Origin of the sequence: Streptomyces sp. NPDC014991 (genome assembly GCF_043080665.1) — a bacterium.
Lineage (GTDB): Bacteria > Actinomycetota > Actinomycetes > Streptomycetales > Streptomycetaceae > Streptomyces.
The window spans coordinates 111,217-221,288 of record NZ_JBIBVY010000011.1; the positions used below are offsets into that span (position 1 = coordinate 111,217).

Below are 110,072 nucleotides of genomic sequence, written 5' to 3' on the forward strand. Positions count from 1 at the left end.
CAGTAGCCCGGTGGGGGTTGCCGGGCGACTATTCGCCATGGTTCGCCAGGGTCCGCCAGATGGTGTGCCAGTGGGCGTCGGGTGTCAGGTAGGAAAGCGCCACCCCGACCGGTCGCCACCCTCATACGGCGGCCCCATAGCGGCATATGACGGGCCCACTCCCCAGGGTGCGCCCGGACGGCCGGGCGGGTGGGCGCCCGCTCTCGGAACCGCGCTCTCGGGCATGGCCCGGAGCACGGGTTCGGAGCACGGGTTCGGAGCACGGACCCACAGGCAGGCACCGCAGGCACACGAAGGGATCTGTATCTCCCATGTACGCAGCGTCGTCCTCCGTGTCCGCCCCGCCCCGGCCGCTGCGCTCCCGCCCGGCGGGCGGCGGGCCGTACCTCGACCCGTCGGCACGTCCGGGCGTTCCCGTTCTGGGCGCGGGCCGGCCGCGGCGGATCCCGGGCCAGCCCGGGACGCAGCCGCTCAGCGGGAGGCTCGACCTGTCCGGCCCCCAGGGCACGCAGCTGCGCGCCGCGATCGCCGCGGTGCACCGGATCTGTCCGGAGTTCGCCCCGGTGCAGGTCCTGCGGCGCAGCGGACGGTCCGTCCTCCTCGTCGGGACGACAGGGCGCAGTACAGCCGTCGCCAAGTGTCTGCTGGACCACTCGCCCGCGTGGGCGGAGCGGAGCCGTCAGGAAATAGCCGCATACCGCTCGTTCGTCCGGCACCGGCCGCCGGTCCGGGTGCCGAGGCTGATCGCGGCGGACCCGGACAACTGCACCCTGGTCATCGAGCGCATGCCGGGCCGGACTGCGGCGTTCCAGCGGCATCCCGTGGAGGCTCCGCCCCGCGCGGACATCCGGGCCGCGCTCGGCGCGATCTGCCGGGTCAACGCCTGGCGGCCCCCGGCGGGCACCTTCGACATGCCGCTGGACTATGCGGTGCGGATCTCCCGCTATCACGAGCTGGGCCTGCTCACCGACCGCGATCTCGGCGACCTTCAGAAGCTGCTGCACGGCATCGCGCACCAGGTGGGCCGGCACGGGATGCTCCAGTTCAGCCACGGCGACGCCCTGCTGTCGAACGTCCTGCTCTCCCCGGCCGGTCCCGTGCTGGTGGACTGGGAGCACGCCGGCTGGTATCTGCCGGGGTACGACCTGGCGACACTGTGGCTCGTCCTCGGGGACGCGCCGGTGGCCCGGCGGCAGATCGCCCAGATCGCCCAGTCGGCGGGCCCGGCGTCCCGGGACGCCTTCCTGGTGAACCTGATGCTCCTGCTGACCCGGGAGATCCGGACGTACGAGACGGCCGTGCAGCGTTCGATGCACGACCCGGCCCCGGCGGCGCCGGGCGCGGCCCATCAGGGTGCCGTGGCGTCCGGTGAGGAGCAGCGGCTGCTGCTCCGGCGGCTGCACGACGACTGCCAGACGGCCCGAAAGGCCGTCCGGGCGGCGGTCGGTACCCGCTGACCCGGGCGAAGGTCCGCGGTGCGCCCCTCAGCGGCGGCGCACCGCGTGCCTTCGCGCATGTCCGGGCGCGGCGGCAACTGGTCTAGGCCAGTGAAGCCACGCAGGCCCGGGCACCACCGCCGCGAAACTCGCCGTAAACCCTTCGTGACGTGGGAAATCGCCCTCCTGCGGGCATCATTGACGGATCGTCGGCAAGCCGGTACCACTGTCCCAGTTCGGCGCCGCACGCCCCGCCACGCTCCGCCCGTCACAGGAGGCCGCCTTGCGAGGATCCGCCACCGACCCCACGTCCGCACCCGGTCACAGACGCCTACGGCGGACCGCCGTCCCGCTCACCTCCGCGGCCCTGCTGCTGCCCCTGCTGGGCATGGCCCCCGCCCACCGTGCCGCCGCCCCCTCGCCGGACGGGCTCCAGCACGCGTTCGCCGCCGCGGCGGCCGACTACCGCGTGCCGCAGAGCGTCCTGCTGGCCGTGTCCTACCTCCAGTCCCGCTGGGACGGGCACGGGGGTGCGCCGAGTGTGACCGGCGGCTACGGCCCGATGCACCTCACCGACGCCCGGACCGCGATGGCCGCCTCGGAGCACTTCGCCGGGGGGACGGAGGACCCCCGGGGCGACGCCGCACGTGCCGCGCTGCACCCGGCCGCCGGGAAGCCGGCCGCCTCCGCGGTCCCGGCCCGGCTGCGGACCCTGCCGAGGGCGGCGGAGCTGACCGGCATCCCGGCGGGGCAACTGCGCGCCGACCCGGCGGCGAACGTGGCGGGCGGCGCCGCCCTGCTGGCCGCCGCGCAGCAGGAGCTGGGCGAGCCCCCGAGCGCGGACCCGGCCGACTGGTACGGCGCGGTGGCCCGGTTCTCCGGCGCCGACGACACGGCCACCGCGGCGGCGTACGCCGACGACGTGTACGACGTACTGCGGACGGGCGAGAAGCGCACCACCGACGACGGTCAGCGCGTGGTCCTGGCCGCGCACCCGCGGCTGGCCCCGGACACCGCCCCGCTGCGGCGGGCGGGCCTGCGCACACTGCCCACGGACGACACCGAGTGCCCGAGGTCGGTGTCCTGCGAATCGGTCCCGGCGCCGTACGCGGAGTTCGGGGACAACGACTACGGCAACCACGACCTGGGCGACCGTCCGGCCTCACAGAGCATCAAGTACATCGTCATCCATGACACGGAGGGCGCCTGGGACGGGGTCATGAACCTGATCCAGGACCCTACCTACGTGTCCTGGAACTACACCATCCGCTCGACCGACGGTCTGATCGCCCAGCACGTCAAGGCGAAGGACGTCGCCTGGCACGCGGGCAACTGGTACGTCAACGCGAAGTCGGTCGGCATCGAGCACGAGGGCTTCCTCGCCAGCCCGGACGCCTGGTACACGGAGGCGATGTACCGGGCCTCGGCCCGGCTGGTCAGGTACCTGTCCAGGACGTACGACGTCCCGCTGGACCGGCAGCACATCCTGGGCCACGACAACGTGCCCGGGCCGACCGCCTCGACGGTTGCGGGTATGCACACGGACCCCGGGCCGTACTGGGACTGGCGGCACTACTTCCAGCTGCTGGGCCACCCGTTCCGGCGCACGGCCGGCCGGCACTCCCCCGTGGTGACGATCCTGCCGGACTATGCCTCCAACCGGCCCGTGTACACCGGCTGCACCACCAAGGGCGAGCCCTGCACGTCGCACGGCTCCAGCGAGGTGCGGCTCTACACGGACCACGACGTGACCGCCCCGCTGGTCAGGGACATCGGCCTGAGGACGGACCCGACCACCGGGGTGAACGACCTGTCCTCGCGGGTCTCCACCGGCCAGCAGTTCGCGGTGGCCGACCGCTGGGGCGACTGGACGGCCATCTGGTACCTGGGGCAGAAGGCCTGGTTCCAGAACCCGCGCGAGGAACCGGCGGCGGTCCCGGCTCGGGGTGTGGTGGTGACGCCGAGGGACGGCCTGACGAGCGTTCCCGTGTACGGGCGCGCCTACCCGGAGAAGGATGCCTATCCCGCGGACGTCCCGGCCCAGTCGGTGGTGCCGCTGCCGTACACGATCCCGGCCGGTCAGGCGTACGTGGCCGGTGACGAGGTGCCGGGCGAGTACTACTACGCGGTCACCTTCACCACCGGCTCGCACCGGGTCGTGGTGGGCAAGGACCTGTACTACGAGATCCAGTACGGCCACCGGGTCGCGTTCGTCCGTGCCGCGGACGTGACGCTCGCGGGCTCGGTCCGCTGAGGGCCTCCGCCCCCAGGCGCCGCCCGTGGTCTCAGCCCTGCTGGAAAAGCTCCGCCGGGAGCGGCTTCAGCAGGGCGTACAGGTCGTCGGTGATGGGGCGGTCCCAGGCGGCGATGGTGACGAGGACGCCGTCGCTGCGGTCGAACTGGACGCAGGAGACCCGGCTCTCGGACAGCTTCAGGCGCCGCACGATGAGAAGGTTGTCGCCCTGGAGGACCGGCGTGTCCTCGGTCTCGACGACGGTGACCTCCTCGTCGTTCTCCAGGGCCAGCAGCAGCTGGCCCACCTCGAAGGGGATCTCGCCCTCGGCCACGTCGCGGGCCGGGGAACCCGTCGGCAGATTGCCGATGATCATCGCGGGGCCGCGGCCGCCGAACAGGTCGTAGCGCAGGAACACGCCCTGACACGTGCCGTCGGGGGCGGGCAGCAGGCCCGCGCCGAGGTTGCCCGGCCAGTCGCCCGGGTCCATGGCCAGCACGTCGAAGTCGGGTCCGGCAGGGGTGGCGCTGCGGCGGCGGAGGAACGACATGCGGCCATGGTACGTGCCCGGGCTCCGCCGGGTGACCCGCGGGCGCCGGGCGGCGCACCGGCGGACGGGGCTCGTCAGCCGAGCGGGCAGCTCGTGAGCAGGGCCGCCGGGTCCGCACCGGCCGGGCGCGCGACCGTGTGGTCCGCGGGCGGTCGGGCGGCTCCGGTGAGCCAGCGTTCCAGGGCGGTGAACGCGGAGCGGTGGCAGGGCACCATCGGGCGGAGCCTGCCGGGGAACGCGTCGGCCAGGGAGTCGGTGTGGGTGCCGTCCTCGATGCGGTAGTAGCGCAGCAGGGAGCCGCGGCCGGCCCGGTGGACCATGCGCGCGTACACGTCGGAGTCCTCGCTGATCGGCAGCAGCACGTCGAGGGTGCCCTGGAGGGTGATCAGCGGCTTGCCGATGCGGCCGGTGAGGGCGATGCGGCCGACCGCCCGGTGGACGGCCGCGGGGCGGGCCGCGTAGGCGTAGTCGGCGTCGCAGTCGGGGGTGCCCGAGGCGCAGAACGGGGTGCCGGCCTCGGTGGCACCGTCGTAGCCGGGGTCGAGTTCCTCGCGGTAGATGCGCTGGGTGAGGTCCCAGTAGACCTGGTGGTGGTACGGCCACAGGAACTCGGAGCCGGGCGGGAAGCCCGCCCGGTGCAGCGTTCTGGCGGCGTCGGCGGCTCCGGGGCCGCCGGCGGCGTAGACCGGGTAGTGGCGCAGCGCGATGGGCAGGGAGGTGAGCGGATTGGGGCCGTCGGCGCGCCAGAGGGTGCCCTCCCAGTCGACTCCGCCGTCGTACAGCTCGGGGTGGTTCTCCAGTTGCCAGCGCACCAGGTAGCCGCCGTTGGACAGGCCGGTGGCGAGGGTGCGGGCCGGGGGCCGGTGGTAGCGCTGGGTGACGACGGCGCGGGCGGCGCGGGTGAGCTGGGTGAGGCGGGTGTTCCATTCGGCGATGGCGTCGCCGGGCCGGCGGCCGTCGCGGAAGAAGGCGGTGCCGGTGTTGCCCTTGTCGGTGGCGGCGTAGGCGTAACCGCGGGCCAAAACCCAGTCGGCGATCGCCCGGTCGTTTGCGTACTGCTCGCGGTTGCCCGGGGTGCCGGTGACCACCAGGCCGCCGTTCCAGTGGTCGGGCAGCCGGATGACGAACTGGGAGTCGTGGTGCCAGCCGTGGTCGGTGTTGGTCGTGGAGGTGTCCGGGAAGTAGCCGTCGATCTGGATGCCGGGGACGCCTGTGGGGGTGGGCAGGCCGGCGGGGGTGAGACCCGTGTAGTCGGCCGGGTCGGTGTGGCCGGAGGACACGGTGCCGGCGGTGGTCAGTTCGTCCAGGCAGTCGGCCTGCTGGCGGGCGGCGCCGGGGACGTGCAGCCGGGCGCGGCCGGCGCACGGGCCGTCCGGTGTTCCCGTTCCGGCGGGCGCGGCCGTGGCGGGGGTGACCAGGAGTGCCCAGACGGCGGCGAGCGACAGCGCGCCCAGGGCGGTGCGCCGGGTGGGGCGGGCGGGTGGTGACGTGTGGTGGGGAAGCATACGGTTCCTCCGGCGGGTTGGGGACGCGCTGGAGGTTAGGGGTGGTGTGGGGGCTCCGGGCATGTGCGGGGCCGCCATGATGACGGCCCGTACAGGGTCGTCGGCCACCATGGCGGCCCGTCGGTGCGCCTGACCGTGTGTCAGGGGCAGGCCGTGTCGGCGAGGGTGAAGTAGCCGGTGGGTGACTCCTTCAGGGTGTGAGTGACGAACGTGTTGTACAGGCCCATGTTCTGGTGGGAGCCGTTGGCGTAGGTGGTTCCGCCGCTGGTGGTGGCCCGCCCGGCCTGTACGTGGGCGTAGTTGCTCGCCGTCCAGCAGGCGGCCGTGTCACCGCCGCCCGGGTCCGAACCGCCCGGGTCGGAGGTGTCCAGGCCGAAGAACCGGGCGATCCAGTGGCTGGAGCAGATCGAGTCGAGGAAGTACGGCGCGCCGGTGCCGCCGCACTGCTCGCCGCCCGTGCCGGGGTCGACCGGGGTGCCGTGGCCGATGCCCGGGACGCGGTCGACCTCGACGGCGACCGTGCCGTCGGCGGCGAGGTACTGGTCCTGCCGGGTGGCGTCCGGTCCGATCGTCGTCGTGCGTGAGGGCGTCTGCGACAGTCCGTGCAGGGCCGTCCACTGGTCGCGCAGTTCGGTGGCGTTGCGCGGTACGACGGTGGTGTCCTGGTCGCCGTACCAGATGGCGGCGCGCGGCCACGGCCCGGTGTACGACGGGTAGGCGTCACGCACCCGCCGGGCCCAGTCGGCCGGGCCGAGGTCGACTCCGGGGTTCATACAGGTGTAGGGACTGCTGTCCCGGGTGCAGTCGTAGGGGAGGCCGGCGACGACCGCCCCCGCGGAGAACACGTCGGGGTAGGCGGCGAGCATGACCGCGGTCATGGCGCCGCCCGCGGACAGGCCGGTGACGTAGACCCGCCCCGGGTCGGCGCCGTAGGCGGTGACGGCCTGACCCGCCATCTGCCGGACGGAGGCGGCCTCGCCCTGGCCGCGCCGGTTGTCGGTGGACTGGAACCAGTTGAAGCACCGGTTGGGGTTGTTGGCCGTGCCGGTCTCCGCGAGCACCAGCAGGAAGCCGTCGCGGTCGGCGAGCCGGGGCAGTCCGGAGTGGTCGGCGTAGGTCTGGGCGTTCTGCGTGCAGCCGTGCAGCGCCACGACGACCGGCGGGTGGGCGGGGAGGGAGGCGGGCCGGTAGACGTACATGGTGAGGGCGCCCGGGTTGGGGCCGAAGTCGCTCACCCTGGTGAGCGCGACAGCGGCGCGGGCCTCGGGCGCGGGGCCGGTGAGTGCGGTGCCGAGGACGACGGCGAGGACGGCGAGCAGCCGGGGCAGCGGGCGGGGCACAGCGCGGGCACGGGGTGGTGCTCCGGGTGCCCTGCTGAACGGGGGCAGGGGCATGGCGGCTCCTTCGGTGGACACACGTGTCCCGGCCGCTCCCGCGCAGGGACGGCGCCTGGAGCGGCGGGTGTTGCGGAACCTTAGGTTCGGGTGTGTCCGGGGACCATGGCGCGGCGCACCACAGCCGCCGGGGCGTCAGTCGGCACCGGGCGGATTGCGGGGCGTCACGGGGTCTGCTAGGCGGGGCGGCTGCGGCGCGCTGCTCGGGCGGGGCCGGCGGCCGGCGGCACCACCGTGATCTCACTGTCCCGCGATCTCACTGCTCCCGCGGGGCCGGCGGCACCACCGCGACCGGGCTCGCCGCGTGCAGCAGTACGGCCTGGGTGACCGAGCCCATCATGCGGGCCGGGGCGAGCAGCCGCCGCCGGTGCCGGCCGACGACGACCAGGCCGGCGTCCCGGGAGGCGGCGACCAGGTGACCGGCCGCGTCGCCGGGCAGCACCTCGGCGTCGGCGCGGACACCGGGGTGCCGCTCACGGTACGGGGCCAGGAAGCCCTCGGCCAGGGCGCGGATCTCGTGCTCGACGGCCCCCTGGTCGACCACGGGCGGCGCGGGCCTGCCGGGCGCCGACCAGGTCTGCGCGGGCCACGGGTAGGCGGCGATCGCACTGACCCGGGCCCCGCGCCGGGCGGCCTCGGCGAAGGCGAAGGCGAGGACGGCCGCGTCGGGGCTGTCGGCGTGCAGCGCGACGACCACCCGGGGGCCGGGCCCGGCGGACCGGTCGCCGTGCTCCCCCTCCGCGTGGGCGGTGCGGGCGGCGCCCCGGTCGCGGTCCGGCGGCGGTACGACGACCACGGGGCACGCGGCGTCCCGCGCGGTGGCCAGGCCGTTGGAACCGAGCAGCAGGCCGGCGAAGCCGCCGCGGCCCCGGGAACCGAGCACCAGCAGCTGGGCGTCGGCTCCGAGTTCGGGCAGGACGGCGCCCGGGACGCCCTCCAGGGTGACGTACTCCACGGCCGTGTCGCCGGTGCGCGCGGCGAGGCGGGTGCGCACGTCGTCGAGTACCGGGTCGCCCTCCGCCTCGGGCGGGCCGGCGACCAGTACGTCGGCCTGGCCCCAGGCGGCGTACTGCCGTACGTGCACCACCCGCAGCGGTGCCGCGCGGCGGCGGGCGGCGTCCTGGGCCCAGTCCAGGGCGCGCAGGCTCCCCATGGAACCGTCGACCGCGGCGATGACCGGCGCAGTGCTCGTCTTCCTCACCTCCGCGACACGGCTTTCCCCTTGCCGGGGACAGCCTCGCTCAGGTGCGGGCCCGGCAGGGCGCTGCCGGCCGCGTGTCCCGGGATCCGCCGGCGACACACCCCGGTTCAGGTGAGGTCGAACTCCCCTTCCCGCGCGCCCGAGACGAAGGCGCCCCATTCCGCGGGGGTGAAGATCAGGGAGGGGCTCTCCGGCCGGCCGCTGTTGCGCATCGCGATGAAGCCCTCGACGAAGGCGATCTGCACATCGCCCCTGCCTTGGCTGCTGGACCGCCACTCGGCCCTGCTGAGGTCCAGCTCCGGCTTGTCCCAGCCCGCGAGCGGCTGCTGCTGGGTGATGGTCTCGGCCACGTACCTGCTCCTCCCGGTTCGTCGTCCGCGGTCAGCCTAGCGACCGGCCGCTACCGCGGACAGGGCACGCGAGGAGGACTTCGCGCGTACGGCCGCACTCCCCCGGCCGGCCCGTCGGGAGCCGGGGCGCGGGCCCCACCGGCACACGGAGGAGAACCGCCAGCCGGCCGTGCACGTAGCCGGCGCCCTGTGTCGCGGTGGCGGCCGGCGGCCGCGGGCCGCTCACCGGGCCGGGAGCCGAGTGGTGCCCGCGGGGGTGCCGAGGAAGGCGGCGACCCGGTCGCGGAACCGTTCCGGGTCGTCCAGCCAGGGGTAGTGGCCGGCGCCGGGCTGGACGGTGACCTCGGCGTGGGGGAAGGCCTGGGCGGTGCGGTGGGCGAGGCAGGGGCGCGGGCCGCCGTCGGCTCCGCCCGCGTACACGAGGACCGGCGCGGTCAGGGCGGCGAGGGCGGTGCGGGTCGCCTCCGGGGCGAACGCGCCCTCGTCGAAGTAGCGGTCGCCCGCCTCGTCGTTGGTCTGTTCCGGTTCGGCGTCGGCGTGGGCCCGGGCGGTGTCGTCCCAGCGGCCGTAGAAGAACGGCAGGAAGACGTCGTCGAAGTCCGCGCCGTCCGCGAGCCAGGCCCGGAAGGCGGGGTACGCCCGTGCGAACCACGGCTCGTCCGCGCGCAGCCGGGCCGCGGCGAGCCGGTCCTCGGGCGTCGCGCGCATGCCGAGCGGGGACGGGTTGGGGGTGACCAGCACCAGCCGCCGTATCCGGTGCGGGTGGCGGGCGGCGTAGAGCAGGGCCAGGGCGGCTCCGGCCGAGTGCGCGAGCAGATCCATGTGTTCCAGCCCCATGTGGGCCCGCCACACCTCCACGTCCTCGACCATCCGGTCACACCGGTACGTCGCCGGATCGGCCGGCGTCGCCGAATGCCCGGTGCCCCGCAGGTCCAGCAGGGCCAGCCGACGATCCGCGGTCAGTCCGCCGAGGTCTCCGAGATAGGCGGAGGCACGCATGGGGCCACCGGGCAGGACGGCGAGGGGCTCACCGGTGCCGCGCAGGTGGTAGGCGAGCCGGGTGCCGTCGGCTGTGCTGAAGCTGGGCATGCGGTGATCATCCTGGTGCCTCGCGCCCGGACGCAACGCCTTTCGCGCGGGCCGGTGCGACCGCTGCCCCCCCTTCCGCCCCCGGGCCGGCCCGTCCTCGCCCGGCCCGGCCGCCCCGGTCTCCGGCCCCCGGTCCGGGAAAATCCCGCAACCCCCTTGCCTGGAATCCGGACGGCCTGAATTACTGATCCCGAACAGAGCGACCGAATGATCGGTCGTCCGGAATGCGAGTCTGGCGAGGGAGACGTCCCGATGACGGATGCGACGGACCTGCTCGACGCGGGCGAACGGCTCGGGCCCGAGGAGTTGCGGGCGTTGCAGCTGGAGCGGCTGCGTGCCTGCCTGCGGCACGCCTACGAGCACGTGCCGTTCTACCGGCAGTCGTTCGACAAGGCCGGCATTCGCCCGGAGGACTGCCGCTCGCTCGCCGACCTGGCCCGCTTCCCCTTCACGACCAAGTCCGACCTGCGGGAGAACTACCCGTACGGCATGTTCGCGGTGCCGCGCGAGCGGATCCGCCGGCTGCACGCCTCCAGCGGCACCACGGGCCGCCCCACAGTGGTCGGTTACACGGACAACGACCTCTCCATGTGGGCAGACATGGTGGCACGGTCGATCCGCGCGGCCGGCGGGCGGCCCGGCGACGTCGTACACGTGGCCTACGGCTATGGGCTGTTCACCGGTGGCCTGGGCGCCCACTATGGTGCCGAGCGCCTGGGTTGTACGGTCGTCCCCGCGTCCGGCGGCATGACGGCCCGCCAGGTGCAGCTGATCCGGGACCTGGAACCGTCGGTCATCATGGTGACCCCGTCCTACATGCTCACGTTGCTGGACGAGTTCGAACGTCAGGGCGTGGACCCGCGCGGCACCTCTCTACGGGTGGGTGTCTTCGGGGCCGAGCCGTGGACCGAGCAGATGCGGCGGGAGATCGAGGAGCGGTTCGCGATCGACGCGGTGGACATCTACGGCCTGTCCGAGGTGATCGGACCCGGCGTGGCCCAGGAGTGCGCGGAGACCAAGGACGGCCTCCATGTGTGGGAGGACCACTTCTATCCGGAGGTCGTCGATCCGGTCACGGGTGAGGTGCTGCCGGAGGGTGAGCGCGGCGAGCTGGTCTTCACCTCGCTGACCAAGGAGGCCATGCCGGTCGTGCGGTACCGGACGCGGGACCTGACGCGGCTGCTGCCCGGGACGGCCCGGGTGTTCCGGCGGATGGAAAAGGTCACCGGGCGCAGTGACGACATGGTGATCCTGCGCGGGGTCAACCTGTTCCCGACCCAGATCGAGGAGATCGTGCTGCGCACGCCCGGCGTGGCGCCGCACTTCCAGCTGCGCCTCACCCGGGAGGGCCGTCTCGATGCGCTGACCGTCCGGGCCGAGGCCCGCCCGGGCGCGACGCCGAAGGTACGGGAGGCGGCGGCCCGGTCGATCGTCGCGGCGGTCAGGGACGGCGTCGGGGTGTCGGTCGGTGTGGAGATCGTGGAGCCGGAGTCACTGGAGCGGTCGGTGGGGAAGATCCGTCGCATCGTGGACCTGCGGCCACGGGATGCCGGACACGCGTCGACGTGATCCGGGACGCCGGCGCCGGCCCGTACTGCCAGGTCATGACGGTTCCCGTGGTCGCCGGCCGGCGTGCTGTCGCCGTCGGGCCGGGCGGCGCGGAACCCGGTCAGGCGCTGAAGCGGTCGCGGAGTTCGCGTTTGAGGATCTTGCCGCTCGCGTTGCGCGGCAGCTCGTCCACGAACAGCACCCGCTTGGGCGCCTTGAACGGTGTCAGCCGCTCTTTCACGTGCGCGATGAGCTGGTCCCCGGTGACCTCGCCGCGCGGAACGACGACGGCCGTGACGGCCTCGATCCACCGCTCGTCGGGCAGACCGATCACGGCGGCCTCGGCGACCGCCTCGTGGGTGTAGAGGGCGTCCTCGACCTGGCGGGAGGCCACCAGCACGCCACCGGAGTTGATGACGTCCTTCACCCGGTCCACGATGGTGAAGTAGCCGTCGGGGTCGCGCACGGCGAGGTCGCCGGAGTGGAACCAGCCGTCGCGGAAGGCCTCGGCCGTCTCCTCGGGCCTGTCCCAGTAGCCCTCGCACAACTGCGGTGACCGGTAGACGATCTCACCGGGCGTGCCGGCCGGCACGTCGGCGCCGTTCTCGTCCACGACCCGGGCGTCCACGAACAGCACGGTCCGGCCGCAGGATTCCAGCCGTCCCTCGTGCTCGTCGGGGCCGAGAACGGTGGCCAGGGGGCCGATCTCGCTCTGCCCGAAGCAGTTGTAGAAGGCGAGTCGCGGCAGGTGCCGTCGCAGCCGCTCCAGCACGGGGACCGGCATGACGGACGCGCCGTAGTACGCCTTGCGCAGGCCGCCGAGGTCGCGGGTGGCGAAGTCGGGCCGGCCGGCCAGGCCGATCCACACCGTGGGCGGCGCGAACAGGCTGTCCACGCGGCCGGTTTCGATCAGGTCGAACAGCCGGTCCCCGTCGGGCGCGTCCAGGATGACGTTGGTCGCGCCGACCGCGAGGGAGGGCAGCAGGAACACGTGCAGCTGCGCCGAGTGGTAGAGCGGCAGGGCGTGCACCGGACGGTCACCGGCGCTGAGGTCGAGGGCCGTGATCGCGCTGAGGTACTCGTGCACCAGGGCGCGGTGGGTCATCATCGCGCCCTTGGGCAGGGCGGTCGTCCCGGAGGTGTACAGCAGCTGCACCAGGTCCTCGGTGCGGGGTTCGGGGCCGTCGTACGGCGGTGCCTCCGGGAGCCGGGTCAGCAGCGAGTCGTCCGTGTCCCGCAGCGTCAGCACCCGCGTGTCCTGCGGGAGGCGGCCGGCCAGGTCCGGGTCGGCGAGCACCAGGGCGCTGCCCGACTGGCCGAGGAGGTAGGCCAGGTCGGCTCCGGTGAGGCTGTGGTTGACCGGCACATGGACCAGGCCCGCGCGGGCGCAGGCGAGGAAGGCGATCAGATAGGCGTCGGAGTTGTGGCCGTAGGCGGCGACCCGGTCGCCGGGTGCGACGCCCTCGGCGCGCAGGAGCGAGGCCGCGCGGGAGACGGCGTCGTCGAGTTCCCCGTACGTCCATCCGCGCTCGCCGTACTCCACCGCGACGCGCGCCGGGGTGCGGCGGGCGCTGCGCCGCAGCACCCCGTCGACCGTGCTGCCGTGTCCCTGCGTCATGACAGCCGATCCTCGGGCCGCCGGTCGCGCCGGTCAAGCATCCGGGGCCGGGGGCGCAGGGCTGCCGGACGCACGCACGGTACTCGGACTCGTCACCGCCGGCACCGCGACCGCCGACGGCACCGCGACCGCCGCCGGCCCCTTCCACGTGGCGGGCCGCCCGACCGGCAGGGTTCCGGCAGTCGCCACGCGCGGAGACCGCCGTAGGGGTCGCGGGACAGCCAGGTGACGAAGCCGGGCCTGCGCGCCGCGTGGCCGCGCCCGGTCCGGGCCGTGCGCCCCCGGTCCGCCGCCTCAGGTACCGCCCGCTACCGGTCCGCCACCTCAGGCGCTGTCCTCCAGCACCGCCATCGCCGCGTTGTGCCCCGGTACGCCGCTCACCCCTCCCCCGCGCACCGCGCCCGCGCCGCACAGCAGGACACCGGCCTGCCCGGTCTCCACGCCCCAACGGCCCGTCTCCTGCTGGGCGTACGGCCAGGACAGGTCCCGGTGGAAGATGTGGCCTCCCGGCAACCGCAGGTCCCGTTCGAGGTCGAGCGGGGTCTTCGCCTCGATGCAGGGCCGGCCGTCGGCGTCGGTGGCCACGCAGTCGGCGAGCGGTTCGGCGAGGTGGGCGTCGAGCTGGGCGAGGGTGGCCTTCAGCAGCTCCTCGCGCACGGCGTCGTTGTCCCGGTCGAAGAGCCGGGCCGGGGTGTGCAGGCCGAACAGGGTGAGGGTCTGGAAGCCGCGCTCCGCCAGATCCGGGCCGAGGATCGTGGGGTCGGTCAGCGAGTGGCAGTAGATCTCCGAGGGCGGCGCGGCAGGGAGTTCGCCGGCGGCGGCCTGGGCGTGAGCGGTGGCCAGCTGGCGGTATCCCTCGGCGATGTGGAAGGTGCCGGCGAAGGCCTCGCGGGGGTCCACGCCCAGATCGCGCAGCCTGGGCAGCCGGGTGAGCAGCATGTTGACCTTGAGCTGGGCGCCTTCGGCGGGTTCGGGTGCCGGGTCGCCGGTGAGCGCGGCCAGCTCCTGCGGGGAGGCGTTCACCAGGACGTGCCGGGCGGCGGCGACACCCTCGCCGTCCCGGGTGCGGTAGGCGACCTCGGCGGCGTGTCCGTCGCAGTGGATCCGGACCGCCTCGTGGCCGGTCGCTATCCTGGCGCCGGCCGCGCGGGCGGCGGCGGCCAGTGCGTCGGTCAGCGCGCCCATGCCGCCGACGGGCACGTCCCAGGCTCCGGTGCCGCCGCCGATGACGTGGTAGAGGAAGCAGCGGTTCTGGGCGAGGGAGGGGTCGTGGGCGTCGGCGAAGGTGCCGATCAGCGCGTCGGTGAGGACGACACCCCGGACCAGGTCGTCGTGGAAGGTGTCCTCGACGGCGACGCCCACCGGCTCCTCGAACAGGGCTCGCCAGGCGGCCTCGTCGTCGATGCGGCGGCGCAGCTCGTCGCGGGTGGGCAGCGGCTCGGTGAGCGTCGGGAAGACGCTCCGGGCGACGCGGCCGGTCATGTCGTAGAAGCGCTGCCAGGCCTCGTACTCGCGGTCGCCGCCGGTCAGCCGGGCGAAGGCCTCCCGGGTGCGCTGCTCGCCACCGCCGACGAGGAGTCCGGTCGGCCGTCCCTCCCGCTCGGTGGGCGTGTACGAGGAGATGGCGCGGCTGCGGACGCGGAAGTCGAGCCCGAGGTCGCGCACGATCTTGGGCGGGAGCAGGCTGACCAGGTAGGAGTAGCGCGACAGCCGGGCGTCGAGTCCGGCGAAGGGGCGCGTGGAGACGGCGGCGCCGCCGGTGTGGTCCCGTCGCTCCAGCACCAGTACCGAGCGGCCGGCCCGGGCCAGGTACGCGGCGGCGACCAGGCCGTTGTGGCCACCGCCGACGATCACGGCGTCGTACGCGCGGGTTCCCTCGTTCGCGGACATGGTTCTTCGTAACACGCGAACGCACGCAGTGGAACGCGTTTCACACGTTGACGCCGATCATGCGGGGACCCAGGGGGTCCGGGGCGCTCACGTCAGCATTTCCAGGAAGCCCGCGCAGGCGTCGGCGCAGCCCCGGCACACGGCCGCGGCCGGCTCGGCTCCGGGGTGTTCGTCGAAGGCGTTCGCGCACTCCAGGCACACCGAGCGGCACCACTCCACCCGGACGCGGAGGGCCTCCTCGTCCTGACGGTTCTCCTCACACAGCACCCGGCAGGTGGCGTCGCACACCTCGGCGCACATGATGCCGAGCCGGCGCACGCGTTCCTGGCGCTCGGTGCCGTCCGGTTCGACGAGGCTCGCCCGCACCGCGCAGGTCCGGGCGCACTCCGTGCACGCCTGCGCACAGGTGAAGCGGTCCTCCAGGAACCGGTAGAGCTGCTGCTGCGAGGTCGGCGGTGTCACACCGTGCGGGTAGCCGGGCCGGACGGGCGCAAACCAGGTTCCGGGACCGACGGCGGACCGGCTCCCGGCGCCCGACGGGGACCGGTGTCACGGACCGGCGGAGACCGCTGTCGTGCACCGGTGGCGAGGCGTGCGCCCCGAGCCGGTGGCGGATTCACCGACATCCATCCACAACCATCCGTCTTGTCCGGATTCACACCTGTTCGTCAGGGGTACTTCTGTTCTATGAACACCGCATCGATGCAGTTGGCCGCGGCGAGCGGCCTGATGAGCCTGTTCCTGTTCATCGTGGCCGTGGCCCTCCTGGCGCTGCTCGGCGGCGGCTTCTGGATGACCTCCCGCGTCAAGTACCGCGAGCCGCCGCGCCCGCGCCCCGAGGAACAGCCCAAACTGCCGCCCGAGGGGGCCGTCCACGAGGTCCGGCAGAACAGGGAGTCCGCGGAGGTGCCGCAGTGCCCCAAGGGCGGTCGCCCGCTCACGCCGTACGAGCTCACCAACATGGACTCCCAGCCGAGCGAGTCGGAGGAGCGCCCGCGCTGGAGCAGAGGGTCCAGCGGCTCGTTCGGCGGCGGCGGGCTCGGCGCCCACTGAAGCCCACGGGCCCGGCTCCCCGCGGAGCCCGACCCGCTCACCGGCCCCCGGCCCGCGCCAAACCGCCTGCGCCCCTAGGGTCTTTCGTTCGGATCGGGCCGGATCAGGGAGCGGGTCCTGGTGCCGTGCATCGCACGGCGGAGGAGGGCGCCATGGCGGAGCCATGGCAACCGACGACAACGCGGCGAGGCGCGGTGCCAGGACCCGCGAGCCCGGCATGATCCGAACGAGAGGGCCTGGGCCCTCTCGTTCGAGCGAAAGACCCTAGGAACCCTTCCGGGCGGCGTCCAGACGGCCGACGCGGGCCACGTTCTGCCGGTCCTCCGCGTCCTGGCTGGGTTCCGCGGCGAACCAGGCGTCCAGGATCTCCTTCAGCACCGGCTCGGAGGTCAGGCGCAGACTCAGGGCGAGGACGTTGGCGTCGTTCCAGCGGCGCGCGCCGTCCGCCGTGGCGGCGTCCGTGCACAGGGCGGCCCGTACACTCGGCACCTTGTTGGCCGCGATGGAGGCGCCGGTGCCGGTCCAGCAGCACACCACCGCCTGGTCGGCCGCGTCCTCGGCCACGTCCCGGGCGGCGGCCTCCGAGCAGGCGGCCCACTGCGTGTCGGCCCCGGGCCGCAGAGCGCCGTGTTCCCGGACGTCGTGGCCACGGCGCCGCAGCTCGGCCACCAGGAGCCGGGCCACGGGTTCGTCCATGTCGGAGGAGACGGAGATCCGCATACCCCGGAGCCTAGCGTCCTGCCTCCGGGGAGGTCTCCGCCTGTGGTGCCGCTCCCGTGACCGGCCGGGCTTCCGTCCGGTCACCCGTGGCCGGGCTGCCGCACGGCGGGCGCGCCGCCGGTCAGCGCCCCGTGGAGATGTTCGAGGGCGTCCAGGAGGACCGAGCGGTGGTACCAGCTCAGCCAGGCCGACGTGTCGGCGGCCAGCTGGGCGAAGGCTCCGGCCTCGGAGGTGGTCGGCCGGTGTCCGGCCTCGGGCCAGTGCACGGTGATCACGCCGGTGCACGGGCCGGCGGGAGACAGCACCGGGATGCTGTGGAGGGCGCGGATGCCGGAGGTCAGCAGGGCGCGCCGGAAGTCGTCACGGAGCAGCGGCTCGGCGGCGACGTCGGGCACGCTCACCGGGCGGTTACCGGTCCGGGCTGCCGTGTCGGTGTCGGCCCCGCCGCGCTCGAGGTGGTCCAGGAACGTTTCCGCACAGCCGTGGCGGGCCTCCAGGGCCAGCGCGTCGGCTGCCGGGTCCACGCAACGCACATACCCGGCGGGCGCCCGCCCGATGGCCAGCGCCTCGTGCAGCACGGCGTCGATCATCCGCCGCCGGCAGCGGGGGTCGCGACCGGCGCGGGCCAGGATCCGCAGCTGCGGCGCGGGCAGGGAGCGGCGGCCGGGGAACCACACCTCGCCGTCCGGGGGCCTGGCCACCACCACGGCGGAGGCCAGGACGCGCAGCGGCACGTTGAACCGCTGGGAGGCGTCCCGGAGCACCCGGAAGGCGCTGCCGGGGTCCGGCAGGCCGTAGCGGGCCATGAGCGCGCCCTGTGCCATGCCGATCACCGGTGCCGTGCGCACCCGGGCGCGCAGCGCGCGGACCTCCTGGCGCAGGTCCTCGTACGAGGGCCGCAGCGGGTCCGTCAGCTGCGAGCGCCAGACGGGCGGCTCCTCCGCCGCGGGGGCGGTGCCGGCCAGTTCGCGCAGGGCCTCGTCGAGGGTGGCGTACAGCCGGACGCCGTTCAGGCGGGCCAGGTGCACCGCCTCGCGTACACCGGGCCGGGCGCGGACGATGATCAGCTCGGGGCGTCCGGCGCGGGCCCGGGCCGTCTCGCTGAGCGTGCGCAGCACCGCGGCGCCGCCGAGTTGCACGTGCGCCATGTCGAGGACGGGACGCAGCCCGGCGCGGTCCGCCCGCTTGAGGTGGCCGCGCAGCGCGTCGGACCAGGCCTGGGCTCCGTCGGCGTCCAGCGTGCCCGACATGCGCAGCAGCAGGGCGCCCTCGGCGGGCGGCCCCTCCACGACGGAGGAGTCGATGACGAGGGGAGCCGGAGCGGCCGGCCGGGCGGAAGAGGGTTTCATGGCATCCCCCAGAAAGGACGTCACCCAGTGATCGTTCGGCCTCTTCCTGACCGTTGCACCACCTTGCACGCCAGGCTCGCGGCCCTCAACCGCACCGCCCTCCGCGGGGGGGCACGGGCACCGGCTCGGGCATCCACTCGGACGCGTGCGCTACGCGGGGCCGCCGGGCTCCGCGCGGGCCGGTCCCCGGTCCGCCAGGGGCTGCGGGGGATGCAGAGCGCGCAGGGTGTGCAGGGCGGAGGCCAGCGTGGCGTGCACGCGCACGCCCGGCAGACCGGCGTTCGTCAGGGCCTCCCGCACGTGCGGGCGGGGCTGTACGACGGCCAGGGCGCGGCCGGCACGGGCGAGGGGGCCGGTCGCCCGGTCCAGGGAGCGCATCGCGGCGGCGCAGGCGAAATACACCTCGGTCAGATCCAGGAGGGGATGTTCCGCGGCCTGGGCGGCGTGGCCGACGTGCTCGGCGAGGGCCTCGGCGAACTGCCGGGCGTTGGAGTCGTCCACCGTGCCCCGGGCCTTCAGGACGCTGATGGCACCGAGCCCGGGGCGGTACTCGTGCACGGTCTGGAGGAGCAGCGGGGCGGGACCGCCGGGGCGGACGCGGGCCGGGGACGGCTGACCGCTGTCCGTGAGTGATCGGGATTCCATGGGACCGGGCTTCCTGAGCGGGGCGGGAGGAGCAGCCGGCCGCGTCCTGACCGGGGGATTCACTGTGCCCGCGCCCGTCGGCCGGCGCAACGACGTCACCCTGGCGTGTCGCACGTCGCGAAACTCAGCCGACGTACCGCCGGGCGAGTGAGTCCCTGCGGGCCCGCTCCAGCGCGGCCAGCCGGTGCTCCAGCTCCGGTGGTACGGGGTCGCGGTGGCGCAGCACCCACGGCAGCCCGGCGGCGGCGTGCGCGAACGCGCGGACGGAGGCGACGTCCCGGGGCACGGTCCGCGCGAGGTGCCCGGTGCGGCGCAGCGCCGGCAGCAGCGGGCGGCGCAGCCAGGTGAACCACAGCGTGTTGCGCAGCCCGAGGACGCGCCGGACCGTGCTGTCGCGCAGCACGGAAGCCTGGTGGTGGACGGTGAGGTCCTCGGCGTAGGCCAGCCACCAGCCCTGGCGCAGCAGGTCGCAGGCGAGCAGCTCCTCCTCCCCGCCGATCCACAGCCCGGGGTGGAAGCCGCCGCCGGCGCGGAAGGCCTCGGTGCGCAGCACGGTGGCGGCGGCGAGAAAGGAACCGAGGGCGGGGCCGGGCAGCCAGTCGGGGCCGGACAGCGGGGACTCGCGCAGTTCGCGTACGACCGGGTCCTCGGTGCCGTCCGGTTCCACGACGATCCGCGCGGTGACGGCCGCGAGCCGGGGCCGGGGGCCGAGCAGGTCGGCGGCCCGGGCGAGGCTGCCCGGCTCCCACCAGGTGTCGTCGTCGCAGAAGGCGACGTAGGGGGTGCGGACCCGCTGGACGGCCAGGTTGCGGCCGATGGCACCGAGGTTGCGGCCGGGGCGCAGCAGGGTCATCTCGGGGAAGTCGCGGGCGACGGCTTCGGCGGTGCCGTCGGTGGAGCCGTTGTCGGTGACGATCACCGGCGGACGCTCGGGCAGCCGGCGCAGCAGGGCGAGGGTGCGCAGCAGTTCGTCACGGCGGTTGCGGGTGATCAGGACGACGGTCGTGCGGTCGTCGGGGACGGTACGGGCGCGGGCGTCGGGCGTGGTGGTACTGGTCATCGCGGGGCGCCTTTCCTCAGGCCGCCGGCCGGCTCCCGGTCGAGCAGGCGGGCGGCGCGTTCGACGTGCGGCGGCAGGGTTCGGCGGCGGGCGAGGGCGGCCGGGAACCGGGTGAGTGTCTCCTTCAGGGCGCTGCGTGCGCCGGGACGGCCGGCCGCGGCGGCCAGTGCGAGGCCGGTGCCGGCACGCAGGGCGACCGGCCAGGGGCGGCGCAGGAAGAGGGTGAGCACGTGGTTGCGCCGGACGAGGGAGGAGCGGCCGGTGCGGCCGTGGTCCTCGGGGTGGTGGCAGGCGCTGAGGGAGGGCTCGTAGGTGACGCCCCAGCCGGCGGCGGCGAGGTCGTAGGCGAGCAGGGTCTCCTCACCGCCGAAGAAGAGCAGCGGGTGGTAGCCGCCGACGCCGAGGAAGGCCTCCCGGCGGACCACGCAGGCGCAGCCGAGGAAACCCAGCACCGGGCGGCCGGGCAGGTCCGGCTCGGGCGGCAGGGGTGAGGCGGCGAGTACGGCGTTGAGCGGGTCCTCGGTGGCCTCGGGGCCGACGAGGGTGCGGGCGGCGAGCAGACCGAGCCGGGGGTGGCGGTCCAGGAGGTCGGCGGCCCGGGCGAGGCTGCCCGGCTCCCACCAGGAGTCGTCGTCGCAGAAGGCGACGTAGGGGGTGCGGGCGTGCCGGGCGGCCAGGTTACGGCCGAGCGCCCCGGTGTTGGCGGCGGGCCGCAGCAGGCGGGTGATCGCCGGGTGGCCGGACACGGCCCGGTACGTGGTGTCGTCGCGGGAGTTGTCGACGACGATGACCGGTGGCCGCTCGGGCAGCGCGGCCAGGGCGTCCAGGGTGCGCAGCAGACTGGCGCTGCGGTCCCGGGTGATGACGGCCACGGTGACCCGGGGTTCGCCGTCGGCGGGCGTCGTGCGGGCGCGGCCGGGTGCCTGGTCAGTGCACATGCGCCGCCTCCCCGTCCTGCCGCTGCCGGCCGCGGGCGTCCCGCAGCAGCGTCAGACAGGCCGCGGCGACCTCGCCGGTGCGGACGCGCAGCAGGCGGGCGTCCGGGGTGCGGCCGTGCGGGTCGCCGGGCGGACCGGGTTTCCACAGCGCGAGGTGGTCCGGGCCGGGTGGCGGCCCCCACAGACGCGGGGAGACCGGCCCGAACAGGGTGACCGAGCGGGTGCCGTGGGCCACCGCGAGATGGGCGAGGCCCGTGTCGCCGCTGAGCACCAGGGACGCCTCGGCGACCAGCGCGGACAGCCGGGCGAACGGCAGGCCGCCGGTCAGCACGTCACCGGCGCGCTGACCCCCGCGTTCGGCGACCGAGCGGACCAGGGCGTCCTCACCGGGGCCGCCGGTGAGGACCACGTGGTGTCCGGCCGCCCGCAGGCACCGTACGACGGCGGCGAACCGCTCCCCCGGCCAGCGGCGCGAGCCCGAGGCGGCCCCCGGGTGCACGACGACCGCGCCCGGGGCCGGGGACGGCGTGGCGGGCCGGGGCAGCCGCAGGTCGAGGGGGTCGGCCGGGATGCCGTAGCCGTGCAGGAAGGCGCACCAGCGGTCGCGTTCGTTGAGCTGTGCCGACCACGGCGGCCCGTCCGGGCAGGCGTGCGCGAGGAGCCGGCCCGGACGCAGGGCGGCCAGCGCGTCACGGCTCTCGGGGCCGTTGCCGTGCAGGTCGACGGCCACGTCGGGAGGCGGGCCGGACCAGTGGGTGAGCGCCGGGACCGCGCGGCCGGGTGCCTCGGCCGGGAACACGGCGTCGACCGCCCCGGTGGCCAGGGCGAGTTCGGTCAGGCCCGGCGGCTGGGCGAGGACGACCCGGTGCCCGGGAAAGGCCCGGCGGACACCGCGCAGCGCGGGCACGCCGGCCAGCAGGTCACCGAGGCCCAGCGCACGCAGGACCAGGACGCGTGGCGCGTCGGGGGGGCTCGCGAAGTGCTCAGTGCTCACCGAGGAGATCCTCCGGCGGACGGGGACGTGTGTCCTGCGGGGTCGGGGACGAGGACGAGGCCGGGGTGGTGGACGGGGACGTGGATCCGGCGGACGGCGGGTGGCGGCGATCGCCGTGTACGGCCGGGCCTGCACCGGCATCCGCCCACCGGCCACCGGGCGATCCGGTGAGGTGGACCTCCCAGGCGCGGGGCTGCCTGCGCCCGGGCTCTGTGGCGGGCGCCCGCCGGCCGGCTCCCGGCCTGCGGCGGCCGCCGAGGCACCGACGTCCCGGCAGGCCGGGTCCGTCGCCGGGCGCCGGGCCGACTGCGCATGGTGTTGCGCCGGAACCCTGCGGTGGCCGCCTCTCCCGTCCGACGGCAGGCGCCGAAGCCTCCCGGCGGGCCGGCCGTGCGCGCAGGGCCCGGCGGGGCGGGCGTGTGCGGGGCGCGGAGACGGGTCGTGGGGGTCACCTCGGGGTGCCCGGGGCGGGGGTTCGGGCCGCGCGGCGGGCCAGGACGGTGGTGGAGCGGCCGTCGAGGTAGGGCAGGAGCAGGACCTGGCCGCCCCAGCTCTCCACGAGGGGCTGTTCGGGCAGCCGGGTCCGGGCGTAGTCGCCGCCCTTGGCCCAGATGTGCGGGCGGAGTTCGCCGAGGATGCGTTCGGGGGTGTCCTCGTCGAAGACGGCGACCGCGTCCACGCACTCCAGGGCGCGCAGCACCCGCACCCGGTCGGCGGCCGGGACGAGGGGCCGGCCGTCGCCCTTGCGGCGGCGTACCGAGTCGTCGGAGTTGACGCAGACGATCAGGCACTCGCCGGCCCGGCGGGCGGCCTGGAGCAGGGCGACGTGCCCGGCGTGCAGCAGGTCGAAGCAGCCGCCCGCGGCGACGACGGTGCCGCCCGCGGCCCGGACACGGGTGGCGGTGCGCACGGCGTCGGCGGTGGTGTCACCGTCGGCCGGGGCCCCGGCGGCCGGCTCGGGCCGCTCCGGGCCGGCGACCGCGCGGGCGCCGCCCTCGGCGACGTAGCGGGTGGCGGCGTGGACCGCGGCCTGGACGGCGGCCTCGGTGAGGGCACCGTCGGCGAGCAGACCGGCGGCGGCGGAGGCGAACCGGTCGCCGGCGCCGCAGGGGTCGCCGGAGGCGGCGGCCGGGGTCGGCACGAGCAGCGGCGTGTCACCGTGGGAGAGGAGGGCGCCGCGCTCGCCGAGGGTCACGGCGACGGCCTGCGCCTGCCAGGCGGCGACCAGGGCGCGGGCGTCCCGGGCGGCGGTGCGCAGTCCGGCCGTGTCGCCGGCGTCGTCGCCGTCGGCCGGCTGCCGGGCGAAGGCGCGCGCCTCCTGTGCCGAGGGGGTGACCAGGCGGACGCCGGGTACGGGGGCCCGGCCGCGGACGTGGGGGTCCCAGACGACGGGCGCCGCGGTGTGGGTCAGCGCGTCCCGCAGGACGTCGGCGGTGCCGCGGCCGTAGTCGGCGACGAGGACGCCGTCGGCCGCCGCGACCGTGGACACCGCCTCCCGGGTCGCCTCGCGGGCGCGTCCCTCGCCGTCGTCGAGGCGCAGCAGCGGCCGGTCTCCCGCCAGGACCCGGGTCTTGCTGCTGAGGCTGCCCTCCAGCGGCACCTCGACCAGGTGGACCCGGCCGGCCAGCAGCTCGCGCAGGGTGTCGCTGGCGGGGTCCGTGCCGAGGGCGGTGACCAGGGTGACGGGGCGTCCGTCACCCGCCGCGAGGCAGGCGGCGAGGGCGGCTCCGCCGGGACGGGAGCTGCGCCGGGTGCCGTGGACGACGGGCACGGGGGCGTCCGGGGCCAGGCGTTCGGCCCGGCCGCACAGATCGTGGTCGAGCAGGGCGTCGCCCACGACGACCAGGGGTGTGTGCGAGGCGTTCACGCGTGTCCCTCCGTGGGGGCTACGGGCGCGCCGGACGCGGCACGGCCGACGGTGCGGGCGCGGCCCACCAGCCGGCCGACGACGCCCGGCCTGACGTCGGCCGCGGGCTTGCCGTCGTTGCCGTCGCCGTCGGCCCGGTGGTCGGCCTCGCCGCGCTCGACGGCCCGGTCGAAGGCCTCGCACAGCATGTGCACGGCGACCAGGTGCAGTTCCTGGACGGTGGCGGCGACGGGGGCGTCGACGCACAGGGCCTCGTCCGCGCCGAGGTGCAGCGGATTGGGGGCCCGTCCGGTCAGCGCCCACACCGTCATGCCCATGTGGCGGGCACGCTCGGCGGCGGCCAGCAGGTTGGCGCTCGCTCCGCTGGTGGACAGCAGCAGCAGGACGTCTCCGGGACGGCCGTGGGCGGCGGTCTGGCGGGCGAACACCTCCTGGACACCGTAGTCGTTGGCGATCGCGGTGGTGGATGAGGTGTCGGCGTGCAGGGCGACCGCGGAGAACGGCGGCCGGTCCTCGCGGTAGCGGCCCACGAGTTCGGCGGTGAGGTGCTGTGCCTGCGCGGCGCTGCCGCCGTTGCCCGCGACGAGCAGCCGGGCGCCGGAGCCCAGCCGGTGGGCGAGGTCGGTGCCCCAGCGTTCGAGGAGCGGACCGCGGTCGCGGAACGCCTTGAGCGCCTTCATCAGGTCGTCGCAGTGGGTGGTGTCGGTGGCGGCGGTTCCGTGCGTGGTGCCCGTGGCGGTCTTCATCGGAGGACTCCCGAGAGCGAGCGGACGGAGGACACGGCGCCGTACACCCCGGCCACGCCGTCGGTGACCCGGTCCCAGGTGTAGTGGCCGAGGACCCGTTCGCGGCCGGCGGCTCCGTACCGGGCGAGCCGGTCGGGGTCGGCGAGGAGGGTGCGGACGACCGCGCCGAGGTCGTGTCCGTCGTCGGCCGGGACGAGGACGCCGGTGGTGCCGTCCACGACGGTGTCGAGCTGGCCGCCGACGGCGGTGGCGACGACCGGGGTGGCGCAGGCCATGGCCTCCAGCGGGACGATGCCGAACGGCTCGTACCGGGGCAGCGACAGCACCAGGTCGGCGCTGGACATCAGCCGGGGCATGCGGGCCCGGCTGACACCGCCGAGCAGGGTGACCCGGTCGGACACCCCGAGTTCGGCGGCTATGCCGTACAGGCGCGCGGCCTCGGGTTCGGTGCCGAGCAGGTCGGCCTCGGGGCCGCCGGCGATGAGGAGTTCCGCGTCGGGGACGCCGGCCAGGGCGTGGATGGCGCGGTCGTACCCCTTGCGGGGGACGAGCCGGCCGACGGCCAGCAGCCGTCGGCGGGTGCCGGCCCGGCGCGGGCGGCCGACGGGCGCGAACTGGTCGGGGTCGACTCCGCAGGGCACCACGCTGATCCGGTCCTCCGGCAGCCCCATGGCCTTCAGTTCGGCCACCTCGTCGCTGCACGTGGCGATGATCCGGGTGCACTCGTGGCCGATGGCCTCCTCGATGGCGAGGCGTTGCGGCGGGCTGGTGTCGGCGCTGCCCTGGTAGCGCTGCTTGACCGTGCCGAGCGCGTGGTAGGTCTGCACGACGGGGATGCCGAGTTCCCGGGAGCCGGCCAGGGCGGCCAGGCCCGACATCCAGAAGTGGGCATGGACCACGTCGGGCGGGCTCTGTGTCCAGTGCCGGGCCAGGAAGTCCCCGAACTCGGCCATGTGCGGCAGGAGTTCGTCCTTGGGGACGGGCGCGGGCGGCCCGGCGGGCACGTGCACGACCTGGACGCCGTCGATGAGGGTCACCCGGTCCGGCAGGCCCGCCGAGTCCCGCCGGGTGTACACCGTGACCCGGTATCCCTTTCTGGCGAGCTGCCGGGCGACCTGCGCCACGTACACGTTCTGGCCGCCCGCGTCCGGTCCGCCGAGCGCGGCCAGCGGGCTGGCGTGCTCGGAGACCATGGCGACGCGCCCGGCCGTGTGCGGAATGCGGCTCATCGGGTGACCTCCTTGATCAGGCGTTCCCAGTCCTCCAGGAAGCGCCGCTCTCCGTAGCGGGCCTGGGCCGCCGCCCGGGCCGCCGCGCCGGTGCGGCGGGCCAGCTCGGGTTCGGCGAGGAGGGCCCGTACGGCGTCCTCCAGTACGTCGAGGCGGTTCGAGACCACCCCGGCGCCGTCGGGTACGGCCTCGCGGACCTCGGTGGTGTCCAGGGCGACCACGGGCATGCCGAGGAACATGGCCTCCAGCAGGGACAGGCCCAGCGAGGTCCAGCGCACGGGGTGCAGGTAGAGACGGCAGCGGGCCATCTCGCGGTGCAGTTCGTGCTGCGGGAGGTCCCGGGTGCGGCAGCGGCCGGGCGGCAGGCCGAGGTGCTCGGCGAGTCCTCCGGCGCGCATACCGAAGACGTCCAGGGGCGCGGAGCGGGCGAACCGGGGCAGCAGGTCGGTGCCGGTGGTACGGCCCCTGCGCACGGGTTCGTTGACCACGACGGCCGCGCGCCGCTCGGTGCCGGTCCAGAGCGGGCCGGGGTCGACGATGCCGTGCTCGACGACCTCGGTCGGGGCCCGGCCGTTGTCCCACATCAGCCGGTTGAAGTGGGTGACGTGCACGACCGGGATCCGGGACTGTCCGGCCAGCGGGTGGAGCTGCCGCTCGGGTGAGGCGTCGGGGGTGTTGTGCTCGACGTACACGGCGGGGACGTCCACGCCCGGCCTGCGGCCGGTCCAGCGCGCGGCCAGGTCGATCTCGTGGGGGCGTTGCAGGACCATCAGGTCGATGTCGCTGTCCCGCAGTTCCCCGGGGGCGCGTTCCCGGACGGTCGCGGGCCAGTCCCAGGTGACGGCCCGGCCGAGCCCGTCGGGGCCGCGGTCCCCGGTGACCGGGACCAGGTAGGTGTGCGGGCCCCGCACGAAGGCGGTGAGCCAGGATCCGTGCACGTGCCAGACGAGGATGTTCATGAGTGCCGCTCCTGGATGAGCTTGTGCACCGCGCGCACCACGTCCTGCCCGGTGACCTCGTCGAGGCAGGGGTGGCCGGGCACGGGGCAGGTGAGGGCCCGGGTGTCCGCGCAGGGCGCCGACTGGTCGCCGAGCAGGATGACGGGGACGCCGTACGGCGCCCAGCGGCCGGCCGGCACGACCGGCGCGAACAGTGAGACCACCGGGGTGCCGACGGCGGCGGCGAGGTGGGCGGGGCCGGTGTTGGCGCTGATCACCGCGTCGGCCATGCGCAGCACACCGGCAAGGGTGCGGGGGGAGGTGCGGCCGCCGAGGTCCACGGCGAGGTCGCCGCTCACCTGCCGGGTCAGGGCCCTCTCGCCGGGGCCGCCGGTGACGACGACGCGGTGCCCGGCGTCGGTGAGCAGGGCGACGGCCTCCGCGCAGCGGTGCGGGCTCCAGGCGCGGGCTGGGGCGCTGGCGCCGGGGTGCAGGACGACGTAGGGGCCGTGGCCGGTGAGGCTGCCGGTGTCCGGAGGAGGCAGCACGAGCAGCCGGCCGTCGTCCTGGGCGGGGAGCGGGAAGCCCAGGGCGGCGGCCGTCTCCAGGGCCGCCTCGGCCTCGTGCCGGCCGGCCTGCCGCCGGTGGCGTACGTCGAGCAGCCGGCCGGGGTGGTCGACGCTGTCGGCGCCGATCCGGCCGATGCCCGCGAGCCGCAGCAGCAGCGCGGTGGGCAACGGGCTCTGGTGGAAGGAGGTGAGGACGAGCGCGGTGTCGTAGGCGCCGGCGCGCAGCCGTTCCAGCAGGGCGTCGACGTCCGCCGGGACGACCGGGGGCGGGTCGAAGCCCTCCCAGGGCGCCGCCCACTCCAGCACCTCGTCGACGCCGGGCAGCAGCCGGGCGGCGTCCGCGCCGCGCGGACCGCAGAGCATCGTGACGTGGGAGGCGTGGGCGGCGACGGCGCGTACGGCGGGGCCGGCGAGCAGGACGTCACCGAAGCTGTCGAGACGGACGACGAGGGCCTTCACCGCGACCGCCTCCCCGAGGGAGTCCCGTGACCCGCCACGTCGCACGACCGCTCGCTGGCGGCAGCCGCCGCACCGTACGGCCGCTCGCCCTCGGGGGCGGCGGGGGCGGCAGGGGCGGCGGTGGAGGCCGTGGTCGTGGGGGTGCTGCGGGCTGCGGAAGCCGTGGGAGCCGCGGGAGCGGTGGTGTCGTACCGGGGTGTCCGCGTCCGGGACCGGCCGGCGGCCGTGGTCCGTACGGACGTCCGTCCCCCGGCCGTGATACCGGCCTCGGCCAGCGCCGCGCGCACGGCGGTGAGCACGTCGGGGGCGCTGTCCATGGCGAAACGCGCGACCTCCGCCGGCGCCGTGGCCGCGTTCGGGACGAGCACGCCCCGGGCGCCCGCCGCGCGGGCGGCCAGCACGTCCGCGCCGATGTCGCCGATCACCAGGCACCCGGCGGTCTCGACGCCCAGCCGGGCGGCGGCGGTGCGGATCAGGCCGGGCCGGGGTTTGCGGCAGGCGCAGCCCGCGTCGGGGGCGTGCGGGCAGAACACCCAGGTGTCCAGTCCGCCCAGCAGCTCGTCGGCACGCTCGTTGACGCGGAGCACCTGGTCGACGGTGAGCAGGCCGCGGCCGATGCCGGACTGGTTGCTGACGACCGCGGTCGGCAGCCCGGCGGACCGTGCCAGCGCGACGGCCGCGGCGGCACCCGGCAGCAGCCGGACCCGGCCGGGGTCGCCGTTGTACGGCACGTCCTGCACGAGGGTGCCGTCACGGTCGAAGAGAACGGCGCACAGCCCGCTCACCAGGCACCCCCCAGGGGTTCGGCATGCCGGTGGCGGACGACGCCGCGCACCCAGTGCCGGACGGCGAGGGGCGGGATGAGCACGCTGGTGCCGAGCATCCCGGCGATCTCGCGGGCGGTACGCGGGCCGGGCAGGATGCGGGCGAGGGCGAACTCGGCGGTGCCCAGCGTCCACAGCGCCGCCCAGGCGGTCGCCGCCCGGCGCCGCCCGGTCAGGGCGCAGGAGGCGGCGGCGAGGGCGGCTGCCGTGACCACGAGGTGGCGGGGCAGCCGGCCGCGGGGCGCCTGTGCGCGGTCCCACCAGTCACGGCCGTGCAGCCGGTTCATCAGGACGTCGTCGGCGTTGCCGCGCTGCGCGGGCAACGAGGCCCACCAGTGGGCCGGGCGGACCGGGTGCCGGGTGACCCGCCCGCCCCGGACCAGGGACCAGCCGGCCCGCCGCACGCGCAGCGCGAGGTCGGCGTCCTCGCGGAAGGCGCGCGGAAAGCGTTCGTCGAAGCCGCCGGTCCGTTCGAGGGCCTCGGTGCGGTAGGCCATGTCGGCCGTGGCCCAGGCGGCGTTCTCCAGGCCCTTGGTGGTGCGTTCCCAGTCGGTGGGCCGGCGGTCCGGTGGCAGGGGGACCCGCAGCCGCCCCTGGATGCCGCCGATGTCGGGGCCGGCCTCCCGCAGGTCCTCGGCGAGCCGCCGGGACCAGTCGGGCAGCACCTGGACGTCGTCGTCCAGGAAGACCGTCCAGGACGTACGGACGGTCTGCCAGCCGGCGTTGCGGGCGGCGGCCGGGCCCCGGCCGCCGGTGCGCAGGGTGCGTACGCGGTCGAGCAGCTGCCCGGCCGTCTCCAGCGGCAGGCCGCCGTCGGCCGCGGGCCGGTCGTCCACGACGACCACCTCGTGCGGCGGGTGGTCGCCGGCCGCGGCGAGCGCGCGCAGGCACTCGGCGAGGCAGGGGCGGCCGATCGTCGGGACGACAACGGTGTAGGCGGGTGCGTCGCTCATGCGAACGCCTTCCCGCGGCGGATCGCGAACGGGCCGAGCACCAGCAGGTCCACGGGGGCCGAGCCGAAGCACTCCAGGGCGTCCCCGGGGTCGTCGACCATGGGGCGGCCGGCGGTGTTCAGGCTGGTGTTGACCACCACCGGCAGTCCGGTGCGCCGTTCGAAGCCCTCGATCATGCGGGCGACCAGGGGCTCCTGGGCCCGGTCCACGGTCTGGATGCGGGCCGTGCCGTCGACGTGGACCACGGCCGGGATGCGGGCCCTCCAGTCGGGGGCCACCTCGTGCACGAACAGCATGTGGGGGCTGGGCAGCGGCCCGTCGAAGATCTCGCCCGCCCGTTCGGCGAGGACCATGGGCGCGACGGGCCGGAACTCCTCGCGTCCCTTGACGGCGTTGAGCCGCTCCAGGTTGGCGGCCCGGCCCGGGTGGGCGAGCAGCGAGCGGTGCCCGAGCGCGCGGGGCCCGTACTCGCTGCGGCCCTGGAACCAGGCCACGATGCCGTCGGCGGCCAGCGCCTCGGCGGCCGTCTCGGCGATGTCGGCGGGCTCCTCGTACGGCAGGGCCGCCCGTTCCAGCCGCTCCCGCAGCTCGGCGTCGCTCCAGCCACGGCCGAGGGCGGCGGTCGGCATCGGCTCCAGGGTGTCCTTCTGCCCGGCGACGTGCGCCGCCGCGCCCAGGGCCGTGCCGGCGTCGCCGGCGGCCGGCTGCACCCACACGTGTGCGAAGCCGCTGTCCCGCCACAGCCGCGTGTTGGCCACGCAGTTCAGCGCGACACCGCCGGCCAGGGCGAGCACGTCCTCACCGGTGCGCTCGCGCAGCCACCGGGCGAGGGCCAGCATGGCTTCTTCCAGGCAGAGCTGGGCACTGGCGGCGAGGTCGGCGTGGTCCTGGTCCCAGGTGCCGTCGGCGGGGCGCGGCGGGACGAGATCCGCCCAGGGCACCGGGCGGGCCCGGAAACCGCCGCCGTCCTCGGCGTGGACGTACTCGCGCAGCCGGCCGGCGAAGCGCGGGGTGCCGTGGGAGGCGAGGGCCATGACCTTGAACTCGTCGCTGCTGCGCAGGAATCCGAGGTGCTGGGTGAGGTCCTCGTAGAACAGGCCGAGGGAGTCGGGCAGTTCCTGGGTGCCGAGGACGGTCAGTTCGCGGCCGGTGTAGCGGCCGGCCAGGTGGGAGCCGCACTCGCCGCGGCCGTCCAGGACGAGGACGGCGCAGTCCGGGTACGGCGAGACGGCCCCGGCGGAGGCGGCGTGGGCCACGTGGTGCGGGACGAACCTGACCTTGGCCGGGTCGAGTCCGGGCAGGGCCTCGGCGAGGAATTCCGGGGCCCGGCGGGCGTACTCCTGCCGCAGGTGGTCCCAGGGGTCGTGCAGCCCCATCCGCTCGGCGGGGCGGGCGAGCGCCGGGTCGTAGGAGTAGGCGACGGCGTCCAGGTCGGACGGGGTGAGGCCGGCCTGTGCCAGGCACCAGCGGGCCGACTGCTCGGGCAGCTCCCAGGCGGAGAAGGGAACGGGCCGCTTGCCGTGCTTGCGGCGTGAGAAGCGTTCCTCCTCCGCTGCCGCCACGACCGTGCCGTCGGTGATGAGGGCGGCGGCGGGATCGTGGAAGAGTGCGTTGATTCCGAGGACGTGCATGCGCTGTCTCCAGGGCCGGGGGCGGGGGTCAGGACTGCGGGGCCGGGACCTCCGCACGCGAGAGCGGTTCCGGGGGCAGGGCGGAGAAGTAGGCGATGGTCTGCTTCAGGCCCTCCTCCCACGGGACTTGCGGGGACCAGCCGAGCAGCTCGCGCGCCAGGGTGGTGTCGGGGCGGCGCCGGCCGGGATCGTCCACGGGCCGGTCTATGAACGCGATCGGCGAGCGGGAGCCGGTCAGGGCGACCACCCGGCGGGCCAGGTCGGCGACGGTGATCTCGTCGCTGCCACCGATGTTGACGGGCCGTACGGAGCGGCTGGCGGCCACCCGCAGGATGCCGTCGACGGTGTCGTCGACGTAGCACAGCGAGCGGGTCTGGCTGCCGTCACCGGTCACGGTGAGCGGTTCGCCGGCCAGGGCCTGGCAGATGAACGTCGGTACCGCGCGGCCGTCATGAGCCCGCATGCGCGGCCCGTAGGTGTTGAACAGTCGTACTATCCCGGCGTTCGTCCCCCTGCTGCCGGCGTGCGCGGTCACCAGGGCCTCGCCGAACCGCTTGGACTCGTCGTACACACTGCGCGGCCCGATCGGGTTGACGTTGCCCCAGTAGCCCTCGTGCTGCGGGTGCACCAGCGGATCGCCGTACACCTCGGAGGTGGAGGCCAGCAGGAAGCGGGCGCCGTGGCGTTCGGCGATCGTCAGCGCGTTGCGGGTGCCGAGGCTGCCGACGTCCAGCGTCTCCAGCGGCATCCGCAGGTAGTCGGCGGGTGAGGCCGGGCAGGCGAAGTGCAGTACCAGGTCGTAGGGGCCCGGCAGCAGTCCGGTGCACTCGGCCGCGCAGACGTCGCAGTGCACGTACCGGAAGCCGGGCCGCTCCTCCAGGTGCGCGACGTTCTCGCGCCGCCCGCAGGCCAGGTTGTCGGCACAGTCGACTTCGACGCCCGAATCCAGCAGCCGTTCGCACAGATGGGAGCCGAGGAAACCGGCACCGCCGGTCACGAGGGCGCGCCGCCAGGAGAACGGTGTCTCAGCAGTCATGGGACTGTTCCTTCGTCCACGTCGTTCGCGCCTCGCCAGACGCCCTGGCCGGGCATGGGCGCGAACTGCGTCGCCGGGTCCGACGTCGTCGGCCCGCTGGGAGAGAAGGGAAGGAGAGGGCCGGGTCCCCGCTCGTCCGGAGGACCGCCCTGATCGGCCGCCGCTTGCTGGACGGCACTGGCAGCTGGGTTCCCCTGCCAGTTGGGTTCACGCGTTGGATTCTGATTCTCCCGGATCACGGGTGCTCGCGCGACTCCGGCGCCCCGCGTATCACGCCGGGAAGGCTCCCGCACGGCGACGTCCGGGCCCGGCCACCGCCCGGAGAGCCGCTCCGGGGCGGGAGCTGCCGCGACTGACCCCCGGACCGGTCCGCACGGCGCGGCGCCGCCCCGCGCAATTCGGCTGTACGGCGGGCAAGTGGCCGCTTCACGAGACGACTTCAGGACTTGCAGACGACTCGCGGCCAGGGCGGTGCCGGAGGCCGGTCCGGGGGGTGGGACCACCACCCCGGTGGGCGCACCGGGCGCGGCCGTCGGTGGCCGGACCATGGACGACCGCGGGAGGCGGCGCTGCCCGGAGCGGCCGGACGGCCGCCGCCTGCCACCCGATGGGCTGACGGAGCGTAGCGGACCGTGTAGCGCGCCGTCCCCGGGGCACCCGGCGGGACGACGGCCGGCCGTTCACGGGCCGCCGCGTGTCACTCAGGAGGTACGACGATGGGTCACGGCGGAAACGTCATCCAGGAGCTGACCACCGACCACCGTGAGGTCGAGGAGATCTTCGGCCGGATCGAGGCGCTTTCGCCCGGTTCCAGCGAGCGCAAGAACCTGGCCGACCAGGCCACGATCGAGCTGGTCCGTCACTCGGTCGCCGAGGAGGCCTACTTGTACCCGGCGGTGCGCGAGCACCTGACGGGCGGGGACGCCCTGGCCGACAAGGAGCTGGAGGACCACGCCAAGGCCGAGCAGATCATGAAGGACCTGGAGGGCTGTCAGGCCGACGACCCCCGGTTCGACACGCTCATGGCGCAGCTGATGACCGAGATCCGCTCCCATGTGGCCGACGAGGAGCTGAACCTCTTCCCGCGGCTGGAGGCGGCCTGTTCCGCCGATGCGCTGATGACCCTCGGCGACAAGGTGCGCCGGGCGAAGAAGACGGCGCCGACCCGCCCGCACCCGGCGGCGCCGGACAAGCCCCCGGCCAACAAGCTGCTGGCCCCGGGAGCCGGGCTGGTCGACCGGATGCGCGACGCGCTGTCGGGGCGGGGCAAGGAGAGCTGACGCGACACCGTTCGGGGCGGGAGGCGGGGCCGGGCACGTCGCCCGGCCCCGCCTGCCGCCCCGGGGCTCAGAGCCAGGGGGTGACCCGGGCGCCGGAGCGGGTCCGGGGGCGGGTGGCCCGGCACAGCAGCCGGAACACCTGCAACAGCGTCAGCGGCCACAGCACCGCGAAGCACCACAGCAGCGCCGGGTCGGAGGTGCGGATGCCCATGACGGCAGCGAACACCGACGCGGCCGTCAGCAGCACGACGGCCGCCGGCAGCCACCCCGGCCCGCGCGGGGCGCCCATCCGGCGCGCGAACCGGCGGTCCTGCCGGAGTCGCGACTCGATCTGCACCAGCGCGAGCCGCTCGCGCGGTGACAGCTGTACCTCGTCGTGCATCTCCCACATCTCCCAGTCGTCCACTGCAACGGCACCTCCTCCGCCGGACGGCGGCCCCGTGTTCCGGACGCCGAGTTCCCCGGACGGCGCGGGCGATGCGGGCCGCCGCGGACCTCGGGGGCGGGGCCGGGGTGGAGGAAACTCCACCCCGGAGCCGGTGGCCGGCCGGACTGAAAAGGCACCTGCGCACGGCCACGATGGAGGCCGTCAGGTCCCGTCGTCCGCTCACAGGGAGCCACGCGTGCCCGAGCCCACCGAGGTGCAGCCGGCCGAGGAACACCCGATGTGGCCCTGGGTGGTGGTGGTGGCCGTCGCGGCCTGCGTCGTGATCGTTCTCGTCAACGTACTCGTGACGGCGTGACGGCTTGCGGGGGCAGCCGGACGGCGGGCGAACCGTCGGCTTCCCTCGGTGCCGGGCCGCGGGTTCGCGTCGGGGCGGGCCGGTCCGCTAGGAGCCGTCCGGACGGCCGCACGGGGGGGCGTAGGCGACGTACGGCAGGTGGGCGGTCCACTGGGCGCGGGTGATGCGGGGGCCGGTGTGCGCGCAGGCGTGCGCGATGACGCGGGCCTGGTCGGTTCCGGCGAGCCGGACGGTGGCGTCGAAGCCGCCGGAGGCCAGCACGGTTCCGTCGGGGCTGAAGGCGACCGAGCTGACGGCCGTGACGTGGCCGGTCAGTATGGTCAGCGCGGTCGGGTGCGCAGGCCGGTCGACGCTCCACATCCGCACCGTGCGGTCGTCGCTCGCGCTGGCGAGGGTGCGCCCGTCGGGGCTGAACGCCACCGAGCCGACGACGTCGGTGTGACCGTGGAGGCCGGCGAGCGGGGCCGGACGGCGCGGGTCGGCGAGGTCCCACAGGCGTACCGGGGCGTGCCCGCCGCCGGCCGTGGCGAGTGTGCGGCCGTCGGGGCTGAAGGTCACGGAGAACGCGCCGGTGCCGTGGGCGGCCAGGGCGGCCAGCCGTCCCGGCCGGCGCCGGTCCGCGACGGCGGTCAGCCGTACGGCGCCGTCCTCGCCGGCGCTGGCGAGCGTGCGGCCGTCCGGGCTGAACGCCACCGAACGGACCGCGTCACGGTGTCCGGTCACCCGCGTGAGCAGGGCGGGCCTGGCGGGGTCGGCGACGTCCCAGAGCCCCACGCTGCCGTCGCTGCCGGAGGTGGCGAGCGTACGGCCGTCCGGGGCGTAGGCGAGGGAACGTACGTCTCCCCCCTGCCCGGTGAATGAGGCGAGCAGGGCGGGCCGGGTGGGCGTCGCCGTGTCCCACAGCCGCACGCTTCCGTCGGCGGACCCGGTGGCCAGCGCGCGGCCGTCCGGGCGGTAGACCACGGTCCGGACGTCGTCCCCGTGGCCCCGGAGGGTGGCTTGGGCGACGGGGCGGTCGGTGCCGCGCACCCGCCACAGCCGCGCGGTGTGGTCGCCGCCGGCGGTCGCCAGCTGGCGTCCGTCGGGGCGGTAGGCGAGGGCGAGGACCTCCTTGGCATGGGCCGGCACGGTGGTCATCAGGGTGCTCACGAGGGCGTCGCGCGTCCTGGTGGTCGGGGCGAGCCGGTAGGCCGTCATGCCCAGCTGTACCGCCAGCCCGGGATCGGTGTCGATGAGTCCCGTCGCGCTGTCCGCGATGGTCTGGGCGACCGCGTCGTTGCGCTGCCGGGTGACCTCGTCCTCGGCCCGACGGGCGTCGACGGTGGCGATGGCCGCCACCACGACGAGTACGGCCAGGAGCGCGACGAGGGTGCGCAGGCGTCGGGCGCGCCGCCGGGCGGCATTCCCGGCCGCGGCCTCGGCTGCCGTGCCGGCGTCGACGAAGGCCTGTTCCGTCGGGGTCAGCCGGATCCCGCGGCTGGTGACGAGGTCGCGGGCGAGGGCGAGCCGGGCGCCGCGGTAGAGGGCGCCGGGGTCCCGTCCGAGGGTCTCCCAGGCGCGGGCGGCGTCGCTGAGCTGACGGTGGGCCCGTAACCGTTCACGGTCGTCGGTCAGCCAGCCGCGCAGCCGGGGCCAGGCCCGGATGAGCGCCTCGTGGGTGAGTTCGACCCGTCCGTCGTCGAGGGTGAGCAGGCGCAGCGCCGCGGCCCGCGCCAGCACGGTCGCGGTGTCCGCGTCCTCGCCGAGTTCCTCGCGGGAGACGGGCCGCTTGGTGTCCTCGGTGCCCTCGCCGAGGGCGATGAGGTGTACGAAGGTCTGCCGGGCCAGTTGCTGCTGACGCTCGGTGAGCGAGGAGTAGAGGCTCTCCGCGGACTGGGCGAGTGCCCCCTCGAATCCGCCGGCCGCGTGGAAGCCGTCCAGCGTCAGGGCGGCGCCGCGCCTCCGGCGCCAGGTCTCCAGCAGCGCGTGGGACAGCAGGGGGAGGACTCCGGCCTGCCCGTGGGCGTGGGCGACGAGGGTGGCCTGGAGGGCGCCCTCAACGGTGAGGCCGGCCCGCCGGGCGGGTTCGACGACGGCGCACCGCAGTTCGGCGGCGCTCATCGGCCCGACGACGACCTGCGCGTCGCGCAGGATGGCGACGAGCGGGGCGTGGCGGGTGCAGTGGGCGTAGAAGTCGGCGCGGATGCCCAGGACCACCCGGCAGCCGGATCCGGGCCGCTCCGCCTCCTCGACCAGGGCGGCGATGAAGCGGGTCCGCTCGCCGGCGTCGGTGCAGACGGTGAAGATCTCCTCGAACTGGTCCACCACGACGACCAGTTCACCCGGCCCGGAGCCAGGCCCGGATGCCGTCCCGGAGCCCGCCTCGGATGCCGCCCCCGCGGCGAGCACCTTCTCCAGGCGTTCCCGCGGGTGCGGTCCGGGGGTGAGCACCCGCACCGTGCGGCGCGGTTCGCCACGGGCCAGGCGCGGCAGCAGTCCGGCGCGCAGGAGGGAGGACTTGCCGGCTCCCGACGCGCCGACGAGGGCCACGGCCCGCCGCCGGGCCAGGGTGGCGAGGAGGTCCTCGACGAGACGCTCGCGGCCGAAGAACAGGTCGGCGTCCTCGGTCCGGAAGGCCGCCAGACCGACGTACGGCCCCCTGAGCGGGCCGGCCGGCACCTCCGGGCAGGGCTGTGCGTGCGGGCTCCCCGCCTGCTCCGGGCCGTTCCGCTCCTGCGGGGTGCCGGAGGACACGGCGCGGAGTTCGACGGCGACGGCGTGCCAGCGCCTCTCCCACTCCCGCGGGTCGCCGCCGCAGGCCCGCACGTAGGAAAGCGTGACGTCCAGGCTGGGCAGCCGCCGTCCGGAGGCGGCGCCGGACAGGGTGGCCACCGAGTAGTGGGCGCGGTGCGCCAGATCCCGGTACGGCGGGGATCCGGCCTCGTGACGTAAGCGGCGCAGAGCCGCGGCGAACCGCAGCAGCGGTCCGTCGTCCCCCTCCAGCGGACGCTCCTTGCGGGCCATGCTCCCCTTCCCCGCTCACGCTTCCCCACCCGAAGGGTTTTCGGCCCTCTGGTGTGGATTGTTCAGCAATTGTTTGTTCACTGCAACCGGCCCGACGGCGAACAACGGACAACGGCTAAACCTGGGTTCACGCACCACGACAGCGTGAGCGAGAGGAGGGCCTTCGCAGATGAGGCGTCACCGTGCCACCGCAACGACCGCGGCCAACGCCGTGGCCGCCGGTCTGGCCGCCGTCCTGCTGCTGGGCGGATGCGGGGCGGCCACGGGCGGCCCGGCGCCCGGCCCGGGTCCGGCGGGTTCGTCCCGCGAGCCGGGCCCGCGGGAGTCCCGGGTGCTGGCACGGGCGGAGCAGGTCCTGATCAGCCGGTGCATGGCCGCGCGGGGATTCCGGTACGAGGTCACGGCGGTCGCCGGGACTTCCGGCGAGGGTGCGCGGTCCTTCCCGTACGTGATCGACGACGTCGCGTGGGCCCGCGCCCACGGTTACGGCGGCCGTCAGGAGCGCCTCAGGGCCGAGGCGCGCCGGGCCGACCCGAACCAGCGGTACTTCCACGGGTTGCCGCCGGCCGCGCGGGCCGCGGCCCGCACCGCGCTGATGGGGTCCTCGCCCGTGGGGCTCTCGGTGCGGGCGCCCACCAGGATGACGATCACCGCTTCCACCGAGGGCTGCATCGCGGACGCCGAACGCACGCTCTACGGAGATCTGGAGGGCTGGTTCCGCGTCAAGGTCATCACCATAAACCTGCGTCCCGTCCGGGAGACGCGCGTACGCCGGGACCGGCGGTACGTGGCCGCGGTGGGCCAGTGGGCCGCGTGCATGCGGGCGGCGGGCCGGCCGTACGCCGGACCCGACGAGTCCCGGCAGGCGGCGGCCCGCTACCGCGAGAGGCTGCCGGCATCCGAGGCGGACGCGGCCGGGACCGCGCTCGCCGTCATCGAAGCGACCTGCGCGACCGGCACACCGCTGGCGCGGGTCTCCCGGGCTCTGGACCGCTCCTACGGCGATCGACTCCGCGCGCAGTACCGGGAGGAGCTCGTCGCCAGGTGGAGGTTCCAGAACGCCGCGCTGCCGATGGCTCGGCGCCTCGCACCACCTTCTGCATCCGCACCACCGTCATCACACCAACCGGGTGAGACGGAGACCTCTGGAGGGTCCCATGCGTAAGTTCCGCACCATGCTGCTGGCCGGCACGTTCGTCCTGCCGCTGCTGACCGTTCCCGCCGCCCTGACCACGGCGCACGCCGCCACGGGGAACACCGCTGCGGCGAGTGCCTCCGGCCTGGCCGCCGACGGCGCCTACTGGGTGTGGGAGGACACCAACCGCGGCGGTCACTCCTGCGGGTGGAGCGGCGACGACGCCAACTGGAGCACCTGCGGCCCGAACGGCGGCTTCAACATGAACGACCGGGCCTCGGCCTGGTGGAACAACGGCTACGGCGGCGCCTACGGAGACGTGCGTGTCTACGAGAACATCAACTACGGCGGCGCCTCCACCTGCGCCCCGAACGGGGGCCAGGGCAACATCCCGTGGGAGTGGAACGACCGCATCTCCTCCCACAAGTGGGTGACCGCCTGCGGCTACTGACCACCGCTCCCGCACCGTCGGGCCTCCCGGGCATCATGCCCGGGAGGCCTTCGACGTGCCGGGTGAGGCCCGCCCGCACGCCGTTGCGGGCAGCTCATGAAGCGCTACGGAACGTGAAAGCACACAGCCGCAGGTGACCTTCACTGCCGCAAGGTCGATACTGCCAGTAGACGGGACGGATGATTGGACGATCAAGGGAGCGCCAAGACCTGACGTCTCGTCACCGCAGTCGGCCTCGAGGCGGCTACGGACCCGGCACACGCCCGCGACCGCGCCCGACCGCCAGGATCAAGAATCGCCCTCCACGCCGGTGACCTGCGAAGCAGCAGGTTCTGGGCCTAAGCGCCAAGCTCACGAGGAGACCCCATGAGGATGCTGATCAACGTGCCGGAGACCGTCGTGGCGGACGCGCTGCGCGGCTTCGCGGCCGCGTATCCCGACCTGACCGTCGACGTGGAGAACCGGGTGATCGTCCGCCGGGACGCTCCGGTGGCCGGACAGGTCGGACTGGTCTCGGGCGGCGGATCGGGACACGAGCCGCTGCACGGCGGGTTCGTCGGCCCGGGCATGCTGTCCGCCGCCTGCCCCGGGGAGGTGTTCACCTCGCCGGTGCCGGACCAGATGGCGCGCGCCGCGGCGGCCGTGGACAGCGGGGCGGGTGTGCTGTTCGTGGTGAAGAACTACACCGGCGACGTGCTGAACTTCGACATGGCGGCCGAGCTGGCCGAGGACGAGGGCATCCAGATCGCCAAGGTGCTCGTCGACGACGACGTGGCGGTCACCGACAGTCTCTACACGGCCGGGCGGCGCGGCACCGGGGCGACGCTGTTCGTGGAGAAGATCGCGGGCGCCGCCGCGGCCGAGGGACAGCCGCTGGAGCGGGTGGAGTCCGTCGGCCGCCAGGTCAACGAGAACTCCCGCAGCTTCGGCGTGGCCCTCAGCGCCTGTACGACCCCGGCGAAGGGCAGCCCGACCTTCGATCTGCCGGACGGCGAACTGGAGCTGGGCATCGGCATCCACGGCGAGCCGGGACGGGAGCGGCGGCCGATGATGACCTCCGGGGAGATCGCCGACTTCTCGGTCAACGCCGTCCTGGAGGACATGCCGCCGCGCGACCCGGTCCTGCTGCTGGTCAACGGCATGGGCGCCACGCCGCTGCTGGAGCTGTACGGCTTCCACGCCGAGGTGCAGCGGGTACTGCGCGAACGGGGGGTCGTCGTGGCCCGCACCCTGGTCGGCAACTACGTCACCTCCCTGGACATGGCCGGCGCCTCGGTGACCCTGTGCCAGGCCGACGAGGAGCTGCTGCGGCTGTGGGACGCGCCGGTGCGGACTCCGGCGCTGCGCTGGGGCATGTGAGCCGGCGGAAGCAGACGATCACCGTCCCGGCCGTACCGGCCGGCAGTCCTACCACGCAAGGAGACCCAGTGCTCGACGCCGACTTCTTCCGCCGTTGGATGACGGCGACCGCCGCGTCCGTCGACCGCGAGGCGGAGCGGCTCACCGCCCTCGACTCGGCCATCGGGGACGCCGACCACGGCAGCAACCTCCAGCGCGGGTTCACCGCGGTCACGGCCACCCTGGAGAAGGAGGCCCCGCAGACGCCGGGAGCCGTCCTGACCCTGGCCGGACGGCAGTTGATCTCCACCGTCGGCGGTGCGTCCGGACCGTTGTACGGCACCCTGCTGCGCCGGACCGGGAAGGCACTCGGCGACGCCGCCGAGGTCGGCACGGAGCAGCTGGCCGAGGCGCTGCGCGCGGGCGTCGACGGGGTGATGGCGCTCGGCGGGGCGGCACCGGGCGACAAGACCATGATCGACGCGCTGGTGCCGGCCGTGGACGCGCTCGGGGCGGGTTTCGCCGCCGCGCGGGCCGCCGCGGAGGAGGGCGCGCAGGCCACCACCCCGTTGCAGGCGCGCAAGGGCCGGGCCAGCTATCTGGGCGAGCGCAGCATCGGCCACCAGGATCCGGGGGCGACCTCGTCGGCGCTGCTGATCGCCGCGCTGGCCGACACGGCGGAGGCGGACGGTGAGTGAGGAGAGGGCGGTCGGGATCGTACTCGTGTCGCACAGCGCGGAGGTGGCCGCGTCGGTCGCGGAGCTGGCCAGGGGACTGTCGGGCGGGGCGGCGGCGGTGCCGGTGGCCCCGGCGGGCGGCACCGAGGGCGGCGGGCTCGGCACCAGCGCCGAGCTGATCGCCGCCGCGGCGGCCTCGGTGGACCGCGGGGCCGGCGTGGCCGTGCTCACCGACCTGGGCAGCGCGGTGCTCACGGTGAAGGCGCTGCTCGCCGAGGGCGACGAACTCCCGGACGGCACGCGCATGGTGGACGCGCCGTTCGTCGAGGGCGCGGTGGCCGCGGTGGTCACCGCCGCCGCGGGGGGAGATCTGGACGCAGTGGAAGCCGCGGCGGCGGAAGCGTACGCCTATCGCAAGGTGTGACGACCGCCGATCGCCCGCGGGGCCGGCCGCCGTCGCCCGCGGCGGAAGCCGGTCGCACGGCCCCCGCGTCGAAACACCGGCCCGGTCACCGGCCTTCCGCCACCGCCATGAAGGCGCGCCTACCGGACGATAGGGCGGCCGGAAGCTGCCCGCCATACCCAGTTCCTCGCGTCGTCCGCGATGAAGCGGCCGGCCAGTCGCCGGCCCTCGGCCACCACCGCCGCGTGGTCCTCGATGGAGGCGGCGCGGGAGTGGCGGAAGACGATGTAGGTGACGCCGGAGGGTACGCCGCCGGTGCGCGGGTCGGACGGGATGCCGAGGCTGCGGGCGGTGGCGTAGGAGGCCTCGCCGATGAGGTCCCGCGGGCCGGTGTCGCCGACGACCGCGTACCGCACCCGGTCCCGGTAGACGACGGCGGCCACGGAGCCGCCCCGGACACCGTGCGCGCGCTGGTTCCAGCGTCTGCTCGGCGCGGGGACCACGATGTAGGGCAGGCGCTCGGCGTTCAGATGGCGGCCGTCGGACTGCTGGAAGGCGGTGGTGGGAGCGAACAGCGGGTCGGTGCGGCGGTTGCAGCGCGCCGTGGGCCGGCCGTCGCAGTCGATGTCCAGGTCGGCCTTCCAGAAGACGGCATTCCGGGTACCGCAGACGGGTACGGTCGCGGCGGTGTCCGCGTCGGTGCGGTACCGGCCCCGGGAGACCGGGGTGCACCTGTCGGTGCGCGCCAGCAGGCCGGCCGCGGTGACCAGGCCCTCGTCGCGGGCCGCCGGCCGCTCCAGGGGCGGGACGGCGGTGGCCGGGGCGGGCAGGGCCGCGGGGGCGAGCAGGGCGGCGCCGGCGGCGGCCAGCGTCAGCGACGGGACACGCACGATGAGGGACCCTCTCCTCGGGGACATGACGAACATCCCGCCCACTGTGGTGCGGGTCCGGGCGCTTGGGCGTCGGGGCCGCTCCGAAGGGGCCGGATGGAGCACGCTTCTGACACTCCGTGAGGGGACATCCGGGGGCACCCCTTGGGGGGACCCATGGGCCGGGCGCCGGAGGGTGGGCACGGAACGGACGGCAAGGACCGGCGGTCCGGGCGCCACGGAGGACATGGGCAGGGGGCCGGGTCCGTGGGTCCTGTCGTCGAACTCCCGTCGTCCGCCGGAGGGCGGGCCTCGCGGGGCGTACGGGAGTTCGACGGCAGGACCCAGCCGCCCGGGCTCCCCGGCCACCCGTGTCGGCGCGGGGATCGGCGACGACAGCGTGTCCGCAGCACCGGCCTGAACTCCGCCTGGGACAGGACGATTCGGCCGAAGGGAACTCGGTTCACGTAACTCCGGAGGCGGTCGCCCATGCGGCCCCCTTGTCGCGTCCGCACCCGCCGGGCCATATTGGTCCGGACCTTTACTGTGACCACTCACGCCGTCCCCCGGGGAGGAACAGCCGTGCGACGCGTTCCCGTTCCGCTCGTGCCGGCCTGCGGGGCCCTGCTCCTGGCCGTGTCCTGCGGCTGGGGCCCGACCGGTGAGGCCGACGAGGGGCGGGCACCGGGCGCACCGGGCGGAGTCACCGCCGCGGCGGGCAGCGCCACGAGCGTGCACGTCATGTGGAACGCCCTGCCGGACGGTTCCGGGGTCAGCTCCTACGAGATATACCGCGGCACCACGAAAGTGGCGGACGTGCCGGATTCGCAGCACATGGTGGACGTCACCAGGCTCAGTCCGTCCACCGTGTACGCGTTCAGCGTGCGCGCCCGGGACACCGCGGGCCGGCTGAGCGCGCCGAGCCGGTCGGTACGGGCGCGGACGCCGGCCGCGGTGGCGGCGGACCGCTCGGCACCGACCCGGCCCCGGGACACCGCCGGGCGGACCGTCGGCAGCCGCGCGGTCCAGCTGTCCTGGGGTGCGTCCCGGGACGACCGGGGCGTGGTGTCGTACGAGGTCTACCAGGGCGGTGTGAAGGTCCACAGTGTGGGCGGCGGCCAGACCGCCACGGTGGTCACCGGCCTGCGCCCCGGCAGCCGCTACGTCTTCACGGTGCGGGCCCGGGACGCCGCCGACAACCTCTCCCCCGCCGGCGCCCGGGTCCGCCTGGCCACCCCGGGCAGGGACGACGGCCGGGACACCGCGCCCAGCGGGTTCACCGCCACCACCCACCGGTCGGGCGGCGCCTACTACATCGACCTGGCATGGGATCCACCACGCACGGACGGTGTGGTCACCGAGTACCGGATCCAGCTGGACGGCGCCCCGGCCACCTCGCTCGTCTGGGGCGGCACGCCGCCGCGCGGCCGGGCGCACCACAGCTTCTACACGGGCACGGCGGCCGGCGAGGAGCACCGGGTGCGGCTGCGGGCGCGGCTGCCGGACGGCACCTGGGGCGGCTACTCGGCGGAACGGAGGGTGGTCACGCGCGGCTGACGGGCGGACCGGGCCGACGTCCCACCGTCCGCCGGACGGCCGTGCCTCACCCGGGCGGCGCAGCCGTCACCCGGCCGGGTGTCTCCGGCGTGCGGGCGGTCCCGGGGCGGCGTTGGCTGCGGTTGAGGCGCACGGACGTTTCCCGACCCCGGCGGCGCATGGGACGTACCGCCAACCGTGCCGCCGGAGGCCAGCCCATGCACACCTCACGACTCCTGCTCCGCTCCGGCCTGACCCTGGCGGCAGCCGCCGCGCTCCCGGCCGGGTTCGCCGGGCCGTCCGCCGCCGCCTCGGGCATCTCCGTCAGCACCACCGGCTCCACGGTCTCGGTGGTCACCAGCGCGTGCACCCAGATCAACGGCAGCTGGGGCACCGCGGCCCTGCTCTCGAGCCGCCAGGCGAGCTTCGCCCAGGGCAGGCAGGTGGCTCTGTCGGGCACGTCCGTCAGTCAGTCCGCGGCCTGGTCGCGGGTGAGCCCGGGGACGTTCACCGTGGTGGTGGTCTGCTCCAGCGGAAGCACCGCGGGCAGCCAGTCGGTGATCGTCTCCTCCTCCACCTCGCCGACGATCTCGGCGACGTCCACCGCGACGCCCTCCCGGGGTGTCATGGGCGGCCTCGGCGGTGCCGCCCGTGACTACGGCCCGTTGACCCTGGGCGTCGGCGCGGCGCTGGTCGGCGCCGGCGTCGTCGCCACGGGCTGGGTGCTGCGCCGCCGCTCGAAGCCGTACCGGCTCTGAGCACCCGACCGCCCCACGTATCCGCCTGCACCGCGCCAGGTCCCCTCTGCCGTCGCTGCGGCACGCGTGAGCCCGCCTTTTGGCCGGAGCCTCCTCCGACCGCCTCTACGCGGCCCCGCGCTCGGTGACGTGGCAGCGAGTGGGCCCCGCGCCGTCCTCGCCGTCCGCCACGGCCGTCCGGGCACCGGCGGAGGCATCCGGCGGATTCGTGGCTCACTGCGCCGGACGGCAGGATCGTCCCTCAGCGCCCACGGCCGTTCTCCTGCTCCCCGGGGCCGGGGTCCTCTCCGGGGAGTTCCGCGAACTCCGCCAGGGCGCGGGTGAGCCACTGGGTCCAGAAGGTCTCCAGGTCGATGCCCGCCCGCAGGACCAGGTGGCGCAGCCGGTCCCGGGGGGCGTCCCGGTCCGGCGGGAAGTCGCGCCGTTCGATCTCCTGGTACTCGGCCAGCTGCTGCCGGTGCAGCTCCAGATGACGGCGCAGATCCGGCTCCAGGCCGGCCGTGCCGACCACGGCCGCCGCGCGCAGCCGCAGCAGGAGCACGTCCCGCTGGGGCTTGGGATCCTGCGCGGCGGCGGTCCAGCGGGCCAGTTCGGCGCGGCCCGCGGGGAGCACCTCGTAGTTCTTCCTCTGCCCGCGGGCCGGCTGCTCGGCCGGCAGTGCGCGGATGAGGCCTTGCGCCTCCAGTCTTCCCAGCTCGCGGTAGATCTGCTGGTGCGTCGCGGACCAGAAGTAGCCGATCGACTTGTCGAACCGGCGGGTCAGCTCCAGCCCCGACGACGGTCTTTCCAGCAGGGCGGTGAGGATCGCGTGCGGGAGTGACATGGGCTCATCCTAGGGACGGGCGGCGGGCGCGCGGGGCACGCGCCCCACAGCCTGGGCTACAGGGCCGCGGCCAGCTCGGTGCCCTGTTTGATGGCCCGCTTGGCGTCGAGTTCGGCCGCGACGTCCGCGCCGCCGATGAGGTGCGCGCTGCGCCCGGCGGCCACCAGCTCGTCGTACAGGTCGCGGCGCGGGTCCTGGCCGGTGCAGAGCACCACGGTGTCGACCTCCAGGACCGTGCTCTCCTCGCCGACGGTGATGTGCAGCCCGGCGTCGTCGATCCGGTCGTAGCGCACGCCCGGCACCATGGTGACGCCCCGGTGCTTCAGCTCGGTGCGGTGGATCCAGCCGGTGGTCTTGCCGAGTCCGGCGCCGACCTTGGTGGTCTTGCGCTGGAGGAGGTGGACCTGGCGGGGCGGCGCGGGCCGCTCCGGTGCGGCGAGCCCGCCGGGCGCCTGGTAGGCGGTGTCGACACCCCACTGGCGGAAGTACGTCTCCGGGTCCTCGTGCGCCTTGTCGCCGCCGTCGGTGAGGTACTCGGCGACGTCGAAGCCGATGCCGCCGGCGCCGAGGACGGCGACGCGCTCCCCGACGGGGGCGCCGTCGCGCAGCACGTCGAGGTAGCCGAGGACGCGGGGGTGGTCGACGCCCGGGAGGTCCGGGGTGCGCGGGGTGACACCGGTGGCGACGACGACCTCGTCGTAACCGGCCACGGTCTCGGTGGTGACCCAGGTGCCGAGGCGTACGTCGACGCCGTGGGCCTGGAGCTGGTGGCGGAAGTAGCGCAGGGTCTCGTCGAACTCCTGCTTGCCGGGCACCTTGCGGGCGACGTTGAGCTGTCCGCCGATCTCGCTCGCGGCGTCGAAGAGGGTGACGGCGTGACCCCGTTCGGCGGCGGCGACCGCGCAGGCGAGTCCGGCGGGGCCGGCGCCGACGACGGCGACGCGCTTCTTCAGCCGAGTCGGCGAGAGCACCAGCTCGGTCTCGTGGCAGGCGCGCGGATTCACCAGGCAGGAGGTGATCTGCCCGCTGAACGTGTGGTCGAGACAGGCCTGGTTGCAGCCGATGCAGGTGTTGATGGCCTCCGGGGTCCCGGCGGCGGCCTTGGCGACGAAGTCGGGGTCGGCGAGCATCGGGCGGGCCATGGAGACCATGTCGGCGTATCCGCCGGCCAGCAGTTCCTCGGCGAGCTCCGGGGTGTTGATGCGGTTGGTGGTGACCAGCGGCACCGACACCTGGCCCATCAGCTTCTTGGTGACCCAGGTGTAGGCGCCGCGCGGCACGGAGGTGGCGATGGTCGGGATGCGCGCCTCGTGCCAGCCGATGCCGGTGTTGATGAGTGTCGCCCCGGCGGCCTCGACGGCCTTGCCGAGGGTGACGACCTCCTCCAGCGAGGAGCCGCCCGGGACCAGGTCCAGCATGGACAGCCGGTAGATGACGATGAAGTCCTCACCGACGGCCTCGCGCACCTGCCGGACGATCTCGACGGGGAACCGCATCCGGTTCTCGTACGAGCCGCCCCAGCGGTCGGTGCGCCGGTTGGTCTGCGCGGCGATGAACTCGTTGATCAGGTAGCCCTCGGAGCCCATGATCTCCACGCCGTCGTAGCCGGCCTGCCGCGCCAGCCGGGCGGCGCGGACGTAGTCCCCGATGGTCCGCTCGACGTCGGCGTCGGTCATCTCGCGCGGCGCGAAGGGGCTGATCGGCGCCTGGAGCGGGCTCGGCGCGACCAGGTCCCGGTGGTAGGCGTACCGGCCGAAGTGCAGGATCTGCATGGCTATCCGGCCGCCCTCGCGGTGCACGGCCTCGGTGATCACCCGGTGCTGTCCGGCCTCCGCCTCGGTGGTGAGTTTGGCTCCGCCCTCGTACGGCCGCCCCTCCTCGTTGGGTGCGATACCCCCGGTGACGATGAGCCCCACTCCCCCGCGCGCGCGGGCCGCGTAGAACGCCGCCATCCGCTCGAAGCCGCGCTCGGCCTCCTCCAGGCCGACATGCATCGAGCCCATGAGCACGCGGTTGGGCAGGGTGGTGAACCCCAGGTCGAGCGGGGTCATCAGGTGCGGGTAACGGCTCATCGGGGGCCCTCCGTGCGCGGTGTCGTCACCTCTTGTTGTAGAGGAAGCCCGACGCTTTATGCAACTAGTTGCACAACCGGTCGGGCGTGACACCAGCCACTCTCCGCTCAGGCGGAGGCGGCTACTCTCCGGTGGTCCCGTCGATGCGTTCGCGGAGAAGGTCGGCGTGGCCGTTGTGCCGCGCGTATTCCTCGATCATGTGGGTGAGGACGTAGCGGAGCGAGAACTCCTCGTCGCCGTGGCGCCCGACGACGTCGAGGGACTCGGCGCCTCCCACGATGTCCCGGGATCGCGCGCAGGCCGCGTTCCACACGTCGAACGCCTCGTCCGGGTCGGCCTCGTCGACGTCGAATTCGGCGACGTCGGGCCTGCGTCCCCAGTAGCCCGGGGTCTGCTCCCCGTTGATGACATTCCGGAACCACCATCGCTCGACTTCCGCCAGGTGCCGGACGAGTCCGAGCAGGGAGATGGCGGAGGGGGGAACGGCCTTCTGCCTGAGTTGGCCGGCGGTCAGCCCGGAGCACTTCATGGCCAGGGTCTCGCGCTGGTAGTCGAGGAAGCCGGTCAGAGAGGTGCGCTCGTCGGCCGTCCGTGAAGGTGTGGATCGTGTGTACTCGCTCATCGGGCGATCATGCCCGGCATGGCCAGGTCAGGGGTACTGGATTACCGGAGCACGCGTCCGCCGGGAGTCACCGTGCGTGGTCCCGGGGCAGTACCGAGGCCGGACGGGTCCTTCGGCCATGTCCGGCGCAGTGCGCCCCGGCCGGCGGCGCGCCGGCCGGGGCACGGCCCCTGCGAGGTCAGCGGCTCTCCAGGCGCAGGTGCAGGTCCCGTTCCTGGTCGCCGGAGGCCGCGGAGGTCTCCTCCACGGTGAACATCGAGTCGAGCTTGGTGCGGAACCGGCTGACGGCCCAGGGGCCGCCCTGCACGTCCGCCTGGACGGCCGAACCCAGGCGGACCTCCGGACAGTCGCCCGCACGGGTGTCCGCGACGTCGTACGTGCCGAGCCACACCATCGGGCGGGACTCGTGCAACTGCTGAGGCTTCTCTTCCGCACCCCGGTCGGAGGCGAAACACGACCTCAGCGCGTCGAAGACGATGCGGGCGTCCTCCGCGGAGCCGCTGAGCTCCACCGTGACGGTTTCCGGGTGCGACCGCTCCGTGTCTGTCATGGGTGCCTGTCCTTTCGTAGCCGCGCTGCGGTGGAACGGGTATCCCGCCGGACCGCGTCCATCCTCAGGAAAACATCACCGGCCCCCGCGCACACCTCAGCTCTGGGAGAACTTGTACGTCTTGCTGTCCGTCAGCACGCAGAAGCCGGGCGAGACCACGATGACGCGCAGGACGCCGCTGCGGCGGTCGTAGTCGATGCCCTCCGCCTCGAAGTTCCCGGAGCAGGAGCTGCGCAGCGGCAGCTGGCGCAGGGCGGTGACATGGCCGGAGACGTCCGCCGTGCCGTCCGGGGCGGCCGACAGGTCGATGCGGAGAAGCGGCTTGGTGAGGCCGAAGAGCGAGCCGTCCGGGTCGTCGGAGGAGCACAGCAGGGTCGTCGGTCCTGAGAAGTCACACCCCTGGACGTCGCGGACGGCGTGGTCGAGACGGACCGTCCCGGTCCGCGGGAGGTTCGCCGAGGGGGAGGTGGACGGGTTGACGCCCGGGGTGGGGAAGACCAGCAGGCGGGTCATCGTGCCCCACTCGCCGGACAGCATCCACTGGCCGTCGGGCGAGACGGCCGCCCAGGAGTTGTTCAGCGCCTCGTCGGGACCGAGCGTGTGGACGTACTCCGACCAGGTGCCGCCGGGCGCCTGTACGCGGAACATCTTCGAGTTGCCGGAGTCCCGCTGGTAGGGCTCGATGTAGTAGCCGCCGTAGGTGGCGTCGGGGTCGCCCACGTGGTTCCAGCCCCGGGCGGACAGGCCGACAGGGATGGTGCCGATGCCGGTGTAGCGGTTGGGGCTGTTCGCGGGCACCTCCACCGACGTCAGGCCCTGGCTCTCGGTCAGCGGGTCGGCGCGGTCGGAGCCCGTCTCGGTCCAGGTGCCGGCCGCGGCGGCCGGCGAGGGCGCGACGAGGGACACGACGGCGGCGGTGGCGAGCGCGACGAGGCCGGCGAGGGCTGTGTGACGACGTTTCCGGGCGGACGCGGGCATGGGCGACTCCTGGACGGGGGGTGGAGGCACTCGGTCGGCGGACAGTCTGGCGTGGCGCGATAGTCATGTACAGGCCAATGCAGCAACATGAGCGTGAACTCTCACGGCCCGCGGGACCGCGCGGTACGGTCCCGGCAGCAGGCCGCGCATCGCGCGCACCGCCGGTGACGGTTCCGGCGGACACCCGGCGCCGTGTTGAGAGATGGTGGAGGTAGACGGCGAAGGCGGCGGAGACTCGGTGTGAGCGCGGTAGAACAAGGGGAGTCGGCACGGGGGACGACGTGCCGTGCGTACGGGCGAAGGCGGTGCGTGGCATGAGTGCAGCCGAGGCTCCGGTGGCCGAGGGCGACGGGCCCGTGCGCGGGCCGTTGCGGCCGGGCGGGCTGCTCGACGTGCTGGGCGTGGCGTCGGTGGTCCTGGACACGGACGGCCGCATCGTCCTGTGGAGTCCGCAGGCGGAGGAGCTGTTCGGATACACCGCGCAGGAGGCCCTCGGGCAGTACGCCGCCCGGCTGATGGTGCACGAACGGCACATGCAGCTGGTCGGCGACCTCTTCGCCGACGTGCTGCGCACCGGGCAGAGCTGGGCCGGCGGCTTCCCGGTCCGGCACAAGGACGGCAGCACCCGTCTGGTGGAGTTCCGCAACATGAGGCTGCTGGACGACCGCGGGGACGTGTACGCGCTCGGCCTCGCCGCCGACCAGTCGACCGTCCGGCGGCTGGAGCAGGACGTGGCGCTGTCCGAGCGGATGGTGAAGCAGTCACCGATCGGATACGGCGTCCTCGACACCCGGCTGCGGTTCGTCTCGGTCAACCCGGCGCTGGAGAAGATCAACGGTCTGCCGGCCGCCGAGCACGTGGGGCGGACCCTGCGCGAGGTCCTGCCGCGGGTGGACGCCGAAGCGCTGGAGGCCGCCACCCGGCAGGTGCTGGAGACGGGCGTGCCGCTGGTCGACGACACGATCGTCGGCCGTACCGCCGCCGACCCGGACGCGGACCACACCTGGTCCCACTCTCTGTACCGGCTCGAGGACACCATGGGCAACGTGCTCGGTGTGGCGGTCTCGCTGGTCGACATCACCGAGCAGCACCGGGCCTCCGTGGAGGCGGAGGCGGCCCGGCGCCGGCTCGCGGTCATCGCCGACGCCTCCGCGCGGATCGGCACGACGCTCGAACTGGAGCGCACCGCCTGCGAGCTGGCCGACGTCGCCGTGCCCGAACTGGCGGACGTGGCCGCCGTGGACCTGCTGGACGCGGTGGTGGAGGGGCGGCCCAGCACCCTGGGCCCGTCGGAGTCCGCGGTGATCCGGGCGCTCGCGGTCCGCCCGGACGACGACACGGAGGCGGTACGGGCCGCCGACCCGCCCGGCCTGATCGCCCGCTACGCCTCCGACCGCCTGGTCACCGAGTGCGTGCGCACGGGGGAGGCGGTGCTGGTCCGGCAGGTGAAGGACGACGACCTGCCGCGCATCGCCCGCTCCGCCGAGGCGGCCGTGCTGCTGGGCCGGGCGGGCCTGCACTCGTATCTCGCGGTGCCGTTGATCGCGCGCGGCGAGGTGCTGGGGGCACTCGACCTCAAGCGCACCCGGAACCCGGCGCCGTTCGACGAGGACGACGTCCTGCTGGCGCGGGAGCTGGCCGCCCGCGCGGCCGTGCAGATCGACAACGCACGCTGGTACCAGAACGCGCGCAACACCGCGCTCACCCTCCAGCGCAGCCTGCTGCCCGGCCACCCCCCGGTCACCACCGGCCTGGAGGTCGCCTCCCGTTACCAGCCGGCGGGCGCGACCAGCGAGGTCGGCGGCGACTGGTTCGACGTCATCCCACTGGACGGGGGCAGGACCGCGCTCGTCGTGGGCGACGTGATGGGCAGCGGCATCAGCGCCGCCGCCACGATGGGCCGGCTGCGCACCGCGACCACCACCCTGGCCTCGCTCGGCCTCGACCCGGCCCGGCTGCTGGAGCACCTGGACAAGACCACGTCGGCCCTGGACCACTCCATCGCGACCTGCGTCTACGCCGTCCATGACCCGCATCTGCGGCAATGCCGGATCGCCAACGCCGGCCATCTGCCGCCGGCCCGGGTCCGGCCCGGTCACCCGCCGGAGCTGCTCGACCTGCCCACCGGCGTGCCCCTGGGTGTGGGCGGGGTCGGCTTCTCCACGGTCACCGTCGACTTCGAACCCGGCGACGAGCTGGTCTTCTACACCGACGGACTGGTCGAGACCCGCCGCCACTCGCTGGACGAACGCCTGGACTTCCTGCTGTCCCTGCTCGACGACCCCGGACGCCCCCTGGAAGAGGTGTGCGACCTCCTCCTGCGCACCCTCCACCACCCGGACAACCACGACGACGTCGCCCTGCTCATCGCCCGCGCACAGGAACTGGGTTAGCGGCTTCCGGCGCGGGTGCGGCGCCGGAGGCCGCGGCCTCCGGGTTCTGCCGTCCGGACAACACACCTAGGGTCTTTCTTTCGGATCAGGCCGGCCGGGATCGCGGGCGCCGCATGGCCTACCCGAGCGGGGTCCGGTGCGTGCAGCTGCAAGGCGGAGGAGGGCGTCGACGCGGAGCGTCGGCAACCGACGACAACGCCGCAGATGCGCGTGCCGGACCCCGCGACCCCGGCAAGATCCGAAAGAGAGGCCCTAGGGAAGTACGCCGATCACCACGTGCGCGTACAGCTCCTCCGACACCGCCAGGCGGGTCGTCAGGCCCGCCCGGCTGAGCACCTCGGCGGCGTCCGCCGCCTGGCGCTCGCTGGTCTCGGTCAGCAGACAGCCACCGGGCGCCAGCCATCCGGGCGCCCCGGCGGCCACCCGGCGCAGCACGTCGAGCCCGTCCGCGCCGCCGTCCAGCGCGGCCGGCGGCTCGTGGTCGCGGGCCTCGGGCGGCAGCAGGGGCACGTCGGCGGTCGGTACGTACGGCACGTTAGCCATCAGCACGTCGACACGGCCACGCAGGCCGGCGGGCAGGGCGTCGTACAGATCGCCCTGGTACGCACGGCCGCCGAGGGCGCCCAGATTGCGGCGGGCACAGCGTACGGCGACCGGGTCGATGTCGGCCGCGTGCACCTCGGCACCGTCCAGAGCGGCGGCGAGTGCCGCGCCGAGCGCGCCGGATCCACAGCACAGGTCCACGGCGACCGCCGCGTGCGGTGCCGCGGCCAGCGCCTGGTCGACCAGGAACTCGGTGCGGCGGCGGGGTACGAACACCCCGGGTTCCACGGTGATGCGCAGCCCGTGGAACCCGGCCCAGCCGAGGACCTGTTCGAGGGGCAGGCCGGCGGCGCGCCGGTCCACCATGGCGGCCGTCTCCTCGGGGGTACGGGCGGTGGCGAGGAGCAGCTCCGCCTCGTCCTCGGCGAAGACGCACCCGGCGGCACGCAACGCGGAGACGACGGCGGAGGGGGAAAGCGGTACGGGAGTGGGCATGGAAGCCTTTCGGGAGCGCGAAGCATGAGGGCGCTCCCGCGGTCACCGCTGCCGGTGTACCGCGCCGTCACGAGGGAGGAGCACCCCAGCCGACACAGCGGTAATGGGTCTCACCTCCTCGTCATCGGGGCCGCGATCTCCGCGGCCGGACGGTCACCATACCGCAACGCTCCGACACGGCCTCCCCGCCGGGGAAGCGGGAACGGCCGCGTGCGTCACGCGGCCGTGGGTCCGTCTCCCAGGGGGCGCCGGACGCGCCCGTGAGGGCGGTCGGTCAGACGCCGACCGTCTCCTCGATCTCTTCCTCGGCCTCTTCGTCCGCCTCTGCCCGGTCCGCCGCCTCGGCTTGCCCGGGGGCCGCCGGTTCGGCGGGCGCCGCGCCGGTCCCGGCCTCGGCCTCGGCGCGAGCGGACTGCTGAAGGGGGCGGCGGGTGCGCTCGTGCAGGGCGGCGACCCCGGTCACCAGGAGGCCGGCCAACAGCCAGCCCGCCAGGGTCCACACGTCGCGCGCGAGGCCGTCCCCGCCGAAGTAGAGAAGGCTGCGGGCGCCCTCGACGAAGCCGGCGCCGTTCCAGAAGGCGTGCAGGGTGCCGAAGAAGCCGTTCTGGAGCTCGGGCCGGAACAGGCCGCCGGAACTGGTGAAGTTGAGCATGACGAAGAGCACCATCATGGCCAGCGTCGTCCACCGCTTGAGGAACGTGTGCAGACCGACGCCGACAAGAAGGATGCCCGCCGAGTACAGCCAGGCCATGCCCCACAGACCCGCGAGGTCGTGGTGGGCCAGGTGGAACACCGGGCCGGCGAGCAGCGCGCCGATGCCGCCGACCACGGCGGCGACGCCGAGCGCGAGCAGCGCCCGGACGCGCATCGCGAGCGCGGCACCCGCGGCCCCGAGGGCGGCGACCGAGGCGTAGGAGCCGATGCTGACCGCGACCAGCAGGAAGAACAGGCCCTGACCGGTGGGGTCGTCGGTGACCGGGGCGGCCACGTCGGTGACCTTCAGCGGGGTGCCCTGCCCGGCGGCGACCGGTGTGAAGACCTTCTCGACGGCTGTCGCGCCCATGTCGGAGGCGGCGGTGGCGACCAGTAGCTCGGGCGCCTTCACGCTCGGCACATAGGCGCCGGTGACATCCCGGGACTCGAGCAGCCGGACGGCGTCGGCGCGGGTGGCGACCGTACGGACGTCGAGCTTGTCGCCCGCGGTGTCCTTCACCGTCTGCGCGAAGACCTTGGTCTGCGGGGCGGTGCCGACGACGGCGACCGGCAGGTGGTGCGGCTCCGGGGTGACGAACGCACCCATGTACGCGAGCCCCATGCCTATGCACATCAGCAGCGGGGTGATCAGGTGCGTGAGCACATGGCGCAGTGCCGGTGACCTCATCGCGCGGGCCCTCCAAAGGTTGGCTTATACAACTGAGATTCTAGTTGTACTCTACAACTCAGACACCGGAGGAGGTATTCCCGTGAGCGCAGCGGAGTCGGCCGTCGAGACGATCCAGCGCGAGATGACGATCTTCGCCCGCCGGGCCCGGGCCTCGGCGGGCCGCATGCATCCCGAGCTGTCCCTGGTGTCATACACCCTGCTGGGCCATCTGGAGGAGCGCGGCGGCTGCCGGGCGACCGACCTGGCGGAGCACTACGCGCTGGACAAGTCCACGGTGAGCCGTCAGGTGGCCGCGCTGGAGCGGGCCGGGCTGATCGAACGCCGACTGGACGCCGAGGACCACCGGGTCCAGGTACTGCATCTGACCGAGGCCGGCGAGGACATCCTCGCCCAGGTCACCCGCAGCCGCCGGACCGCCTTCCGGGAGCGGCTCGCGGACTGGCCCGAGGAGGACCTGGTGCGCTTCGCGGCCTACCTGGAGCGGTACAACGCGGCACCGGGCGACACCGGCCCCGGTCCCGGCTGAGTGCCCGCCCGGTCACGGCACCGCGCCGGCCGGGCGCCGCCCGGGCTACGGCACCGGTACCGCCGGCCGGCCGTCCGTCAGCCGCTCCGGAGCCCGGGCCGCCAGGAACCGGGTGTGGCGGCGCAGCCGGAAGCCCAGGGACTCGTACAGCCGGACGGCCCTGGTGTTCTGCGCGCCGGTGTGCAGGAACGGGGTCTCGCCGCGTTCCCGGATGCCGTGCGCGACCGCGAGGATCAGCCGGGTGGCCAGTCCCTCACCGCGGACGGCGGGGTCGGTGCAGACGGCGCTGATCTCGGTCCAGCCCGGCGGACGCAGCCGCTCCCCCGCCATGGCGACGAGCGTGCCGCCGCGCCGGATACCGAGATAGGTGCCGAGTTCCACGGTGCGCGGCAGGAACGGACCGGGCTCGGTGCGGGCCACGAGGTCGAGCATCTCGGGGACGTCGGCCGGGCCGAGCCGGACCGCTTCCGCGTCCGGAGCGGCGGCGATGCCGTCGTCCACGAACTGCACGCCCTCGACCCGGAAGGTGATCTCCCAGCCGTCCGGTACCTCCCCGCGGTAACCCAGCAGCGGGACCTCGGTGCCCGGCCCCGCGAGTTCGGCGAGGTCCGCCCAGTCCCGCGCGTCCGGCGCGTCGGGCAGGGCCAGCCAGGGCGAGACGTCGACGGGGTAGCGCAGCACCCGGCCGCGCCGCTCGGCGAAGTGGGCGTGCGGGCCGGTCAGGGAGGCGAGGGCCGGGTTGTCGAGGACGTGCGGGACGCCGGCGGTGGCCGGACCGGGGCCGTCCGGGCTGATCACGATGCTCACGCGGGCACCTCGGTCACTGTCGTCGGGACGTACGGCTGGGGCATCCTCGTTTCCTCACTTTCCTCGCGCTGTCACCGGCAGGCACCTGCCCTCGCGCTGTCACCGGCGCGCCGGAGCCGGCACTGAGCGCCAAGGAGACGCGCCGGGCCGTGTATTCCCGGCCCCGGGAAGAGTTCATGCCGCCGCAATGATCGGGGCGTGACCAGGGGCGGGACAGCCGGAGCCACAGCGTACGGTTGAACCATGAACGTCACGCGAGGCTTCACGGGCCGCCCGCGCGTCCACCAGCCCGGGCTCCCGCCCGGACAGTACGACGCGGGCGACGACTGGCCCGTCCTGTCCGCCGAGGTCACCCCGGACCTCGGGCCCGGCGACTGGTCCTTCCGGATCGACGGCCTGGTCGAACAGCCGCACACCTGGGACTGGGACACCGCCCACGCGTTGCCTGCGTCGGCGTACGACGGTGACATCCACTGTGTGACCGGCTGGTCGAAGTTCGGCGTGCGGTTCGGCGGGGTCTCGCTGGACACCTTCCTCGATGTGGTGCGACCCCATGGGTCCGCCACCCATGCGGTCGCCTACTCCCACACGGGTTACACCACGAACCTGCCCCTGTCCGACCTCACCGGCGGCCGGGCCTGGATCGCCTGGGCGTACGAGGGCGGGCCGCTGCCGGCCGAGCACGGCGGCCCGGCCCGGCTGCTGGTGCCCCATCTCTACTTCTGGAAGAGCGCCAAGTGGATCGCGGGCATCACGCTCCTCGACCACGACGAGCCGGGCTTCTGGGAACGCAACGGCTACCACGCCCGCGGCAACCCCTGGCGAGAGCAGCGGTACTCCGGTGACCGAGACGGTGACTCGGACAGTGACTGACACGACGACCGGGACGACGACTCCCGTGACGCGGTTCGCGGTGCCCGGGCGGATCGCCGTGAGCGAGGGCGCGGCGGCGGTCTGGCAGACCGCCACCCTGACGGAGATCCGGCGTGAGACACCCCGCGCGACCACGTTCCGCCTGGCCGTGCCGGAGTGGGCGGGGCATCTGCCCGGCCAGCACCTCATGCTGCGGCTGACCGCGGAGGACGGCTACACGGCACAGCGCCACTACTCGATCGCGTCGGCGCCGGACGACTCCGGGCACATCGAGGTGACCCTGGACCGCGTACCGGACGGCGAGGTCTCCGGCTGGTTCCACACCGTGGCCCGGCCCGGTGACACGGTCGAGGTGCGCGGACCGGTGAGCGGCTTCTTCGCGTGGCCGGGCGACCGGCCCGCGCTGCTGCTCGGGGCCGGCTCCGGGGTCGTACCGCTGATGTCGATGGTCCGGCACCACCGGGCGCGCGGCCTCACCGTGCCGCTGCGGCTGCTGGTTTCCGCGCGCAGCCCGGAGGAACTGATCTACGCCGCCGAGCTGGGCGCCGAGACGACGCCGGTGTTCACCCGCAGCGCCCCGATGGGTGTGCCGGTGGGACGTATGGCGGCCGCACATGTGGCGCCGCTCCTGGCCGAGCCGCCGGCCGGTGGGTGGGAGGCCTATGTGTGCGGGTCCAACGCGTTCGCCGAGCACGCTTCCCGGCTGCTGGTCGCGGCGGGCCAGCCGGTGGACCGCATCCGGATCGAGCGCTTCGGCTGAGCGTCCAGGTAGCGCCCGGTGCCGGTGCCGGTTCCCGGGGTCGGCACCGGTCCCCCGGGGTCGGGCAGAGGCCTGGCACGCGGTCGTGGGCGCGGCCCGGCCGCGCACCCGACCGACCGACCGGTGACCCGACCACTGGCGGAGCCGGTCACCCCTGCCCCCTCGCAGGAAGCAAGCGTTTGCTCCAGGCCGACCGGCATCATGCGCCACTCGTGTCACGCCTCCACAGAGACCCCTTACCGGCCCACGACCCTGGCAGGTCGTCCGACCACCCACGTACGGTGAGGTGACGCAGTCTCCCTTCCCCAAGGCGGTTGTTGATGGCCCTCTTCGATCTGCCCCTCGACGAACTCCGCGAATACCGCAGTGAGTCCACCGCGCCCGCGGACTTCGACACCTTCTGGGACAAGACGCTGCAGGAGGCCCGCGAGCACGAACTGGGCTCGCGTTTCGAGCGGGTGGACACCGGGCTGTCCACGGTCGAGGTGTACGACGTGACGTTCGCCGGGTTCGGCGGACATCCCGTGAAGGGCTGGCTGCGCCTGCCGGCCGGGGCCACCGAACCGCTGCCGCTGGTCGTGGAGTTCCTCGGCTACGGCGGCGGACGCGGCCTGGCGCACGAGAGCCTGCTGTGGGCGTCGACGGGCCGGGCGCACTTCCTGATGGACACCCGGGGGCAGGGCAGCGCCTGGGGCGGCGGGGGCGCCACGGCGGACCCGGTGGGCGCGGCGCCGGCGTATCCCGGTTACATGACACGGGGCATCGAGGCACCCGAGAACTACTACTACCGCCGGGTGTTCACGGATGCCGTGCGGGCGGTCGCGGCGGCCCGCTCCCATCCACTGGCCGACGCGACAAGGACCGTGGCGCTCGGCGCCAGCCAGGGCGGCGGCATCACGCTGGCCGTCGGCGCACTGGTCCCCGACCTGGTCGCGGTGGCCCCGGACGTGCCGTTCCTGTGCGACTTCCCGCGTGCGGCGACACTGACGGACCGGCACCCGTACCGGGAGATCGGTCTGTTCCTCAAGACACACCGTGGGCGTCTGACGGACGTGCTGCACACGCTCTCCTACTTCGACGGGGTGCACTTCGCGGCCCGCGGCCGGGCGCCGGCCCTGTTCTCGGTGGCGCTGGAGGACCAGACGTGCCCGCCGTCCACCGTGTTCGCGGCGTACAACGCGTGGGCTTGTGACGACAAGTCGATCGAGGTGTACGACTTCAACGACCACGAGGGCGGCGGCCCCTTCCACGAGGCGGCGAAGGTGCGCTGGCTGCGGTCCTACGCCTGATCCGCAGGCCGCGCCCCCTGCCCTGCCCGGACGGCCGTACCCGCCCTTCCCCCTGGTCCGACCAGTCGGTACGTTCGGAGCCGCCCGGGTCACGGTGTCGTGGCCCGGTTTTCCCGGCGACGACGGAGGCCATATGTCCGCGCAGGAGACACGGCAGACACCCCAGCCGCACGCGATGATCCACGGGCACTGCGACCCGCGGTTCTCAGCGGTGCGGGCGGCGTTCGAGGAGAACTTCCGGGAGCGGGGTGAACTCGGCGCCGCGGTGGCGGTCACCGTCGCCGGGGAGACGGTGGTGGATCTGTGGGGCGGTTGGGCGGACGCGGCCCGCACCCGGCCCTGGGAGCGGGACACCGTGGTGAACGTGTGGTCGACCACCAAGGGACCGGTGGCGTTGTGCGCGCACATACTGGCCGACCGTGGGCTGCTCGACCTCGACGCACCGGTGGCGGCGTACTGGCCGGAATTCGCCGCCGCGGGCAAGGAGAAGGTGCTCGTCCGGCATCTGCTGTCCCACCGGGCCGGGCTCTGCGGACTGCGGGAGCCGCACACCCTGGAGGAGCTGTACGACTGGGAGCTGACCACCGCGCGGCTCGCGGCCATGGCGCCCTGGTGGGAGCCGGGGACCCGGTCCGGGTACCACGCGCTGACGTACGGCTTCCTGGTCGGGGAGGTCGTACGCCGTGTCTCGGGGCTGCGGCCGGGGGCCTTTCTGGCGCGAGAGGTGACCGGGCCGCTCGGGATCGACTTCACCGTCGGCCTGCCGGAGCGGGAATCCGGCCGGGCGGCGGAGCTGGTGCGTCCGCCGGCCGCGTCGGACGGCCGGCAGATGGCTCTCTTCGGCCGGCTGGCGCCGGCCGCGCTGGCCGCTCTGGCCAACCCCGTGGCCGGAGCGGCGGAGGCGAACAGCCCCGGCTGGCGGGCGGCGGAGATCCCCGCGGCCAACGGGCACGGCACCGCGCGAGCGGTCGCGGCACTGTACGGCGTGTTCGCCGGGCGCGGTGCCCACGGGGGCCGGCGGATCCTGTCCGCGCAGGCGGCGGAACGGGTGCGCGAGGGCCAGGGCAGTTGCCGAGATCTGGTGCTCGGCGCCGGGTTCGAGGGCGAGACGGAGATCGGGCTCGGGCTGTGGCTGAGCGGACCGCAGGGCTCGTACGGCCCCAACGCGCGGGCTTTCGGCCATGACGGGTTCGGTGGTTCCTGCGGGCTCGCCGACCCCGACGCGGGCGTGTCGCTCGGTTACGTCATGAACCGGATGGGGCCGCACATCGCCAATGATCCACGGAAGTCGGCGCTGGTCGACGCCCTCTACGCCGCCTTGTGACCCCCTGCCGCACCTCCGGGTGACCACGCCCCGTGCGGGCGGGTTTCGGCCGAACCGGCAGACCACTCTTCCCTTGTGGTTTAGACCAATGCTAATTGTGGTCGCGCAACGAACCCGTACGGCTACGTTTTGTCACCGACAGGAGGCGCGGCATGGCCCGCACCACCCCCCACGATCCCCCGCCCAGCGACGGCCGGCCCCTGTACGGGCGGATCGCGGCGCTGCTGCTGGACGAACTGCGCGACGGCACCATTCCGCCCGGTGAACGGCTGCCGGGTGAGCGGCACCTGGCCGCCTATTTCGGGGTCAGCCGGGAGACCGTCCGACAGGCACTGGACGTGCTGCGCCGCAACGGCGTGGTCACCACCGACCGGCGGGGCAGCCACGCCACACTGCCCGGCCGGCCGGTCGAGACACCGCAGTCGCTCACCTTCCCGGTCGGCGCCCGGTCCGCGGACCCCTGTGCGCTCGACCGGGCCACGGTGACCTGGGAGGCTCCGCCGCCGGAGCACGCGACGGCGCTGGGACTGGCCGCGCACCGGCCGACACTGGTGCACCGCTACCGGTCGGTCACTCCGGACGGGAGATCCCTGCGGACGGCGGTGACATCGTTTTCCCCGGTGGCGCTGGCCGAGGTGGCCGAGCTGGCCCGCTACCGGGACCGGGCCGACGGGGCCACGCCCGCGCAGCTGCGGCGGGCGTACGACTGGATGCGCAAGGCCGGGCTGACCCTGCACCACCGGGACGCCATCACGCAGGTCGGTGACGCCTCCTCGGTCCGGGTGACCCGGCGGGTGCACGACCAGTACGCGCGCCCGCTGGAGATCACCGACCTCGTGGTGCACGCCGAACAGGACGCGCTGGTCTACGAGTTCACGTCACCGGCCGCGAGCTGACCCGCCGCCTGCCGGGCGTCGGCCTTGCGGGCCACCACCAGCCGGGCCCGCGGGCTGCCGTCGGCCCGCCGGCCGAACTCGGGCAGGACACCCAGTTCGACCGTGAAGCCGGCGCATGTCAGCTCCCTTGTCACCGCACCGAGCCGGAAGGCCCGGTAGTACATGACGAACGGTGGGCGCCACAGGGCGTTGCGCACCCGCATCACCGCGTCGAAGCCGGACAGCAGCCAGAAGTCGCGCCGCGTCGGGCGGGGCGGGGCCGGCACCGGGAAGACGAGACGGCCTCCGGGGCGCAGCACGGAGTGGACCTGGGTGAAGAGTCCCGGAAACTCTCGGGGCAGGAAGTGGCCGAAGGCCCCGAAGGAGACGACGAGATCGAAGGCGGCCTTGAACGGCAGGGCCCGCGCGTCACCGCGCACCCAGGCGATGCCGGGGCCGCCGGCGGGACGCGCCCGGTGCCGGGCGGCATCGAGCATGCCGGCGCTGAAATCGACGCCGGTGACGCTGTGATGGCACAGCTCGGCCAGCATCTCCGTGCCGGCGCCGGTGCCGCAGCACAGGTCGAGTCCGTCGGCGAAGGGGCCGAGCGGCGCCAGCGCCCGCGCCGTGGCGTCCAGCACCCGGTCGGAGGTACGGAAGGGGGTGTGATCGAACTTCGGGGCGAGCAGGTCGTAACCCCGCTCGACCGACGACAGTGCCTGCACGGCGAGTTCGCGGAGCGTGGGGCCTTCGGGACCGAACATTCCGCCAGCCTAGGCCCCGTGCCCGCGGCCGGGCCAGGCGCGCGAAGGACGGCGCCCCGTCAGCCGAAGGTGGCGTGGCAGAGCCCCACGATGTCCGGTGCGGCCACGCCGTCCGCCCGGCGGCACAGGTCGCGCATCCGCTCCGTGGGCGGGCGGTGGACGCGACGGGGGTGCGGGGCGGGGTGCCGCACGGGGGCTCGCCACCGCGGGCGCGGACGGGGGGCCCGCGGGGCGGCGGGCCGCGCCCGGTGGGGCACCGCGGGCGCGGCTCCGCGCACGGGCGCCGTGCGGCTTCCCGGAGCGGCCCTCCGCTCCGGGGCAGCCGCCGGGGCGTGCCCTTCCCGGTGCCCGGGGCCCGTGCGCACGAGCGCCGCGGGTCCGGACGGTGGGCTGAGCGGCGCGTCGACGGCCGAGGGTGTCGCCGCCGCGTCCGGTGCGAACGGGCGCTGGGAGCGGGCGGGGTCCGGCAGGGCGCCGGGGCGGACGGTGGTGCAGCCGGCGACGCTCACGAGCGCCGCGACCAGCAGCGGAAGTAGTCGGCGAGGCACCCGACCACTGTGCTGCACGGGGAGCGGTATCGGTGGGCGGGACGCGGTACGACCACTCCGACGAGCGACCGGCCCGGCACGGACTGGACGGCGCAGGCGGTGCCCTGTCGTCAGTGGTCCGGCCCGGGCACGGCACCGCTCGGCGCGCAGTCGCGGCGGCGCGCCAGGATCGCGAGGACCCGCTCGCACCAGCGCAGGTTCTCCTCCTCCAGGGCGATCCCGCCCATGAGGGTGAGGTACGGCCCGACGCGCTCGGCCGTGCGCAGGAACTCCTCCTCCGTGCGCCCGTCGAGCAGCCGGTCGCGCACCCGCAGGTAGCGGCCGAGCTTGCCGCGCGCCCAGCCCATCCGTTCCTCGATCAGCGCCCGGGTGACCTCCGGATCGCCGGCGTCCATCGCCTGGACCTTGATGAGGAGCTCGTCGCGCAGGGCGGCGGGCCGCTTGGGCGGCTGCGCGGCGAAGGCGGTCAGCTCGGCCCGGCCGGCCTCGGTGAGGGTGAACATGCGCTTGTTGGGCCGGCGTTCCTGCTCCACCGTGCGGGCTCGGACCAGCCCGTCGCGCGCGAGGCGCTCCAGCTCACGGTAGAGCTGCTGCGGGGTGGCGGGCCAGAAGTTCGCGAGCGAGACGTCGAACGTCTTCGACAGTTCGTAGCCCGAGGCCTCGCCCTCCAGGAGGGCGGCCAGGACGGCGTACCTGAGCGACATGTGGACAGGCTAACAGCCGTTGATTAATCTCATCCGCACCTATTCAACTAGTTGACTATGCGGGGTGATCCGAATGCGCGCGTTCCGTGAGGCGGTCGAGGCCCGGGACATGGATGCCGTGGAGGCGCTGCTGGCCGAGGACGTCGTCTTCACCAGCCCGGTCGTGTTCCGGCCGTACACCGGCAGGGCGATCACCGCGGCGATCCTGCGCGCCGTCGTGGAGGTCTTCGAGGATTTCCGTTACGTGCGGGAGATCGGCGACCGGGACGGCCTTGACCACGCGCTGGTCTTCCGGGCCGGGGTGGGCGGCCGGGAGCTGACCGGCTGCGACTTCCTGCACGTGAACGAGCAGGGCCTGATCGACGAGTTCATGGTCATGGTCCGGCCGCTGTCGGGGGCGCAGGCCCTCGCCGAGGCCATGGGCGCGCGGTTCGGGCAGATCACCCGCGAGGCCGGGGCGAGGCCGGCGTGAGCGGCCGGTCCGCGCGCCCCGGTACGGCCGGGGTCAGTCCCTGAGCTGCCGCAGCGTCGCCTTGGCGTCGGTCTTCAGCCAGTCGGTGACGTCGGTGAGCGCGGGCGGGTTCTTGTCCTGGGAGTACGAGGTGAGGTAGAGGCTGTAGGTCATGACGTACGTCACCCAGCCGTCGCGGACGGCGAGGGTGGCGTTGCGGGACCCGCCGGAGGAGCCGCTCACGGTGTCCTGGCTGACCAGGTAGGCCTCGTCGCCGATGCCCTCGACCGGGTCGACGTCGTAACCGGAGTGGCTTTCCCCGTAGTTCTTCCAGCCGGCCGTGAACTCGGGCCCGGGGTCGGTCTTCTTGTGCAGGTCCAGCTGGAGGGTCAGATAGGCGTCCGCGTAGGACGAGCCGGATTTCTTCAGGCTCAGGCTGCAGTAACCCTCGTCCAGCGCCTCGTCCTTGAGGGAGGTGCGGGTCGGCGCGGAGTCCTCCTGGGTGTACTCGTCCTTGAAGGAGGAGTAGTCGGCGCCGGAGCACAGGCTGGAGGGCGCCGAGTAGCCGCGCAGGTCCGCGCTGTCGCTCCTGCCGCCGACGAGGAAGACGCCGGCCGCCCATGCGGCGGAGGCCACGACGGCGCCGACGGCGGCCCACAGCACCGCGCGGCCGGCCGCGCCGCCACCGGACGGGGGAACGGGCGGCACGGGACCGAAGGGCGTTGTCCGGACGTAGGGGTTCCCCGGTTGCGGCTGCCCGGGACCGGGCCCGCCGACCAGCATGGGCTGTGCGTAGAAGGCGCCGGCCGGGGGCGACTGCGGGTTCGGGTGGGGACCGGCCGTCGGCTGCGCGGGGACGGCCGGCTGCGGTGCGGGCTGCTGAGGCTGCGGCTGCGGCTGCGGCTGCGGCTGCGGCTGCGGCGCAGGCTGGTCGGCAGGCTGCGGGGACTGCGGTGGCGTGGACATGCCGTGAAGATAATGGACGGTTGACGGTCAAGTCCCCCGACGTCCGGAACTGTTATGGTCCAGGGATATTTGTTACGGGCTCGCCCGTACGGCCGGTACGCGCTCAGGCCCCCGGCGGCGCGAGGCGCACCGGCAGGCTCCGCACGCTGTTGCCGACGAACCCCGCGTGCGGTGCCAGGTCGTCGTCCGGTACGGCGGGACGCAGCGCCGGGAAGCGGGTGAACAGCCGTTCCAGGGCGACCGTGGCCTCCAGCCGGGCCAGTGGCGCGCCCAGGCAGTAGTGGGCGCCGTGACCGAGGGAGAGGTGCCGGGCGGCACCCGGTCGGGCGGCCCGGGTGAGGTCGAAGCGGTCGGCGTCCCGGCCGTGTGCCGCCGGGTCGCGGCCGGCGGCCGAGTATCCCGCGAGCACGGGCGTGCCGGCCGGGATGAGCGTCCCGGCGACGGTCAGGTCCCGCACCGGGTAGCGGAACGGGAAGTAGCTGACCGGCGCGTCCCAGCGCAGGGTCTCCTCCACGACGTCCGCCCAGCTCGCCTCGCCCGCCCGGACCAGGGCGAGCTGGGCGGGGTGGGCGCACAGGGCGCGTACGGCGTTGGTGACGAGGTTGAGCGTGGTCTCGTGCCCGGCGATGATCATGAGCAGGAGGGTGCCGATCAGTTCCTGCGGGGAGAGCCGGTCGCCGTCCTCGTCCCGGGCGGCGATGAGCGCGCTGGTGAGATCGTCACCGGGGTGTGCGGCCCTGGCGGCGGCGATCTCCTCCAGTACGGCGAGCAGCTCACGATTGGCGGCGACGGCCTCGGCGGGCGGGGTGTCGGTGGCCACGACCTTGCTGCCCAGTTGGTGCAGCCGGGCGCGGAACCGGAGGTCCACGCCGAGGAGTTCGCAGATCACACCCATCGGCAGGGGCAGGGCGAAGTGCCGTCGCAGATCGGCGACACCGTTGCCCGCGGCGGCGGCCCGCGCCAGACCGTCGAGCAGCGTGCCCGTCAACTCCTCGATGCGCGTGCGCAGTCCGGCGATCCGCCGGGGGGTGAAGGCCCGGCTGACGAGGGACCGCAGCCTCCGGTGGTCGTCGCCGTCGGCGGTGGTCATGCCCGGGACGGTGGCGAACGTCAGCAGGGGCCAGCCGGGGGTGATCCGGCCCTCCCGCAGCGCCGTGAAGTGGCGTGCGTCCTTGGCGACCTCGGGGTGCTGGAGGAACTCCTTCAGCGCCTCGTGCCCGAGTACGGCCATGCCCTCGATCCCGCCGGGCAGCTCGACCGGGGTCACGGCGCCCTGGGCCAGCAGCCGCGCGTTGACGGCGTGCGGACAGCCGCCGGCGGGGTCCATGCGGTGCGGGGTGCGTGCGGGCGTGCTCTCCACCGGAGTCTCCTGACGTTCCCCTGACAAGACGGTCGATCGTAGCCCTGCGGCCGTACCCCACCGGCTGCCCCGGCGCTCGCTTCCCTCCGGTGCACTGCCGCGGCCGAGCGGGGCGGCGAGGCCGAGGGCCTGTGCGCGCAGCGGCCCGCCCGTGTCCCCCGCCGTGAGGGGAACGGTCCGGCCCGGCGGCTTGTTGACACGGTCACGGACACAGCGCCCCGTCGGGTGGTACCGTTCCGTCAGCACTTGTGCACGCCCACCGTGGCCGCCGGTGCCAGTTTCTCTCCTTCACGCTGATCTGTTCGCCGTTTCCCGGATTCCCGGCTCCCGGCCCGTCAGCTTCCCAGCACATCCGTCACGGACGTTCCGTCCCGTGCCCGGAGTGCCGTTCCCGCCGCCCGGAGGCAGCCTTCCGCGCCTCCCCCTCGCGGCCTCACCCCCTCCTCGCACTCTCGTTCCGTCCGTGAAAGGACACCCCCTCATGACCACCACACTCGAACACCCTCCCGAGGTCCGGCAGCACCAGGCCGCCCCGACCGTCACCGGTGTCCTGGACATCGACACGCACGGCAAGGGGCACCTGAGGGCCGCGAGCCTCCTCTCCTCCCCCGCCGACCCGCAGGTCGCGCCGGCACTGATCCGCCGCCACGGGCTGCGCACGGGCGACCTGGTCGAAGGCGTCCGGGGCGCACAGCGCGCGCTGACCGAGGTGGCGCGCGTCAACGGGCGGGCTCCCGGTGGCCTCCGTTCCCGGCGGCACTTCCGCGATCTCACCCCGCTCCACCCGCACCGGCGCCTCCGCCTCGAACACCCGGCCTCCGGACCGGCCGGGCGCGTCACCGACCTGCTGGCGCCCGTCGGCAAGGGCCAGCGCGGCCTGATCGTGGCGCCGCCGAAGAGCGGCAAGACCGTGCTGCTGCAGCAGCTCGCCGCCGCCGTGGCCGGCAACCACCCCGAGTGCCGGCTGATGGTCGTCCTGCTGGACGAGCGGCCCGAGGAGGTCACCGAGATGCGTCGCTCGGTGCGCGGCGAGGTGTACGCCTCCACGTTCGACCGGTCGCCCCGGGAGCACACCGCACTCGCCGACCTCGTCCTGGAGCGGGCCAAACGCCTGGTGGAGGCCGGTGAGGACGTCGTCGTCCTGCTGGATTCACTGACCCGGCTGTGCCGCGCCCACAACAACACGTCCGCAGCGGGCGGCCGTACCCTGAGCGGCGGTGTCGACGCGGGCGCGCTGCTCGGCCCCAAGCGGTTCTTCGGCGCCGCCCGGCAGGCCGAGGAGGGCGGTTCGCTCACCATCCTCGCCACCGTGCTGGTGGACACCGGCTCCCGCGCCGACGGCTACTTCTTCGAGGAGCTGAAGGGCACGGGCAACATGGAACTCCGTCTGGACCGGGAACCCGCCGCCCGCCGCGTCTTCCCCGCCGTGGACATCGACGCCACCGGCACCCGCCGCGAGGAACTCCTCCTCACTCCGGCCGAGTTGACGGCCGTAACCGGCCTGCGCCGCGCCCTGCGCTCCCGGGAGACCGGACCGGCCGCCCTGGAGACCCTCCTGGCACGGCTGCGCGCCACCCCGGACAACGCCGCGTTCCTGCGGCAGATCCTGCCCACCCTGCCGGCCGGCTGACCCCGGGCCGGAAGAGTGCCGGGTGCGGCATCCGGGTTGCTCCGTTGGGCCGAACGGCCCGCGCAGCGCGGCACACGGGGACCCCTCTCCGTACGTTGATCGTATGATCACCCGACTTGCTTATCGGGCGGCTGTGTCGGCCTGCTCCCTGTGCGTGACGGGCCTGCTGGCGCTCACGCCGGCCGCTGCCGCCGCAGGCCCCCGGACCGGGGAGCCCGCACCGCCCGCCCCCCGGGCCGCGACGCCCGGGCCCTCCCTGCTCTACCGCTCCGGCACCCAGGTCCGGCCGCGCCGGGGCGCGCCCGGGGTGCCGGACGTCTCGGCGCTGTCCTGGCTGGTCGCCGACGCGGGCAGCGGGGAGGTGCTGGCCGCGGGCGACGCCCACCGCAAGCTACCGCCGGCCAGCACCCTCAAGACCCTGTTCGCGCTCACCGTGCTGCCGACGCTGCCCGGCGGCATGCGGCACACCGTGCGGTACGAGGAGCTGGAGGACGTCCCCGAGGGCAGCAGCCTGGTCGGCGTCGAGGAGGGGCACTCCTACGCGGTGGCCGATCTGTGGCGTGGTGTCTTCCTCAGCTCCGGGAACGACGCCGTGCACGTCCTCGCCTCGCTGAACGGCGGCTGGGACGCCACGGCCGCCCGGATGCAGGTGAAGGCCCGTGCCCTCGGCGCCCTGGACACCCACGTCGTCTCCCCGGACGGCTACGACACCCCCGGCCAGGTGTCCTCCGCCTATGACCTGGCGGTGTTCGGCCGGGCGGGACTGGCCGACCCCGCTTTCGCCCGGTACTGCGCCACCCCCGAGGCCCGCTTCCCCGGTGACGGGTCGCCGTACGAGATCGAGAACACCAACCGGCTGCTGACCGGCGAGGACGGCGTGACGCCCTACCCGGGGCTCGTCGGCATCAAGAACGGCTACACCAGCAACGCGGGCAACACCCTCGTGGCCGCGGCCCGCCGGGGCGGGCGCACGCTGGTGGTGACCGTGATGAACCCGCAGTCCGGCGGCGGGTTCGCCGTGTACGAGGAAGCGCGTGCCCTGCTCGACTGGGGCTTCGCCGCGGCCGGGCGGGTGGATCCGGTCGGGTCGCTGGACGGACTGCGCGCCGCACCCCCCGCGGCGTCGTCCGCCAAGCCGGTGGCGGCGGCCACCGCACCGACGCCGGACGACGACTCGGGCTGGTCCGGCACGGCCGTCGTCGCCGGGCTGGGACTCGGCGCGGGAGCCGTGGCACTGACGCTGCGGGCCAAGGGCGGCCGGACGTCCCGCGGCTGACCCGGCCGGCAGTCCGGACAGCCGGCCCCGCGGGACCGGTTCACGAGGCCGCCGTTCACCGCGCCCGTACCGGAAGACCCGCACGTGACCAGGCACTTCGCCCCGATGGAAGCGGCCCGCACATGACCGGCCCCTCCGCCGCCCTGCCCCCCCGCCGGGCCCCGAGGTGGCCCCCGTACCCTGACCGCTCGGCCGGACCGGCCGCTTCAGAACACCGACAGGCCGGTGAGCGTCGTGAACCGGTCCAGCGCCGCCACGCCGGCCACCGAGTTGCCGCGCTCGTCCAGGCCCGGGCTCCACACGCACAGCGTGCACCGGCCCGGTACGACCGCGATGATCCCGCCACCGACGCCGCTCTTGCCGGGCAGGCCCACACGGTAGGCGAAGTCACCGGCCGCGTCGTACGTGCCGCAGGTCAGCATGACCGCGTTGACCTGCTTGGCCTGGCTGCGGCTGAGCAGCCGGCTGCCGTCGGCGCGGATACCGTGCCGGGCGAGGAAGCCGGTGGCGAGAGCCAGGTCGGCGCAGGAGGCGGCCACGGAACACTGCCGGAAGTACTGGTCGAGCAGGACCGGCACGTCGTTGTCGATGTTGCCGTAGGACGCCATGAAGTGGGCGAGGGCGGCGTTCCGGTCGCCGTGGGCGGTCTCCGACGCGGCGACCTCCAGGTCGAAGTCGAGGGCGGCGTTGCCGCTCTCGGCGCGCAGGAAGGCCAGCAGTTCCCCGGCCGCGTCTCCGGTACGGGTCTGGAGACGGTCGGTGACGACGAGGGCTCCCGCGTTGATGAAGGGGTTCCGCGGGATGCCGCTCTCGTACTCCAGCTGGACCAGTGAGTTGAACGGGTTGCCGGAGGGTTCGCGGCCCACGTGCTCCCACAGTTCGTCGCCCTCGCGCGCCAGGTCCAGGGCCAGCGTGAAGACCTTGGTGATCGACTGCGTGGAGAACGGCTGCTGCCACTCCCCCACCCCGTACACCGTGCCGTCCGGCTCGGCGACGGCCATGCCGAAACGGCGGGGGTCGCGGGCGGCGAGCGCCGGAATGTAGTCGGCGGACCGGCCGCGGCCGGGGGTGCGGTCGATCTCCGCCATGATGCGGTCGAGAACCGGTCGGAACTGCGAGGACATGATCGTCATCATGCCGCACCGCTGACACGGGGGCGCCCGGGACGTCGGCCGCCCGCGGGGTCCCCCCGCCCCGCGAGGCTCCGCGGGTCCCCGCAGGCCCGGACGCCGGGTCGGGGGGCGCGGGTGCCGTCGCGTCAGATCGCCGGTGCCGTCCCGGTGCCCGCCAGCACCTCCGGCCGCAGCAGGCACGCGAGCCGTTCGGCGGGCAGCAGACCCTTCTCCAGGACCAGTTCGGCCACGCCCCGGCCCGTCGCCAGGGCCTCCTTGGCGATGTCGGTCGCGGCCGTGTAGCCGATGTGCGGGTTGAGCGCGGTGACCAGGCCGATGGAGTTCTCGACCGTCGCGCGCAGCCGCTCGGTGTTGGCGGTGATGCCGGACACACAGCGTTCGGCCAGCGTGAGGCAGGCGTTCCGCAGGTGTGTGACGGACTCCGACAGGGAGTGCAGGATGACCGGCTCGAAGGCGTTGAGCTGGAGCTGGCCGGCCTCGGCGGCCATCGTGATGGCGACGTCGTTGCCGATCACCTCGAAGGCGACCTGGTTGACCACCTCGGGGATGACCGGGTTGACCTTGCCCGGCATGATCGACGAACCGGCCTGCACCGGTGGCAGGTTGATCTCGCCCAGACCGGCGCGCGGACCGGAGGACAGCAGCCGCAGATCGTTGCAGCTCTTGGAGAGCTTGACCGCGACGCGCTTGAGGACGCCGGACATCTGGACGAAGGCGCCGCAGTCCTGGGTGGCCTCGACCAGGTTGGCGGCGGTGACCAGCGGCAGCCCGGTGAGGGCGGACAGGTGGCGGCGGGCGGCCTCGGCGTAGCCGGCGGGCGCGTTGAGACCGGTGCCGATGGCCGTGGCGCCGAGGTTGATCTCATGGATCAGCTCGACGGCCTCGGCCAGACGGCTGCGGTCCTCCTCGATCATGACGGCGAACGCGGAGAACTCCTGGCCGAGCGTCATCGGCACCGCGTCCTGCAACTGTGTACGGCCCATCTTGAGCACGTCACGGAACTCGACGGCCTTACGGGCGAAAGCGTCCTGTAGTACGGACATCGCCTTGAGCAGTCCATGTACCGCGAACACCGTAGCTATCTTGACGGCGGTCGGATAGACGTCATTGGTGGACTGGCCGAGGTTGACGTCCTCGTTGGGATGCAGGTGGGTGTACTGCCCCTTGGTGTGGCCCAGCAGCTCCAGCGCACGGTTCGCCACGACCTCGTTGGCGTTCATGTTGGTGGACGTGCCGGCACCGCCCTGGATGACGTCCACGACGAACTGGTCGTGCAGCCGGCCGGCACGGATCTCCCGGCATGCGGCGACGATCGCGGCGGCCTTCTCCGGTGCCAGCAGGCCGAGTTCCTCGTTGGCGAGGGCGGCGGCCTCCTTGACGGCGGCCAGGGCGTCGATCAGGTGCGGGTAGGCGGAGATCGGGGTGCCGGTGATGGGGAAGTTCTCCGTGGCGCGCAGGGTGTGGATCCCCCAGTACGCGTCGGCGGGGACGTCGCGGTCGCCGAGCAGATCGTGTTCGCTGCGGGTGGGCGCGGTCATGGGCGCGGTCATGAGGAGACGGTCCACTTTCTGGGGTACGGAGGTGAGGGCAAGGCGGCGGAACGGTGCCGGGGCCCGCGAGCCCGGCATGATCCGAACGGGAGGGCTCAGACGCAGGCCGCCGGGTGGGCAGGGGCAAGGGCGTCCACCGGTCGCACGCAGCCGACCGGCTCCCCTCCCCCGAGCAGTGGCTCTCCCGCGAACTCGGTGAGCGCGGCCGGGTCTATGCCGGCCCGGGCCAGTGCCGCCGCGGCGACCGGGACACGTGCCCGGTTCGCTCCGTCAGCGATCTTGACTGCGATGGCGCGGCCGTCGGGCAGCGCGGCCACCTGCACGCCCTCGAAGCCGTCCTTGGCGAGCAGCCCGGGCACGGCCCGCATGAGCGCGGCGACGTCCCGGCCGGAGCCGGAGGCCATCTCGGCGTGCTCGCGCATCGCGTCGGCGACGCGCGCCTCGGGCGTGCCGGGCGCCGCGGAGGCGATCCGGGCGACGGCACGGGCGAGGCCGTGCAGGGACACGGCGAACAGCGGGGCGCCGCAGCCGTCCACGGTGACCCGGGCGACGCGCTGGCCGGTCAGTTCCTCGACGGTCGCGGCGACGGCCTGCTGGAGCGGGTGCGCCGGGTCGAGGTAGTCGTCCAGGGACCAGCCGTTGAGCCGGGCGGTCCACAGCATGGCGGCGTGCTTGCCGGAGCAGTTCTGGGCGAGACGGGAGGGCGCCCGGCCCTCCCGGACCCAGGTGTCCCGCACCACCGGGTCGAAGGGCATGTCGGGCACGTTGCGCAGGTCGTTCTCGCCGAGGCCGGCGAGTTCCAGGATGCGCCGGGTGCCGGCGAGGTGTCGCTCCTCACCGGAGTGGCTCGCGGCGGCCAGCGACAGCAGCTCGCCGTCGAGCGGCAGCCCGGCCCGCAGCATGGCCACGGCCTGGACGGGCTTGAGGGCCGAGCGCGGGTAGAAGGCCGCCTCGATGTCACCGAGCCGGAACCGTGTCCGGCCGTCGGCTTCGAGGACGACGACGGAACCGTGGTGGACGCCCTCGACGATCCCGCCGCGGACGAGGTGGGCGACGGGCGTGTGGAGGGGCTCGCGGACGACGGGCGCGCCGGCGGGAGAACTGTCGTACATCACTGCCTGCATCATGGGGTCGGGGCCGGCCGGTACGCGGGTCGCGCGTCGGCGCCGGTGGAGGTGGGTGTGAGGGTGGTGCGGGACATGCGGCCGCGGATGCCGTGGCGGCAGGCGACCGGTGCGGCGGCGATCGGCGGCGGACCCACGGTGGTGCGTCCGGCGCCGTCGTCGGCGTACAGGAGGACCGGGACGCGGGCGGGCGAGGCCCGCCTCACGGCGTCGGTCCGGGGGGAGTCCGGCAGCCCGTACGACGGCCGGACCGGCGTGCCCTTCCGGATCTGCCGGGCGGGCTCGCCCTTCCGGGCCTGCCGCCGGGGCGGCAGCTGACAGGTCATGGTCGTGCCCCGGATCGCGGGAAGGCCGGTCGCCCCGCGGTCGCGGGCGGTCCCGGAACGGGTTCGCCGAGGGTGCGGCCGGCCGGGGCGGCGAGGAGGGCGGTCGGCAGGCGCGTCGCCTCCTCGGAGTGCCGTGCGCTCACGTCCCCGTGCCGCCCGTCGTGGCGGGATCTGCCCGCTGGGGGCGCACGATGTCGGTGAGGGTCGTCTCGACCCGGTCCAGGTGGTGGCTCATGGCCTGCACCGCGTCGTGTTCGCTGCCGTCGGCCAGGGCCTCGACGATCGCCCGGTGCTCGCGGTCGGACTGCTCGCGGCGTCCGCCCAGCTCGTTGAGGAAGGCCGACTGGCGCGCCAGTGCGTCGCGGATCTCCTCGATGACCCGGCGGAACACCGGGTTCTGGGCGGCCTCGGCCACGGCGAGGTGGAAGAGGGTGTCCATGGCGACCCAGGCGGTCGTGTCCGTCTCCCGCTCCATGCGGTCCAGCAGGTGGGCCAGGCGGTCCAGGTTCTCCGGGGTGCGGCGCAGGGCCGCGTATCCGGCGACCGGGATCTCCACGTGGCGGCGCACTTCGAGCAGGTCGCTGGCCGCGTAGTCGCCGAAGGTGGGGTCCTCCACCGCGTTCGCGACGACGAAGGTGCCCTTGCCGGTCCGGGAGACGGTGAGCCCCATCGTCTGGAGCGCGCGCAGCGCCTCGCGCAGGACGGGCCGGGACACCTCGAGGGTGCGGCACAGCTCGGCCTCGGAGGGCAGCTTGTCGCCGATGGCGTAGGCGCCGCTGCCGATGGCGTCCCGGAGGTGGGCGAGGACCGCCTCCATGGCGCTCACGCGCCGAGGGGCCCGACCACCTGTCTGGCTGTCTGACAGGTTCACGGGAGTGATCCTGCGGGTTCCGGGCCGGGGCTGTCAAGGCGGGCCGGGAGAGCACCGGCGGGGGGGGGGGGGCCGGGCCCCCCCCCCCCCCCCCCCCCCCCCCCCCCGGGGCCCCCCGGGGCCCGGGGGGGGGGGGGGGGGGCCCCCCCCGCCCCCCCCCCACCCCGTCGGTGACGTGCGTCCGACGTTCAGCTGCTGAGCGTGCCGGTCCCGAGCAGGCCGAGCAGGAGGACGCCGATGACGATCCGGTAGATCACGAAGGCGTTGAAGGAGTGCTTGGCGACGAACTTCAGCAGCCAGGCGATGGAGGCGTAGGCGACCACGAACGACACGACGGTCCCGACGGCCAGCGGGGCCGCGCCCACGCCCGCGCCGAGGGCGTCTTTCAGCTCGTACAGGCCCGCGCCGGTCAGGGCCGGGATGCCGAGGAAGAAGGAGAGCCGGGTGGCGGCGACACGGTCCAGGTCGAGGATGAGCGCGGTGGACATGGTGGCGCCGGAGCGGGAGAAGCCGGGGAAGAGCAGGGCGAGGATCTGCGAGCAGCCGACCCACATGGCGTCCTTGAACGACGTGTCGTCCTCGCCGCGCTTGTGCCGGCCCATCTGGTCGGCGGCCCACATCACACCCGAGCCGGCGATCAGCGAGCCGGCGACCACCCACAGCGAGGCGAGCGGGCCGTCGATCAGCGGCTTCGCGGCCAGGCCCACCACGACGATCGGGACGGTGGCGGCGATGACCCACCAGGCGAACTTGTAGTCGTGGTGGTAGCGCTCCTCGCGGTCGGTGAGACCGCGGACCCAGGCGGTGACGATGCGCCGGATGTCCTTGAAGAAGTACACGAGCACGGCGGCGATGGCGCCGACCTGGATGACGGCGGAGAACCCGACGACGGACTTGTCGTCGACGGGGATGTCCATGAGTCCCTCGGCGATCTTGAGGTGGCCGGTCGAGGACACCGGGAGGAACTCGGTCACCCCCTCGACTACCCCGAGGACGACGGCCTGACCGACGGAGATGGCGCTCATGGAATCCAGTTCTGAGGAGAGTTAGGTCGACAGTGCAGTAGACAGTACTGACTCCGCCCGGCCGGGCGACAGGCGCCTGGGCCCTCCCGTGCGGTCGGTGAGATGGCGCAGGGGGGCACCGACGGCGGCCCCCGCGGCCGCCAGCAGCCAGTTCACCACGACTTCCTGCCCTCCGGGTCCGGGTCCGCGAGGACGCCCGCGCCGGCGTCTTCGGCGGCGTGCGCGCGGTGCACGATCTCGGAGCAGAGCGGCTTGTGGCGCCGGATGCCGTTCTCGCCGGTGCAGACGGTCAGCCGGCGGGCGCGGTGGGTGGGTGCAGTCATCGCTGCCTCCTGGCCAGCACACGGCGGGCGCCGGCCGAGGCCAGCCAGACCGCCGGGAGGGCCGCGCACAGCGTCGCGGCGAGGTACGCGGCCCCCAGGCCGGGGCGGCCGGCGTCGGCCAGTCGGTGGACGTCGACCGCGTAGGTGGAGAAGGTGGTGAAGCCGCCGAGGACGCCGGTGCCGAAGAACGGCCGCAGCAGGCGGTGGGCGGACCACACGTCGGTGACGAGCACCATGAGAACACCCATGACGGCGCAGCCGGAGACATTGGTCCAGAAGGTCGCCCAGGGGAAGCCGCCCGGGGGCGTGGGCCAGGCGAGGGTGAGGGCGTAACGGGCCAGCGCGCCGAGCGCGCCACCGGCCGCCACGACCGCGACGACGGGCACCTGCGTGCGCCACTCGGGCCTCCGGCGTGCCGCGGAACGGACGCCGCGGGTCTCGGTGCCCGGCGCTGTCATGCTGGTACGTCTCCTGTTGCGGCCCGGTGCGGAGGGGTGGTCACGGACCGGACCAGGGTACCGCCGCCTCAGGGGGCGGTGGGCCGGGCACAGACCGCCACACCGGGCTCCAGGAGGCTGCCGAGCACCAGGTGGTCTCCGGTCGCGCACACGCTGGTGACCATGCGGAATCCGGAGCGCCGGCGGGTGAGGTGGTGGACGGTCCGGCCCCGGTCGTCGACGGCGACCACCCCGACGGTGCCGCTCGGCCGGTACGGCGCGTGGACGGCGGCCAGGGCGGCGCCGCGGCGGACGGCCGGCGGGGTGCGGTGCAGCAGGTCCAGCGGGGGGAGGCGCGGGCCGGCCAGGGCGACCCAGACGGGCCCGCCGGGGCCCTCGCGCCAGAGGTTGTCCGGCATGCCGGGAAGGTCGGCGAAGGGCTCGGTGTGTCCGGCGTGGGGGCCGGTGAGCCGGTAGCGGGTGAGGCGGCAGGAGCCGGTCTCGGCGATCACCAGGAAGGAGCCGTCGGCGCTCGCGGCGAGCCCGTTGGCGAACTGTAGACCCTCCAGCAGGACTTCGGGTCCGCCGCCGGGGGCGAGCCGCAGCAGGCGCCCGGTGCCGGTGTGTTCGACGATGTCGCCGATCCACCGGTGAAGGGGGTAGCGGCGGCTGGAGACGGTGAAGTACACGGTGCCGTCGGGCAGGGCGACGGCGTTGCTGCAGAAGCGGAGCCGCTCCCCCGCCACCGAGTCGGCCAGCACGCGGACAGTGCCGTCGTCCGTGCCGACGCGGAGCAGTCCGCGTTCCGCGTCGCACACCAGCAGGTCGCCGTCCGGCAGGAGTTCCAGTCCCAGGGGACGGCCGCCGGTCTCGGCCAGCACCTCCGTGCGGACCGCGTGCGGGTCGCCGGGGTGGTGGATGCGCAGGACGCGCCCGTCCGCCACGCCGGTCAGCACGCGTCCGTGCGGGTCGGCCACGACGTCCTCCGGTCCGCGGGCGCCCAGACGGACGTGGTGGAGCGGGACGAGTGCCGTGGGTCGGTCCATGTGCGGTCCCTTCTTCACCAGCCCTTTTCGAACATCCGGGCCACCTCGGCGATGCGGATCTCGTCGCGCCGGTAGTAGGTGCGGCAGCAGACCCGGCGGGTGCGCAGGACGCCGAGACGGGTGAGGAGGTCCAGGTGCGCGGTGGCGGTCCGGCGCGGTACGCCCAGTTTGGCGGCGACGGCCCGAGCGGTGACACCGTTGCCGGCCAGGGCGCGGCGGGAGGCGGGGAAGTGGGCCGCCGGATCCTTGAGCCACTCGAGGATTGTCTGCCGCATCCGGCCCGAGGGAGTTGCCGTCATCCGTCCGCCTCCGCTCCCCGGCCTGCTCCTACGCAGTGTTCCCACTGTGGCCCTCGGCGACTCCGGCGCGCCCGGGACCCGGCGCCCGTTGTCCGGTACCGGACGGCGGTGTGACCGGGAGCGGTCGCACCGCCGTCCGCCGGGGACGGCGCGGGCCCGGCCGCCGCGTGCGACCGGGTCCGCCACGGACGGCTCAGCGGTGGCTGAACCACGACAGGGAGGGAAGCGCCCGGTCGTCGTAGCCGAACAGTGCCTGGTTCTCCCAGCCGTTGCCGGAGGTGGCGTCGGCCGGGTCCCAGCCGTTGCCCGTGACGGCGGTCCAGGTCGCCTCCCAGTAGAAGACGCCGAGACCCCGGCCGTTCGGCACGGCCTCCACGATGCTCGCCACGTCGTTCATCCACCTGGCCTGGCCGGCCGCGGTCGCCGGGTAGCCGGGGACCAGCTCTCCGGTGGTGTCGATCTGGTTGGTGAGCGGGTCGTCGCTGTCGAGGCGGAAGGGGTAGGCCGTCTCGGCGACGAAGACGGGCTTGCCGTAGCGGGAGGCCGCGTCGTCCAGGGTGGTCTGGAAGTCGGCGAGCGGGCCGTGCCAGTACCCGTAGTACGACAGGCCGATCGCGTCGAACCTCACTCCGTGGGCGAGGGCGTTGTCGAACCACCACTCGGTGCCGGCCTTGTCCCCGCCCTTGGCCAGGTGCAGCGCCACGAGGGTGGAGGAGTTGACCGCCTTGACGGCGTCGTAGCCCGAGTTGATCAGTCCGGCCAGTTGGCTCCAGTTGTCCGTGGACCCCTCGGACCACAGCATGCCGCCGTTGATCTCGTTGCCCACCTGGACCATGTCGGCGGTGGTGCCCTGCGCCTTCAGGGCGCTCAGCACGTCGTACGTGTGGTTGTACACGTCCGTCCTGAGGCGGCTGTAGCTGTGGCCCGCCCATGCGGCCGGCTTGGTCTGGGCGCCGGGGTCGGCCCAGGTGTCCGAGTAGTGGAAGTCGACCAGGAGCTTCATGCCCTGCGCCTTGACGCGTTCGGCCATGGCCAGGACGTGGGCCTTGTCGTTGTAGCCGTCGGCCGGGTTCACCCACACCTTCAGGCGGGCGTAGTTCATGCCGGACGACCTGAGGACGGCCAGGGCGTCGCCGGCGGCGCCGGAACCGGTCCGGTAGACGCCGCCCTTGGCCTCGCTCTTGGCGAGGGAGGAGATGTCGGCTCCGTGGACGGAGGTGCCGGTGGTGCCGGTGGTGCCGGACGTGAAGGTCACATCGTCGACATTGATCCAGTTGCCCGCGTGGGCGTCACTGTTGACGCTGATGGTGCACTGGTTGCCGGTCACCTCGACCGGCGTGACGATGCGTATCCACCCACTGGGGGAGACGGGCAGATCCGTGCGCTGTTCGGGGCTGCCGCAGTTCTTCAGGGCGAGGTAGGCCGCGTTCTGCCCGCCGCTGGAGCGGACCCACGCGGTGAGGGTGTAGGTGCCGTTGGTCAGCCCGGACAGGTACTGGTAGGTCTCCACCTTGTAGGCGGACGCCGAGTAGTGGCTGAGGCGGTAACTGCCGCCGTGGCCGCCGGACTCGGTGTACGAGGCGCCCGTGTCGCCGTACTCGGACCAGCCGGCGGGCGTGGCCGCGCCCGAACCGCCGGACTCGAAGCCGCCGTTGATGAGGGTGCTCGCGGCCTGGGCGCTCTGGGGGGGCAGGGCGGTGAGGGCGAGCCCGGCCGCGAGGGGCAGCAGCAGGGCCCTGATGGTGCGTCTGGGATGGAACTTCATCGTCCGTCGTCCCTTCGACGTAACTGGGGAGGGTGTCCTCCGGTGGGGCCGGAGGAGAACCCCTCCGCCCGCGGCTCTCGTGGCACACGCGGACGGAGGGGAGCCGGCTCAGCCGTCGAGTCGTACGACCCGGACGGCTCCCGCCGGGACCGCGAGGCGGCCCGCGGCGCGTTCGCCCGTCAGCAGTTCGGTGCCGGACGTGTCCAGCGGCACCTTGGTGTCGCCGGTGGTGTGGTTGACCGCGAAGAGGTAGGTGCCCGACGGGCCGCTGCGGCGCACGACCTCGACGTCGCGGGGCAGGTCGGCGCGCGGGGGGAGCCCGGCGTCGCCGGCCGCCCCGGCGAGGACCGTGTCCAGGCCCCGGGCGTCGAGGCGGGTGGAGACGTACCAGGCGGTGCCCCGGCCGGTCCGGTGCCGGGTGACGGCCGGGTGGCCCGCGGTGAGCCCGTCGGCGTACGTCCACACGGTCTCGGCGCCGCGCGGGACGACGAACTCACTCCACACGTCCCCGGTCAGCGCGGAGCCGTCCGGAGCGGTCAGGCGTACGCGTTCGTCCTTCAGCAGCGGCGAGAACTCCTCCACGGTCAGCCCGAGGACGTCGCGCAGCGCGCCCGGGCAGGCACCCTCGTGCACGGCGTCGTGCTCGTCGACGATGCCGGAGAAGTACGACACCACGAGCGTGCCGCCGTTCTCGGCGTACTTCCGGAGGTTGTCCCCGGCCGCTTCCGTCATCAGGTAAAGGGCCGGCACGACGACAAGGGGATAGGCCGACAGGTCGGCTTCCGGGTGGGCGAAGTCGACGGTGAGGTGGCGGTCGTAGAGAGCCTCGTAGAAGGAGTCGGCGCGCTCGCGCGGGTCGTGGTCCTCGCTGGGGCGCCAGGCGAGGTTCTGCGCCCACCAGGACTGCCAGTCCCACAGCATGGCCACGTCGGCCTCGGTGCGCGTGCCGCGGACGGTGCTCAACGCCTCGACGGACGAGCCGAGTTCGACCACCTCGCGCCAGACGCGGGTGTCGGTGCCGCCGTGCGGGAGCATCGCCGAGTGGAACTTCTCGGCGCCGCGCCGGGACTGGCGCCACTGGAAGAACATCGCGCCCTCGGAGCCGCGGGCGATGTGCGCGAGGGAGTTGCGGGCCATCTCGCCGGGGGCCTTGGCGGGGTTGCGGGGCTGCCAGTTGACACCCGACGTGGAGTGTTCCAGCAGCAGCCAGGGGGCCCCGCCGGCGACCGAGCGGGTGAGGTCGGCGGCCATGGCGAGGTTGACGTGTGTGCGGCGGCCGTCGGTGATCAGGTAGTGGTCGTTGGTGACGAGGTCGACCTCGCGGGCCCAGGCCCAGTAGTCCATGGAGTCGCACTGGCTGAGGGCGGTCATGAAGTTGGTGGTGACGGGTACGCCCGGTGCGAGGCGGTGCAGGATGTCCCGTTCGGCGCGGAAGTTCTCCCGGACGGTGGCGTCGGCGAAGCGCCGGTAGTCGAGCGCCTGGCCCGGGTTGCCGGCGGTCGGGGTGGCCCGGGGCGGGTTGATCTGTTCGAAGCCTGTGTAGCGCTGGCCCCAGAAGGCGGTGCCCCAGGCCTCGTTGACGGCGTCGACGGTGCCGTAGGTGTCCGCGAGCCAGCGGCGGAAGTGGGCCGCGCAGGAGTCGCAGTAGCAGGCCGAGACGGGGACGCCGTATTCGTTGTGGACGTGCCACATCGCCAGCGCCGGGTGGTCGCCGTAGCGCTCGGCCAGCGCGGTGGTGACGGCCGCGGCGGCGGCCCGGTAGTCGGCGTTGCTGTGACAGATCGCGCCGCGCGAGCCGAACTCGTAGCGCATGCCCTCCGCGGTGACGGGCAGCGCCTCGGGGTGTGCCCGGTAGAACCAGACCGGAGGCACCACGGTCGGTGTGCCGAGGTCGACGCGGATGCCGTGGTCGTGGAGGAGACCGATGACCCGGTCCAGCCAGCCGAAGTCGTACTCCCCCGGTGCGGGTTCCAGCAGGGCCCACGAGAAGATCCCGACGCTGACCATCGTGACGCCGGCCTCGCGCATCAGCCGGACGTCCTCCTGCCAGACGGACTCCGGCCATTGCTCGGGGTTGTAGTCCCCTCCGAAGGCGAGCCTGGTGAGGCCCCTGGGGCTGATGTCAGGCATGGATGCCTCCCGGAAAATCGATCATTTGGGAACGTGCACACACATCGTCAGCGGCGCGAGCCCAACATAACCGCACAGCAACAACCATTGACAAGTGTCCGGGATGTTTCTCTACTGTGAACGCTCACAGAAGCATGGCAGGGGCTCTCCCAGGCGGGAGCACCCGGGTCATGTGAACGTGCACATCTGCATGGCAGGTCCCCGCAGCGGGTGGGGGCCCAGGTCAGGGGAGAAACCATGCCGCACACGAAGCGCCGCCGCCTCGTGACAACCGCCCTCGCCGTCTCTCTCGGTGCCACCGCCCTCGCCGCCTGCGGTTCCGAGGACGGCAGCAAGGCCGAGTCGGGTCCCGTCTCGCTGACGTACTGGACCTGGACCCCCGGCATGGACAAGGTCGTGGACCTGTGGAACAAGGGGCCGGGCAAGAAGGACCGGATCACCGTCACGGTGAAGAAGCAGGCGTCCGGCGACACGCTGGTCACCAAGATCCTCACCGCGCACAAGGCGAAGAAGGCCCCCGACCTGGTGCAGGCCGAGTACCAGGCGCTGCCGACGCTGGTCAGCAATGACGCGCTGGCCGACATCTCGCGGGAGGTCGGCGGCGTCCAGGACAAGTTCGCCGACGGCGTCTGGCAGCAGACCACCCTCGGCACGGACGCCGTCTACGCGGTGCCGCAGGACATCGGCCCGATGATGTTCTACTACCGCGCGGACCTCTTCGAGAAGTACGGCCTGAAGGTCCCCACCACGTGGGAGCAGTTCGCCGAGACGGCCCGCCTGCTGAAGAAGAAGGCGCCGGACAAGGACCTGACCACCTTCTCCGCCAACGACTCCGGCCTCTTCGCCGGGCTCGCCCAGCAGGCCGGCGCCAAGTGGTGGACCACGTCCGGCGACAAGTGGAAGGTCGCGATCGACGACGCGGCCACCCGCAAGGTCGCCGGGTTCTGGGGCGGCCTGGTCGAGGAGGGCGTCATCGACAACCAGCCGATGTACACCCCCTCCTGGAACAAGGCGCTCGACACCGGCAAGCAGATCGCCTGGGTGAGCGCCGTGTGGGCGCCGGGCACGCTGACCACGGCGGCGCCGGACACCAAGGGCAAGTGGGCCATGGCCCCGCTCCCCCAGTGGTCGCTGGACCAGGACGCCACCGGCAGCTGGGGCGGCTCCTCGACGGCGGTCACCACCGACTCCGCGCACCAGACGGCCGCCGCCGAGTTCGCGGCCTGGCTCAACACCGACCACGACGCCCTCAACGCGCTGGCCAAGGAGAGCGGCATCTACCCGGCCTCCACCTCCGCCCAGCTCAGCGGCGCCTTCTCCAACCCGCCGGCGTTCTTCGCCAACCAGCCGGACTTCTACACCAGAGCCGCCGCCATCGCGAAGACCACCGCACCCTCCGCGTGGGGCCCGAACGTGAACGTCGCCTACACGTCCTTCAAGGACGCCTTCGGCGCCGCCGCGAAGAACAAGTCGGACTTCACCGCCGCCCTGGGGACGATGCAGGACGACACGGTCGCCGACATGAAGAAGCAGGGCTTCGAGGTCTCCCGGTGAGCAGCTCCGCCAGCTCCGCAGGCCGGACGTGGTACGGGGCCGAGGGGGCCCCGTACGGCCACCCGTCTGCCCGCACCGTCCGCCGGGCGCGCAGCGCGCCCTATGTCTTCCTGGTTCCCGCCACCCTGCTGTTCGCCCTCTTCTTCGCGCTGCCCATCGGTTACGCGGTCTGGCTCAGTTTCCGCAAGGTGCACGTCTCGGGCCTGGGCCTGGGCTCTGGTGCGCGCACCGAGGTGTGGGCGGGCTGGCAGAACTACACCGAGGCCTTCCAGGACAGCGAGCTGCTGCGGGGCGCGCTGCGCGTGCTCGGCTACGGCTGCGTCGTCGTCCCGGTGATGCTGGGCCTCGCGCTGCTGTTCGCGCTGATGCTGGACTCCGAGAAGGTGCGGCTCGCCCCGGTCACCCGGCTCGCGATCTTCCTGCCGTACGCCATCCCCGGCGTGGTCGCCGCGCTGCTGTGGGGCTTCCTGTACCTGCCGGACGTCAGCCCGTTCTACTTCGTGCTCGACCGGCTGGGCCTGCCGCAGCCGGACCTGCTGGACGGCGGGCCGCTCTTCCTCGCCCTGTCGAACATCGCGGTCTGGGGCGGCACCGGCTTCAACATGATCGTCATCTACACCTCGCTGCGGTCCATCCCTGCGGAGGTGTACGAGGCGGCGAAGCTGGACGGCGCCACCCCCACGCAGATCGCCCTACGGATCAAGATTCCGATGGTGGTGCCCTCGCTGGTGCTGACCTTCTTCTTCTCGATCATCGCGACGCTCCAGGTGTTCAACGAGCCGACCACCCTGAAGCCGCTCACCAACTCCGTCAGCACGACCTGGAGTCCGCTGATGAAGGTGTACCAGGACGCCTTCGGCCGGAACGACATCTACTCGGCGGCGGCCGAGGCGACGCTGATCGCCGTCGTCACGCTGCTGCTGTCGTTCGGTTTCCTGCGGGCCGCGAACCGCCGCAACACGCGGGACGTCAGTCAAGGAGAAGCAGGATGAGTACTCTTGCCGTCCGCAAGGCCGCCCCGGCCGCGGGCACCACCCCGGGTACGGCGCAGGGTCCGCCGTGGCGCCGCCGGATCGCGCTGGTCCCGACGGTCACCCTGCTGTTCGGCGCGGTCTACACGCTGCTGCCGGTCGCCTGGGTGGTGATCGCCTCGACCAAGTCCGGGCACGAGCTGTTCTCCACCTTCACCTTCCTGCCGGGCACCGGTCTCGCCGGCAACCTCGCGGACCTCAACGCCTACCGGGACGGCGTCTACTGGACGTGGATGGGCAACTCCGCGCTGTACGCCGGTCTGGGCGCCCTGCTGTCGACCGCCGTGTCGGCGGTCAGCGGGTACGCGCTCGCGACCTACCGTTTCCGGGGCCGCGAGACGATGTTCAACGTCCTGCTCGCGGGCGTGCTGATGCCGCCGGTGATCCTCGCGATCCCGCAGTACCTGCTGCTGGCGAAGGCCGACCTCACGGACTCCTACCTGTCCGTGCTGCTGCCGCAGATCCTCTCCCCGTACGGCGTCTACCTCGCCCGTGTCTACGCGTCCGCCGCCGTGCCGGCCGACGTGGTGGAGGCCGGGCGGATGGACGGGGCGGGCGAGTGGCGGATCTTCACCCGGATCGCGCTGCCGATGATGATCCCCGGCATGGTCACCGTGTTCCTGTTCCAGTTCGTGGCGATCTGGAACAACTTCCTGCTGCCGTACATCATGCTGAGCGACGACGAGAAGTTCCCGCTCACGCTGGGTCTGTACACACTGCTGGAGCAGGGTTCGAACACGCCCGCGCTGTACACCCTGGTGATCACGGGTGCCTTCCTCGCGGTCCTTCCGCTGATCGCCCTCTTCCTGGTCGTTCAGCGCTTCTGGAGCCTGGACCTGCTGTCCGGGGCCGTAAAGTCATGACCATGAGCCATACGGGGGGCCGGCGCAGACCGCCGACGATCCACGACGTGGCGCGCGAGGCGGGTGTCTCGCGCGGCACCGTCTCACGCGTGCTCAACGGCGGGCACTACGTCAGCCCCGCGGCCCAGGAGGCGGTCAACGCCGCGATCCGCAGGACGGGTTACGTCGTCAACCGGCACGCCCGTTCCCTGATCACCGGACGGTCGGACTCCGTCGGCTTCCTGCTGACCGAGCCGCAGGAGCGGTTCTTCGAGGACCCCAACTTCAACGTCCTGCTGCGTGGTTGCACGCAGGCGCTGGCCGCGCACGACGTCCCGCTGCTGCTGATGCTGGCGGGCACGCAGGACGAACGGCGGCGGATCACGCGGTACATCACGGCCGGCCATGTCGACGGGGTGCTGCTGGTCTCCAGCCACTCCGGTGACCCGGTGGCCGAGGAGCTGCGGGAGGCGGGGGTGCCGCTGGTCGCCTGCGGCAAGCCGATCGGGCTCGGCTCGAAGGTGAGTTATGTGGCCGCCGACGACCGGGACGGCGCACGGGACATGGTCCGGCACCTGCTGTCGCTGGGGCGCCGGCGGATCGGCGTGGTCACCGGCCCGCTGGACACCCCCGGCGGTGTCGAGCGGCTCGCCGGTTACCGGGAGGTCCTCGCCGAGGCGGGCATCGCGGCCGACGAGCGGCTCGTCGTCTCCGGCGACTACAGCCGGGCCAGCGGTGAGGCCGGTGCGGAGCGGCTGCTGGCGCGGACGCCGGACATGGACGCCGTGTTCGTCGCCTCCGACCTGATGGCGCAGGGTGTGCTGGCGGCCCTGCACCGGGCCGGGAAGCGGGTGCCGGACGACATCGCCGTAGGCGGTTTCGACGACTCGCCCGCGGCGACCGCCGCCAGTCCGGCGCTCACCACGATCCGGCAGCCGTGGGACCGGATCAGCACCGAGATGGTGCGGGTGCTGCTCGCCCAGATAGGCGGCGAGGACCCGGCGGCGGTGATCCTGCCGACGGAGCTGGTCCGGCGCGAGTCGACGTGACGGAGGGCGGCCGCCGGCCGCCTCCCGGCACGGGTGGGGGCCGTAACCGGTCAGGATCGGAGAAGCCGTGGCGGGATCTCAGGCCCTAGCTTGAGAACACCGGCGGGAACCCGTCGGGCCACGCACCCCGAAGGAGTGAGTCCCATGACAGCGGGTCTCCAGACGATCATCTACCCCGTGCGGGACCTGGACCGGGCCAAGGCCCTGTTCTCCGCGCTGCTGGGCGTCGAGCCGTACGCGGACGAGCCCTACTACGTCGGCTACAAGGCCGCCGGGCAGGACGTCGGCCTGGACCCGAACGGGCACGCGAAGGGCATGACCGGACCGGTGCCGTACTGGCACGTCACGGACCTCGGGAAGCGGCTCGCGGCCCTGCTGGACGCCGGCGCGGAACTGCTCCAGGACGCCCAGGACGTCGGCGGCGGCCGGCTGATCGCCTCCGTCAAGGACAGCGACGGCAACCTGGTGGGGCTGCTCCAGGACCCGGCCGTCTGAGGCCCGTGGCCGCCCGGACCGCACCATTAGTTGCACACTCAACGACTGGCCGGATCGGTGCTACGGTGCCGGTATGGCAGTCAAGACGGCCGAGACCCGGCTCGAGGAACGCTGGCGGGACATCCTCACGGTGCACGCGCGCACGATGTGCGAGATCGACCGCGTCCTGCATCCCCATGGTCTGGGCGCCAGCGACTTCGAGGTGCTGGACGTCCTGGCCACCGAGTCACCCGGAGAGCGCGACCGGTGCCGGGTGCAGGACCTCGTCGGCCGGGTCCATCTCAGCCAGAGCGCCCTGTCCCGGCTGATCGGGCGGCTGGAGAAGGACGGCCTGGTGGAGCGCTCCGTGTGCGCGGAGGACCGGCGCGGGGTGCGGGTCGCGCTCACCCCCAGGGGCCGCGCGCTGCACGCCGAGGTGCTGCCGCTCCAGCGGGCCGTGCTGCGGCGCATGCTGGCCGAGCGGGAGGGCCCCAGCGGCGGCTGAGCCCGCCCGGCGGGATATTCCCACCGTTGTGGCGGGACGGACGGCGGCGGCCGGGCCACGGCGCCGGACGCGCCTTCACTCCCCTCCCGGGGGGACCGGGCGTGGGCTCAGCGGACGAGCAGGGTACGTACGCCCTGCGAGGTGAGGGTCAGTCCGTGGGCGGAGCTGCCGTCGATGGCGAGGGAGAGGTCCTCGTCGGGCCACTGCGAGGCGAGTGCGCCGAGCGGGATCAGGCGGTAGCGCGACACGTACGGCAGCAGCTCGGCCATCTCGCCCTCCGAGGTGAACACCGGGACGATCTGGTCGCCCCCGGGCTGTTCGAGGACGGGCAGCGCCACCGTCGAGGCGTCGACGCCCTCCCCGTTGACCGCGTCGTCCGGGACCGGGACGAGTACCTCACTGTGGGCGAGGGTGTCCAGGGCGGTCTGGTCCTCGGCGTTCACGGCGAGCGCGTCCAGTGCCCGCTGGGCCGGCGTCGGCGTCGGCGAGTCGTCGTGTGCGGGTATGTCCATGGCAGATCCCCAGGTAGCGGCGGTGTTACGGGCGGCCGGGCAGGCTGCCGCCCGGACGTGCTCCGCCTCGCGTACCCGGTGGGGTCCGCGGCATGCGTGGGGAGCGGCGGGAGGTCACCGGGCGGGCCTGGTGGACCGTGTGGGCGCGGTCGTCACCTTCCCGGGGCGGGGCGCGGGCGAGCGACGCCGGGCCGGGGCCGCCCCGGTTCCCGCTGGGTGACCGGCCGGCAGCCGGGGCTCAGGTCGTCCGGTGTTCCGCGGGGGCGCGTCCTCGTTCCCGCGCGGTGCCCGTGGCGGCTCGGCCGAAGGCGAGGGCCGGCCCGACGTGACCGGGTCGAACAGGCCGACGACGCGCACGGCGCAGGGGCCGCAGGCCGTCCGGCCGGTGCGCCGGACGGCCAGGAACCACTTCCCCGGGACGCGTCGCAGCCACTCCGCCCCCGGGCGTCGATCCGCCGCCCCGGGCACCCGCCGTTCCCGGTGGTCGGGTCGCGGCCCGGTCCACGGCAGCGCGTCACTGGGCGCGTCACCGCCAAGACCCCGGGCGGGCAGCTCGTGGATGCCGGGCACAAGCGGCGGGAAACCGCGTTCGCAGCCATGAGGGTCCCGTCCCCGGCCGCCTCCCGGGTCCCCTCCACGCAGACGAACCCCTCCCCCTCCGGGGGACGTGGGAACCCTTGCCGGTGCGGGTGGTGATCAGGCCCGGCCCGGTCGGTTCGGCGCGGGCCGCGTGGATCGTCGTACGGCTGACGCGGAACCGTTCGGCGAGGGCGTGTTCGCCGGGCGACCGCGGACCGGCCGGGTGGCCGCCGGCCCGGAACTCCCGGGGGGAGTCCCGCTGACCTGATGGTGCTCGACGGGGACGACGTTCACGGCCCGGCCTCCGCACGCAGGCCGGCGATGGTGGTGATCCGGATCAGCGGCCGGTACAGCTCCATGGTGCGCAGCGCCCTGAGATGGGAGTCGTCGTCCACGCCGGCGCAGGCGTCCGCCACGACCAGCACCTCGGTGCCGGCGTCGGCGGCGGCGAGGGCGGTGGACAGCACGCAGCAGTCGGTGCTGACGCCGGCCAGGACGAGGCGGCCGTCCGAGCCGACGCGTTCGGCGAGTCGGGGCGTCCACTTGCCGAACGTGGCGGTGTCCAGGACGTGGTCCGCCGAGCGGGCGAACTCGTCGGTCAGCTCCCAGAGTCGGGCGTCCGGGGGCTGACGGGCGAACGACCACTCGTCGTAGTAGGCCCGCCAGGCGCCGGCCGGCCGCGCGGGGGCCAGGAAGCGGGTGAAGGTGACACGGCCGGCGAAGCCGGGCAGCAGGGCGCGGACGCCCGCTGCCGCGTCGGCGTAGCGCGGGGTGCCCCAGGGGCTCTCCGGGTCGGCGAAGACGCGCTGCATGTCGATGACGACGAGATGCCCGGCTGTCATGCGTCCGGCACCGCCCCGGGGACGGCCGAGTGTCCGGCGGTCATACGGGGAACACCTCCCCGTCGGGCACCGGGCTCGGCGCCTGTGCCTCCTGGGCGCGTACCCGGCCGCGGCCCGACAGCAGCGTGCCGAGGAAGCCGAGCGCCAGGGCGATCAGGACGCCCAGGTTGGCGTACGCCCAGGCGCCGGTCCTGCCGCCGAGGCCGAAGGGCTCCAGGAGATAGCCCTGCCAGGTGAGCCAGCTCGCGGCGGTGTTGGTGACCAGTCCCCAGCCGGCGGCCGTGGCGGTGAGGGTGAGCAGGAGGGGCGGCAGCGGGATGTTGCCGTAGCGGCCGTGCGGCCGGAAGAGGTCGCCGTCGTCGTAGTCGCGGCGGCGCAGGGCGAGGTCGGCGAGCATGACACCGGACCAGGCGGCGACGGGCACACCGAGCGTGGTGAGGAAGCCCATGAACTGGCCGAGGAAGTCGTCGGTGAGGAACACGATGTAGATCGCGCCCGCGATCATCAGGACGCCGTCGAAGAACGCGGCCACGTAGCGGGGGACGCGCAGTCCGGCCGAGAGCAGGGCCAGGCCGGAGGAGTAGATGTCGAGGACGGCCCCTCCGACCAGGCCGAGGACGGCGACCACGGCGAACGGCACCAGGAACCAGGTCGGCAGGATCGTCGTCAGCGCGCCGATCGGGTCGGCCGCGACAGCCGTGCTCAGCTCCTCCGAGGAACCGGCCAGCAGCAGGCCGGAGACCAGGAGGAGCAGCGGGGCCAGGGAGGCGCCGAAGGTGGTCCAGCCGACCACGCCCCGCCCGGAGGAACCGCGGGGCAGGTAGCGGGAGTAGTCGGCGGCGGCGTTGACCCAGCCGAGCCCGAAGCCGGTCATCATGAACACCAGCGCCCCGATGAACTCCTGCGCCGACCCCGCCGGGACGGCACTGACCGTGCTCCAGTGGACGTGGTCGGCGACGAGGACGACGTACACGACGGTGAGCACGCCCGTGAGCACGGTGATCAGTGTCTGTAGCCGCATGATCAGGTCGAAGCCCATGACGCCGCCGACGACGGTCAGTGCGGCGACCACCATGAGGGCGACGGCCTCGGTCCAGGTTCCGCCGCCCCGGCCGAGGCGGCCGAAGACCGTCGCGGTGGCCATGGTGGCGAGTGCGACGAGGACGGTCTCCCAGCCGACGGTGAGCATCCAGGAGACGACGGACGGCAGCCGGTTGCCGCGCACACCGTACGCGGCCCGGCTCAGCACCATGGTGGGTGCCGAGCCGCGTTTTCCGGCGACCGCGACGAAGCCGCAGAGCAGGAAGGAGCCGACGATGCCGAGCGCACCGGCGGTGAGGGCCTGCCAGAAGGAGATGCCGAAGCCGAACGCGAAGGCGCCGTAGCCGAGGCCGAGCACGGAGACGTTCGCGCCGAACCAGGGCATGAACAGCATGCGCGGGGTGCCCCTGCGCTCCGCGTCCCCGATCACGTCGAGTCCGTGCGTCTCCACCTGGATCGGGCGACCGGTGGCTCCGCTGCCGAGGGGGTCCTGGGAAGCGGAGTCCCGCGGAGAGGCCGTCACCGAGCCACCTGCCCTACCTGTCCGGACATGTTCGCTGACGCTAGATCGGCGCCCCGGGAGCGTCAAGGCGGCCCCGGGCGACGCGGGTACGAGCCGCAGGCGAACCGCCCGGCCGTTCGACCGGGGTTGCCGGGAGCCGGTCGGGACGGGCGAGCAGGCAGGCAGGCGGACCGTGCGCGCTTCAGCGGTCGAACTCCTCGTGGATCGGGGTCTTCGGTTCGTCCCGCAGGTGCTGCGCGACCCCGGGTCTGCCGCGGTGCCGGGCCTGTGGCGCCCGCTGCGCGGCGTCGTGGCCCAGGTCGGTGTCCGGGTCCGCCCGGAGCGCCCGCACCACCGCCTCCCGGCCGCCGTACTCCTCGGCGGGAATGCCGTACAGCGCCCTGACGACCTCCTCCGAGGCGCCCGCCTCCCGCGCGGCCGAGAGCAGCCTGTCCCTGCCGGCCGGGTAGGACACGTCGTTCAGCGCGTCCAGCACCTCGGGGACGCCGGTGTGTGTCGCGCCCATGACGCCTCCCTCACGCGTCGTCCGCTTCCTCGTCGTCCGGGTCCGCCCCCTCCGCCTGGGACGGGGTGGTGCGCGGCGGCTGCTCCGTCTCGGGAGCGTCGTCCTCCCGCTCGCCCTCGGCCTGGGACGGGGTGTTCTCGCTCATCGGATCTCCTTCTGCACGGGTCGGACGGGTGTCACAGGTCGCCGGGTACCCGTGCGCCACACGCCCCTCACCTGCCGGCCTCCCCGCTCCGCCGCCGACGGGCCGGCGTCCCGCCCGTCGGGCAGGGACGAGACATCCATCACACCGAGGTCGGCCACTAAGCGCTCCGCATAGTAGGAAGCACCCTGATGACATAAGGGATTTGTCCGGCTTGCCGTGTGCACGACCACATCGCGTACGGCGGCGCGCCGGCCGTTCAGCACCCCATCTGGTTCGCCGCCGTTACCGCCTTTCTGACGGTCAGACACGAACGCGCAAACGTCACTGTCGCGAAGTCAGCACCTTCCGGCCCGCCTGACAAGGGTCGAGCGGACCTACTAGGCGAGCTAGTAAGAGGGGCTCTTTGCGCTGTCTGTGAAGGCGTCCCGAGAATGAGCGCTCGGCGATCACCGAGTGAGGTTGACGTATGGGCCAGCACCGCAGAACGAAGCACTACCGGCGGATAGTCATGACCGCCCTCGCCATCGGCGCCGTGGGCGTACCGTCCGTCGCCCTGGCCTGTTCCGAGTGGCCGTACGGCCCCGACGAACAGTCGCAAGCCGCCGCGACGAGTGCACCCGTCGGGCAGTGGCAGTACGCGCACCGGCATCACCACCGCAACGGTCAGGACGCCGGAGTGCCGCGGACCACGCCGCCGCCCACGCCCCGGGCCACGGCCCCCGCGAGCGCCCCGAAGAGGACCACGGCCCGTCCGACGGCCCACCCGAGCCCGACCGAGAAGGCCACCACCCACGCGCCCGAGAGGACCGTTGCTCCCGGGACCCCCACGGCCACCGCCTCGGCGCCGGCCTCCGCGGCCCCTGCCGCACCGAGCACCCCGAAGCCCACCGCCACGGCCTCCGGGGTGACCGCCGAGATCGTGCGGCTGGTCAACGCCGAGCGGGCCAAGGCCGGCTGCCGGGCCCTGACCCCGGACTCGGCGCTGACCCGAGCCGCGCAGGCGCACAGTGCGGACATGGCGGCCCACCAGAACATGTCGCACACCGGTTCCGACGGGTCGGCCCCGGGCGACCGCATCACCGGTGCCGGCTACGCCTGGAGCAGCTACGGCGAGAACGTCGCGTACGGCTACAGCACGGCGGAGCAGGTCATGGCGGGCTGGATGTCCAGCCCGGGCCATCGGGCGAACATCCTCAACTGCTCGTTCCAGGAGATCGGCGTCGGTCTCGCGCAGCCCGGCAGCTACTGGACGCAGGACTTCGCCACCGCCCGGTGAGGGGTGCCGGCGTCAGAGTCGGGTGCCGAAGTCCTGGGTCCACCACGGGCCGCCCGAGCCGTTGTGGACGCCCACGCCGAGGTTCTTGAACGAGCAGTTGAGAATGTTGGCGCGGTGACCGGGGCTGTGCATCCAGGAGTTCATCACCGTCTGCGGGGTCTGCTGGCCCTGGGCGATGTTCTCGCCGTAGGTGGACCAGCGGTAGCCGGCACCGGTGATGCGCTCGCCGGGGCCGGCGCCGTCCGGGTTGGTGTGGTCGAAGAAACCGCGCGCGGCCATGTCGTCGGAGTGCCCCTGCGCGGCCTTGTCCAGCTGCGCGTCCTCGGTGACCGAACCGCACCCGGCGGCCGCCCGCTCCTTGTTCACCAGGGCGACCACCTGCGCCACCGTGCCCGCGGGCGCCGGGGCCGGCGCCGGCTGTGTCCGCGCGGGCGCGGTCCGGGTGGCGCTCGGCGTGACGCGCGTGGTGCGCTGGGCCTTGGACGTACTGCTCGTGCGGGCCGGACTCGGGCTCTTGGAGGCGCTCGCCTTCTTCGAGTGCGACGCGGACGGTGACGGGGACGCCGACGGCGACGACGAGGTGTCCACGGCCCGGGGGGCCGCCATGTCGACGACGGGAGCGCCGGTGGTGTGCGCGGCGGTGCCGTTCCCGGAGTGCGGCCCGGAGCCGGTGCCGAAGTACCAGAGGCCGCCACCCGTGACGCAGGCCGCGACCACGGCTCCCCCGACGGCCCGGCGCCGGTTGCGCCGGCGTCGGCGCGCCTCGTCGCGGGCCGTCGTTCGCCGGCGACCGCCCCGGGTGCCCGTACCGGTACCGCCCGTGCCGCCCGGTTCCGCGCCGGCGTCGCCCGCGTCCGGGCCGGCGTCCCCGGCCTGCCCGGCGTCCGCGGCCAGGCGGGCGGTTTCCGCGTCCGGCGCGGCGGGTGCGGCCGAGCCGGTCGTGGTCATGCTGGTGATGGTCATGCCGGCCGTGGTCGTGCCGGCCATCGCGGAGCGTACCGTCGCGAGCAGCGCCGGTGACGCGGCGACCAGCGCCAGTCCGGCCAGCAGCCCCTCCGCGGGCAGCAGACCGCTCCACAGTCCGCTGCACCGCGCGCAGTCGCGGGCGTGCCGGGCTATTCGCTTGCGCCACAGGGCGGAAGGCAGACCGTCCCAGGAGCCCAGTACACCGCGCAGTTCCGCGCAGGCCGGCCGGGTGTCGAGCGCCCGTACGACCACGCGGGCCGACTCCAGTCTCGCCTTCATCCGCTGCACCCGTACGGCGGTGTGCTGCGGCGGCACGCCCAGCGCCGCGGCGACCTCGGCCCGGGTCAGTTCACCGGCGCACTCCAGCCACCACAGCGACAGCACCTCCCGGTCGTCCGGTTCCAGCCAGCGGGTGGCGCGGGCGGTCTCCTGACGCTGGCCGGACAGCTGGAGCCGGACGATGGTCAGGTCCACGAAGTCGGCGCCCGGGTCCGCGACGTCGGCTGCCTCCTCGACGGCGCCGGGGGCGAGCTGCCGGTCCTTCCAGTGCGCCCGGACCCGGTTCATCGCGATGGCCACGAGCCAGGAGCGGAAGCTCTCGGCCGTCCGCAGGTCGCCGAGCGCGTCGAGGGCCCGGAGCATGGTCTCCTGGACCACGTCGTCGACGTCGACCGAACCGTTCAGGGCCCGCCCCACGATGTTGTACACGAGCGGGAGGTAGGCGCTGACCAGGGCGTCCTGCGCGGCCGAGTCTCCCCCTCGGGCGGCGTCGACCAGTGCCGCCGTGTCCACCGTGTGCTGTGTCCTCATCAGAGCTTCCCTGTCCTCGACGCCGAACGATGCTGTCCGTTACCAGGGAGACCGCTGGGCGCGGTGCCGATAACAGTTCTTCGGAAAATCGTTCGAGGTGAGACTCACAGGGGCGGCGCCACGACCGCAATGGAGGAGATCACACAGCGGCGGGCCCCCGGCCCGGCGGAGAACGGCGGCCGGGCGGGGGCACCGGTGAGGTCAGGACACCGGTCGGTGCGGTCTCCGCCGGATCAGGAGGGCTTCACCGACGAGACCGCCGTCGCGGTGACCTTGTTGTCGCACTCGGCGAACAGCCCGTCCTTCAGGGCGACCTGGTGTGCTCCGGCACCGGGCAGGCCGACCACCAGCGTCGGGAACACGGAGGGCGTCGCGCCGGACACGCAGTACCCGTCTCCCTCACCCTGCACCTGCACGAAGGTCAGCTTCAGCCAGGCCTTGCCGCCCGGGGCCACCCGCACGGCGGACGCGGTGCCCTTACGGGTCACCTTCAGCGGGACGGAGTGCCGGGGCGAACCGTTGCCCGCCCCGGCCACCGTCGGGTGGCCCCGCAGCACGCACGCCTTCGCGGAGACGTTGGTGAACTGGACGATCGCCGCCCCGGTGCCGGTGCCCCTGGGGCGGTCGGCCGCCTGGTACGCCGTCACCTTCAGCGCCTTCGCCGCGCAGACCGGCGCGGTGGCGGCCGGGGCGGGCACGGCTGACGCGGGCCGGGTGGCGGTGGCGGTCCGGATGACGGTGGCGGTGGAGGAAGGGACCGCGGTCGAAGTGGCGCTGGAGGAAGGGGCCGTGGCGGCCGGCGCCCCGGCAGCCGGCGCCGCGCTCGCCGACTGACAGGCCGTCAGCGACAGGGCGGTGACGACGGCGGCCAGGGCCGCCGCGGTGACGTGGCTGGTGTGTCGGTTCTGCATGGGGTCCCCCGTTGTCTGCGGTGTGTGTCCAGGACGACCGGCGGCGCCGGTACTCACGTGCACAGACCGGTCGCCGGGGGCCCGGGTTCCCGTGTGGCGGTCCTGTGACACGGCCGTGACGGGATCAGGGCCGGTTCGGCACACCGGCCGGACCGGGCGGGAGGCTTCCGCGTCACGTCCCGGGCGGCGTGGCGCGCGCCGGGCGGGTCCGGTCCGCGGCGAGGATGGCAGCCGGGGACGAGCCGGCTGGGAGGCGGGTGTGGCGGACATGACGGTGAACCGGGTCGGCCTGGTCGTGCACGGCGGGCGCGCCGAGGCGGTGGCCGCCGCCCGGGCGGTGCGTGAGTGGTGCGCCGAGCACACGGTGGGCTGCACCGACATCGACGTGTGGCGGGAGGGCGCGCGGCACAGCGCCCGGGAGGAGGTCGAGGCCGCGGGCGATCCGGACCTGGTCGTCACCCTGGGCGGTGACGGCACGTTCCTGCGCGGTGCCCGGCTGGCGGCCGAGAACGACGCGATGGTGCTCGGCGTCGACCTCGGCCGCGTCGGCTTCCTGACGGAGGTCCCGGCCGCGGCGGTGCGGGCCGCGCTGGACGCCGTACGGGAACGGCGGATCACCGTGGAGAGCCGGATGCTCCTCACCCTGCGGGCGTCGTGCCGGCTGGAGGTGCCGGCGCAGATGGAGGCGCTGCTGCGGTACGGCCGCGGGCCGTTGCTGCCCCCGCCCCGGGTACGGACGGACTGTGCGGCGGGCGGGGACTGGGGTGTGGCCCTGAACGTCACCGCGCTGAACGACGTGGTGGTGGAGAAGCTGGCGCGGGACCGGCAGGTGTCGGTCGGGGCCTATCTGGCCGGCCGGCTCCTGGCCGCCTACTCGGCCGACGCCCTGCTGGTGGCCACGCCCACGGGATCCACCGCGTACAGCTTCGCCGCGGGCGGCCCGGTGGTCTCGCCCCGGGTGGAGGGACTCGTCTTCACGCCGGTCGCGCCGCACATGGTGTTCAACCGCTCGGTCGTGGCGGCGCCGGACGAGCCGATCGCGCTGCGGGTGCTGGAACGGTCGGGCCAGGCGGCGGTCAGCATCGACGGCCAGCTGCGTGGCGTGCTGAGCCCCGGGGACTGGGTCGGCGTGTACGCGGCGCCGCGCCGGCTGAGGGCGGTCCGGCTGGGTCCGACGGACTTCTACGGCCGGCTGCGCGAGCGCATGAACCTCACCGACGCGCCGGCCGCACTCGCCGACGGGGCCGCGGCTCCGTTGTGGCCGCTGACCACACCGCCGCCGGAGGACCTGGCCCACCTGGCCATGCCGCCGGCGCCCGACGACGCGCCGTGGCCGTCCTGACCGGGCGGGCCGTCCTGAGCTGCCGGGCCGCCCGGAGGGGACGCGGCCGGCGTCGGCCCTGACCCGGATGGCCGTTCGACGCCCGGGGCGCTGCCGCGCCGGGTGTGCCCTCTGTGGTCATATATTCCCTGGTGCGCGCGAGCGGTCTGAATCGTCGTGGTCCTCGCTCGCACCGGAGAAACGGCCGCCCGGCCGTACCGTAGGCGTGGGCAAGCCCCACGGGAACAAGGAGATTGTGATGTCGTCCGTCGAGCTGAACACCAACTTCGGCCGTATCGTGCTGGAGCTCAACGACGCCGAGGCGCCCAAGACCGTCGAGAACTTCCTGACGTACGTGCGCAACGGCCACTACGACGGCACGATCTTCCACCGGGTGATCCCGGGCTTCATGGTCCAGGGCGGCGGTTTCACGCCGGACATGTCCCAGAAGCCCACCCTCGCCGCGATCCAGAACGAGGCCGACAACGGCCTGAAGAACAACGCCTACACGGTGGCGATGGCGCGGACGAGCGACCCGCACTCCGCGACGGCCCAGTTCTTCATCAACGTGTCGGACAACGCCTTCCTCAACTACACGGCGAAGACTCCGAACGGCTGGGGTTACACCGTGTTCGGCCGGGTCATCGAGGGCCAGGACGTCGTCGACTCCATCAAGGGCGTCAAGACGGGCAGCCGGCAGGGTCACCAGGACGTTCCCGCCGAGCCCGTGGTGATCGAGTCCGCCAAGGTTCTCGGCTGACCCACACCACGCGGGCGGCACCGCTGTGCCGGTGCCGCCTGTGTCGTCCCGGGCCGCCGGCGCCGCTCAGGCCACCGCTCCCGCGGCGGGCCCGAGCCGCCGTAGCGCGGCCGTGACCTCGGCCAGTACGGCCTCCTGCTGCGCCACCAGATAGAAGTGGGCGCCGGGGAACACCCGCAGCTCGAACGCCCCGTCGGTCTCCTCGGCCCAGGTGCGGGCCTCGTCGAGGGTCAGCCGGGGATCGGCGTCGCCGGTCATCGCGACGACGGGGCAGCTCAGCCGTGGGCCGGGAGTGCGCCGGTAGGTCTCCACCGCGCGGTAGTCGGCACGCAGCACGGGCAGGACCATCCGCAGCAGCTCCTCGTCCTCCAACAGGGCCGCGTCGGTGCCGTCGAGCTTGGTGACCTCCGCGATCAGCTGCGCGTCGTCGCCCTGGTGGACGGTCTCCGTCCGCACGAGGGACGGGCCGCGGCGGCCGGAGGCGAAGAACATCGCGGGGGGCCGCCCGGCGGCCTCGAGGAGCCGGGCCAGTTCGAAGCCGACCAAGGCGCCCATGCTGTGGCCGAACAGGGCCAGCGGTGTGTCGTCCCCGTCGTCCAGCGCACGGAACACCCCCTGCGCGAGTTCCTGTACGGAGCCGGCCAGGGGTTCGTCGCAGCGGTCCTGGCGGCCGGGGTACTGCACCGCGCGCGCGTCCACCGCGGGCGAGAGCGCCTTGGAGACGGCGAAGTAGAAGCTCGCGGAGCCGCCGGCGTGCGGCAGGCAGAGCAGCCGCGGCGCGCCCGGCGTCGCCTGGTGGAAACTGCGCAGCCACAACCGGTGCTCTGCGCCGGGCCGTTCGACCATGGGTCCCCCTCGTCGGACTGTGCTGGAACGGGTTGCGCGAAACGTGTACGTACAGACGGTACTTGGCCGACGGCTCCCTGCGCGGGGCGGGCGACGCCCGGGGACGACGCGCTCCCGGCCGGCGGCAAGGGGGTGGACACCGGCCGGACGACTTCTTAGCCTTGCTGTCCAGAGTTGGACGACAAGTCGAAGGCCGAGGGGAGGAGAGCATCCGTGGACGACCTCGCGGAGGGCGCGGAGGAGGCGGACGAGCACCTCGTCCGGGAGGCCGAGAAGATCGCCGTCGCCCTGGGCCGCATGTTCCCGGGGCTGTGCGAGGTGGTACTGCACGACCTGCGGACCCCGCGCCACGCGGTCCGGGTGATCGAGAACAACCTGTCGGGGCGTCAGGTGGGTGACTCGGTCACGGAGTTGGGCCTGGCCCGCATCGCCGACCCCCAGTTCCCGAGCGTCCTCCAGAACTACCCCAACCGCTTCCCCGACGGCCGCCCCGCGAAGAGCACGTCCATCGGCATCAAGAACGCGGCCGGCGAGTACGTCGCGGCGCTCTGCCTGAACCTCGACGTGTCCGTCCTGTCCCCGGTGACCCTGGCGCTGTCGAATCTCGTGGCGACGGATACCGAGCACCGCGACGAGCCGCTGGAGACCCTGCGGGACCGCAACGCCCGCGAGCTGCGGCAAGCGGTGGAGGCGCACGCCGCGGAGCGTGCCGCGACGCCCCGCTCACTGAGCCGGGAGGACAAGAAGACGCTCGTACGGCAGCTTCGGCGCGACGGCTACTTCGCGTCGCGCGACGCCGCACGGACCATCGCGGACCTGCTCGGCGTGTCCCGGGCGACGGTCTACAACTACGCTCAGTGAGGGCCCGCCCATGACCGCACGCCCCTCCCCCGCCGCCCCGACCCTGGCCGGCCCCGACACCCCGTTCGCCGTGGTCGACGTCCAGCGGACGCGGCGCAACATCGCCCGCCTGCGGGCCAGGGCCGACCGGCTCGGCGTTCCGCTGCGCCCCCATGTGAAGACGGCCAAGAGCCTGGACGCCGCCGCCCTCCTGCACGACGGCGCCCCCGGCCCCGTCACCGTCTCCACCCTCGCCGAGGCCGAGGCCTTCGCCGGCGCCGGCTACACCGACATCACCTACGCCGTCGGCATCGACCCCCACAAGCTCCCGCGTGTCATCGCCCTGTCGCGCCGCGGGGTCACCCTGCGGGTCCTGCTGGACAGCACCGAACAGGCGCGGTTCGTCGCAGCGGCGGCGCGCGAGGCCGGCATCGCCGTCCCCGCCCAGATCGAGATCGACTGCGACGGCCACCGCGGCGGACTGAAGCCGGACGCCCCCGAACTCATCGCCATCGGCGGCATCCTGGACGACGCGAGCTGCCTGGACGGTGTCCTGACCCACGCCGGCGAGTCGTACTTCGCCCTCACCGACGGGGAACGGCGCCTGGCGGCGCGGAACGAACGCGACAGCGCCGTCGCCGCGGCCGGCCGGCTGCGCGCCGGCGGTCTGCCCGTGCACACCGTCAGCGTGGGCTCCACCCCCACCGCCCACGCCGCCGAGGACCTCACCGGCGTCACCGAACTGCGCGCCGGCAACTACGTCTTCTTCGACCTGGTGATGGCCGGCCTCGGCGTGTGCACCGTCGACGACCTCGCCCTGTCGGTCGTCGTCACCGTCATCGGCCACCGCCCCGAGTACGGGTGGATCATCACCGACGGCGGCTGGATGGCCATGTCCCGTGACCGCGGCACCGCCGCGCAGGCGCGGGACCAGGGCTACGGTCTGGTCGCCGACCTGTCCGGCAGGCTGATCCCCGGCCTGGTCATGACCGCCGCGAGCCAGGAGCACGGCACCCTCACCGCCCGCGACGGCGGCACGCTGCCCGGCCTCCCCGTCGGCACCCGCCTGCGCGTCCTGCCCAACCACGCCTGTGCCACCGCCGCCCAGCACCGGGGCTATCACGTCGTGGACGGCTCCCGGAGCACCGTCGGCGCACCCGCGATCGAGGCGTTCTGGCCCCGCGTCACCGGCTGGTGACCTGCCACCGGCGTCACCCGGTACCCCGCCCCCTCTCCACCACCCAAGGACCCCGTATGGCCGCCGTACCGCCCGTTTCGTTCGACGACGTCCGCGAGGCCGCCGTCCGCCTGGAGGGCATCGTCCACCGCACCCCCGTCCTCACCTCCCGCACCCTGAACTCCCTCGTGGGCGCCGAGGTGTTCATCAAGGCCGAGAACTTCCAGCGGGCCGGTGCCTTCAAGTTCCGCGGCGCCTACAACGCCGCCGCCCAACTGCCGCCACAGCGACTGGCGAAGGGCATCGCGGCCTATTCCTCCGGCAACCACGCCCAGGCCACCGCCCTGGCCGCCCGCGAACTGGGCACCACCGCGGTCATCCTGATGCCCGAGGACGCGCCCCGATCCAAGCGGGAGGCGACCGCCGGGTACGGGGCGGAGGTCGTCACGTACGACCGTTACACGCAGGACCGCACCGCGCTGGGCCACGCCCTGGCCGCGGACCGGGGCCTGGCCCTGATCCCGCCCTACGACCACCCGCACGTCATCGCCGGCCAGGGCACCGCCGCTCTCGAACTCCTGGAGGAGACCGGCGCGCTGGACGCCCTCGTGGTGCCCGTGGGAGGCGGCGGCCTGATCGCGGGCAGCGCCACCGCCGCCACGGCACTGCACCCGGGCATCCGGGTCATCGGCGTCGAGCCGGAGGCCGGTGACGACACCAAACGCTCCCTGGAGAGCGGCGTACGCGTCACCGTCCCGGTCCCCCGCACCATCGCCGACGGGCAGGCGCTGGCCACGCCCGGCGAGGTCACCTTCCCCGTCAACCAGCGCCTGGTCGACGGCATCGCCCTGGTCAGCGACGCCGAGATCGTCACCGCCATGCGCTTCGCCTTCGAGCGACTGAAGATCGTCCTCGAACCGAGCGGCGCCACACCCCTGGCCGCCCTTCTGGCCGGCCGTGTCGACAACCCCCCGCGGCGGATCGGTCTCATCGCGTCCGGCGGCAACATCGACACCCGGCGCTTCACCGAACTCCTCACCACCTGACCGGCCCTGTCCGGGCCGTCGGGCCGACTCCCGCCGCCTCAGCGGTTCCTGTGCCGCCGGCGGGCGAAGAGGTCGCCTCGACAGATCTCTTCGCGATACGCAGGCGTAAGCCCTCCTTCCAGGGGCACGTGAGGATCAACGGACTTCGTGCACTGTGGAAGGAGAAGTCGTGTCGTTCTTGTGGGCCATCATCGCGGGACTGATCATCGGACTGCTGGCCAAGCTGGTCCTCCCGGGGCGTCAGCCCATCCCGCTCTGGCTGACGGTCATCATGGGCATCATCGGGGCGGTCGCCGGCAACGCACTCGCCACTGCCTTCGGCGTCGGTGACACCGGCGGCATCGACTGGATCCGCCACATCTTCCAGATAGGTGTCGCAGCCCTCCTCATCGCTTTCGTCACCCCGCTCTGGGCCCGACGACACGCGTGAAACCCCGCGTGAGAAGTCCCCGTCAGCCACCCGCTGCCGGGGACTCACTCATGTACGGGGCGTTTCGGTCCCCGAAAAGGCGGAACCCAGCCCTTGTCCCGATTCCGAGATGTTCCAGGAGGACTCATGGCGACAGGTGAGACCGGGTTCAGTGACGTCGTGTTCGACCTCATCTCCGTGCAGTACCACTCCCTGAAGGCCGGACACGACTACGGCCAGTACGTGCGCGACGCGGAGAACGCGGGCAAGAAGGAGATCGCCGACTTCTTCCGCAGCGTCATGGAGCAGGACTCGGAGCGCGCCGCCCGCTGTCACCGGTTCCTGGCCGCACTGTCCGGCACGGAAGACGCCGGTCCGGCGGTTAGCTGACGGCACACCCCCGCCCACACCGCGGGCCGGGGGACGGAAAGAGGCGGCTGCCGAACCGGCAGCCGCCTCCGTTTGCTGTCCGGGGAGCGGGGGACCCGGCCGCTCATGAGCACTTCGCCTCGTCGCCGCGGCCGTTCCCCGCGGCAGAACAGATTCCTTCGGCTGCTGGACCGGCTGGAACGGGACCCTCGGGCCGACCGTGTGATCGACGCCCTGCGTACGGGGATGCGGTCCCTGCCGCTCGGCGCGGCACGTGACGCGCTCCACGGCAGGTGGCTGGGCCATCCGGTGCATCCGCTGATGGTGCAGGTGCCGATCGGGAGCTGGCTGTCCGCCGCGGTGCTGGATCTGCGGCCCGTACGCTCCCCCGGTTCAACGCTGCTGATCGGCGTCGGGCTGGCGACGGCCGCGCCCGCCGCCCTGGCCGGTGCCGTGGACTGGGCGGAACTGCACCCCGAGCAGCAGCGCATCGGTCTGGTGCACGCCCTGGCCAACACGGCGGCCGTGAGCCTGTACGGCGTCTCGCTCGTCCGCCGTCTCCAGGGGCGCGAAGCCGCGGGCCGCGCGTACGGGTTCCTCGGGCTGACCGCGGTCGGACTCGGCGGAGCCCTGGGCGGGCATCTGGCCTATCGCCAGGCCTCCGGCGCCAACCACGCCGAAGAGGTTCCGCACGTCGTCACCGAGGGCTGGCACCGCGTCGGCCCCGTCGACGCGTTCCCCGCCGGACAACCCGTGCGGTGCGGCGTGGACGACGTCCCCGTGCTGGTCGTACGGGAGGCCGGGGGGACGCTGCACGCGCTGGCGGAACGGTGCAGCCATCTCGCCGGGCCGCTGTCGGAGGGCACGGTCGCCGACGGATGCGTCCGGTGCCCCTGGCACGGCAGCGTCTTCCGGCTCTCGGACGGCCTGAACGTACACGGTCCCGCAACCGCGCCCCAGCCCGCCTTCGACGCGCGGACCGTCGACGGTCACGTCGAGGTGCGTCTGCGCCGGCCGAACCGGGACCACGGATCGCCGACGGGGCGGCAGGGGGACGCGCGGAGGACCTGACCCGGAGCGGTTACGGGCGCCGCCCGCGGCGGGTGACAAGTCCGCCGCGGGTGCGCGCACGAACCGCGCGCCGGCCGTCGGGGCCGGCGCGCTCCGCTCGTACAGGTATCGATTCAGTCATCTCATACGCCACTCACGATGTCACCTCGCATGGCCCACCTGGGCGAACCATGTGTCACCCGAGCCCCACCGGTGGCTGAAACACGCGTGTGACGCCCAGACTCGATGACGGGCCTGTGCCCCTTCTCCCTGGCGGGGTACCCACCGGCCCACGACTCGCCCTGCTCTTGGAGGCACCTTCCATGACGTTCAACCCACTCGAGCAGCGGGGTATCCCGCTCGACCGCCAGCTGCGCAGCTGGCGGGAGCTGAACGTGCAGCCGATCGACCCCGACCGCTGTGACCCGTACACCCGATGCCGGATCATCACGATGAACGGGATCGAGGTGGAGGCCATTCTCTTCAGCCACCAGCTCGCCCGCCACACCCCCGACCCGGAGCTGAAGCGGCAGCTCGCCCGGACCCGGTACATCGAGGCACAGCAGCAGAAAGTGGTCAACTGGCTGCTGCCGGGAGTCTCCTCGGTGCTGGAGACGACGATCGCCTACGAGCAGGTCGCGGTGGACCTGACGGCATGGGTGGCACGGATGGAGCCGGATCCGTACCTCAAGCAGGCGTACCAGTTCGGTGTGCTGGAGGACTTCGACCACCTGTACCGGTACGCGAACCTGTACGAGATGATCGAGCACCGCAAGGCGGAGTCGATCGTCGACAACCTCACCGAGGTCATGCCGGGCCGCCCCACGCGGTACCACCACCGCGACCCGGTCGACAACGTCCGTGACCCGTACGACAAGACCACCACGAACCCGCTGTCGAAGCTGCACGCGCTGACGATCATGTCGGCGGAACAGCAGACGATGAACTTCTACATGAACACCGGCCCCACCTACATGGAGCCGATCGCCCGGCAGCTCTACCAGGAGATCGGGCTGATCGAGGAGGAGCACGTCACCCACTACGAGTCCCTCGTCGACCCGGGCGAGACCTGGTGGGAGCAGCTGGTCAACCACGAGTACAACGAGTGCTACCTGTACTACTCCTTCATGGAGCAGGAGAGCGACCCCAGGGTGAAGGCGATCTGGGAACTGCACCTGAACATGGAGCTGGAGCACCTGCACGTCGCGTGCGACCTGATGCGCCGCCACGACGGCCGCGAACCGCAGGAGGTCCTGGCTCCCGAGCTGCCCAACGTGCTCACCTTCGAGCCGAACAAGCAGTACCTGCGCGAGCTGCTCGACACCCAGATGGACCTGACCACCCTCGGGGCGGGCTACGTCCGCGAGGCCCACGAGCGGTTCGAGAGGATGCAGGAGCGGATCCACGGCGGCGAGGAGCCGCCGAGCGACCGGGTCATGGCCGAGCACGACGTGATGTTCGGCCGCGAGTACCGCGTGCAGTCCGAGGGCGAGCACCCCGACCCCGCCCAGCGCGAGAAGTGAGGCGGCCGCACATGTCCGAGCTGCACACCCCGCAGGCCGGTGACGACCAGGCGCCCGATATCGATGTCGTCGCCCTGCTGATGCGTCAGCACGGCGACATCCGCAACCTGTTCGACGAGGTCGAGCGGAGCGAGGGCGAGGAGCGCCGCGAGGCCTTCCGTCGCCTCGTACGGCTGCTCGCCGTGCACGAGACCGCCGAGGAGGAGGTCGTGCACCCCTTCGTCCGGCGGGCGGTGTCGGGTGGGGAGCAGATCGTCGAGGACCGCCTCGCCGAGGAGAAGTCCGCCAAGGAGACCCTCGCGGCGCTGGACGACATGGACACCGACGACCCGGCGTTCATGCCACAGCTGAGGAAACTGCGCACGGACGTGCAGGAGCACGCGCGGGCGGAGGAACGCTACGAGTTCTCGCACATCCGCCGCAGCACCGACGTCACCAACCTCGCCACCATGGCCAAAGCCGTCAAGGCCGCCGAGGCCATGGCCCCCACGCGGCCCCACCCCGGCGTCCAGACGGGCGCGGCCAACGTGGCCCTCGGCCCGGTGGCCGCTCTCATGGACCGCACCAAGGACGCCGTCCGCAAGGCCATGGGCAAGCACTGAGCCACCCCGCGCACCCGCGGCACCGCCCGCACGCGCCTGCCGACCGCTGAGGGCGGTCCGTGGCCGGCGGGCGCTCTCGCGGTGTCCGAAAGCGCCCGGGGCGTCCGGGATCCCCCCTGGGCCCTTTCGTTCGGATCATGCCGGGTTCGCGGGTCCTGGCACCGCGCCTCGCCGCGTTGTCGTCGGTTGCCATGGCTCCGCCATGGCGCCCTCCTCCGCCGTGCGATGCACGGCACCAGGACCCGCTCCCTGATCCGGCCCGATCCGAACGAAAGACCCTGGCCGGGAGCGTCCGGGGTTTCCGGGAACGTCCGGGACCGCCGCTCGCCCGGCACCGGGTGCGCGGGTGGGTTTGAGGGCGAATCCATGGTGGCACTTGGATCGTCCCCGCACAGGATCGGGGCGGCGCCGGGGACGGAGCGGCAGCGCCCCGGCCGAAGGGCGTGCCCCGTTGCCTTCCAGGCAGCGCGCCGCGGGAACGGGAGGCCCAGAATGACGACCGTCGGTGTCGAAGAGGAGTACCTGCTCGTCGAGCCGGCCAGTGGCCGGCTGGCGGCGCGCGCGGAGAAGGTACGCGCCGCGGCCGGCCTCGAGCCGTTCGTCGCGCCGCGGGAGATCCAGCCGGAGCTGCTGCAGGCCCAGGTCGAGGTGGCCACTCCGGTGTGCGGGTCGCTGGACGAGGTCGGCGGCCACCTGCTGCGTCTGCGGCACGCCGTGGCCGGGGCGGCCGAGGCGCACGGCTGTCGTCTCGTGGCCAGCGGTACACCGCCGCTGCGCCAGGCGCTGCCCGTCCCCGTCACCGACCAGGCCCGTTACCGCGCCATGCAGCAGCAGGCGCCGCAGCTGGTGGCCGAGCAGATGGTCAACGGCATGCACGTGCACGTCGCCATCCCCAGCCGGCAGGTGGGCGTGCGGGTACTCAACCGGATCCGGGGCTGGCTCCCCGTCCTGACCGCCATGTCGGCGAACAGCCCGTTGTGGGAGGGGCACGACACCGGATTCGCCAGCTGGCGCACCGTGGTCTTCGACCGCTGGCCGGTCAGCGGCGTCCCGCCGTGTTTCACCGACGAGAGGGACTACGACCTGCGGGTGCAGCGGCTGCTGTCGACGGGGGTGATCGGTGACACCGGCCAGCTGTACTGGCAGGCCCGCATGTCCGAGACCTATCCCACCGTCGAGATCCGCTGTCTGGACGTGCAGCTGCGCACGGACGAGGCCGCGATGTTCGCCGGCCTGGTGCGCGCCCTGGTCGACACCGCGAGGGAGGAGGCGGCGGCGGGCAGGGAGGCGCCGGACAGCCCTCCCGAGCTGGTGGACGTGGCGATGTGGCAGGCGGCGCGGTACGGGCTGAGCGGTGATCTGATCCTTCCCGGGGGCGAGCGCTGCCGGGCGGGCGACGCCGTGTACCGGCTGGTGGCGCACATCGGTCCGGCCCTGGACGCGGCCGGTGACACCCGCGAGGTGACCTCGCTGGTCCACCGGCTGCTCCAGCAGGGCACCGGGGCGGACCGTCAGCGGCAGGCGCTGGCGGACGGCGGCCCCGACGCCGTCATCGACATGCTCGTCGAGACGAGTGGCATGCCCTGACGAACGGCATGTCCTGGCGGGCGCGGCCGCACGCGCGGGGCGTGGTCGGACCATGGGTGCGGAGCCCGTATGTGCGGGGCCCACACGTGCGCAGCACACACGAGCGGGGCGCGTCCGCCGGGCGGCTCACCCGGCGTACGCGCCCCGTACCGTCAGCCGTGACCGGCCGGTCAGCCGGTCAGCCGCGACCCGACGCGTAGGGCGCGGACCTGTCGCGCCGGGCGTGGGACGACTCCGCCGCCCGGGCGGCCGCGCTGGCGGCCAGCGCCAGCAGCAGGGCCAGCGCTCCGGTGATGATGTTGTTCACGATGGTCCTGGTGGTGCTGACGTCGCCGGCCACCACCCACGGCGCGATGATGGCCCACAGGCCCAGGGCACAGGCCGCCCAGGCCATGCTGTGGGTGCGTTCGTAGGCGCGGCCGAAGCCGCCGCTCATCAGCAACGCATAGGCGATACCGGTGACCAGGTTGGTGACGGCCAGCGTCGACAGGTTGTTGAATCCGGTGATCCACGGCGACGCGGCGAGGTACAGGCCCGTGAGCAGTGCCAGTGTCTCGATGGCCTGGCCCTGGTTGGTGGAGGTCGCGCGCTCGGCCATCTCGTGGCGTTGGCGCATGTCGATGATGTCCGGGTGCGTCTCCATCGTCGGCTTGGGAGAAGTTGCCATGATCCTCACCTTCACAAGGTGGTCTGTCTGGTCTGTAGGGAGTACCCGGGTCGCGGCCGGAACGGCGCGGGCCTGGCCGCCGGTCACGTGGATCCGCGCGCCTTCCTCGGGCGGCACCGGACGGCGCGCACCAGCAGGGCGACGACGGCCGCGGCCACGGCCGCGCCGGTGAGCGTCACGGCCGTGCGGACCGTGGGCGTGATGCCGGAGACGGCGTCACGGATGCGGTCGAAGACGCTGAGGGGGACGCCTCGCACCGCGTTGCCGGGCGGGCGGCGGGGCACGCCGGGGTGAGGGCGCGTCGGGGCGGTCACCCGTACGGCTTCCCAGGCGGCTCCGATCCGCCGCAGCCGGCGGTCGTCGAAGGCCTCGCGCAGGCGCGGCAGGAGTTCGTCCTCCTCGTCCCGGATGTCCTGGCGGATGAGAGCGAACGCCTCCTCGATCCAGGCCGTGCGCCGGGGGTCGTCGACCGATCTCTCGACCTTGGCGATCAGATCGTTGATCGCCTGGTGTTCCTCCTCGACCCGGCCGGTGAGGCTCGCCCCGTCGGGGGCGACGCGGCGCAGCACCGGCCACAGAACGGTCTCCTCGGCGAATGCGTGGCTGAACACCAGTTGCACGATGTCCTGCCACAGCCGTTCCAGGTCACGGCTCGGACCGTGTGCGGCGGCGTAGCGCCGCATCATCGCGTCGAGCCGGGCGTGGTCGCGGCGCTGGCGCATCAGGACACTGCCGTCGCCTCCCAGCGCCGTGGCGTCCCGCTGCGCGATCGAGACGGTCATGTCTCCGCCTGTGTCGACGTGTCCCCGGCGTCCGTGGCGCCGTCCTCCTCGCCGCGGGAAGCGCCCGACGCGGACTCGGGCTGCCGGCCCTCTTCCTCGGGGTGCACGTCCTTCTCACCGGTGACCTGCTCCAGCGGGCTGGATGCCTCGCTCTCCTGGGGGCTGCTCATATCGACTCCTCGCGGAACGTTGTACTGGCGCTCGGGTCCCCACATTTCCGGCGATTCACCCCTGGCATTCGGTAATTCGACGAGCGTTCCCCACCGCCCCTTCCGATGCGCACGTGCCGTCGCCCGCCTCCCTGCCGCTCCCCCGCGCGGTGACGCCCGGCGCGGCGCCAGGTGCCACGCGACGTGCCCCGCGGGCTGGGTGTCTGTGGTGCGGGGGCGCGGTCAGGCTCCGGAGGAGGGTTCGGGAAGCCGGCACCCGCGCCGGCCGGGTACGGCCGGGCCGCGTCAGTCCGTGCTGTCTGCCGTTCTCCGTCCGGAGCGCCCGTACGACCCAGCTGCCCTGGTCCCCTGAGGAGGAAGCCGTCCAGGTTGCCGGCGGCACTCGCGAGCAGGTCCGTGTTCCGCTTCCGTCGCAGGAGGAACTGGACGCCCGCAACCGGTTGTTCGGGCATGCCGGGGTGTCTCGCGCTCAGGACGTACTGCTCGCGCGCCAGCGGCCCCGCCTCCACCGAGGAGGCGTTCGCCCTGCTGAGGAACACCTTTGCCCGGTTCGACGTCAAGCTGCACGCACCGGCCGATGCGGTCGTCCGCACGCCCGCGCCCGACCGGGACACGGCTTTGCGGTTCCCCGGCCGCGCCCGTCGCAACGCGCTTCCGCTGACCGGGACCGCTCTCGACAGGGGCGCGCGGAGCAGTCAGGGAGAGCTGTACACGGCCACCGCCGCATGCGTCCGATCTTCCGGCGGCGGCCCGTGAGGCCCCGCCGGATGCGAGCGGGGATGCGTCCGCCGACCGGGCGATGCCTGCACCGGCGGGCGCAACAGCTGTCAGCTCTCACGAGGTGACGGCCTTCGCCTGACTGCCCAAGCGAACCCCTCACAAGGCCCGGGCCGGCTGTGACAGCCGGCCCGGGGCTCGCTCGCCCCCACACTGCCAAAGAACGGGTGGGACGTACAGGGAGGTGGGCGGACCGTCCGGCGAGGCCGACGGGCCGTCGTGCGTCAGCCCGTCGGGCGGGGCTGTGCCGGATTCTCGGGGGTGCCGTGGGACGGCGGGTTCATCGCGGGGCCCGTGGTGGCGGGCGACACGGCGGAACCGGTGTCGGGCGCGGGCGCCTGCTCGGGAGCCGGCGCGAGCGGTGAGCCGCCTGACGGCTGTGCGCCCTCGCGCAGTTCCTGCAGCCGGGCCCGGACCACCTCCACGACGGGAAGCCGGTTGCCGTGCGCTTCCTCATAGGTCAGCACTTCGCGCAGGCCCGGCTCGTCGAGCGTACGGATACGGTGCTGGAGGCTGCCCAGCGGAAGGTGGTCGTAGTCCGGCAGCGGCAGTGCCTCGTGTCCTGGCACGTGCGTCCCGGTCTTCGCAGCTCACGCCCTGCCGGGAAAGCAACCAGCATGGTTCGGCGTTCAACTGAATGCGGGTGCGGAGGGGACAGTGTCCCCGGGCCTCACCTCTCGCCCGTGGGGACGATCGTCCGGCTGAAGCCCCACGGAGCCACTCGCCGCGAGGCGACCGCCCTCCGTTCCCGCTCTGACCGCCCCGGTCGGCCCTCCCCCGAGCCGACCGGGGCTTTCCACTGTCCCTGTCAGGCCGCGACCAGGACCTTCAGAGCCTCGCGCCGGTCCATGGCCCGGTAGCCGTCGGGCACCTCCTCCAGTCCGATGGTGCGGGTGAAGACGCGCCCCGGGTCGACCGTGCCGTCCAGCACTGCGGGCATGAGTTCCTCGATGTAGGCGCGGACCGGGGCCGGACCGCCCGTGAGGGTGATGTTGTGACGGAACAGGCTGCCGAAGCCGACCGGCGCCTCCTCGTACTGCGGTACGCCTACCCGGCTGATCACACCGCCGGGGCGCACCACGCCGACCGCCGTGTCGTAGGCGTTCATGTAGCCGACGCATTCGAGGACGGTGTGCGTTCCGTCGCCGCCGGTCAGTGCCCGCACCCGCTCGACGCCCTCCTCCCCGCGCTCCGGGACGACGTCGGTGGCACCGAACTCGCGGCCCAGGTCGGTACGGTCCTTGTGCCGCCCCATGAGGATGATCCGCTCCGCGCCGAGCCGCCGGGCGGAGAGGACCGCCAGCAGACCGACCGCGCCGTCGCCGATGACGGTCACGGTGGTAAGCGGGCCGACGTGCGCCGCCCTGGCGGCGTGGTGCCCGGTGCCGTACACGTCGGACAGCGTCAGCAGTGACGACAGCAGTTCCGAGTCCTCGCCGACGGGCAGCTTCACGAGGCTGCCCTGCGCCTGCGGGACGCGGACCGCCTCGGCCTGACCGCCGCAGCCGCTGCCAGGGCCGAAGAAGCCGCCCTGGGGGCAGGACGTGTGCAGACCCTCCCGGCACAGCGCGCAGGTGTTGTCGGCGAAGGCGAACGGCGCCACCACCAGGTCACCGCGCCGGAGGCCGGACACCTCGGTGCCGAGGTCCTCGACGACCCCGAGGAACTCGTGCCCCATGGGAGCGCCCTGGTCCGACTTCTCCATGGTGTGGTACGGGTGCAGGTCGCTGCCGCAGATACAGGAACGAACGACGCGGACCACCGCGTCGGTCGGCTGCTCGATCACCGGGTCGGGGACGTCCTCCACCCGGACGTCGCCGGTGCCGTACATGAACGTGGCTCGCATGAGAGATGTTCTCCGCTCGGCGTTGAGGGTGGGTGCGTGCGGCCGGTCAGGGGTGACGGCCGCCGGTCCGCACGGGCACGGCGTCCGGCCCCGCCCGGTCGCCGCCGCCCCGTGTCCTGGACCAGTACCCAGGCCGGCGCCACCTGTGCCGGAACGGTCCTTGCCGGTGCCCGGCCTTCACAGGGAACTCAGAGCTCCCGGCGGCTGGCGCCGGCGCACGCACCCCGCTACACCAGGACTGTCACGTCCATGAAAGGGAGCCCCCGGGTCTTCCGGGCCTCCCCGCCCCGAGGAGTGACCCTGGCAGCGTCCCTGTTCGGCGTGCCGGGCGGCGCCCACGGCGGCGGCACGGTGCCTGCCCTGCAGTGGCCCGCGTGGTGGGCGGCGGCCATCGAGCTGACCGGAGGCGTTCTCGTGCGCCTGGGCCTGTTCACCCGCGGCGCGGCCGTCATCTGCTCCGGCTCCATGGCCTACGCCTACTTCAGCGTCCACCAGTCCCATGCCCTGTTGCCGATCGACAACGGAGGCGAGCCGGCCGTCCTGTTCTGCTGGTCGTTCCTCCTGATCGCCTGTCTGGGACCCGGCGTCTGCGCCGTCGACGCACTCCTGAGGAGGCGCTCGCTCGTCGCGCCGGGCCGCGGTGCCGCCGCCGGGGACCGGCGGGTGCGGTCAGCC

General features: G+C 73.7%; 107 protein-coding genes (2 of these 107 only partly in view). 42 read left to right on the top strand and 65 right to left on the bottom strand.

All coding sequences use genetic code 11. The features are described from left to right. Positions 1 to 311: 311 nt before the first annotated feature. On the top strand, positions 312 to 1,457 hold the full coding sequence (locus tag ACF1BE_RS18860) for an aminoglycoside phosphotransferase family protein (RefSeq protein ID WP_392200160.1): 1,146 nt from the start codon (positions 312 to 314) through the stop codon (positions 1,455 to 1,457). Between the two features lie 262 nt (positions 1,458 to 1,719). Beyond that, positions 1,720 to 3,690 carry an N-acetylmuramoyl-L-alanine amidase gene (locus tag ACF1BE_RS18865; protein WP_392200161.1) on the top strand — a complete coding sequence of 657 codons (1,971 nt, stop codon included), beginning with the start codon at positions 1,720 to 1,722 and terminating at the stop codon, positions 3,688 to 3,690. A 31-nt stretch (positions 3,691 to 3,721) separates the two neighbouring features. Here ACF1BE_RS18865 and ACF1BE_RS18870 read toward each other — a convergent pair whose 3' ends face one another. From ACF1BE_RS18870 to ACF1BE_RS18895, 6 genes are all read right to left on the bottom strand, one after another. Then, positions 3,722 to 4,219, bottom strand: coding sequence for a hypothetical protein (locus tag ACF1BE_RS18870; RefSeq protein WP_392200162.1), 498 nt, complete (start codon positions 4,217 to 4,219; stop codon positions 3,722 to 3,724). A 74-nt stretch (positions 4,220 to 4,293) separates the two neighbouring features. Next, positions 4,294 to 5,724, bottom strand: a complete 1,431-nt coding sequence (locus ACF1BE_RS18875; RefSeq protein WP_392200163.1) for a 3-hydroxybutyrate oligomer hydrolase family protein — start codon at positions 5,722 to 5,724, stop codon at positions 4,294 to 4,296. A gap of 140 nt (positions 5,725 to 5,864) precedes the next feature. After that, entirely contained in the window at positions 5,865 to 7,118 is a 1,254-nt protein-coding gene (locus tag ACF1BE_RS18880; protein ID WP_392200164.1) for an alpha/beta hydrolase family esterase, read from the bottom strand. A 256-nt stretch (positions 7,119 to 7,374) separates the two neighbouring features. Next, a complete protein-coding gene (locus ACF1BE_RS18885; RefSeq protein ID WP_392200165.1) occupies positions 7,375 to 8,319 on the bottom strand; it encodes a universal stress protein in 945 nt (314 codons plus the stop codon). A gap of 107 nt (positions 8,320 to 8,426) precedes the next feature. Continuing rightward, a complete protein-coding gene (locus ACF1BE_RS18890; RefSeq protein WP_392200166.1) occupies positions 8,427 to 8,669 on the bottom strand; it encodes a DUF397 domain-containing protein in 243 nt (80 codons plus the stop codon). A 222-nt stretch (positions 8,670 to 8,891) separates the two neighbouring features. Next, positions 8,892 to 9,758 carry an alpha/beta fold hydrolase gene (locus ACF1BE_RS18895; protein ID WP_392200167.1) on the bottom strand — a complete coding sequence of 289 codons (867 nt, stop codon included), beginning with the start codon at positions 9,756 to 9,758 and terminating at the stop codon, positions 8,892 to 8,894. A gap of 252 nt (positions 9,759 to 10,010) precedes the next feature. Between ACF1BE_RS18895 and paaK the strand changes: the two genes are divergently transcribed. After that, positions 10,011 to 11,327: a phenylacetate--CoA ligase PaaK gene (gene paaK, locus ACF1BE_RS18900; RefSeq protein ID WP_392200168.1), complete on the top strand. Its 1,317-nt coding sequence runs from the start codon at positions 10,011 to 10,013 to the stop codon at positions 11,325 to 11,327. Positions 11,328 to 11,427: 100 nt separating this feature from the next. Here the strand turns inward: paaK and ACF1BE_RS18905 are convergent, their stop codons facing one another. The 3 genes from ACF1BE_RS18905 to ACF1BE_RS18915 all read right to left on the bottom strand — a co-directional run bounded on the left by ACF1BE_RS18905 (position 11,428) and on the right by ACF1BE_RS18915 (position 15,276). Beyond that, positions 11,428 to 12,924, bottom strand: coding sequence for an acyl-CoA synthetase (locus tag ACF1BE_RS18905; protein ID WP_392200169.1), 1,497 nt, complete (start codon positions 12,922 to 12,924; stop codon positions 11,428 to 11,430). 324 nt (positions 12,925 to 13,248) lie between these two features. Further along, the gene (locus tag ACF1BE_RS18910; protein ID WP_392200170.1) at positions 13,249 to 14,814 is read right to left on the bottom strand and encodes a phytoene desaturase family protein; all 1,566 of its coding nucleotides are present in this window, start codon (positions 14,812 to 14,814) and stop codon (positions 13,249 to 13,251) included. Positions 14,815 to 14,901: 87 nt separating this feature from the next. Further along, positions 14,902 to 15,276 carry a ferredoxin gene (locus tag ACF1BE_RS18915; protein WP_392200171.1) on the bottom strand — a complete coding sequence of 125 codons (375 nt, stop codon included), beginning with the start codon at positions 15,274 to 15,276 and terminating at the stop codon, positions 14,902 to 14,904. Between the two features lie 225 nt (positions 15,277 to 15,501). Between ACF1BE_RS18915 and ACF1BE_RS18920 the strand changes: the two genes are divergently transcribed. Further along, the gene (locus ACF1BE_RS18920; protein WP_392200172.1) at positions 15,502 to 15,867 is read left to right on the top strand and encodes a DUF6479 family protein; all 366 of its coding nucleotides are present in this window, start codon (positions 15,502 to 15,504) and stop codon (positions 15,865 to 15,867) included. 264 nt (positions 15,868 to 16,131) lie between these two features. On the opposite strand, the gene ACF1BE_RS18925 is transcribed toward ACF1BE_RS18920, so the two are convergent. From ACF1BE_RS18925 to ACF1BE_RS18995, 15 genes are all read right to left on the bottom strand, one after another. After that, positions 16,132 to 16,587: an RpiB/LacA/LacB family sugar-phosphate isomerase gene (locus ACF1BE_RS18925; RefSeq protein WP_392200173.1), complete on the bottom strand. Its 456-nt coding sequence runs from the start codon at positions 16,585 to 16,587 to the stop codon at positions 16,132 to 16,134. Between the two features lie 80 nt (positions 16,588 to 16,667). Next, a complete protein-coding gene (locus ACF1BE_RS18930; RefSeq protein WP_392200174.1) occupies positions 16,668 to 17,936 on the bottom strand; it encodes an ANTAR domain-containing protein in 1,269 nt (422 codons plus the stop codon). 150 nt (positions 17,937 to 18,086) lie between these two features. Beyond that, a complete protein-coding gene (locus ACF1BE_RS18935) occupies positions 18,087 to 18,581 on the bottom strand; it encodes an STAS domain-containing protein (protein ID WP_392200175.1) in 495 nt (164 codons plus the stop codon). 124 nt (positions 18,582 to 18,705) lie between these two features. After that, the gene (locus tag ACF1BE_RS18940; RefSeq protein ID WP_392200176.1) at positions 18,706 to 19,641 is read right to left on the bottom strand and encodes a glycosyltransferase family 2 protein; all 936 of its coding nucleotides are present in this window, start codon (positions 19,639 to 19,641) and stop codon (positions 18,706 to 18,708) included. Next, complete coding sequence (locus ACF1BE_RS18945) at positions 19,638 to 20,579, bottom strand: glycosyltransferase family 2 protein (protein WP_392200177.1); 942 nt, start codon at positions 20,577 to 20,579, stop codon at positions 19,638 to 19,640. Before ACF1BE_RS18945 ends, ACF1BE_RS18940 begins: the two co-directional genes overlap by 4 nt. Then, positions 20,569 to 21,573 (bottom strand): glycosyltransferase family 9 protein, encoded by a 1,005-nt coding sequence (locus ACF1BE_RS18950; protein WP_392200178.1) that lies wholly within the window; start codon positions 21,571 to 21,573, stop codon positions 20,569 to 20,571. Before ACF1BE_RS18950 ends, ACF1BE_RS18945 begins: the two co-directional genes overlap by 11 nt. 448 nt (positions 21,574 to 22,021) lie before the next feature. Further along, a complete protein-coding gene (locus tag ACF1BE_RS18955; protein ID WP_392200179.1) occupies positions 22,022 to 23,440 on the bottom strand; it encodes a PfkB family carbohydrate kinase in 1,419 nt (472 codons plus the stop codon). Continuing rightward, a complete protein-coding gene (locus ACF1BE_RS18960) occupies positions 23,437 to 24,186 on the bottom strand; it encodes an SIS domain-containing protein (RefSeq protein ID WP_392200180.1) in 750 nt (249 codons plus the stop codon). The genes ACF1BE_RS18955 and ACF1BE_RS18960 overlap by 4 nt, the downstream gene beginning before the upstream one ends. Continuing rightward, on the bottom strand, positions 24,183 to 25,415 hold the full coding sequence (locus tag ACF1BE_RS18965) for a glycosyltransferase (RefSeq protein WP_392200181.1): 1,233 nt from the start codon (positions 25,413 to 25,415) through the stop codon (positions 24,183 to 24,185). The genes ACF1BE_RS18960 and ACF1BE_RS18965 overlap by 4 nt, the downstream gene beginning before the upstream one ends. Continuing rightward, positions 25,412 to 26,374 carry a glycosyltransferase gene (locus tag ACF1BE_RS18970; RefSeq protein WP_392200182.1) on the bottom strand — a complete coding sequence of 321 codons (963 nt, stop codon included), beginning with the start codon at positions 26,372 to 26,374 and terminating at the stop codon, positions 25,412 to 25,414. Before ACF1BE_RS18970 ends, ACF1BE_RS18965 begins: the two co-directional genes overlap by 4 nt. Then, on the bottom strand, positions 26,371 to 27,381 hold the full coding sequence (locus ACF1BE_RS18975; RefSeq protein ID WP_392200183.1) for a glycosyltransferase family 9 protein: 1,011 nt from the start codon (positions 27,379 to 27,381) through the stop codon (positions 26,371 to 26,373). Before ACF1BE_RS18975 ends, ACF1BE_RS18970 begins: the two co-directional genes overlap by 4 nt. Then, positions 27,378 to 28,166, bottom strand: coding sequence for a D-glycero-alpha-D-manno-heptose-1,7-bisphosphate 7-phosphatase (locus ACF1BE_RS18980; RefSeq protein WP_392200184.1), 789 nt, complete (start codon positions 28,164 to 28,166; stop codon positions 27,378 to 27,380). Before ACF1BE_RS18980 ends, ACF1BE_RS18975 begins: the two co-directional genes overlap by 4 nt. Then, complete coding sequence (locus tag ACF1BE_RS18985; protein ID WP_392200185.1) at positions 28,163 to 29,158, bottom strand: glycosyltransferase family 2 protein; 996 nt, start codon at positions 29,156 to 29,158, stop codon at positions 28,163 to 28,165. Before ACF1BE_RS18985 ends, ACF1BE_RS18980 begins: the two co-directional genes overlap by 4 nt. Then, positions 29,155 to 30,789, bottom strand: a complete 1,635-nt coding sequence (locus ACF1BE_RS18990) for a carbamoyltransferase (RefSeq protein ID WP_392200186.1) — start codon at positions 30,787 to 30,789, stop codon at positions 29,155 to 29,157. Before ACF1BE_RS18990 ends, ACF1BE_RS18985 begins: the two co-directional genes overlap by 4 nt. A 28-nt stretch (positions 30,790 to 30,817) precedes the next feature. After that, positions 30,818 to 31,825 carry an NAD-dependent epimerase/dehydratase family protein gene (locus ACF1BE_RS18995; RefSeq protein ID WP_392200187.1) on the bottom strand — a complete coding sequence of 336 codons (1,008 nt, stop codon included), beginning with the start codon at positions 31,823 to 31,825 and terminating at the stop codon, positions 30,818 to 30,820. Positions 31,826 to 32,541: 716 nt separating this feature from the next. On the opposite strand from ACF1BE_RS18995, the gene ACF1BE_RS19000 reads away from it, so the two are divergent. After that, on the top strand, positions 32,542 to 33,105 hold the full coding sequence (locus ACF1BE_RS19000) for a hemerythrin domain-containing protein (protein ID WP_392200188.1): 564 nt from the start codon (positions 32,542 to 32,544) through the stop codon (positions 33,103 to 33,105). A gap of 67 nt (positions 33,106 to 33,172) precedes the next feature. On the opposite strand, the gene ACF1BE_RS19005 is transcribed toward ACF1BE_RS19000, so the two are convergent. Beyond that, entirely contained in the window at positions 33,173 to 33,511 is a 339-nt protein-coding gene (locus ACF1BE_RS19005; RefSeq protein ID WP_392200189.1) for a DUF3040 domain-containing protein, read from the bottom strand. Positions 33,512 to 33,935: 424 nt separating this feature from the next. Then, a complete protein-coding gene (locus tag ACF1BE_RS19010; RefSeq protein ID WP_392200190.1) occupies positions 33,936 to 36,851 on the bottom strand; it encodes a hypothetical protein in 2,916 nt (971 codons plus the stop codon). Positions 36,852 to 37,020: 169 nt separating this feature from the next. Here ACF1BE_RS19010 and ACF1BE_RS19015 point away from each other — a divergent pair, with 169 nt between their 5' ends. From ACF1BE_RS19015 to ACF1BE_RS19035, 5 genes are all read left to right on the top strand, one after another. After that, a complete protein-coding gene (locus ACF1BE_RS19015) occupies positions 37,021 to 38,016 on the top strand; it encodes a hypothetical protein (RefSeq protein WP_392200191.1) in 996 nt (331 codons plus the stop codon). Beyond that, on the top strand, positions 38,009 to 38,437 hold the full coding sequence (locus ACF1BE_RS19020; RefSeq protein ID WP_392200192.1) for a peptidase inhibitor family I36 protein: 429 nt from the start codon (positions 38,009 to 38,011) through the stop codon (positions 38,435 to 38,437). Before ACF1BE_RS19015 ends, ACF1BE_RS19020 begins: the two co-directional genes overlap by 8 nt. A gap of 366 nt (positions 38,438 to 38,803) precedes the next feature. Continuing rightward, positions 38,804 to 39,796 (top strand): dihydroxyacetone kinase subunit DhaK, encoded by a 993-nt coding sequence (gene dhaK / locus ACF1BE_RS19025; RefSeq protein WP_392200193.1) that lies wholly within the window; start codon positions 38,804 to 38,806, stop codon positions 39,794 to 39,796. A 68-nt stretch (positions 39,797 to 39,864) separates the two neighbouring features. Continuing rightward, positions 39,865 to 40,473, top strand: a complete 609-nt coding sequence (gene dhaL / locus ACF1BE_RS19030; RefSeq protein ID WP_392200194.1) for a dihydroxyacetone kinase subunit DhaL — start codon at positions 39,865 to 39,867, stop codon at positions 40,471 to 40,473. Beyond that, a complete protein-coding gene (locus ACF1BE_RS19035; protein ID WP_392200195.1) occupies positions 40,466 to 40,876 on the top strand; it encodes a PTS fructose transporter subunit IIA in 411 nt (136 codons plus the stop codon). Before dhaL ends, ACF1BE_RS19035 begins: the two co-directional genes overlap by 8 nt. A 119-nt stretch (positions 40,877 to 40,995) precedes the next feature. Here ACF1BE_RS19035 and ACF1BE_RS19040 read toward each other — a convergent pair whose 3' ends face one another. Next, positions 40,996 to 41,745 (bottom strand): glycoside hydrolase family 75 protein, encoded by a 750-nt coding sequence (locus ACF1BE_RS19040; RefSeq protein WP_392200196.1) that lies wholly within the window; start codon positions 41,743 to 41,745, stop codon positions 40,996 to 40,998. A gap of 561 nt (positions 41,746 to 42,306) precedes the next feature. Here ACF1BE_RS19040 and ACF1BE_RS19045 point away from each other — a divergent pair. Together ACF1BE_RS19045 and ACF1BE_RS19050 are read left to right on the top strand one after the other, a co-directional pair. Continuing rightward, positions 42,307 to 43,281: a fibronectin type III domain-containing protein gene (locus ACF1BE_RS19045; RefSeq protein ID WP_392200197.1), complete on the top strand. Its 975-nt coding sequence runs from the start codon at positions 42,307 to 42,309 to the stop codon at positions 43,279 to 43,281. A 197-nt stretch (positions 43,282 to 43,478) separates the two neighbouring features. Further along, positions 43,479 to 44,018, top strand: a complete 540-nt coding sequence (locus tag ACF1BE_RS19050) for a hypothetical protein (protein WP_392200198.1) — start codon at positions 43,479 to 43,481, stop codon at positions 44,016 to 44,018. A gap of 241 nt (positions 44,019 to 44,259) precedes the next feature. On the opposite strand, the gene ACF1BE_RS19055 is transcribed toward ACF1BE_RS19050, so the two are convergent. From ACF1BE_RS19055 to ACF1BE_RS19075, 5 genes are all read right to left on the bottom strand, one after another. After that, positions 44,260 to 44,841, bottom strand: coding sequence for a PadR family transcriptional regulator (locus tag ACF1BE_RS19055; RefSeq protein WP_392200199.1), 582 nt, complete (start codon positions 44,839 to 44,841; stop codon positions 44,260 to 44,262). Positions 44,842 to 44,897: 56 nt separating this feature from the next. Beyond that, a complete protein-coding gene (locus tag ACF1BE_RS19060) occupies positions 44,898 to 46,913 on the bottom strand; it encodes an FAD-dependent oxidoreductase (protein WP_392200200.1) in 2,016 nt (671 codons plus the stop codon). 121 nt (positions 46,914 to 47,034) lie between these two features. Continuing rightward, on the bottom strand, positions 47,035 to 47,535 hold the full coding sequence (locus ACF1BE_RS19065; protein WP_392200201.1) for a DinB family protein: 501 nt from the start codon (positions 47,533 to 47,535) through the stop codon (positions 47,035 to 47,037). Between the two features lie 178 nt (positions 47,536 to 47,713). Next, the gene (locus ACF1BE_RS19070; protein ID WP_392200202.1) at positions 47,714 to 48,085 is read right to left on the bottom strand and encodes a hypothetical protein; all 372 of its coding nucleotides are present in this window, start codon (positions 48,083 to 48,085) and stop codon (positions 47,714 to 47,716) included. A gap of 96 nt (positions 48,086 to 48,181) precedes the next feature. Then, positions 48,182 to 49,063, bottom strand: a complete 882-nt coding sequence (locus ACF1BE_RS19075; RefSeq protein ID WP_392200203.1) for a hypothetical protein — start codon at positions 49,061 to 49,063, stop codon at positions 48,182 to 48,184. 314 nt (positions 49,064 to 49,377) lie between these two features. On the opposite strand from ACF1BE_RS19075, the gene ACF1BE_RS19080 reads away from it, so the two are divergent. Beyond that, a complete protein-coding gene (locus tag ACF1BE_RS19080; RefSeq protein WP_392200204.1) occupies positions 49,378 to 51,456 on the top strand; it encodes a SpoIIE family protein phosphatase in 2,079 nt (692 codons plus the stop codon). Between the two features lie 252 nt (positions 51,457 to 51,708). On the opposite strand, the gene ACF1BE_RS19085 is transcribed toward ACF1BE_RS19080, so the two are convergent. Both ACF1BE_RS19085 and ACF1BE_RS19090 read right to left on the bottom strand, forming a co-directional pair. Then, positions 51,709 to 52,494 (bottom strand): putative protein N(5)-glutamine methyltransferase, encoded by a 786-nt coding sequence (locus ACF1BE_RS19085; protein WP_392200205.1) that lies wholly within the window; start codon positions 52,492 to 52,494, stop codon positions 51,709 to 51,711. A gap of 274 nt (positions 52,495 to 52,768) precedes the next feature. Continuing rightward, complete coding sequence (locus ACF1BE_RS19090) at positions 52,769 to 53,875, bottom strand: hypothetical protein (protein ID WP_392200206.1); 1,107 nt, start codon at positions 53,873 to 53,875, stop codon at positions 52,769 to 52,771. Between the two features lie 124 nt (positions 53,876 to 53,999). Between ACF1BE_RS19090 and ACF1BE_RS19095 the strand changes: the two genes are divergently transcribed. After that, positions 54,000 to 54,404 (top strand): MarR family winged helix-turn-helix transcriptional regulator, encoded by a 405-nt coding sequence (locus ACF1BE_RS19095; protein WP_392200276.1) that lies wholly within the window; start codon positions 54,000 to 54,002, stop codon positions 54,402 to 54,404. Positions 54,405 to 54,449: 45 nt separating this feature from the next. Here ACF1BE_RS19095 and ACF1BE_RS19100 read toward each other — a convergent pair whose 3' ends face one another. After that, complete coding sequence (locus ACF1BE_RS19100) at positions 54,450 to 55,211, bottom strand: GNAT family N-acetyltransferase (RefSeq protein WP_392200207.1); 762 nt, start codon at positions 55,209 to 55,211, stop codon at positions 54,450 to 54,452. Positions 55,212 to 55,454: 243 nt separating this feature from the next. On the opposite strand from ACF1BE_RS19100, the gene ACF1BE_RS19105 reads away from it, so the two are divergent. The 5 genes from ACF1BE_RS19105 to ACF1BE_RS19125 all read left to right on the top strand — a co-directional run bounded on the left by ACF1BE_RS19105 (position 55,455) and on the right by ACF1BE_RS19125 (position 60,353). Beyond that, on the top strand, positions 55,455 to 56,084 hold the full coding sequence (locus ACF1BE_RS19105) for a sulfite oxidase-like oxidoreductase (RefSeq protein ID WP_392200208.1): 630 nt from the start codon (positions 55,455 to 55,457) through the stop codon (positions 56,082 to 56,084). 40 nt (positions 56,085 to 56,124) lie between these two features. Further along, entirely contained in the window at positions 56,125 to 56,844 is a 720-nt protein-coding gene (locus ACF1BE_RS19110; RefSeq protein ID WP_392200277.1) for a ferredoxin reductase, read from the top strand. 320 nt (positions 56,845 to 57,164) lie between these two features. After that, positions 57,165 to 58,133, top strand: a complete 969-nt coding sequence (locus ACF1BE_RS19115; RefSeq protein ID WP_392200209.1) for an acetylxylan esterase — start codon at positions 57,165 to 57,167, stop codon at positions 58,131 to 58,133. A gap of 133 nt (positions 58,134 to 58,266) precedes the next feature. Further along, positions 58,267 to 59,457, top strand: coding sequence for a serine hydrolase domain-containing protein (locus ACF1BE_RS19120; RefSeq protein WP_392200210.1), 1,191 nt, complete (start codon positions 58,267 to 58,269; stop codon positions 59,455 to 59,457). Between the two features lie 152 nt (positions 59,458 to 59,609). Beyond that, positions 59,610 to 60,353: a GntR family transcriptional regulator gene (locus tag ACF1BE_RS19125; RefSeq protein WP_392200211.1), complete on the top strand. Its 744-nt coding sequence runs from the start codon at positions 59,610 to 59,612 to the stop codon at positions 60,351 to 60,353. On the opposite strand, the gene ACF1BE_RS19130 is transcribed toward ACF1BE_RS19125, so the two are convergent. Continuing rightward, the gene (locus ACF1BE_RS19130) at positions 60,323 to 61,096 is read right to left on the bottom strand and encodes a methyltransferase domain-containing protein (protein WP_392200212.1); all 774 of its coding nucleotides are present in this window, start codon (positions 61,094 to 61,096) and stop codon (positions 60,323 to 60,325) included. The genes ACF1BE_RS19125 and ACF1BE_RS19130 overlap by 31 nt on opposite strands. A gap of 658 nt (positions 61,097 to 61,754) precedes the next feature. Further along, the gene (locus tag ACF1BE_RS19135) at positions 61,755 to 62,348 is read right to left on the bottom strand and encodes a PadR family transcriptional regulator (RefSeq protein ID WP_392200213.1); all 594 of its coding nucleotides are present in this window, start codon (positions 62,346 to 62,348) and stop codon (positions 61,755 to 61,757) included. Positions 62,349 to 62,421: 73 nt separating this feature from the next. Between ACF1BE_RS19135 and ACF1BE_RS19140 the strand changes: the two genes are divergently transcribed. Next, positions 62,422 to 62,820, top strand: a complete 399-nt coding sequence (locus ACF1BE_RS19140; RefSeq protein WP_392200214.1) for a nuclear transport factor 2 family protein — start codon at positions 62,422 to 62,424, stop codon at positions 62,818 to 62,820. 33 nt (positions 62,821 to 62,853) lie between these two features. Here the strand turns inward: ACF1BE_RS19140 and ACF1BE_RS19145 are convergent, their stop codons facing one another. Both ACF1BE_RS19145 and ACF1BE_RS19150 read right to left on the bottom strand, forming a co-directional pair. After that, positions 62,854 to 63,765, bottom strand: a complete 912-nt coding sequence (locus ACF1BE_RS19145) for a hypothetical protein (RefSeq protein ID WP_392200215.1) — start codon at positions 63,763 to 63,765, stop codon at positions 62,854 to 62,856. 103 nt (positions 63,766 to 63,868) lie between these two features. Beyond that, positions 63,869 to 65,092, bottom strand: a complete 1,224-nt coding sequence (locus tag ACF1BE_RS19150; protein WP_392200278.1) for a cytochrome P450 — start codon at positions 65,090 to 65,092, stop codon at positions 63,869 to 63,871. Positions 65,093 to 65,606: 514 nt separating this feature from the next. Here ACF1BE_RS19150 and rho point away from each other — a divergent pair. Continuing rightward, complete coding sequence (gene rho, locus ACF1BE_RS19155) at positions 65,607 to 66,755, top strand: transcription termination factor Rho (protein ID WP_392200216.1); 1,149 nt, start codon at positions 65,607 to 65,609, stop codon at positions 66,753 to 66,755. A gap of 103 nt (positions 66,756 to 66,858) precedes the next feature. Continuing rightward, positions 66,859 to 68,031, top strand: coding sequence for a D-alanyl-D-alanine carboxypeptidase family protein (locus tag ACF1BE_RS19160; RefSeq protein WP_392200217.1), 1,173 nt, complete (start codon positions 66,859 to 66,861; stop codon positions 68,029 to 68,031). 206 nt (positions 68,032 to 68,237) lie between these two features. Here ACF1BE_RS19160 and ACF1BE_RS19165 read toward each other — a convergent pair whose 3' ends face one another. The 12 genes from ACF1BE_RS19165 to ACF1BE_RS19220 all read right to left on the bottom strand — a co-directional run bounded on the left by ACF1BE_RS19165 (position 68,238) and on the right by ACF1BE_RS19220 (position 80,060). Continuing rightward, the gene (locus ACF1BE_RS19165; RefSeq protein WP_392200218.1) at positions 68,238 to 69,167 is read right to left on the bottom strand and encodes a glutaminase; all 930 of its coding nucleotides are present in this window, start codon (positions 69,165 to 69,167) and stop codon (positions 68,238 to 68,240) included. Positions 69,168 to 69,289: 122 nt separating this feature from the next. Then, a complete protein-coding gene (gene aspA / locus ACF1BE_RS19170) occupies positions 69,290 to 70,702 on the bottom strand; it encodes an aspartate ammonia-lyase (protein WP_392200279.1) in 1,413 nt (470 codons plus the stop codon). 107 nt (positions 70,703 to 70,809) lie between these two features. Next, entirely contained in the window at positions 70,810 to 71,826 is a 1,017-nt protein-coding gene (locus tag ACF1BE_RS19175; protein WP_392200219.1) for an asparaginase, read from the bottom strand. A gap of 11 nt (positions 71,827 to 71,837) precedes the next feature. Further along, positions 71,838 to 72,164: a hypothetical protein gene (locus tag ACF1BE_RS19180; protein WP_392200220.1), complete on the bottom strand. Its 327-nt coding sequence runs from the start codon at positions 72,162 to 72,164 to the stop codon at positions 71,838 to 71,840. Between the two features lie 139 nt (positions 72,165 to 72,303). Then, complete coding sequence (locus ACF1BE_RS19185) at positions 72,304 to 73,035, bottom strand: FadR/GntR family transcriptional regulator (RefSeq protein ID WP_392200221.1); 732 nt, start codon at positions 73,033 to 73,035, stop codon at positions 72,304 to 72,306. A 188-nt stretch (positions 73,036 to 73,223) separates the two neighbouring features. Next, positions 73,224 to 74,060 (bottom strand): undecaprenyl-diphosphate phosphatase, encoded by an 837-nt coding sequence (locus ACF1BE_RS19190; RefSeq protein WP_392200222.1) that lies wholly within the window; start codon positions 74,058 to 74,060, stop codon positions 73,224 to 73,226. A gap of 152 nt (positions 74,061 to 74,212) precedes the next feature. Next, positions 74,213 to 74,383, bottom strand: a complete 171-nt coding sequence (locus ACF1BE_RS19195) for a hypothetical protein (protein WP_392200223.1) — start codon at positions 74,381 to 74,383, stop codon at positions 74,213 to 74,215. Continuing rightward, on the bottom strand, positions 74,380 to 74,841 hold the full coding sequence (locus ACF1BE_RS19200) for a fluoride efflux transporter FluC (protein WP_392200224.1): 462 nt from the start codon (positions 74,839 to 74,841) through the stop codon (positions 74,380 to 74,382). The genes ACF1BE_RS19195 and ACF1BE_RS19200 overlap by 4 nt, the downstream gene beginning before the upstream one ends. Before the next feature lie 68 nt (positions 74,842 to 74,909). Continuing rightward, positions 74,910 to 75,866 (bottom strand): SMP-30/gluconolactonase/LRE family protein, encoded by a 957-nt coding sequence (locus ACF1BE_RS19205; protein WP_392200225.1) that lies wholly within the window; start codon positions 75,864 to 75,866, stop codon positions 74,910 to 74,912. A 14-nt stretch (positions 75,867 to 75,880) separates the two neighbouring features. Continuing rightward, positions 75,881 to 76,165, bottom strand: a complete 285-nt coding sequence (locus ACF1BE_RS19210) for a winged helix-turn-helix domain-containing protein (protein WP_392200226.1) — start codon at positions 76,163 to 76,165, stop codon at positions 75,881 to 75,883. 193 nt (positions 76,166 to 76,358) lie between these two features. Beyond that, positions 76,359 to 77,930 carry a glycosyl hydrolase 53 family protein gene (locus ACF1BE_RS19215; RefSeq protein WP_392200227.1) on the bottom strand — a complete coding sequence of 524 codons (1,572 nt, stop codon included), beginning with the start codon at positions 77,928 to 77,930 and terminating at the stop codon, positions 76,359 to 76,361. A gap of 108 nt (positions 77,931 to 78,038) precedes the next feature. Continuing rightward, positions 78,039 to 80,060, bottom strand: coding sequence for a beta-galactosidase (locus ACF1BE_RS19220; RefSeq protein WP_392200228.1), 2,022 nt, complete (start codon positions 80,058 to 80,060; stop codon positions 78,039 to 78,041). 237 nt (positions 80,061 to 80,297) lie between these two features. Between ACF1BE_RS19220 and ACF1BE_RS19225 the strand changes: the two genes are divergently transcribed. From ACF1BE_RS19225 to ACF1BE_RS19250, 6 genes are all read left to right on the top strand, one after another. Next, positions 80,298 to 81,614, top strand: coding sequence for an ABC transporter substrate-binding protein (locus ACF1BE_RS19225; RefSeq protein ID WP_392200229.1), 1,317 nt, complete (start codon positions 80,298 to 80,300; stop codon positions 81,612 to 81,614). A gap of 110 nt (positions 81,615 to 81,724) precedes the next feature. Next, complete coding sequence (locus ACF1BE_RS19230) at positions 81,725 to 82,606, top strand: carbohydrate ABC transporter permease (RefSeq protein WP_392200280.1); 882 nt, start codon at positions 81,725 to 81,727, stop codon at positions 82,604 to 82,606. Next, positions 82,603 to 83,508 carry a carbohydrate ABC transporter permease gene (locus ACF1BE_RS19235; protein WP_392200230.1) on the top strand — a complete coding sequence of 302 codons (906 nt, stop codon included), beginning with the start codon at positions 82,603 to 82,605 and terminating at the stop codon, positions 83,506 to 83,508. Before ACF1BE_RS19230 ends, ACF1BE_RS19235 begins: the two co-directional genes overlap by 4 nt. Next, positions 83,505 to 84,536: a LacI family DNA-binding transcriptional regulator gene (locus tag ACF1BE_RS19240; protein WP_392200231.1), complete on the top strand. Its 1,032-nt coding sequence runs from the start codon at positions 83,505 to 83,507 to the stop codon at positions 84,534 to 84,536. Before ACF1BE_RS19235 ends, ACF1BE_RS19240 begins: the two co-directional genes overlap by 4 nt. A gap of 144 nt (positions 84,537 to 84,680) precedes the next feature. Continuing rightward, positions 84,681 to 85,031, top strand: a complete 351-nt coding sequence (locus ACF1BE_RS19245; protein WP_392200232.1) for a VOC family protein — start codon at positions 84,681 to 84,683, stop codon at positions 85,029 to 85,031. Between the two features lie 73 nt (positions 85,032 to 85,104). Next, on the top strand, positions 85,105 to 85,515 hold the full coding sequence (locus ACF1BE_RS19250) for a MarR family winged helix-turn-helix transcriptional regulator (RefSeq protein ID WP_392200233.1): 411 nt from the start codon (positions 85,105 to 85,107) through the stop codon (positions 85,513 to 85,515). 107 nt (positions 85,516 to 85,622) lie between these two features. Here ACF1BE_RS19250 and ACF1BE_RS19255 read toward each other — a convergent pair whose 3' ends face one another. The 5 genes from ACF1BE_RS19255 to ACF1BE_RS19275 all read right to left on the bottom strand — a co-directional run bounded on the left by ACF1BE_RS19255 (position 85,623) and on the right by ACF1BE_RS19275 (position 89,662). Continuing rightward, on the bottom strand, positions 85,623 to 86,027 hold the full coding sequence (locus ACF1BE_RS19255; protein ID WP_392200234.1) for an SseB family protein: 405 nt from the start codon (positions 86,025 to 86,027) through the stop codon (positions 85,623 to 85,625). Between the two features lie 869 nt (positions 86,028 to 86,896). Further along, positions 86,897 to 87,448 (bottom strand): cysteine hydrolase, encoded by a 552-nt coding sequence (locus ACF1BE_RS19260; RefSeq protein ID WP_392200235.1) that lies wholly within the window; start codon positions 87,446 to 87,448, stop codon positions 86,897 to 86,899. 40 nt (positions 87,449 to 87,488) lie between these two features. Continuing rightward, complete coding sequence (locus tag ACF1BE_RS19265; protein ID WP_392200281.1) at positions 87,489 to 88,946, bottom strand: purine-cytosine permease family protein; 1,458 nt, start codon at positions 88,944 to 88,946, stop codon at positions 87,489 to 87,491. 247 nt (positions 88,947 to 89,193) lie between these two features. Then, a complete protein-coding gene (locus ACF1BE_RS19270; protein ID WP_392200236.1) occupies positions 89,194 to 89,517 on the bottom strand; it encodes a DUF2795 domain-containing protein in 324 nt (107 codons plus the stop codon). 10 nt (positions 89,518 to 89,527) lie between these two features. After that, complete coding sequence (locus ACF1BE_RS19275) at positions 89,528 to 89,662, bottom strand: hypothetical protein (RefSeq protein WP_392200237.1); 135 nt, start codon at positions 89,660 to 89,662, stop codon at positions 89,528 to 89,530. Between the two features lie 466 nt (positions 89,663 to 90,128). Here ACF1BE_RS19275 and ACF1BE_RS19280 point away from each other — a divergent pair, with 466 nt between their 5' ends. Then, positions 90,129 to 90,938: a CAP domain-containing protein gene (locus ACF1BE_RS19280; RefSeq protein ID WP_392200238.1), complete on the top strand. Its 810-nt coding sequence runs from the start codon at positions 90,129 to 90,131 to the stop codon at positions 90,936 to 90,938. Positions 90,939 to 90,950: 12 nt separating this feature from the next. Here ACF1BE_RS19280 and ACF1BE_RS19285 read toward each other — a convergent pair whose 3' ends face one another. Together ACF1BE_RS19285 and ACF1BE_RS19290 are read right to left on the bottom strand one after the other, a co-directional pair. Beyond that, on the bottom strand, positions 90,951 to 92,714 hold the full coding sequence (locus ACF1BE_RS19285) for a sigma-70 family RNA polymerase sigma factor (protein ID WP_392200239.1): 1,764 nt from the start codon (positions 92,712 to 92,714) through the stop codon (positions 90,951 to 90,953). A 233-nt stretch (positions 92,715 to 92,947) separates the two neighbouring features. Beyond that, on the bottom strand, positions 92,948 to 93,625 hold the full coding sequence (locus tag ACF1BE_RS19290; protein ID WP_392200240.1) for a DUF4232 domain-containing protein: 678 nt from the start codon (positions 93,623 to 93,625) through the stop codon (positions 92,948 to 92,950). Between the two features lie 268 nt (positions 93,626 to 93,893). On the opposite strand from ACF1BE_RS19290, the gene ACF1BE_RS19295 reads away from it, so the two are divergent. Together ACF1BE_RS19295 and ACF1BE_RS19300 are read left to right on the top strand one after the other, a co-directional pair. After that, on the top strand, positions 93,894 to 94,967 hold the full coding sequence (locus tag ACF1BE_RS19295) for an NAD(+)/NADH kinase (RefSeq protein ID WP_392200282.1): 1,074 nt from the start codon (positions 93,894 to 93,896) through the stop codon (positions 94,965 to 94,967). A gap of 238 nt (positions 94,968 to 95,205) precedes the next feature. Then, complete coding sequence (locus ACF1BE_RS19300; protein ID WP_392200241.1) at positions 95,206 to 95,706, top strand: peptidylprolyl isomerase; 501 nt, start codon at positions 95,206 to 95,208, stop codon at positions 95,704 to 95,706. A gap of 66 nt (positions 95,707 to 95,772) precedes the next feature. Here ACF1BE_RS19300 and ACF1BE_RS19305 read toward each other — a convergent pair whose 3' ends face one another. Further along, positions 95,773 to 96,552 (bottom strand): thioesterase II family protein, encoded by a 780-nt coding sequence (locus ACF1BE_RS19305; protein WP_392200242.1) that lies wholly within the window; start codon positions 96,550 to 96,552, stop codon positions 95,773 to 95,775. A gap of 213 nt (positions 96,553 to 96,765) precedes the next feature. Here ACF1BE_RS19305 and ACF1BE_RS19310 point away from each other — a divergent pair, with 213 nt between their 5' ends. From ACF1BE_RS19310 to ACF1BE_RS19350, 9 genes are all read left to right on the top strand, one after another. Further along, positions 96,766 to 97,413 (top strand): transcriptional regulator, encoded by a 648-nt coding sequence (locus tag ACF1BE_RS19310; RefSeq protein WP_392200243.1) that lies wholly within the window; start codon positions 96,766 to 96,768, stop codon positions 97,411 to 97,413. Positions 97,414 to 97,423: 10 nt separating this feature from the next. Beyond that, positions 97,424 to 98,590 (top strand): alanine racemase, encoded by a 1,167-nt coding sequence (locus ACF1BE_RS19315; RefSeq protein WP_392200244.1) that lies wholly within the window; start codon positions 97,424 to 97,426, stop codon positions 98,588 to 98,590. A gap of 56 nt (positions 98,591 to 98,646) precedes the next feature. Continuing rightward, the gene (locus tag ACF1BE_RS19320; RefSeq protein ID WP_392200245.1) at positions 98,647 to 99,615 is read left to right on the top strand and encodes a threo-3-hydroxy-L-aspartate ammonia-lyase; all 969 of its coding nucleotides are present in this window, start codon (positions 98,647 to 98,649) and stop codon (positions 99,613 to 99,615) included. Between the two features lie 169 nt (positions 99,616 to 99,784). Then, positions 99,785 to 100,045, top strand: coding sequence for a GlsB/YeaQ/YmgE family stress response membrane protein (locus tag ACF1BE_RS19325; RefSeq protein ID WP_121790226.1), 261 nt, complete (start codon positions 99,785 to 99,787; stop codon positions 100,043 to 100,045). Between the two features lie 126 nt (positions 100,046 to 100,171). After that, the gene (locus ACF1BE_RS19330; protein WP_392200246.1) at positions 100,172 to 100,414 is read left to right on the top strand and encodes an acyl carrier protein; all 243 of its coding nucleotides are present in this window, start codon (positions 100,172 to 100,174) and stop codon (positions 100,412 to 100,414) included. 105 nt (positions 100,415 to 100,519) lie between these two features. After that, positions 100,520 to 101,464 carry a Rieske 2Fe-2S domain-containing protein gene (locus ACF1BE_RS19335; protein WP_392200247.1) on the top strand — a complete coding sequence of 315 codons (945 nt, stop codon included), beginning with the start codon at positions 100,520 to 100,522 and terminating at the stop codon, positions 101,462 to 101,464. A 302-nt stretch (positions 101,465 to 101,766) separates the two neighbouring features. Further along, on the top strand, positions 101,767 to 102,966 hold the full coding sequence (locus tag ACF1BE_RS19340; RefSeq protein ID WP_392200248.1) for a hypothetical protein: 1,200 nt from the start codon (positions 101,767 to 101,769) through the stop codon (positions 102,964 to 102,966). Between the two features lie 11 nt (positions 102,967 to 102,977). Further along, the gene (locus ACF1BE_RS19345) at positions 102,978 to 103,568 is read left to right on the top strand and encodes a hemerythrin domain-containing protein (protein WP_392200249.1); all 591 of its coding nucleotides are present in this window, start codon (positions 102,978 to 102,980) and stop codon (positions 103,566 to 103,568) included. Positions 103,569 to 104,060: 492 nt separating this feature from the next. Further along, on the top strand, positions 104,061 to 105,155 hold the full coding sequence (locus ACF1BE_RS19350; RefSeq protein ID WP_392200250.1) for a glutamate--cysteine ligase: 1,095 nt from the start codon (positions 104,061 to 104,063) through the stop codon (positions 105,153 to 105,155). Positions 105,156 to 105,333: 178 nt separating this feature from the next. Here ACF1BE_RS19350 and ACF1BE_RS19355 read toward each other — a convergent pair whose 3' ends face one another. The 3 genes from ACF1BE_RS19355 to ACF1BE_RS19365 all read right to left on the bottom strand — a co-directional run bounded on the left by ACF1BE_RS19355 (position 105,334) and on the right by ACF1BE_RS19365 (position 106,774). Beyond that, positions 105,334 to 105,798: an SPW repeat protein gene (locus tag ACF1BE_RS19355; protein ID WP_392200283.1), complete on the bottom strand. Its 465-nt coding sequence runs from the start codon at positions 105,796 to 105,798 to the stop codon at positions 105,334 to 105,336. Positions 105,799 to 105,905: 107 nt separating this feature from the next. Then, on the bottom strand, positions 105,906 to 106,604 hold the full coding sequence (locus ACF1BE_RS19360) for a hemerythrin domain-containing protein (RefSeq protein WP_392200251.1): 699 nt from the start codon (positions 106,602 to 106,604) through the stop codon (positions 105,906 to 105,908). Further along, complete coding sequence (locus ACF1BE_RS19365) at positions 106,601 to 106,774, bottom strand: hypothetical protein (RefSeq protein WP_392200252.1); 174 nt, start codon at positions 106,772 to 106,774, stop codon at positions 106,601 to 106,603. The genes ACF1BE_RS19360 and ACF1BE_RS19365 overlap by 4 nt, the downstream gene beginning before the upstream one ends. 450 nt (positions 106,775 to 107,224) lie before the next feature. Here ACF1BE_RS19365 and ACF1BE_RS19370 point away from each other — a divergent pair, with 450 nt between their 5' ends. Further along, entirely contained in the window at positions 107,225 to 107,530 is a 306-nt protein-coding gene (locus ACF1BE_RS19370) for a hypothetical protein (protein WP_392200253.1), read from the top strand. 245 nt (positions 107,531 to 107,775) lie between these two features. Here the strand turns inward: ACF1BE_RS19370 and ACF1BE_RS19375 are convergent, their stop codons facing one another. Both ACF1BE_RS19375 and ACF1BE_RS19380 read right to left on the bottom strand, forming a co-directional pair. Continuing rightward, the gene (locus ACF1BE_RS19375; protein WP_392200254.1) at positions 107,776 to 108,120 is read right to left on the bottom strand and encodes a hypothetical protein; all 345 of its coding nucleotides are present in this window, start codon (positions 108,118 to 108,120) and stop codon (positions 107,776 to 107,778) included. A 239-nt stretch (positions 108,121 to 108,359) separates the two neighbouring features. Then, positions 108,360 to 109,397, bottom strand: a complete 1,038-nt coding sequence (locus ACF1BE_RS19380) for a zinc-binding dehydrogenase (RefSeq protein WP_392200255.1) — start codon at positions 109,395 to 109,397, stop codon at positions 108,360 to 108,362. A gap of 249 nt (positions 109,398 to 109,646) precedes the next feature. Between ACF1BE_RS19380 and ACF1BE_RS19385 the strand changes: the two genes are divergently transcribed. Further along, a protein-coding gene (locus tag ACF1BE_RS19385; protein ID WP_392200256.1) for a DoxX family protein crosses the window boundary here: on the top strand, positions 109,647 to 110,072 show its 5' portion. The gene runs 54 nt beyond the window's last position; only the first 426 of its 480 coding nucleotides appear in the window; the start codon lies at positions 109,647 to 109,649; the stop codon falls past the right edge of the window. Then, on the bottom strand, positions 110,067 to 110,072 hold the 3' end of the coding sequence (locus ACF1BE_RS19390; protein WP_392200257.1) for a GlxA family transcriptional regulator. 1,038 nt of this gene lie beyond the right edge of the window; the window shows 6 of its 1,044 coding nt (coding positions 1,039-1,044); its start codon lies off the right edge, out of view; it ends in the stop codon at positions 110,067 to 110,069. The genes ACF1BE_RS19385 and ACF1BE_RS19390 overlap by 60 nt on opposite strands.

What these genes read in the sequence shown, in the direction of transcription:
- ACF1BE_RS18860 (WP_392200160.1), top strand. Translation starts at nt 312, where the DNA reads ATGTACGCAGCGTCGTCCTCCGTGTCCGCCCCGCCCCGGCCGCTGCGC.
- ACF1BE_RS18870 (WP_392200162.1), bottom strand. Translation starts at nt 4,219, where the DNA reads ATGTCGTTCCTCCGCCGCCGCAGCGCCACCCCTGCCGGACCCGACTTC.
- ACF1BE_RS18875 (WP_392200163.1), bottom strand. Translation starts at nt 5,724, where the DNA reads ATGCTTCCCCACCACACGTCACCACCCGCCCGCCCCACCCGGCGCACC.
- ACF1BE_RS18880 (WP_392200164.1), bottom strand. Translation starts at nt 7,118, where the DNA reads ATGCCCCTGCCCCCGTTCAGCAGGGCACCCGGAGCACCACCCCGTGCC.
- ACF1BE_RS18895 (WP_392200167.1), bottom strand. Translation starts at nt 9,758, where the DNA reads ATGCCCAGCTTCAGCACAGCCGACGGCACCCGGCTCGCCTACCACCTG.
- paaK (WP_392200168.1), top strand. Translation starts at nt 10,011, where the DNA reads ATGACGGATGCGACGGACCTGCTCGACGCGGGCGAACGGCTCGGGCCC.
- ACF1BE_RS18905 (WP_392200169.1), bottom strand. Translation starts at nt 12,924, where the DNA reads ATGACGCAGGGACACGGCAGCACGGTCGACGGGGTGCTGCGGCGCAGC.
- ACF1BE_RS18910 (WP_392200170.1), bottom strand. Translation starts at nt 14,814, where the DNA reads ATGTCCGCGAACGAGGGAACCCGCGCGTACGACGCCGTGATCGTCGGC.
- ACF1BE_RS18920 (WP_392200172.1), top strand. Translation starts at nt 15,502, where the DNA reads ATGAACACCGCATCGATGCAGTTGGCCGCGGCGAGCGGCCTGATGAGC.
- ACF1BE_RS18925 (WP_392200173.1), bottom strand. Translation starts at nt 16,587, where the DNA reads ATGCGGATCTCCGTCTCCTCCGACATGGACGAACCCGTGGCCCGGCTC.
- ACF1BE_RS18930 (WP_392200174.1), bottom strand. Translation starts at nt 17,936, where the DNA reads ATGAAACCCTCTTCCGCCCGGCCGGCCGCTCCGGCTCCCCTCGTCATC.
- ACF1BE_RS18935 (WP_392200175.1), bottom strand. Translation starts at nt 18,581, where the DNA reads ATGGAATCCCGATCACTCACGGACAGCGGTCAGCCGTCCCCGGCCCGC.
- ACF1BE_RS18940 (WP_392200176.1), bottom strand. Translation starts at nt 19,641, where the DNA reads ATGACCAGTACCACCACGCCCGACGCCCGCGCCCGTACCGTCCCCGAC.
- ACF1BE_RS18945 (WP_392200177.1), bottom strand. Translation starts at nt 20,579, where the DNA reads ATGTGCACTGACCAGGCACCCGGCCGCGCCCGCACGACGCCCGCCGAC.
- ACF1BE_RS18960 (WP_392200180.1), bottom strand. Translation starts at nt 24,186, where the DNA reads ATGAAGACCGCCACGGGCACCACGCACGGAACCGCCGCCACCGACACC.
- ACF1BE_RS18965 (WP_392200181.1), bottom strand. Translation starts at nt 25,415, where the DNA reads ATGAGCCGCATTCCGCACACGGCCGGGCGCGTCGCCATGGTCTCCGAG.
- ACF1BE_RS18970 (WP_392200182.1), bottom strand. Translation starts at nt 26,374, where the DNA reads ATGAACATCCTCGTCTGGCACGTGCACGGATCCTGGCTCACCGCCTTC.
- ACF1BE_RS18985 (WP_392200185.1), bottom strand. Translation starts at nt 29,158, where the DNA reads ATGAGCGACGCACCCGCCTACACCGTTGTCGTCCCGACGATCGGCCGC.
- ACF1BE_RS18990 (WP_392200186.1), bottom strand. Translation starts at nt 30,789, where the DNA reads ATGCACGTCCTCGGAATCAACGCACTCTTCCACGATCCCGCCGCCGCC.
- ACF1BE_RS18995 (WP_392200187.1), bottom strand. Translation starts at nt 31,825, where the DNA reads ATGACTGCTGAGACACCGTTCTCCTGGCGGCGCGCCCTCGTGACCGGC.
- ACF1BE_RS19000 (WP_392200188.1), top strand. Translation starts at nt 32,542, where the DNA reads ATGGGTCACGGCGGAAACGTCATCCAGGAGCTGACCACCGACCACCGT.
- ACF1BE_RS19010 (WP_392200190.1), bottom strand. Translation starts at nt 36,851, where the DNA reads ATGGCCCGCAAGGAGCGTCCGCTGGAGGGGGACGACGGACCGCTGCTG.
- ACF1BE_RS19015 (WP_392200191.1), top strand. Translation starts at nt 37,021, where the DNA reads ATGAGGCGTCACCGTGCCACCGCAACGACCGCGGCCAACGCCGTGGCC.
- ACF1BE_RS19020 (WP_392200192.1), top strand. Translation starts at nt 38,009, where the DNA reads ATGCGTAAGTTCCGCACCATGCTGCTGGCCGGCACGTTCGTCCTGCCG.
- dhaK (WP_392200193.1), top strand. Translation starts at nt 38,804, where the DNA reads ATGAGGATGCTGATCAACGTGCCGGAGACCGTCGTGGCGGACGCGCTG.
- ACF1BE_RS19050 (WP_392200198.1), top strand. Translation starts at nt 43,479, where the DNA reads ATGCACACCTCACGACTCCTGCTCCGCTCCGGCCTGACCCTGGCGGCA.
- ACF1BE_RS19055 (WP_392200199.1), bottom strand. Translation starts at nt 44,841, where the DNA reads ATGTCACTCCCGCACGCGATCCTCACCGCCCTGCTGGAAAGACCGTCG.
- ACF1BE_RS19060 (WP_392200200.1), bottom strand. Translation starts at nt 46,913, where the DNA reads ATGAGCCGTTACCCGCACCTGATGACCCCGCTCGACCTGGGGTTCACC.
- ACF1BE_RS19065 (WP_392200201.1), bottom strand. Translation starts at nt 47,535, where the DNA reads ATGAGCGAGTACACACGATCCACACCTTCACGGACGGCCGACGAGCGC.
- ACF1BE_RS19070 (WP_392200202.1), bottom strand. Translation starts at nt 48,085, where the DNA reads ATGACAGACACGGAGCGGTCGCACCCGGAAACCGTCACGGTGGAGCTC.
- ACF1BE_RS19075 (WP_392200203.1), bottom strand. Translation starts at nt 49,063, where the DNA reads ATGCCCGCGTCCGCCCGGAAACGTCGTCACACAGCCCTCGCCGGCCTC.
- ACF1BE_RS19080 (WP_392200204.1), top strand. Translation starts at nt 49,378, where the DNA reads ATGAGTGCAGCCGAGGCTCCGGTGGCCGAGGGCGACGGGCCCGTGCGC.
- ACF1BE_RS19085 (WP_392200205.1), bottom strand. Translation starts at nt 52,494, where the DNA reads ATGCCCACTCCCGTACCGCTTTCCCCCTCCGCCGTCGTCTCCGCGTTG.
- ACF1BE_RS19090 (WP_392200206.1), bottom strand. Translation starts at nt 53,875, where the DNA reads ATGAGGTCACCGGCACTGCGCCATGTGCTCACGCACCTGATCACCCCG.
- ACF1BE_RS19095 (WP_392200276.1), top strand. Translation starts at nt 54,000, where the DNA reads ATGACGATCTTCGCCCGCCGGGCCCGGGCCTCGGCGGGCCGCATGCAT.
- ACF1BE_RS19105 (WP_392200208.1), top strand. Translation starts at nt 55,455, where the DNA reads ATGAACGTCACGCGAGGCTTCACGGGCCGCCCGCGCGTCCACCAGCCC.
- ACF1BE_RS19115 (WP_392200209.1), top strand. Translation starts at nt 57,165, where the DNA reads ATGGCCCTCTTCGATCTGCCCCTCGACGAACTCCGCGAATACCGCAGT.
- ACF1BE_RS19120 (WP_392200210.1), top strand. Translation starts at nt 58,267, where the DNA reads ATGTCCGCGCAGGAGACACGGCAGACACCCCAGCCGCACGCGATGATC.
- ACF1BE_RS19125 (WP_392200211.1), top strand. Translation starts at nt 59,610, where the DNA reads ATGGCCCGCACCACCCCCCACGATCCCCCGCCCAGCGACGGCCGGCCC.
- ACF1BE_RS19130 (WP_392200212.1), bottom strand. Translation starts at nt 61,096, where the DNA reads ATGTTCGGTCCCGAAGGCCCCACGCTCCGCGAACTCGCCGTGCAGGCA.
- ACF1BE_RS19135 (WP_392200213.1), bottom strand. Translation starts at nt 62,348, where the DNA reads ATGTCGCTCAGGTACGCCGTCCTGGCCGCCCTCCTGGAGGGCGAGGCC.
- ACF1BE_RS19140 (WP_392200214.1), top strand. Translation starts at nt 62,422, where the DNA reads ATGCGCGCGTTCCGTGAGGCGGTCGAGGCCCGGGACATGGATGCCGTG.
- ACF1BE_RS19145 (WP_392200215.1), bottom strand. Translation starts at nt 63,765, where the DNA reads ATGTCCACGCCACCGCAGTCCCCGCAGCCTGCCGACCAGCCTGCGCCG.
- ACF1BE_RS19150 (WP_392200278.1), bottom strand. Translation starts at nt 65,092, where the DNA reads ATGGACCCCGCCGGCGGCTGTCCGCACGCCGTCAACGCGCGGCTGCTG.
- rho (WP_392200216.1), top strand. Translation starts at nt 65,607, where the DNA reads ATGACCACCACACTCGAACACCCTCCCGAGGTCCGGCAGCACCAGGCC.
- ACF1BE_RS19160 (WP_392200217.1), top strand. Translation starts at nt 66,859, where the DNA reads ATGATCACCCGACTTGCTTATCGGGCGGCTGTGTCGGCCTGCTCCCTG.
- ACF1BE_RS19165 (WP_392200218.1), bottom strand. Translation starts at nt 69,167, where the DNA reads ATGATGACGATCATGTCCTCGCAGTTCCGACCGGTTCTCGACCGCATC.
- aspA (WP_392200279.1), bottom strand. Translation starts at nt 70,702, where the DNA reads ATGACCGCGCCCACCCGCAGCGAACACGATCTGCTCGGCGACCGCGAC.
- ACF1BE_RS19175 (WP_392200219.1), bottom strand. Translation starts at nt 71,826, where the DNA reads ATGTACGACAGTTCTCCCGCCGGCGCGCCCGTCGTCCGCGAGCCCCTC.
- ACF1BE_RS19180 (WP_392200220.1), bottom strand. Translation starts at nt 72,164, where the DNA reads ATGACCTGTCAGCTGCCGCCCCGGCGGCAGGCCCGGAAGGGCGAGCCC.
- ACF1BE_RS19190 (WP_392200222.1), bottom strand. Translation starts at nt 74,060, where the DNA reads ATGAGCGCCATCTCCGTCGGTCAGGCCGTCGTCCTCGGGGTAGTCGAG.
- ACF1BE_RS19195 (WP_392200223.1), bottom strand. Translation starts at nt 74,383, where the DNA reads ATGACTGCACCCACCCACCGCGCCCGCCGGCTGACCGTCTGCACCGGC.
- ACF1BE_RS19200 (WP_392200224.1), bottom strand. Translation starts at nt 74,841, where the DNA reads ATGACAGCGCCGGGCACCGAGACCCGCGGCGTCCGTTCCGCGGCACGC.
- ACF1BE_RS19205 (WP_392200225.1), bottom strand. Translation starts at nt 75,866, where the DNA reads ATGGACCGACCCACGGCACTCGTCCCGCTCCACCACGTCCGTCTGGGC.
- ACF1BE_RS19210 (WP_392200226.1), bottom strand. Translation starts at nt 76,165, where the DNA reads ATGACGGCAACTCCCTCGGGCCGGATGCGGCAGACAATCCTCGAGTGG.
- ACF1BE_RS19215 (WP_392200227.1), bottom strand. Translation starts at nt 77,930, where the DNA reads ATGAAGTTCCATCCCAGACGCACCATCAGGGCCCTGCTGCTGCCCCTC.
- ACF1BE_RS19220 (WP_392200228.1), bottom strand. Translation starts at nt 80,060, where the DNA reads ATGCCTGACATCAGCCCCAGGGGCCTCACCAGGCTCGCCTTCGGAGGG.
- ACF1BE_RS19225 (WP_392200229.1), top strand. Translation starts at nt 80,298, where the DNA reads ATGCCGCACACGAAGCGCCGCCGCCTCGTGACAACCGCCCTCGCCGTC.
- ACF1BE_RS19235 (WP_392200230.1), top strand. Translation starts at nt 82,603, where the DNA reads ATGAGTACTCTTGCCGTCCGCAAGGCCGCCCCGGCCGCGGGCACCACC.
- ACF1BE_RS19240 (WP_392200231.1), top strand. Translation starts at nt 83,505, where the DNA reads ATGACCATGAGCCATACGGGGGGCCGGCGCAGACCGCCGACGATCCAC.
- ACF1BE_RS19245 (WP_392200232.1), top strand. Translation starts at nt 84,681, where the DNA reads ATGACAGCGGGTCTCCAGACGATCATCTACCCCGTGCGGGACCTGGAC.
- ACF1BE_RS19250 (WP_392200233.1), top strand. Translation starts at nt 85,105, where the DNA reads ATGGCAGTCAAGACGGCCGAGACCCGGCTCGAGGAACGCTGGCGGGAC.
- ACF1BE_RS19255 (WP_392200234.1), bottom strand. Translation starts at nt 86,027, where the DNA reads ATGGACATACCCGCACACGACGACTCGCCGACGCCGACGCCGGCCCAG.
- ACF1BE_RS19260 (WP_392200235.1), bottom strand. Translation starts at nt 87,448, where the DNA reads ATGACAGCCGGGCATCTCGTCGTCATCGACATGCAGCGCGTCTTCGCC.
- ACF1BE_RS19270 (WP_392200236.1), bottom strand. Translation starts at nt 89,517, where the DNA reads ATGGGCGCGACACACACCGGCGTCCCCGAGGTGCTGGACGCGCTGAAC.
- ACF1BE_RS19275 (WP_392200237.1), bottom strand. Translation starts at nt 89,662, where the DNA reads ATGAGCGAGAACACCCCGTCCCAGGCCGAGGGCGAGCGGGAGGACGAC.
- ACF1BE_RS19280 (WP_392200238.1), top strand. Translation starts at nt 90,129, where the DNA reads ATGGGCCAGCACCGCAGAACGAAGCACTACCGGCGGATAGTCATGACC.
- ACF1BE_RS19285 (WP_392200239.1), bottom strand. Translation starts at nt 92,714, where the DNA reads ATGAGGACACAGCACACGGTGGACACGGCGGCACTGGTCGACGCCGCC.
- ACF1BE_RS19290 (WP_392200240.1), bottom strand. Translation starts at nt 93,625, where the DNA reads ATGCAGAACCGACACACCAGCCACGTCACCGCGGCGGCCCTGGCCGCC.
- ACF1BE_RS19295 (WP_392200282.1), top strand. Translation starts at nt 93,894, where the DNA reads ATGACGGTGAACCGGGTCGGCCTGGTCGTGCACGGCGGGCGCGCCGAG.
- ACF1BE_RS19300 (WP_392200241.1), top strand. Translation starts at nt 95,206, where the DNA reads ATGTCGTCCGTCGAGCTGAACACCAACTTCGGCCGTATCGTGCTGGAG.
- ACF1BE_RS19305 (WP_392200242.1), bottom strand. Translation starts at nt 96,552, where the DNA reads ATGGTCGAACGGCCCGGCGCAGAGCACCGGTTGTGGCTGCGCAGTTTC.
- ACF1BE_RS19315 (WP_392200244.1), top strand. Translation starts at nt 97,424, where the DNA reads ATGACCGCACGCCCCTCCCCCGCCGCCCCGACCCTGGCCGGCCCCGAC.
- ACF1BE_RS19320 (WP_392200245.1), top strand. Translation starts at nt 98,647, where the DNA reads ATGGCCGCCGTACCGCCCGTTTCGTTCGACGACGTCCGCGAGGCCGCC.
- ACF1BE_RS19330 (WP_392200246.1), top strand. Translation starts at nt 100,172, where the DNA reads ATGGCGACAGGTGAGACCGGGTTCAGTGACGTCGTGTTCGACCTCATC.
- ACF1BE_RS19335 (WP_392200247.1), top strand. Translation starts at nt 100,520, where the DNA reads ATGAGCACTTCGCCTCGTCGCCGCGGCCGTTCCCCGCGGCAGAACAGA.
- ACF1BE_RS19340 (WP_392200248.1), top strand. Translation starts at nt 101,767, where the DNA reads ATGACGTTCAACCCACTCGAGCAGCGGGGTATCCCGCTCGACCGCCAG.
- ACF1BE_RS19345 (WP_392200249.1), top strand. Translation starts at nt 102,978, where the DNA reads ATGTCCGAGCTGCACACCCCGCAGGCCGGTGACGACCAGGCGCCCGAT.
- ACF1BE_RS19350 (WP_392200250.1), top strand. Translation starts at nt 104,061, where the DNA reads ATGACGACCGTCGGTGTCGAAGAGGAGTACCTGCTCGTCGAGCCGGCC.
- ACF1BE_RS19355 (WP_392200283.1), bottom strand. Translation starts at nt 105,798, where the DNA reads ATGGAGACGCACCCGGACATCATCGACATGCGCCAACGCCACGAGATG.
- ACF1BE_RS19360 (WP_392200251.1), bottom strand. Translation starts at nt 106,604, where the DNA reads ATGACCGTCTCGATCGCGCAGCGGGACGCCACGGCGCTGGGAGGCGAC.
- ACF1BE_RS19365 (WP_392200252.1), bottom strand. Translation starts at nt 106,774, where the DNA reads ATGAGCAGCCCCCAGGAGAGCGAGGCATCCAGCCCGCTGGAGCAGGTC.
- ACF1BE_RS19370 (WP_392200253.1), top strand. Translation starts at nt 107,225, where the DNA reads ATGCCGGGGTGTCTCGCGCTCAGGACGTACTGCTCGCGCGCCAGCGGC.
- ACF1BE_RS19380 (WP_392200255.1), bottom strand. Translation starts at nt 109,397, where the DNA reads ATGCGAGCCACGTTCATGTACGGCACCGGCGACGTCCGGGTGGAGGAC.